Origin of the sequence: Acinetobacter sp. YQ_14 (genome assembly GCF_043102985.1) — a bacterium.
GTDB lineage: Bacteria > Pseudomonadota > Gammaproteobacteria > Pseudomonadales > Moraxellaceae > Acinetobacter > Acinetobacter venetianus.
This window is the reverse complement of the sequence record NZ_JBICJJ010000023.1, coordinates 115,343-230,685: the sequence shown is the minus strand read 5'-3', so window position 1 is coordinate 230,685 and position 115,343 is coordinate 115,343. Positions and strand designations below refer to the sequence as shown.

Sequence of the window (115,343 nt, the reverse complement as noted above, 5' to 3'; positions counted from 1 at the left end):
GTCAATTTGTTAGGTAACTGTGTTCGTTACACTGAGCAAGGTGGAAAAATACAGATTCACACTCAACAAAATGATCAACAATGGATACTGTATGTTGATGATAGTCCATATGGTCTGAGTGATGAGCAACTGACACGTTTAGGTGAACGTTTCTATCGTGTCGATGATTCTCGTACACGTAGCACAGGCGGTACAGGTTTAGGTTTAGCATTGTCATGTAAATTAGCGCAAGCCTTAGGTGGTTCACTGAGCTTTGATCATTCACCACTGGGTGGATTGCGTTGTGTATTGACTTTTCCAAAAGCAAATTAAATATTGATAGATCCTCTAGTGTTGAGGATGATAAATAGGAAGAACACCATGAAACATATTATGTTGGTTGAGGACGAAGTTGAACTGGCACAGTTGGTTCGTGATTATTTAGAAGCGGCTGGTTTTGAAGTCAGTATGTTTCATGATGGGCAAGATGCGTATACCCAATTTCAGCAACGCAAACCAAGTTTAATGATTTTGGACTTGATGGTACCTCGTATGGATGGCCTAACCATTTGCCGTAAAGTACGAGAGCAGTCTGATCTACCGATCATTATGGTGACTGCACGTACTGAAGAAATTGATCGTGTTTTAGGTCTAAATATGGGAGCTGATGACTATATCTGTAAACCATTTAGCCCTAAAGAGTTGGTTGCTCGCGTACAAGCAGTATTACGCCGTTTAGAGCGTAAAGCTGAACCTGAGCAAAATGACTTATTCCGTATTGATAAAGCGCAACAACGTATTTGGTATCAACAAAAAGCACTGACATTGACGCCAACAGAATTTCGCATTCTAGAATTGTTCTTAGAGCATTTGGGACAAGTGTATTCGCGTGCACAGTTACTCGACCATATTAATCCTGACAGCTTTGATGTTGCGGATCGCGTGATTGATAGTCATATCAAAAACCTTCGTCGTAAGATCTCTGAAGCGGCAGATACGGGTAATCGTCACGAGTGGATTCAGGCGGTTTATGGTGTGGGTTATCGCTTTGAATATCCTGATGAGTAATCGCATTCTATTTTAAACAAAATAGTAATCCACATCTAAGCTTAATCCCAAAGCAAACAATTGTTGAATATTAGTTGTGCTAATGAGCCGATGATGTGGATTTTCAACATTTCCTGTTGCATTCATACTCATTGAATATTGGGAATTAAAAAACAGTTGTTGTAAGGTACTTTGATAAGGTTTTAGTTGTTCTAATACATCAGTGATATGTTCATTTAACTGTGCAGTTTCTCGATTTAAACGCGAATTTAGCTTAAGTGATGAGTATTTATGCTTGAGCTGTCGTTTAGTTTCCAGTTTAAGTCCCTGATCGGAATATACTTCAAAATTCAGATTAGGAAATAATTGTTGTAACTCAAATACAGGCAATTTAGACCAAATAGAGAAATAAGCATATTCACTATGTGGATTTGATTCTTTGGTTATTATGATAGGTTTTGTATAAGGATAATCATGTTCATCGTTGTGATCTAAATATCCATGTAAATGATATTCAACGTTAAATTCGCTTAATTCCCTTAATAAATCAATATTTAGATGAAATCTGCACCTTGGAAATTTACGTCATGCGTGACTAAATGCAAAGTGCGATGAAATGATGCAGGAAGATCTAATACATTGGTACTATTTTCAAGATAAGTAAACCAATGCTGTATTTGCTCTGCATGATTTAAATTTGGGTCAATATCAAAACGAATACACATCTGCTGAAATTGCTGCGTACCATCATTGCTGACTTGGTCTTTATTCCAAGCTTCATAGCCCCACATAGTATCAAAATGATATTGTTCAGCAATTTCATGTACATTTTGATCGCTATCTTGAGTAATAGTGAAATAAAAATATTCGCTATAGTTTTGTTGTTGTGACATCTTTTATATCTCATCTTATCCTGTGGATAACCACAGCATTATCCACAGAAAATGTGGATAGTTTCTTAAAACTTTTGTAGAAATTATCTACTCTTATGCTCTTTAGATAAAAACAGCAGTTGTCGATTTTTAAATATTACATTACTTTACAAAAGCTTATGGTAAGTGAGAGGGGCTGGCGAAGACATCTACATACCTTGGAAGTTATCCTCTGCATAAGCCTTATACGGTTTAATAAAGCGGTTCATCCCCAGTAGGCAGATATTAGTTCTTTAGGATTATGGATGAATGATGATAGGCGTATTGTTCTTAACGAGTTGCCAAATTTCATCCATATCCGAATTTGTAACAGCAATACAGCCTAATGTCCAATCCTTGCGCGGCATATATGAAGCGCTACTTGGAAATGAGGTTGCCCGCTTTGGGACAGTGCCATGAATCATCACATCGCCACCTGCAGATTGATTATGTTGTTTGGCATAAGCCGCATCATTTGCGTTGGGGTAGGAGACATGCAGTGACTTGTAGAATGCACTTTCTGAGTTACGCCAATCAATCGTATACGTTCCTTCAGGTGTTTTACCATCACCTTCAAATTGTTTGTGCCCAATTGGATCAAAGCCTAAGCGAATAGGATAGCTTCGGATAACTTCTTGTTGATGTTTTAGTTGTAATAATCTTTGATCTTTAAACACCTCAATCGTGGTGACTGGTTTGTCTTTGTTTAAGCTTTCGACTTCTTGGGTAGAAAGGGCTTGATGTTTCGATGCAAAAGTTGGAATAAACTTTTCATACTTATAAAAAGTAAATCCGCTCAAGATGACAATGATGATAGTTGCAACAACAAGCCCTAATTTCATATTGATTCTCGTAACTTAGGATGAGCAACTTACAGAAACTTCAGGTACATCACTTGGTAAGGGTGCAGTGTCCTGTTCAGTTTCCAACTCTAGTTGTCGAGTATAGGGTTGATTAAGCAACTTGAATAAACGATCAACCTCACTGAAATCTCCACATTCAGCTTGTTCGATTGCTTTTTGTGCCATGTGATTACGTAAAATATAGTGTGGATTAGCTTGTTTCATGGCTTGGTCTAATGCGAGCGTATCTTGATGTTCACGAATCTGTTGATATTGATGAATAAACCCATCAAATTGACGTAAATCTAAGCAATCATCACGAAGTGCTTTATATTCTTGGTTTTGTAAACGAAGAAAGCTCTGAGTGTAGTCGAGTTGTTCTGTTTGCAAGATTCGCAAGAATGAAAAACTGCAATCTAAGCTATCCTTATGAAAATGAGGAAGCCCCATCTTTTGACATAAACCTTGTCCATAATGTTCTAAAAAAATAGGTTCGAACTGTTCTAAACATTTTGCTAAATCAAGTTTGAATTGTTCTTTTTGTTCAGCTTCAGCCAAAGGAATGAGATTGTTTAACCAAGTCCACAGATTCCAGTGGCCAACACTTGGCTGATTTTGATAGGTATAACGACCTTGGTAGTCTGAATGATTGTTGATCCAATTGGGGCGGAAACGTTCCATAAAACCATATGGGCCAAAATCTAAAGTAGAACCTGTAATATTTAAGTTATCTGTATTCATCACACCATGTGCAAAACCGACCAATTGCCATTTTGCAATCATAATCGCAGTCCGTTCAATTACAGCTTGAGCAAATGCAAGTACTGGATTTTCAGCTTCTAAACATGCTGGATAATGCCATTCGATGCATTTCTGAGTAAATTCAGCCAATAGCTCAGGTGCATATTGGTTAATCCATTCAAAATGACCTAAGCGAATATGACAATCCGAAGTACGTAATAGCATGGCACCGAGTTCTAAGGTTTCACGCTGTACGCCTTGACTTGAAGATGTAAATCCGATGGCATGACTTGATGCAACACCAAGCGCATTGAGTGCATGACCCGCCAGATATTCACGAATCACTGAGCGTAGTACAGCACGCCCATCCCCCATACGCGAGTAGGGAGTAGAACCCGCACCTTTAAGATGAAGATCAATCGTTTGACCTTGCGTATTGAGGATTTGTCCAATCAATAGGCCGCGACCATCGCCCAGTTGTCCTGCCCATTGCCCAAATTGATGTCCTGCATAAACCATCGCTAACGGTGGAAATTCAGCAAAGGTTTTTTGCCCACTACAAATTTCAGCCCAGTTCGCTTTGTCTTCTTCACTCCATTGCAACTCATCCGCCAAAGCTTCATTGAAATGACCTGCTTTTGCACCACGCAAAGGGCTGGGTTGCTGTAGATGATAAAGCTTGGGATTCAGAGCGTTGTAGCGAGGATTGAATTGCATAACTGAAATATCTTGGGAGGGGAATGTGTTGACTATAACAAATTTTAAGCTGAGCAGCGATGAAGTCCGTGATAGCAAATATGTAACAGTAGACATAAAAAAAGGCCTCATTGTGAGACCATTTTTTTATATTGAGTTTATTCAGAAACAGGTGCTTTTTTGATATTACGCATCAATGTTTCTAAGCACTCACGATGATGCGCAAGTCTGTGTTCAAGCAATTGGAAATCAACTTTCAGTTTATGATCCATTTGATGAATTTTCTCAGCTACAGCTGCTTTTTTCGCTTGGATTTCTTGTTCTTTCAATTTCGCCCAATCATTTAAGGTATGGGTAAATGCTTCATATTCTTGCGCAATACGTTGCTTCATTTGAACGATGTCAGTATTTACATCGTGCCCATAAATTGCCAAATCTTGTTCAGCATATTTAAACTTCATTGCAAGTTCGGCTTTTTTAATATTAAAGCTTGGAATACGACGTAAGTTTTTAGCTAGACCGAGCTTAGAGCTCGTCCAAATCAACCATTTTGTTGGGTCATATTGCCACCATTTTACCCCATTACGATAGTCGTATTGGAAAATGTGGTGGTAATTATGATAACCCTCACCCCAAGTGAGGATGGCGAGAATGAAATTATCACGCGCCGTATTTTCATCTGTATATGGACGTTTGCCCCACATGTGGCAAAGCGAGTTGATGAAAAAAGTCACATGATGGCTGATGAATAAGCGAACCAAACCACCTAGAAGTAATACGCCCCAGATGTCACCTACAAGCCAACCAATAGGTAATAAAATACCTGCATGGACAGCAATGACGAGTGGTACATAATATTTATCTTGGAACATCACTAACTTGTCATTTAACAAGTCAGGTGCATTTTTATAGTTTGGTTCAGCGGCTGGGTAGTTGCGTAACATCCAACCCATATGCGCGTACCAAAAACCGTTATTAATTGAATAAGGATCTTGGTCGACATCATCAACATGACGGTGATGTGTACGGTGACCAGAAGCCCAAAACAGAATGCTGTTCTGAACCGCAAATGTACCTGCGATCATCAATAAGATTTTAAGAGGTAAAGCTGCTTCATAAGCACGATGTGCCCATAAGCGATGATAGCCTGCAGTGATACCTAAACTGCTTATACCCAGTAAGACGAACATGCTAATCCATGCGCCCATACTGAAGTCATGATGATAGGTATAGATTGGAATAGAAATTAGTGCAACAATTGGTAGAAATACCAAGGCAAAAATTGCAATCCAATTAATAGGTGCTTTCTTGAGTGGGGCGGAATTCATATCCGGCAGCGCTCCTAATATCCTTGTTTGCACAAGATAATAAAACTAAACGAGATAGCAAAACCAATCATGACGATATATTGCTATGTTATCACTGATATTAGCATGCTCGGATTCATTAGCACTAGTATTATTGTACAGTTGTATCGAAAGAACAGTAACAGAATTCATTTGTTAGCTTGATCAATGAATTAAAAGGTGAAATAAATCAATGTCTGAGCAATTTACCGTCAAAAATCCTATTTTCTCCAAGAAGGCATTTTTTAACAAAACTTTCATATTATCTACTGTTGTGATGCTTGCGGCTTGTCAAAGCCAGCCATCAAAAGTGCAAAAAAATACCTTACAGCCCAAACGAGTAACTCAGTTACCGAGTATGCAAGTACGTAAAAGTACTGATGGCGTTCAAGATGTCGATTGGCAAATTACCATGATTCAAAACAAGCGGGCTTTGTTCTTTAATCAGTATCCAAGCTTTTCTCTGAACTCGGTATCAAAATTGGTTTCTGGGCATACGGGATGTAATAACCTTTATGGACGTTACACCTATGACTTTGCTCAAAGAAAGCTTGATTTTGATGTCATGGCGGGGCATTACAGTTGTAATAAGGCTTTAGCTCAAGAGGCGGATCTTATGGATGCAATACAACGTGTTACACGCTTCCAATTTGATGGAACAAATTTATATTTGTTAGATGCTAAAGGGCAGAGATTAATACAAGCACAGCGTAAAAAGTAAAAAGAAAGGCAGAATTTGTTCTGCCTTTCTTATAACTGAAGGTGTTGTAACATCATTGTCGGAACATCTGTAATTAAACCTTGGATACCGAGTTGTTGGAGATGTTTGGCTCGATCAACATCATTCACAGTCCATACGCTGATTTCTAAATTTGCTTGCTGAGTTTGGTGAATGATGTCATCTGTAGCGAGTTGATCTTTCCATCCAATTCGACAACAGCCATATTGATGTGCAAGTTCAATTGCATATTCTCCGACTGGTATTTCGATCAGCAAGCCTCGTTTAAAATGGCTTTGCTGTTGGGTGAGAGCAGCTAAAATTTTGATATCAAAACTGGTAATTGTTGCTGTTTTTTCAAAGCCTTTGAGGTCTTGTTGTAATTGGTGAATTAAGCGTTTGGCAGCAGCCTCATCCGAGACAGCTTTCACTTCAACTTCGATATGCTCAAAGTCAGTTAAGCAATCTAAAACGTGGGGAAGATTAGGGGTGTATTCTTCCAATGCCCACGCATGCCATTGATGGCGATGATCGAATTGTTGTGCTTCAAGTAAATTACAGCTTTCAACATGTTGTGATCTGCCCGTGGTACGAACAAAATCATCATCATGAATCACAACCAATTGGTCATCTTTGAGTTGGCGTACATCAAACTCAACTGCACGTATGCCTAAATCATGCAGGTAACGAAAGCCACCTAACGTATTTTCGGGAGCCTCACCCCGCGCACCACGATGACCAATAATTTGCATTCATTATCTGCCTTTTAGCTTATTGTACGTCAATGTTGTCATTAATATTTTTTTGCCACAGAACTTCACTACCACCTTCGGCACGTTGTAAAGCACGTGAAGCAACAAATAACCAGTCTGATAAACGATTCAATAATTGTAATGCGGTTGCTTGAATATTTTGGTCTCGATTCTGTACAGACATTAATGCACGTTCGGCGCGGCGGCATACGGCACGTGCTTGATGAGCATAACTACAAGCCAAGCTTCCTGACGGTAATATAAATTCTTTGAGCATTGGCAAAGATTCATTCATTTGATCGATTTCTCTTTCAAGAAACTCGATACAGACAGGTTGGAGTAGGTGATAGTTTGGAATACACATTTCACCACCAAGATCAAATAACCAATGTTGAATTAGGCTTAGACTTTTATCCCAATCGGTTTTATTTTCAATTTGAGATGCGCTGATTTGTGCTCTTAATACGCCAATAGTTGCATTAAGTTCATCAACGTCACCCAAGGCGGTAATACGCAAATCATCTTTGGCTACACGAGAACCATCTCCAAGACCAGTCGTGCCTGAATCACCTGTACGTGTATAGATTTTGCTTAAACGATGTCCCATTGGGTTTCCTAAAAATAAAAAGGGGATAATGTCGGTCAAAACATTACCCCGAAAATGGAGTTAAGAAAATATTTTTGTTATTTGTTTGCGCGATTAATAACGGAAAGTTACGCCAGCAGAAGCTTGACGGCCACCGTTGATGTAATACACACCATTACCGTTATAGGCTGTTTTATAGTTTACATCCCCAATGTTTTCAATATTTGCAAACAGCTTGATCATTGGAATCGGCTGCCAATAAATATTTACATTGGTTGTCACGTAACCAGGATTGGTTGTCGGTGTAGTAGACGGCCAATCAGCAAAGTCTTTTGAATTTGATTTAGCAACTACAGAAGCTGAAACACCATACTCACCATCATCCCAACCTGTTGTAAGCGTTAAGCTTTGGCGTGGGCGGCGGTTTAGATCTTTTTTGGTTTCATCATCTTTTGCTTGTACATAAGCATAAGTTGTACTCAAAAAGAGTTCATCTTGTTGCCATTTGAGGGATGCTTCCCCGCCCGTAAACGTCGCTTTATTTACGTTGATTAATTTATTTCCTTGATAGCTGATAAGGTTATCAACTTTATTTCGGTAAATAGATAAACCAAGGTTGATATTGTAATTTAGCTTTTGATCGACACCAATTTCGTAAGAAAAGCTTTCTTCAGGCTTAAGGTCTGGATTTCCACCCCATGAAATAGCATATAAGTCATTTGTAGTCGGTGCGCGGAATGCAGAGCCAATATTTGCATAAACGCTTGTAAGTGGTAGAACTTGATAGCGAATAGCACCTTGACCAACAGTATGTGTACCAAACTTTTCATTATCTTCAACACGAACGCCAACTTGCGTTTCTAAACCATTACTTTTGTATTGGTGCTGCGCGAAGTAACCAATCGTATCTACTGATTCTTTATATTTAACGTCTTGGCCACCCCAAAGATTTTTAGAGTACACATCACCTTTGATATCTTTATATGTTGAACCCACTAAAATATTCTGAGCAGGCGTCATTTGCCATTTGGTATAAAGCTCAGCTTCTTGTGTAGTACTATAAACGTAGTCTGGAGAGTTATTCTGATTTAAATCATCTTTGAACTGCGATAAACGAGCATGGATAGCTAGATTATCAAGAACATTTGCTCGACCTTTTACGTTGATCACTTCATTTTTAAAGTCTTGAGAAACGAGGTTGCCGTAGTTGTCATAGTCACTATAGCCTTCGTTTTCACTATAATCGACAGAAGCTGCAAATAGCTCTTTTTCAACACCGATTTTTGCGCTATAGCCTTTTTGATCAAAACTGGCTTTTTTATTGTCTTTTGCATCAGTGACTGGTGTACCGTCAGTTTCTAAGCGTTGTCCACGAATTTGAGCATAAAAACCATTTTCAGCGAGATCTGCGCCAACAACTGACTTATACGTTTTATTTTCGCCAATTTCCCCAGTTATGAATGCTGAAGTTTTTTCTGGAGTTTTTGAGATAAGCTGTACTACACCACCAATTGCATCTGCACCATATAGAACTGATGCTGGGCCTTTTAAGACTTCAATTTGTTTAATATCAGTTGTATCAATAAATGGTAATGATGCTGCACCAGATGTATTTGAGTTAAGACGAACCCCATCTCTTAACAGCAATGTATGGTTAGAGTTAGTTCCGCGTAAAAAAATAGAAGCTGATTGACCATAACCGCCGCTTTGTACCATGTTGATTGAAGCATCGGTTTCTAATAGTTGTGGTAAAGAAGCAATTGGCGATTGTTCAAGAATCTTTGGTTCAATAATATTGATACGCGCTGGAACTTCGCTGATTTTCTGTTCACTACGAGATGCTGTCACAACAATCGTATCAAGCGTTGCTGTTTTTTCTGTTGATTGATCTTGAGCAAAAGCAGGTGAAGAAAACCCCATCGCAATAGCGATAGCACCAACTAAACGAGTTGGTTGAAAAACTGTAGACATGATGTCGCTCCAGACATTCACCCATCGTGAATGTTAATGTGGAAATGAACAACAAGCAGGTCTCCGGACTTCACTATATCATCACAATGATGATGCTATTAATCATCTTCCCACATCGATCCGACGCAGTGATTTGGCGTTGAGCTTGATTAATAATTCGGTGTTACCGTTGCGAGGGCAGTGTTGGATTCTCACCAACTTCCCTATAAGCAAAAGAATTTGCTTTAGACTTGTTGCGATATTGGGCGAAGTATAAAGTGTTAACGTTTTTTAAACAATCGCATTTCGAAATGAACTTTGCCCCAAGTGAGTCAAATTGCATTACAATGCGATGGTTTCAAAATATTCATTTTAAATTGGACACATCATGCGCCAATCTCAAATGCGAACTCGCGCCAAGATTTGTGGAATAACTCGAGCACAAGATATTCAAGCTGTGGTGCAGGCAGGCGCAGATGCAATCGGTTTTGTATTTTTCCCGCCTAGTCCTCGCCATGTCACTATTGAGCAAGCGCAATCGTTGGCAAAACTTATTCCGCCTTATGTGCAATTGGTGGGATTGTTTGTAAATGCTAGTGCTGAAGAAATAAAAACGGTGCTTGATTCAGTTCCGTTGGATGTATTACAACTACATGGTGATGAAACACCTGAACAATGTCAGCAGATCGCAGAATCATGTAAACGTCGTTGGTATAAAGCAATTCAAGTGAAATCTGACTTAGATGTAGTGGCAGAAGTTCAACGCTATCAATCGGCTGGTGCCAGTGCGGTATTGTTAGATGCATGGCATCCTGATTTAAAGGGTGGAACAGGGCATCGCTTTGATTGGAACAAATTTCCTCAACTTGAAATTCCACTAATTTTGGCAGGTGGATTAACACCTGAAAATGTGAGTGAAGCTATGGATACTACAGCGGCTTTTGCTGTGGATGTCAGCGGAGGCGTAGAGTCCGCAAAAGGTATAAAAGACCAACAACTCATTGAAAAATTTATGCAAGGAGTCCGACGTGGATCAGCAAAATAACGTGATTGATTACACCCAGTTTCCAGATGCTCAAGGGCATTTCGGTATTCATGGTGGACGTTTTGTGTCAGAAACGCTAATGGCTGCACTTGAAGATTTAGAAAATCTTTATGGTCGTATGAAAAATGATGCTCAGTTTTTGGCAGAGTTTGATCGTGATCTTGCGTTCTATGTTGGTCGTCCTAGTCCACTTTATTATGCTGAACGATGGTCTCAGCACCTCGGCGGTGCGCAAATTTACCTGAAACGTGAAGACTTGAATCACACGGGTTCACACAAAGTGAATAACACGATTGGTCAGGCATTATTGGCAAAGCTATCAGGTAAGAAGCGTATCATTGCTGAAACAGGTGCAGGTCAGCATGGTGTGGCGACGGCAACCATTGCAGCACGTTTGGGTATGGAGTGCGTGGTGTACATGGGCGCTGAAGACGTAAAACGTCAAGCGATGAATGTATATCGTATGCGTTTGCTTGGTGCGACAGTTGTTCCTGTACAAAGTGGTTCAAAAACATTGAAAGATGCCATGAACGAAGCAATGCGTGACTGGGTCACCAATGTTGATAGCACTTACTATGTGATCGGTACTGTTGCTGGACCACATCCATATCCTCAGCTTGTTCGTGACTTCCAGTCGATTATTGGTCGTGAAGCACGCCGTCAAATTCAAGAGCAAGCAGGGCGGTTACCTGACGCATTGGTTGCTTGTGTTGGTGGTGGTTCAAATGCGATGGGCTTGTTCTATCCATTCTTGAATGATCAAGATGTGAAAATGTATGGTGTTGAAGCAGCTGGTTACGGCATTGAAACTGGTAAACACTCTGCGCCATTAAATGCAGGTCATGTCGGCGTATTACATGGTAACCGTACCTACTTGATGTCAGATGAACAGGGTCAGATCATTGAAACACATAGTATTTCAGCAGGTCTGGATTATCCGGGTGTTGGTCCAGAGCATAGTTTCTTAAAAGATATGAAACGTGTTGAATATGTGCCAATCAACGATGACGAAGCGCTACAAGGTTTCCGTGATCTCACTAAAATTGAAGGGATTATTCCTGCACTTGAAAGCTCTCATGCCATGGCTTATGTCACTAAACTTGCGCCAACCATGTCTAAAGATCAAATTATCATTGCAACCGTTTCAGGTCGTGGTGATAAAGACTTAATGACGGTTGCGCGTATTGATGGCGTTGAAATGGTTGAGATGTAAGTTTTCACAATGCCAAGTTTGTTTATGGTGATGTTGGGTGGTCGACATGCAAAAGCCAATACTGAAGTTCATGATGTAATAATGGCAATAGGTGAAACACTACCTCAAATCATGCCACAGTTAAAACAAGCTTGGTTTGGTGAGTTGAAAGGACTGCATATTGATGCTTGGGCACAATTTTCAGGTGTGCAATCGCAAGGTGTGAAGTACCAAATACATTTTTCTGATGCAGCGCCGTCAGTTTCGGATGAAAAATTGTATTTGATCAACTTGGGTGGATATGTCCCGAATATTTTCGGTGAGTTACATAGCTATCATCTTGTTGTGGCTACAGATTCAACAAATGCAAAACAGCTCGGTAAGCAATATATCGAGCAACACTGGCATAAACCGCATACAGACCGTGTCGTTGATGTAGATGATTGTATTCCTATCGATCATGTAGCAGGTCGCTATATCCAGTTGGTTCAAGGTGAGTTTAACCCGACCATTTGGGAAAATACTTATCTCACCATAGGTTAAAAGCTCAATAAAAAAGGGAAGCAAAAGCTTCCCTTTTTTTACTCACTATTTTATTGAACTAACTTGATTCGATTGGTATTTGGTACCGTAAGCGGAGAGTTTTGAGTAACATATTTTTCCAATGCATCAATATCTTGACCGCCACCAATTGGGTTCTTACCATCTTTTAGAACAGTAAAGTTATCACCGCCATCTGCAAGGAAGCTATTTACGGTCACACGATAAACTTTCGTATCAACAAGTGGTTGTCCTGCGACCATAACAAGACTTGCACGCGGTGATACAGAACTATCTTTGTTGTATGAATAACTAAACTCTTTCGATGGTTGCAAGATGCGGACAGTTGCTGCATTTGCGCCAGACCATTGTTGCTCTAATACATCACGAATTTGTTTGCCCGTAAGGCTTAAAGTCACTAATGAATTACCAAATGGTTGTACCGTAAATACGTCGCCGAATGTGATTTGATTATTGGTGTTAATGAGTAGATCAGCACGTACACCGCCTGGATTCATTAAGGTGAAATCAGAACCTTGATCACTAGCAGCTAATGCAGCGGCTTGTTGGGCATCCGCAATCAGATTCCCTAATGCACTTTCGCCACTTTCAGTTGCAGTACGGCTAATTACACTGTTCGCAGTACCAACAACGCGAGCAGAGATAGTCGTTACTGCTTGGCGATATTTATCAAGTATGGCTTCGATGCTCGGCGTTTTATTGAATTTTTCATAAAGATTAGTCAAATTTACCGTATTTGAACCAGAGGTATACGCTTCACTTTGAACAGGAACTTGAGAGGCATCTTTTTTGATCACATCACCTGTTTTTCCATCCAATTCCAGTTGAATATTGGTAATTGCTGTACCGTATTGACCAGCGGAAGTGAGTAAAAATGGTTTTTGCGGATTTTTGGTTGCGTAATCGCAAATATAAGACTGATGTGTGTGACCAGACACAACAACATCTACAGCTGGATCTAAGCGATCTAAAATTCCCAATAGTGGCCCACTTAATCCATCACATGTTTTGCTATTAAACTTGGTACTTGGTGCAACCCCTTCATGCACTACAACGACAATGGCTTCAATACCTTGTTTCTTTAACTCGGGAACTAAAGCATTGACTGTATCGGCTTCATCATGAAAATCAACATCTTTAATACCCGCAGCAGAGACGATGCTGGGTGTTGCTTTTAAGGTCATACCGATAAAGGCAACTGGAATGCCACCATAGGTTTTGACTTTATATGCAGGAAATAATGTTTTACTTGGGTCTGCTTTCATCGAAACGTTGGCAGCCAAAAAGTTGAATTTTGCACCCTCAAAGTTTGGGTTGATTTGACATGGTTTAGCACTGGTATATTGCTCACATCCACCATTTTGTAAACGACGTAATTCATCTGTACCACGGTCAAATTCATGATTCCCTACAGCATTGAAATCAATATGAATATCATTCATGGTTTCAATGGTTGGTTCGTCTAGGAATAGCGATGAGGTGAGCGGGGAAGCACTAATTAAATCACCAGCAGAAACGACAGCATTATTTGGATATTTAGCACGGAGTTTATTTATTGCATCGGCAAAATAACTTACCCCACCAACAGGGATTCGTACTGATTTACTGGTATTTGTTGGATCTTCTGCTTCAATATAGCGTTTCGGTGGTTCTAAGTTTCCATGAAAGTCATTGAATGCAAGGATGTTAATACTTTGATTTTGGCGTTCAGCAACAGGTGGTTGATTGTTATTATCATCGTTATTGTCGTTGCATGCCGTCAAAGCTAAAAGCATTAAGCATAATGCTTTTGTTTTGAATATTGTTTGCAGAGTCATATTTTTATCAACTGGTATAAGATTGTTTTTAAAATAAAGTGTTCGTATGAATCTTTGATGAAAAAATGGACGACATCTACTCGTGAATGTTGTCTGAAGAAATGGTGAATCACACTCAAATTTTGTATAAATTTTATTCTTTTAATGGTGTTAATCTTCTGATTTACAGACTATTATTGGCAAAGATTTAAACAATCAGTCATGGAATGTTTTGAAATGGATTTGATACAAGCCAATGGTCAGCCTCGTTATGGGCGTTTTGACCACGTACCATCACGAATAAATCTAGATGACTATATTTATAAAACACCTTATGGCCAGATACTTAAAGGCTGGCGCAAACAACTTAAATATAAAAAATTTAAATTTTGTGGCTTACAGCATGAGCATTTCAGTATTGGCATCGCGATTGTCGATCTATCATGGGCAGGGCATGGTTTTTTCTATGTCTATGACCATCTCGCTAAAAAAGTAATTGAATGGAATGCAATTCAACCGCTTGCTATGAAAACGCAACTGGATGAACAACCATTATTTAGTCAAAGTTATTTCAAAAAGTCAGCTTATCAATTCGATATGCAACATGCCAATGGCGTGCGTTATATTCAAGTAACTAAGCATGGTGAAATTCAGTTAAAAGCACGGATTTTTTGTGCGGGTACGGATGCCTTAAGTTTATGTAGCCCGACAGGTATTAATGGTTGGACTTATACTCAAAAGCAAACCACATTGGCGGTTGAAGGGTTCTTTATTAGCCCAGATCGACAACAGATTGAATTTAATGCTCATAGCCTTGCAGCACTGGATGATACTTGTGGTTTTCTTCGTCCTGAAACAGCTTGGTTTTGGTTGTCATGCCAATTTATAGATAAAAATGATCGCCGTATTGGTTTAAACCTTGCATCTGGCGTGAATGAAAGTTTTGGTAATGAAAATGCGCTGTGGGTCAATGGACGTTTGTATCCACTGACTGATGTTCTATTTGAACAACAAAGTGAAATGACATGGTCGATTCGTTCATTAGGTGGATGTTTAAACTTGATGGTGGAAACAGGCTGGTGTCGTTTTGAGAATATTAACTTACGTCTCATCGGCAGCCAGTTTAATCAATGGCAAGCCAAAGTCAGCGGTACGATTGAACATGAAAATGTTGAATTGGTGATATTAAATCAAGAATATGGGTTGTTAGAACAGCATTATGCGAAGTGGTGATGTTGAAAAATATCAATCTTTTTTCTGATATTAAGTATGTCATGCCTCAGTGAAATTAAGTCATAGGTATAAATATCATACAGGCCAGCATTCAATTGCGTAGCAGTGAATTTAAAAAATGATACTATTTAAATTTTTATTATAAATAAAAATTTAAATTTAATATGTTGGAGAATATATTGGATAGAAAATTTATTAAAGATAAAATTAAAGAAGCAGCTATAGATGCTTTTAAATATGTAAGACAACAGGAGCCTGAACTGAGGTTTTGCGGCTACGCTTTATATTCAGATACTGATGCAATCACCGTTTGCCCAGCACTAAATAGCTGTATTCACTTAACTAAAATGATAAATGATGATCCTGATGATAAAGTATATTATCGTTGGAGCCCAAGTGAGTGGAGCCATGAATTTAAAGGTGTTGAATTTTTTGATGAAATTTCTGAGTATTTAAGAGTTGAGGCTAAATTAATCGAGTCTAATAATGAATATGAGCAATTTAAGTCAGATGTATATCAATCCTGTGTATTAGTACTAAAAGAATTGAAAGAAGAGAACTTTTTTTCGGATATGGATGGTGATGGTGTGATAGTTTTTACTATTTCAGATGTGATAAATAATAATGAGTGTGAGTGGATAGAATTATTAAATAATAATGATGTATCACAGGAGTTTAGTACATGGATAAAGGCGTTAGACTAATAATATTTATCTTGCTCCACCGTTGTACGGTGGAGTGCTAAATGAGATTTTCTATATAATAGTAGATTAAAGCCCTGCTTGCCAAAAAGCTTCACCTGCAGCAATTGGATCATTGGTCTTCGCTAAAGTATCAACCCAAACATCATATTGACGAATCACTGGATGTTGATTTGGATGGAAGTCCTTTTTAAACCAGTCACTATATTGAGACCTTTTTGCAGTCAAAATACCATTGCGACCGAAGAACCACGGTAAACCTTTACGTGCCATATCAAAGCGTTGTCTTAAATTAAAACCGTCAGTTTTTAGCATTACATCCGTACGATACAAAGTAAAACCAAACATCATGACGGTGGTGAAGAGCAGTGCAAAACGTCGAGTGGCTTCCGGTACATCACCGACTTGCTTCATTACATCAAAAGCAACATCACGATGTTCCATTTCTTCAATCGCATGCCAAGCGAATAGCGCACGAACAAATGGATCTGCCTCCGCTAAAGTCTCTTTTTTACTATAAAAAGTATCTGCCATTAACGCAGTTAAATGCTCTGCGGCTGCGGTCATGGCAATGTTGTATTGAGCTGAACGGTTTTTTAATTCAAATCTAAAAATCTTTTTCAAACGTGTGGTGAACTGATCAACAGGCATGCCTTGTTCTTTCATGATCTGATTCATTTTGTCGTGTGCAATACCATGCTGTGCTTCCTGACGAATGAAGTCAGCAACACGTTCCTGTAACTCAGGATCATTAATTTTGTCGCGGAATAAACGCACGCACTCAATAAAATAGCGTTCGCCATCAGGAAAGGTGAGACTTAATGCATCAAACATACGTGTGCGGAAAGGATCACCGCCAAACCAAAAGCGAGGTGCTTGATCTAAGTGAAAATCTAATTTGGTTCTTACAATTGGATCAACTTGATAGGAAACATGTGCATTCATCTTTGCTATTCCTTGTCTTTTTCATGAACTCAGTATGAAAAAAGTTCAACAAAATGTTTTGACAGTTACAGCCAAGTTTTATACAAATAACGACATATCAGGGATGAGATTGGCGTATGTCAGTTAAAATTATAATTGGATATTTGCGGCTATTTAATCGCGTTTTACAACAAGAACAAATTGATTTGTCAAAAGTTGTTTCGCCTGAGCTTTGGCACGCTTTCCAAAACTGTCTAGAAAACCCTGATGAACAAGACTTTGACGTTGAGCGTTATGCCTTATTGTTACAAGCCGCTCAACCACATTTCACACGGCCGATTACGCTGGTTCTAGCTGAACATGCCAATTTGCAAGATTTAGGATTGATGGGCTATTTGGCATCGACCAGTTTTGATTTGCAGCAAGCTTTGCAGTTGCTACAACGTTACTATTCTCTGGTGTTCAAGCAAACCAATTTAGAACAACTCAATGTTCAGCAATTACCTGAATATATTCAAATCGTTTGGAGCGCATCTTATCCTGACTATCGAGAAATGTATGAGCTTAATTTAGCATTGATTTTTAAAATTGCTCAGTCGATTGTGTTAGATCATTTAGCACCACCGCAAATGATTCAGTTTGGATATGCACCGCATACATCGCTATACCATTTCGAGCGTTTTTATGGCTGTTCTATTCAAGTTCAAGCTGGACAATATGCGATACGATTTTCCAACCAGATTTTAAAGGCCAAAAGTATTGCGGCGGATCAGCAGTTGAATCAGGTGTTGTCGACACAAGCGCAACAGTCATTGAGTCGGATTAGCTCGATTGAGATTCAGCAACAACAATTCAAACAAAAGATTTTGACTTATATTGAGCAAGGTTTAGTACAACAAGAGGAAGTGTTGCAGAGTTATGTGGCTAAGCGATTGCATTGTTCTGAAAGAACTTTACAACGACAGCTCAAGGTATATCAGCTTAATTTTCAGGATATTCTAGATCAATATCGTTTGGAGCAAAGTAAGCTGTATTTACAACAAGGAAAATCACTTTCTGAAATTGCGGAACTTTTGAATTATGCGGATCAAAGTGCGTTTGGGCGTGCATTTAAGCGTTGGACAGGGCATACGCCGAAACAGTTTTTAAAATCTCTTTAGATTTTAAATCAGACTGCTAGTCAAACTTTTAATTCATCAGTGAGTTTAACTAAGGTCGTTCAATTGATGAATAATCAGATGGGTTTGATATTTTCCTTACTTTTAAGGATGAAAGTAAAAAATCCTCTGTTGGACTGACGTTTCATCCTGAGCAAATTTTAAAGCACTGCTTTGAAATGCAGCGCAAGACAAGTCCAACGGGCGACATCCATGTCGCCTGTCACGATAGTAGATTGTTGTCTAAATTAAAGCGTTATTAAGAGTAGAGCTTGATCAGTAATTCAAATTTTCTATTGGTTTTTTAAACGTGGATAATTAAATGCGATTGCGAAAATAGCAAAGATAGCCAAAATCCAACAATAGTAAATATGTCCAATGAGCTCAACAGGTGAGAGTTTAGCAATTGAACAAGCAAGTAGAAGTTGAGCGCCGTATGGGATCATTCCTTGCACCACACACGAGAAAATATCAAGCAATGCTGCACTACGTTTAGGATCAACACCATATTCTTTAGCAACTTCTCGTGCCATGTCACCTGAAAGAATGATCGCAACGGTATTATTGGCAACAAATAGGTTAGAGAAGACCACGAGGAAGCTGATTCCAAACTCGCCAGCACGTTGTTTGCCAAATTTAAATAACCGTGTAATCGCATAAATACGTTGAATTAGCCACTCTAATCCGCCTTCTTTTTGCATCAATGCCGAAAGCCCGCCAAGTAGCATCGAAAGTAATGCAACTTCGAACATGCCAACAAAACCGTCATAGATACTGCTGTTGAGTTTTGCAAGATTAAATTCAGGTAGAGTTACTAAACCAATCGCACCAGACAAGACGACACCAACCATTAAAACGGCTAAGACATGCAGACGAGTAAATGCCAGAAAAAATACAGCGAGATAAGGCAAAATCAACCAAATATCAAAAGGTTTAGATTCAATCGCATTGGCTTGATGACTCAGTGCAATATAAACCCCGAGTGTGATGATTGCCGCTGGCAATGCGATCCAAACATTGACTTTAAATTTATCTCTTAATTCAACATTTTGACTGCGTGTTGCTGCAATAGTCGTGTCTGAAATCATAGACAAGTTATCGCCAAACATTGCACCGCCAACCACAGCACCGATTGCATAGAGTGGGGTAATATCTGTTGCTTGTGAGAAACCAAAGGCGATGGGGGCACAGGCTGCAATCGTTCCCATTGATGTTCCCATTGCGGTTGCAATGAAAGCGGCAATAATAAATAGCATTGGTAAGACATATTCGGCTGAAATCAAAGACAGCCCAAGCTGAACCGTGGCATCTACACTACCAATCGCGCCTGATACGCTTGCAAATGCTCCTGCCAGCATAAACACCATAAACATCAATATGAGATTAGGGTGACTCGCACCTTGTAGAAACTCTTCAATTGCCGCATTTAACTTTTGTTTATACAGTAGTAATGCCAAAATGACAGCGGGTATCGCTGCTACAGGTGCTTTGACTTGATAAAACGCAAATTCAGTCCCTATCATTGAATGATATAGACCACTCCCGAGAAAGATGATCAAAAATACCAATAGCGGCAACAAAGCAAGCGCATTGCTTTGCACTTTTTCCTGAGAGTGGGCAGACATAAAAATAAAAAGAAAACTTAGAAATTGCGCGTAGTATAAAGGAGCTTTGCTAATTTCTAAAATGCCGAGATATTCGCTCAAAATTAGGAAGCTTTGATCATTGAGAAAAAATTGAAAATATAGATAAATGTGCAAGTGGGATTGGAAGTCGTCATATTCACTGTTGCAATCACGTCAAACTCTGTTCAATGAACAAAAAATAGCGTTACAATGCAGTGTTTTTGTATGACTACAAACAACTCCTCAATTTATATAAATCAAGGAAAGCATAATCCTATGTCACGTCTTGCCACTCGTTTTGAACAGCTTAAATCTCAGCAACGTAAAGCGCTTGTTTCTTATGTAATGGCAGGTGACCCGCATCCACAAGTAACAGTTCCTTTGCTTCATCAAATGGTTGAAGCAGGTGTTGATGTGATTGAGCTTGGTCTACCATTTTCAGATCCAATGGCTGATGGTCCTGTGATTGCTTTAGCTGCTGAGCGTGCTTTGGCAGGCGGAACCAATACCTTAGATGCTTTGGATATGGTTAAAGCCTTTCGTGAAAAAGATCAAACGACCCCCGTTGTTTTGATGGGATATTTAAATCCTGTTGAAGTGATTGGTTATGAAAAGTTTGTCGCTTATGCGAAAGACTGTGGTGTTGATGGTGTTCTTTTGGTGGATTTACCACCTGAAGAGTCGAAGCAGTTTGGTGAAGTCTTGAAACAAAATGAGATGGATCAAATCTTCTTGCTTGCACCGACATCAACCGACAATCGTATTCAACACGTGGTTGATCAAGCCAGCGGTTTTGTTTACTACGTGTCACTAAAAGGTGTGACAGGTGCAGCAACATTAGATACCTCAGAAGCTGCGGCGCGTATTGCAAAAATTAAATCGAAAACCAATGTTCCTGTAGGTGTTGGTTTTGGGATTAGTGATGCAGCGTCTGCTAAAGCAATGGGTCAAGTTGCTGACGCGGTGATTGTAGGAAGTGCTTTCGTTAAATCTTTTGCAGCATTGCCAGCAGATGAAGCTGTGCAACAGACGGTGAATAAAGTGAAGGAGCTTCGAGCTGCGCTCGATGAGTTAGTATGAGTCAAGAATTAACAGCAGGGAAGGTTCTTAGCCCTTCAACACCTTGGACTGATCGTCAAGTTCCAGGTATTCAAGTTGCTGATGAACAACAGACATTCAAAGCGACGTTTACAGAACCTACGATTGAATGCCCTGAATGTCATGCACTTGTGACACGTACCGCAATGTCATTTAACGCTTACGTTTGCCCTCAGTGCGATGAGCATTTACGTATGCGCGCCCGTGATCGTTTGAACTGGTTCTTTGATCAAGTCAATGGTGAGCTTGGACAAGAGTTTAGTGCAAAAGATCCATTACAGTTTGTGGATAGCCGCCCTTACCCAGATCGTATGCGAGAGGCTCAAGATAAAACGGGTGAAACTGAAGCATTGATTGTCATGCAAGGTTCACTTAAAGGTTTAGATTTGATTGCATGTGCATTTGACTTCGACTTTATGGGTGGGTCAATGGGCACAGTGGTAGGTGATCGTTTTGTACAAGCGGCAGAGCGTTCGATTGCATTACATCAACCATTAATCTGTTTCGCAGCTTCTGGTGGTGCACGTATGCAAGAAGGCATGTTGTCTTTGATGCAAATGGCGCGTACTGCAGCTGCAATCCAAAAAATGAAAGAAGCACGTGTACCTTATTTAGTGGTACTCACTCACCCAGTTTATGGTGGTGTAACTGCATCATTGGCCATGTTAGGCGATGTACATATTGCTGAACCGAAGGCTATGATAGGCTTTGCTGGTAAACGAGTGATTGAACAAACGGTACGTGAAAAATTGGAAGAACCATTCCAACGTGCAGAATATTTGCTTGATCATGGTGTGGTCGATCAAATTGTTCATCGTCATGCATTACGTGATACTGTATACAGACTTGTAGCTAAACTGATGAACTTACCTTGAGACAGCACGCACCACATTCTACAGATACATTAACAACATGGCTCGATTATTGGAGCCATGTTCATGTTACAGGGATTGATTTAGGTTTAGAACGTGTTATTCCTGTCGCTGAAAAGCTAGGTGTAATGCGACCTAAAGCAAAAGTTTTTACGGTTGCTGGAACTAATGGCAAAGGTTCAACCACAACAACTTTAGCTGCTATTTTAAATGCGCAAGGTTATAAAGTTGGGCTGTATCAATCCCCGCACATTTATCGTTTTAATGAACGCGTTAAACTTGCTGGAATCGAAGTTGATGATCAGCATTTGATTGATGCTTTTGTTTTAGTTGATCAAGCACGCCGTGAATGTGAGCTGAGCCTATCTTTCTTTGAAGCAACCACTTTGGCTGCTTTTGTTATTTTTAAGCAACAGCAATGTGATGTGTGGGTACTTGAAGTTGGCTTAGGTGGTCGTTTAGATGTTGTTAATGTGATCGATCCTGATATTGCGGTTATTACCAATATTGGATTGGATCATACTGATTGGTTAGGCGACAGCATTGAAAAGATTGCCTTTGAAAAAGCAGGTATTATTCGTCCCAATATTCCTGTCATTTTTGCTGGTCAACAACAGCTCCCTCAAGCGATTCAAGATAAAGTCACTGACACTCAAGCACAGTTGTATACGCTGAATCGAGATTATTTTTATCAATTAAATGAAGATGGTGAGACATGGTCTTTTGCTTCTTCTGGTACAACCCTAAAATTACCTGTTGGTCAATTAGCGTTAGATAATATTTCGACAGCAGTCGCAGCCATATTGGTGAGTGGTGTTGAAGTGACACAAGCTGCAATAGCAAGCGGAATTTTAAATGCTCAATTGCAAGGTCGTTTTGAAATTCGTCAAATTAAAGATAGAACGGTGATCTTTGATGCGGGCCATAACCCACATGGCGTCGAATTTTTATTGAATCAGTTGCGAAAATTCTTAAAATACAATAAACAGTACACAGAAGTTGTGGCTGTATTTTCCATGTTGGCAGATAAAGATATTGCTTCTGTCACCGATTTACTAAAAACAACAGTAAAAAATTGGTTTATTGCTACTTTAGATGTGCCTAGAGCCGCGCCTATGCCGCAGTTAACTGATGCGCTTCGTGGTGAACAGGTCGATGAGTTTAGCAGCATTCAGCAAGCGTTTGAAACTGCACTGAAGCAAAGCAATAACAATCAATTGATTTTAGTCTGTGGTTCGTTTCATACCTTGGAAGCGGTCTGGGAGTATTTAGAAGAATGTCAATGAATAACAAACAACGTTGGATGGGTGGCGTTGTTTTACTCGGTGGTGGTGTTTTATTGGCAGCATTACTTCTGAAAGGTAATGAAGAAATAGAGCAAGACAAAGCGCAAGCTGAGATTACTCATCCTATTCCCAAAACAGACTCAACTCCAAAAACTGCACAGCCTGCACAAGACAGTGACATGGTTTCATTACAACCTTTAGCGGTTGATGTTGAAACAGAAAAACGTTTACTTGAAGAGCAACGTAGATCTCGTGAAAAAGCAGTTGCTGAACAAGAAGCAAGAGCCGCCGAGTTTTTGAAGATGCAACAAGAGGCAGAAGCGGCAGCAGCACGTAAAGCAGCTGAAGAATATGCAGCGTTAAATGCACGCCGAGCAGCTGAGCAAGAAAGTTCAGACAATATTCCACCAGAAGTTGCTGAAGATGATAAGGCTAAAGCACAACGTCTGGCAGAAGAGAAACGTAAGCAAGACGAAAAGAAAAAGGCTGAACAGCAAAAAGTAGATCAGCAAAAAGCTGATGCGGACAAGAAAGCGACGGAAGAGAAACGTAAAGCAGAAGCTGAGAAAAAGGCTGCTGAAGATAAGCGTAAAGCTGAGGCTGAGAAGAAGGCTGCTGAAGATAAACGTAAAGCTGAGGCTGAGAAGAAGGCTGCTGAAGATAAGCGTAAAGCAGAAGCTGAGAAGAAGGCTGCCGAAGAAAAACGTAAAGCAGAAGCAGATAAAAAAGCTGCTGATGAGAAAAAGCGTAAGGCTGATGAAGCTAAGAAGAAAGCTGAGGCTGATAAAGCGCGTGAGATCATGGAAAGTGGCGATAAGAACTGGATGGTTCAGGTTGCTTTGGCTGCGAATCAAGCCAATGCAGATGCTGTTGTATCAAAGCTACGTGCTAAAGGCTATAAAGTGACAACAAGCCCAACGTCTAAAGGTATCCGTATTATGGTCGGTCCTGCCAAAGACCGTGATGTTGCAGATGCGACTCGTAAGAAGATCACCAGCGATGAAAGTTTAAATATGAAGTCAGCGTGGGTAATTGATTGGGTTCCACTTGATCAACGTTAAATGAAACCCTTGCCTAAACTTTGATTTAAGATGGATTCGACAGTTGCTGTTGAATCCATTTTACATTTTGAGGTGTAAATAAATGATCAATGTTTTTCCAAATCACATGATAACCATAGCCGCCTTCTTTCATTTCTTTTACGGCATCATTAATTGACCAATTTTCAAAAATAATTCGATACATGGCAATCGTTGCACCAGTGCGGTCAGAACCGTGATAACAATGCACTAAAATTTTATGATTATTCTGTTTTGCTGTTTGAATCGCTTTCATTGCTTTCAACAAATCAGAACGATTAATTGCCCACGTATAAATTGGAATATGAACCAAATTAAAATTCTGATCTTTTAAAACAATGGCATCTTCATTGCGAGCTCTCAAATTGATGATGGTATCAATTTTCTCAGATTTCAATGTTTGGGCTAACTCAGCATTTGGCTGCTCGCTTCGAAATACATCCTGACTCACTTGATAGAAATTGTGCGAATTTGAGATGAGTGTTCCCCAGTTTTGGGGGCGTTGCTCGTCATCTAAGCTCGGGTGCTTCATGCATCCACTGACACTCAGTGTCGTAACTAAAATCGTGGCAATAAGAGTTCTTTTCATATTACTGATAACGGTTAAATTCAACTGGATCGTGCGCACAAATTAACTCAATACTTGATTCGTGTTGAGCGAGATATTGTAACTGCTTGAGATTATGTATTCGTTGCTGGTTATTTTCTGCAAATAACCGTTCAGTGATACCGAGTGCACGAAGTTTATTCTTCGGATCTAGCTCTAAATGTGAATAATAAGCATCACCACAGAAAAGTAACCAACCATCAGATTTTTTAATTGCAATCCCACAGTGACCAGCCGTATGTCCTAGAAGGGGAATCATCGAGATTTCATCTTGAAATAAAGGTAATCCTCTGACTTTTTGAAGATTAAACCATTCTTCGCCATCATTATGTTCAGCAAAGCTCCAATAGCGATGTTGTTTAAATTGGTCTGTTTTATAACGCAGTTTATTTTTAACAGATAAGGATTGCGTTGCATTAAACTCCGCTGCAAGTACATGAACTGTTGCATTTGGAAAATCAGAAATACCGCCTGCATGATCAAAATCGAGATGAGTGACAAAGATATGTCTCACGTCATTTGGACTAAAACCGAGTTGTTGAATTTGTTGAATTGCACTTAATTTTAAATTTGATTCGATATGCCCAACTTTTTTAACCAAAGTACCTAGGCGCTTTTCCATATTTAAATAATCTTGTAAGCCCAAGCCTGTATCGATCAGCACTAAGCCTCGATCAGTTTCAATTAAGAGGCAATGGCAGACCAGATGTGCTTTCCAACCTTTCTGTCCAAATAATGGCGCGCATACAGGGCAAAAGCTTCCACAATGTAAATGATGGATGTTATAGATCATGAGTGTTTTTATTGTGTAATGAGCTGACTTATCCTTATAGCCTATTGATGCGTGCATACCCAAATATTTATTTCAAAAAAATGTCTATCGAATAGATAGGCGATGGAGTTTTAAGTTTTTAAATTGCACAATCTTGTGTATTTTACGCTTTAATTGAAGCCTTTAAGAACTAATTACCAGCATATCTGTTTATCTTTCTTACAGGGCTTTGTTGATTCTCAGGAACGAGCGTTGCTCGTCTTTATTGCTACGTACTTCGTTTGTCTTGCACCGCGATTAAAGCATAAGCTTTAATCTTGTTCAGGCTGTGGTGTCAATCTTAAATAAGGTTTGACTGCCTTATAGCCCTTTGGAAAACGTTGTTTGATTTCATCTTCATCTTTTAATGATGGAATAATTACAACGTCTTCACCTTGTTGCCAATTCGCAGGTGTTGCAACTTTATGATGATCCGTTAATTGCAATGAATCGATCACACGAAGTATTTCATTAAAATTACGACCTGTGGACGCAGGGTAGGTAATAATCAGACGAACTTTTTTATTTGGATCAATAATAAGGAGTGAGCGAACGGTTAGTGTTTCACTGGCGTTTGGATGGATGAATCCGTACAGCTCAGACACTTTACGGTCTTTATCTGCAATAATCGGAAAATTAACGGTCGTATTTTGAGTTTCGTTAATGTCTTGAATCCAATTTTTATGAGACTCAACATCATCAACTGAAAGAGCAATCGCTTTAACACCACGTTTGTTAAATTCCTCTGAGAGCTTTGCCGTAAAGCCTAATTCAGTTGTACAAACAGGGGTAAAGTCGGCTGGATGCGAAAATAAAACACCCCAATGACCATCCAAGAATGAATAAAAATCAATGTGGCCTACACTTGATTCTTGTTGAAAATTTGGAGCGATATCGCCTAATCGTAATGTCATAATAAATCCTAAAAATATTGTGTAATGGTCTTGTATGAACTCAATATGCAGCATTCAATTTATAAAGAAAATTATTGTTTTTTGATGTTGTTATCCATTTTTAAGATATAAGCAAAAAAGCGGTGTTAAAATATTGATCAGAATTTCACATTCAAGTCGATGTAACTTAAATGCAAATTTGCTACATTAACCGTCTTTAGTTGATTGATGTCAGAATCGCCTAGCAGATTTTTTTACCTGTTTGGATGCAAAGCCCTTGTAGTTCTTATTTCTGACACCATAATAAGGCTTATTCAGCTTTCTTTGATGAAAGCTTTAAGCTCGAAAGCTAAGAAAAAATTACCTATTTAAACAAACAGGATTAGAGAGTTTATTCATGTTGGCAAGTCTGATCGGAGGTATCTTCGGTACTAAAAATGAGCGTGAACTCAAACGCATGCGTAAAATTGTTGAGCAAATCAATGCGCTTGAACCGACGATATCTGCACTAAACGATGCAGACCTTTCTGCAAAAACTCCAGAATTCAAACAACGATTTAACAACGGTGAAAGCTTAGATAAATTATTGCCAGAAGCGTTTGCTGTTTGTCGTGAAGCTGCAAAACGTGTGATGGGTATGCGTCATTATGACGTTCAGCTAATCGGTGGTATTACACTTCATGAAGGTAAAATTGCCGAGATGCGTACAGGTGAGGGTAAAACTCTCATGGGTACATTGGCATGTTATCTCAATGCATTAAGTGGTCAAGGTGTTCACGTGATTACCGTGAATGATTACTTAGCACAGCGTGACGCTGAGTTGAACCGTCCATTATTCGAATTTTTAGGTTTGAGCATCGGTGTGATTTATTCGATGCAAATGCCTGATGAGAAAGCTCAAGCTTATCTTTCTGATATTACTTACGGTACGAACAACGAGTTTGGTTTCGATTATCTTCGAGACAATATGGTGTTTTCTCTACAAGAGAAAAAACAACGTGGTTTAAGCTATGCGATTATTGATGAGGTCGATTCGATCTTAATTGATGAAGCGCGTACACCATTGATCATTTCTGGTCAAAGCGAAGATTCATCTCAGCTCTATCAGTTAATCAACAGTATTCCACCAAAACTACATCCACAAAAAGAAGAGAAAGTGGCTGATGGCGGCCATTTCTGGGTGGACGAGAAACAGCGTTCAGTTGAAATGACTGAAGTGGGTTATGAGACTGTTGAACAAGAATTGATTCGTATGGGCTTGTTAGCTGAAGGTGAAAGCCTCTATTCAGCAACCAATTTAAATTTGGTTCACCATGTCACTGCTGCGATTCGTGCGCATTATCTCTATCAAAAGAACGTGCACTACATCATTGGTGTGAATCCACAGACTCAAAAAGAAGAAGTCATTATTGTGGATGAGAGCACGGGTCGTACCATGCCTGGTCGTCGTTGGTCGGAAGGTTTGCACCAAGCGGTTGAAGCTAAAGAGAACATGGAAATTCAGCCTGAAAACCAGACTCTAGCAACAACCACGTTCCAGAATTATTTCCGTCTTTATAAAAAGCTTTCAGGTATGACAGGTACTGCTGATACTGAAGCAGCAGAAATGAAAGAAATTTATGGCTTAGATGTTGTGATTATCCCAACGCACCGTCCAATGGTTCGTCAAGATCACAACGACTTAATCTATCTAAATCGTAATGGTAAATACAACGCTATCATCGAAGAAATTACCAATATCCGTACTCAAGGTGTTGCACCAATTTTGATTGGTACAGCAACGATTGAGGCGAGTGAGATTTTATCTGCAAAACTATTGCAAGCTGGTATTCATCACGAAGTTTTGAACGCGAAACAGCATGAACGTGAAGCAGATATTATTGCACAAGCAGGTAGCCCAAATGCGGTAACGATTGCAACTAACATGGCTGGTCGTGGTACGGATATTTTGCTTGGTGGTAACTGGAAAGCCAAACTTGCAAAAATTGAGAATCATACTGCTGAAGATGAAGCTCGTTTACAAGCACAGTGGGAAAAAGATCACGAAGATGTTTTAAGTTCAGGTGGTTTACATATTATCGGTTCTGAACGTCACGAATCACGTCGTATCGATAACCAGCTGCGTGGTCGTGCGGGCCGTCAAGGTGATCCAGGTGTGTCACGTTTCTATCTATCTCTTGAAGATGATTTGATGCGTATCTTCGCAGGTGATCGTGTTGTTGCGATGATGCGTGCGATGGGTTTACAAGAGAACGAAGCCATTGAACACAAAATGGTGAGCCGTTCAATTGAGAATGCACAACGTAAAGTAGAAGCGCGTAACTTTGATATTCGTAAGAACTTATTGAAGTACGATGACGTGAATAACGAACAGCGTAAGATTATTTACTCTCAACGTGATGAAATCCTCGCTGAAAGTACGTTGCAAGACTACATCGAAGAAATGCATCATGAGGTGATGAAGGGTGTTATTGCGAACTTTATTCCACCTGAGTCAATTCATGATCAGTGGGATATTGAAGGTTTAGAAAATGCATTACGCGCGGATTTAGGGGTTGATCTTCCTATTCAACAGTGGTTAGAGCAAGATCGCCGTTTAGATGAAGAAGGTCTGGTGGCACGTATCTCTGATGAGGTTGTGGCACGTTATCGTCAACGTCGTGAACAAATGGGTGCTGAATCAGCTTCAATGCTTGAACGTCACTTCATGTTGAATTCGCTAGATCGTCACTGGAAAGATCATTTAGCGGCGATGGATTACCTACGCCAAGGTATTCACTTACGTGGCTATGCACAGAAAAATCCTGAGCAAGAATACAAAAAAGAAGCATTTAACTTATTTGTGAACATGCTTGGTATCATTAAGTCAGATGTGGTGACTGATCTTTCTCGTGTACATGTACCGACAGCTGAGGAGTTGGCTGAGTTAGAGGCTCAACAGCAACGTCAAGCTGAATCTATGCGTCTTTCATTTGAGCATGATGAGGTTGATGGTCTAACTGGTGAATTGACGGTTTCAGAGGAAACTGAAGGTGATTTGAACCAAGCATTCCCTGTACCAGAAAGCCGTAATGCGCCATGTCCTTGTGGGTCTGGTCTTAAATATAAGCAATGTCACGGTAAAATCTAAACGATTTAGATCAGATGATATAAAAAGCAGAGCATAGGTCTCTGCTTTTTTTACGAGAAGTAACTTGAGTCAAAACTGGCTTTGTAGTTTCATAAATGAACTTAAAGATCTTGATTGAATTCGCATTAAAAGCGGGAAGACAATGAAAAAAGCATTACAACTTTTAGTTTTAGCGAGTACAGCAGTAACTGGTTTAGCATTTGCAAATGAAGCGCCGCAAACGACGACTGTTGATAAAGTGATAGCTGCAAAAGGTTCAACTACAGCCGAAGCGCAAGTGAAACGTGAAGTGACGACAGTTGTCAGTCCTCGTACAGGAATTCGCTATACGCTCGGTGATACGGGTAATCGTCCAATTGTATTGCAAACTGCGGCAATTGCGCCTGCAAACTCTGCAAACATCAATCGTATTGTTGCGTCTAATCCGGCACTATCTGCAAAAAGCCAAGAAAAAGCCAAGATTGCTTTAATTGGTGAAGCGGCTGTACAAGCTGCTGATGCTGCAGCAGCTCAAACTGCAAGTGCTCAGACACAGCAAGCTGCTCAATAATATCGAGTAGGCAATAAAAAAGAGATGCTTTCGCATCTCTTTTTTATTGATGAATCAGGATTATAAAATACTTGGTAGCAGGATTAAGCCAATAATAATGGTAAACAATAACCACTTCGAAGCATAGTAAAGTGGACGGTTACGAGCTTTTAGACCACGTCCATAGTGATGAACTGCATATCCATATTTAAAAATACGGTTGATAAAACCTGTTTTATCTTGATCATCATTAGGCGAACTTGCTGCTGACATGACATTACGACCAAACCAATGGTTGAACTTTTGTGCCCAGCCCCATTTCATTGGGCGTTCAATATCACAGAATAAGATGATACGGGTTTCATCAGTTTTGTTTTCAGCCCAATGCACAAAGGTTTCATCAAAAACCGTTGCCTCACCATCTCTCCAGCTATAACGCTCTTGATCGACTTCAATAAAGCAATCATCACTATTTGGTGTTACGAGACCTAAGTGATAGCGTACTGAGCCAGCATAAGGGTCACGATGTTTACCTAAATAACTACCAGAAGGCAGTTCTGTAAACATGGCAGCTTTCACAGAAGGAATACTTTCAAGCAAGGCAACTGTTTTAGGGCAAAGTTGTTGTGCAGATGGATGGCTGCCTTGATACCATTTCAAATAGAAACGCTTCCAACCACGTTTAAAAAAGGTATTAAAACCTGCATCATTATTTTTTTCAGCTGCTTTAATTTGACTTTGTAGCTGAATAGCTTCTTCTCGAATCACCTGCCAATTATCTTGTAATGGTTTTAACTCTGGAAATTGAGCAACATCAAAGAATGGCTGATTAGGTAATTTAGAAAAACCAGTCATAAACATGTTGACTGGTGCTAAGAATGTAGAATGGTCGAATAATTGTCGAGATGCTTTTAATCGTTCCTTACCACGGTAAAAAGTGTATAAAAAACTGACTAAAAATACGGCAACGATAATCACTGCGTACATAAGTACAATCGTCTAAAAAATAGGAGGCGGCTATTCTAGCATAAAAAATATTGCCGAGAATGTGTGGCGTTGATCAATATAATGCGATGAACTGTGCTGTCTGATGAGTGGTTGTTCGATAGAAGATGAATGACGAGAACAAAGGCAGAATGGATGTAATTAACTTATAAATCGTGCTTGGACAGACTGAGCATCACGGCAATGCTCAGCCTAATATAAAACACTAAATTTGATTATTTACATCATCGTTTTTGGTTTCACGAATCAGTAAAAATGCAATTAAAGATAAGATTGACGCAACACTGAGATATAAACCAACAGCACCTAAGCCATAGTTTTCAGCAAGTTTTGTCGCAATATAGGGTGCAAATGAAGCACCAAAAATACCTGCTAAGTTAAAGGTCAATGCTGAACCTGTATAGCGTACTGAGATTGGAAAAATTTCAGACAGTACCGTGCCAATTGGACCATAGGTCAATCCCATAATCGAAAGTCCCATACACAAGAACAAGAATACGAGAATTGGGTTACCTGAGCCAAGTAAAGGGGCAAAGCACAAACCAAATAAAGCAGATAATACACATACGGCAATCGATGTATTTTTACGACCAAACTTCTCAGCAAAAATTGCAGACAAAGGAATAAATCCTGCAAAACATAAGGTAGCAACCAGTTGTAATTCTAAGAATTCACTGCGCGTATATCCCAACTGTGTTGTTCCCCATGTTAAGGCGAAAACGGTAGTGAGATAGAACACCACGAAGGTACAGATTGCAGCAATTGTGCCAAGCACTAACATTGGGAAATGTTTGGTCATCACCTCTTTGAAAGGAACATTGACCTCTTTCTGTTTGTTCAGAACTTTTTGGAATGCAGGTGTTTCATGCAGTTTTAAACGAATATAGAGTCCCACTAACACTAAAATTGAACTTGCGACAAATGGGATACGCCATCCCCAAGTCATAAATGCTTGCTCAGACATAAATGCAGTAAGTAATAGGAAGGAACCTGTTGCCAAGATAAAGCCAATTGGTGCACCCAGTTGAGGGAACATTCCATACCAAGCACGTTTACCTTCAGGGGCATTTTCAGTTGCAAGTAGGACGGCACCACTCCATTCACCACCTAAACCAAGCCCTTGACCTAAACGACACAAGGCCAATAATAAAGGTGCAACGATTCCAATTTGAGCATAAGTTGGGAGGAGACCAATACATACGGTTGAAATACCCATGGTCAACAGAGCAGCTACAAGTGTTGCCTTACGTCCAATTCGATCCCCTAAATGTCCAAAAATGGCAGCACCGATCGGGCGTGCAATAAATGCGATCGCAAATGTCGCTAATGATTGCAAAATAGCTGCACTGCCACTGCTTTCAGGGAAAAATAGATGAGGGAAGATCAGGACTGCTGCGGTGGCGTAGATGTAAAAGTCAAAAAACTCAATCGTTGTGCCGACCAGACTGGCGAATAATACCCTTACTTTTGAATTGGTTGCCACTTCTGTGGTGACAGTCGTAGAACTTGACGACATACAAGACCTTCATTTTTTGTGTTCAAGAAGCAGAAATGAAACTGTCTTGAAATTCCTTTTTGAATGCGGGATTTACTCAGAAAACTGAAAGTTAAGATTTAAGTTGTTGAGTGACCAAGCTTAAAGTACATAACAATAGATTGCTAGAAAGTGTAAACCTGCCCCTATTAGCACAAAAACATGCCAAATTGCGTGGGTATATCTTACCTTTTTTAAAGCATAAAACAACGTACCGACCGTATAGGCAACACCGCCAGCGATGAGTAATTGAATTGCACCCTGTGAGAGATACTTTTGCATATCATCCATCACCAAAACAGCTAACCAGCCCATGACAAGATAAGCTGCTAAAGAGACCTTTTGGAAACGATGAATAAAAACTAATTTAAACAGTGTGCCAATCAAAGCAATAACCCAAAGTGCAATCAGTAAGTAATGCGCTTTGGCTGTTGGGATTGCGATACTGAGGAAGGGGGTATAGGTTCCTGCAATTAAATAATAAATCGCAGTATGATCCAGTTTTTTATACCAATAACGTTTACGTTCATCTTGCGCAAAATGATAGATCATTGAACTAAACAGTAATAAGACAAGGCTGAAGCCGTAGACCCATAGACTAATCCATTGTCCGAGTGGCAATGTATGTCCCTTAATAATCAAGCATACAGATGCAATGAGTGCGAGTGCAGCACCTATACCGTGACTATATGCATTAAGTAGTTCTTCTTTCGGGTCATAGTCCAACAATGTTTTTGTGTTCATCTAGCAATTAGGCTGCATAAAAATACAACTGTATCGTAATGCAATTTCCCTTTTAAAGTAAGACGCTTTAAAATTTAGTTTCTATTTGTCAGGTTTTCATTATGTTTGCGCCGAATTTTTCATTTGAACAAGAACAGCAGTTTTTCTTGGATATCCAGCAATCGATTGAAAATCAAAGCTTTGATCGTCTGATCTTGAGTCAGTATAAAGGTGAGTTGGCACAATTAGAGAAAATGACATTCCGTCAAATTGAGTTACAAGGTCAAGCTACTTTATCTTGTCTATATCATTATCCGACACAAGACATGACCAAAAACTATTCTATTGATGAAGGTTTAGAAAAAATTGCTGAACTTTTATCGCAATCCAAACAAGTCAATCTTTTTACGTTGCATGAAGATGTTCAACTTAAGAAAAATAAAAAGAAAGCGATGTTAAGTCGACAAAAAAAACAAGCAGAAGCAACTAAAATCGAGCAACAGCATAATCGTGAAAAACATCGATATGTACAACAGCAGAGTCCATTTTTAAAGCATCTTGGTATTACTGATGAAAAGGGACAAGTAATTCCAAGCATGGCACGTAAATGGAAACAGATTAATAAGTTTATTGAAATCTTTTCAAATGCCTATGAACAAATCGATGCATCCCAACAAGCGTTGAACATTGTAGATTTTGGTTCAGGTAAAGGTTATTTAACTTTTGCTTTATATGATTATTTACAGGCTCAAAATAAAACGCCGCTGATTACAGGTGTTGAATTACGTTCTAACTTAGTTGAGTTCTGTCAGCAGGTCGCAGATGAGGTTGGATTTAATCATCTTGATTTTTTTGAAGGTGATGTGCGTAGTTATCAACCAGCAAAATTAGATGTAATGATTGCACTACATGCCTGTGACATTGCAACTGATTTTGCGATTCATACAGGTATTCGTTTAAATGCTTCAATGATTATGTGTGCGCCATGTTGTCATAAAGAATTACGCCCGCAGTTGAAAAGTCCAGAAGTATTACAACCGATGTTGCAATTCGGAATCCATGCGGGGCAACAAGCTGAGATGCTGACGGATACGTTGAGAGCGTTATTGTTAAAAGCTTATGGCTATGAAACCAAAGTTTTTGAGTTCGTTTCTTTAGAACACACCAGTAAGAATAAAATGATTTTAGCAACCAAGCGTAAAGATATTCAGCAGCCTGATACAAAAATTATGCAGCAGATTCAAGCGTTAAAGGAAATGTATGGCATTCAAAAGCAAAGCTTAGAACTATTGTTGCAAGATCAAATGCCAATCGAGAATATCGGCTGTAAATGCTAAGAGAGAAATATGTTCAGCGTTAAACAGGGTTCGTGGGATCAATTACAGCAGGATGCAAAACTCATTCGAAAATTGGTCTTTATTTCTGAACAAAACATTCCTGAGCAAGATGAGTGGGATGATCAAGATGCAATTTCTCAGCACTTTATCGTTTATGATCACAACCAACCGATTGCGACGGCTCGGTTATTAGCAAACAATAGTGTAGGACGTGTTGCTGTGCTCAAAGCTTACCGTGGTCAGGGCATAGGTCGATTGATTATGTTGGAGATAATTGCTTACGCTCAGGCTCAAAAACGACCAAGCTTACAGCTATCGTCACAAGTTCATGCAATTTCATTTTATGAAAAGCTTGGCTTTAGCATACAAGGCGATGAATATGATGAGTGCGGCATCCCTCATATTGAAATGGTGATGCCGATTGGTCTTCACAGTTTATAAGTGAATCATTCGATCAACTTATTTTTGCTGATTTTGCTCAACAACTTCTGATGCAGCAGATGCATGTTGAGCCAGTTCTTTTTCTTGTTGTGCTTTACGTTGCGCGCCCGGCATATAGTCAGGTTCTTGCGTCATTGCTAAATAGAAAAAGCTTAAAAAAATGGTGCTGAGTACACCAACGATGATGACAAATTTCCAGCCTAAAACAGTTTCGTTAGAATCTTTGTGAGAATTTGAGCGATCACTCATAAAAAATATCCAAAAATAAAAAAATTAAATTTTGCATTGTAATAACAAAAATAAAGAACTGAGCAATGCTCAGAAAACCATAAATATTATATGGTTTTATCCTGTGTTTGAGTGCATTTTCATGATTTATATTTTTGATTGAGTTGAAGTGATTGATTTGAAAATATTGAAGTGATTGGTTATGAATGTTTACGGAATTTGAACGAGAAGCCGTCAACATTGCTGAGATTGACGGCTTGATTATTTGATTAAAGCTGCTTCCACTGCTCAATTGCTTTAAGCCCTGTTTCTATTCCAACATCATAGCTATAACGGATTTTGGCTTTGTTCTTAGAGAGACGGCCCGCCATATTTTTGAGATCAGGAGGACATACTTCTAAGATTTTTTGTTGTGATGACGAACGTACAAATTCTACCGAGTCATTATAACGTTGAGTCCGTGCTAATAGGCTCTGAGCAAATCCTCCTTGCTGTTTAAACATATATTTTGCTAGGAATTGATCACCTTTGCTGCTTGCTTTGAAGTAGCTTTTTGGTCGTGTACGCAACACCATAAGCTTTGAAACATTGTTTTGTTGAGCAGCCCAGTGGATGGGAAGGGCATCTGCTACACCACCATCAAAATAAGGTTCACCAAAGACTTCAACAGCTTGACGAGTCAATACAGGTATTGAGCTTGATGCTCTTAAACCTTCTAAGATATTGTCTTTTGACGCTTTGATATAGGTGGCTTCGCCTGAAATAGCATGAGTAAGCACCATATAGAATTCAGGATGATTGGCAAATAAATGACTTTGATTTAGCGGATGTTCTTTTTCAACGACATCCCACATCCATTTTAAATCCAGTAAGTCACCACCTTTAAAAAAGCGACCGTATTGGATAAATTCGGAACGAAGCGAGTGATCTAAATAGATTTGTAGCGTGCGACCTTGTTGTGCAGCTAAGTAATTGGCGAGATTGGTTGAACCAGAAGAAACTCCGACACATAGATCGAAGGGGTTAAACTGTTGCTGCAAAAATGCATCTAAGACACCGCTGGTAAATGCACCACGCATTCCACCACCTTCAACGACCAGTGCCTGACGATTTTGTTGAAGCATTGAAAATCTCGAATAACATGATAAATCCCTGTTTAACACAGATTTATCATGTTCGACAGTAACACTTTAGTGATTATGTTGATGGCCTTCAGTGCTGTCCATTTCCATTGGCATAGAGGATTGTGACATTTCAGCTGGAGTTACGGCTTTCTTTTGGTTCATTGGCATATAATCTGGCTCATTGTTGATCGCCAAATAGAAAATCACCATAAATAAAAAGCTTAAAATACAAGTGATGATGAGTGCTTTCCAGCCCCAAGGAGATGTTTCAGGACAGAGTTTTTCAGACATAAGAAATTCCCAAAAGATGCGAAAAAATAAAGCTTAATTGGGTAAAGTTATAGCATAAATTGTAATGTATTACTCAGATGTTTTGCTGTGATTTTGTCGAGAGAATAAAAAGCCCGTACAGACAAGGAGTTCCATACGGGCCTTAACGGGCTTTAGTGAATCAAGATTATTGAATCACAGTTTTTTGCTGTGCTTTCTCTTTTAATAAATTTGGTGGATTGAAACGTTCACCAAATTTAGCAGCAAGCTCTTCTGAGCGTTGAAGTGATTGCTCAATACCATTTTGATTGAGGAACTGAATTGCTCCACCTGTCCACGGTGCAAAACCGATCCCAAAAATAGAACCAACATTGGCATCAATCACTGACTCTAAAACACCTTCTTCATAGCAGCGTAAAGTATCGAGTGCTTGTACAAACAAGAAACGGTCAATCATATCTTGTTCAGAAATATCATTGGCTTTTGTCCAACGGCTTAGACCATCCCATAAATGTTTTTTACCATTTTCAGGATAATCATAGAAACCAGCACCTGCGGCTTTACCTTTACGATTCAGCTCATGAATCATGGTGTGAACCACTTCATCCACAGGTGTTTTTGGTAAATCTTTACCTTCTGCTTGAAGTGCTTTTCGTGTTTCTCCTGCAACGTGCTCGGTCAACGTTAAAGAGACTTCATCTTGAATTGCCAATGGACCTACAGGCATACCTGCTTTGAGTGCAGCCATTTCGATTTTCGCTGGATGCACGCCCTCAGCAAGAAGACGCATACCTTCTTGAATAAAGGTTCCGAATACGCGACTGGTGAAGAAGCCACGGCTGTCATTGACTACGATTGGCGTTTTAGCAATTTGCTGTACAAAGTCATAGGCTTTAGCCAATGTTTCGGCAGAAGTCTCTTTACCTTTGATGATTTCGACCAATTGCATTTTGTCGACTGGGCTAAAGAAATGCAGGCCAATAAAATTCTGTGCATCTTTACTTGCCGTTGCTAAACCCGTAATTGGCAGAGTTGAGGTGTTCGATGCAAAGATTCCACCCTTAGCTAAATACTGTTCAGCTTCTTGAGTCACCTTGGCTTTGAGTTCTTGATTCTCAAATACTGCTTCGATGATTAAGTCACAGCCCTGTAGGTCAGCCGCATCTGCGGTTGCAGTAATTAGTGCTAAGACTTGATCGCGTTTTTCAGCTGACATTCGACCTTGCGAAACGCGTTTATCAAGGAGCTTTTGCGAGTAAGCTTTACCTTTCTCTGCATTTTCTACAGACACATCTTTGAGTACTACAGGAATGCCTTTGATTGCGGTTGAGTAGGCAATACCTGCACCCATCATCCCAGCACCCAATACACCGACTTTTGTTGCTTGCCATTTTGCAACATCAGCAGGGCGACTTGCACCTGATTTAATTGCATTTAGACCATGCCAGAATGTACCGATCATGTTTTTAGACACTTGACCAACAGTCAGTTGAGTGAAGTAACGTGACTCGATACGTAAAGCTGTATCCACATCGACTTGCGCACCTTCAACCGCGGCAGCCATGATCGCTTCAGGAGCAGGATAGCAACCTTTGGTTTTGTCACGTAGCATCGCTGGTGCAATTGCTAATACTTGAGCTACCGCAGGCGTTTTAGGATCGCCACCAGGGATCTTGTAGCCTTTCACATCAAATGGTTGTTGTGATTTCGGATTGGCTTTAACCCAAGCAATCGCTTTATCTAAAAGCTCTTGTTCATTTTCAGCCGTGTCATGTACTAAACCAAGCGATTTTGCTTTATCCACTCCAAACTGCTTTCCTTCCATCAAGAAGGGAAATGCATTTTGTAGACCAAGCAAACGTACCATACGCACGATACCACCACCGCCTGGAAGCAAGCCTAAAGTTACTTCAGGTAAACCAAATTTGGTTTTCGGATCATTGATGGCAATACGATAATGACAGCCTAAAGCGATTTCCCAGCCACCGCCAAGAGCAGTACCGTTTAAAGCTGCAACAACAGGCACACCTAAAGTCTCAATCGTACGTAAGTCACCTTTGAGTTTTTCAATCATTTTGAAGAACTCAGTCGCATGTTCAGGTTGTACTTGAATCAGTTCATCCAAGTCACCGCCTGCAAAAAAGGTTTTCTTGGCAGAACGGAAAATAATGCCTTTCAGTTCAGTTTCAGCCTTTAATTTTTGACTGACTTCATCGAGTGAATCGCGGAACTCTGCATTCATAGTATTTGCAGATTGACCAGATGAATCAAGGGTAAGAATTACAATATTGTCAGCGTTTTTTTCGTATTTAATAGCGCTCATGTTGTTCTCCTTACACCAACTCGATAATGGTAGCGATACCCATACCACCACCGACACATAATGTTGCTAGACCACGTTTTTTACCTTGACGTTCTAACTCATCAAGTAAAGTTCCTAAAATCATGGCACCAGTTGCACCCAATGGATGACCCATTGCAATCGCGCCACCATTCACATTGACTTTTTCGGCAGGTACTTTAAGTTCATTGATGAAACGCATGACTACAGCAGCAAATGCTTCATTCACTTCAAAAAGATCGATATCATCAATTGTTAAGCCAGCTTTTGCCAACGCCTTGCGAGCAGCAGGGGCAGGACCTGTTAACATAATGGTTGGATCTGTACCGACTAATGCTGTAGCGAGTACTTTGGCGCGTGGTTTTAGACCTTGTTCTTTGACCGCTTTTTCAGAAGCAAGTAGTACAACCGCAGCGCCATCCACGATACCTGACGAGTTACCCGCGTGATGCACATGATTGATTTTTTGAGCTTCAGGGTACTTTTGTAATGCAACTGCATCAAAGCCCATTTGTCCCATCATTTCAAAGCTCGCATTTAACTTTGCTAAGCCTTCAACAGTGGTATTGCCTTTAATAAATTCATCTTTTTCTAAAATCATGACACCTGAGTGATCTTTTACAGGCACAACTGATTTATCGAAATAACCATTTGCTTGAGCAGCAGCGGCTTTTTGTTGTGAGCCGACAGCAAATGCATCGACATCTGCACGACTATAACCATCCAACGTTGCAATAAGATCTGCGCCAACGCCTTGTGGAACAAATGAAGATTTTAAATTGGTTTCAGGATCAAGTGCCCAAGGACCGCCATCTGAACCCATTGGAATACGTGACATTGACTCTACGCCACCAGCAACGACAACGTCTTCCCAACCTGAACGTACTTTCTGTGCTGCCAAGTTTACCGCTTCTAAGCCAGATGCGCAGAATCGATTGATTTGTACCCCTGCAACATCATCATTCCAACCCGCGGCAATTGCAGCGGTTTTTGCAATATCACCACCTTGGTCTGCGACAGGTGTTACACAGCCTAATACGATGTCATCTACTCTCGACGTGTCGAGTTGATGACGTTGTTGTAATTCATTCAGTAATGAAGTCAGTAAAGTAATTGGTTTTACTTCATGAAGTGAGCCGTCTTTTTTTCCTTTTCCGCGTGGCGTGCGAATGGCATCAATAATGTAGGCCTCGCTCATAGGTTTTCCTTGTATCACCTTAAAATTGTTGTTTATCGAGTGTACTCAATTTAAGTGCTAGTGCAATGATGATAAACATTGGCAAGTTTGATGTTTTTCGCCAATTTGATGGGTTCAGCAACTGATCAAGTCAATTGTTAACATTGGTATTTTTCTGCAAGTCTTTGGACATCTTCGATTAGACTAGTGTTTGGAAATAATGGATAGAAAAGATGGGCGAAAGCACATGATAAAACCAAAGCATCACTATGCTGTCATGGCATTGATTTTGTCACTTTCTGGATGTGATTCATCTGTAAGTAATATTGAAAATAAAAAAGCAATCGAGGATAAAAATAAGGTGAGCCAAACGTATTCTAATCAGGTCGCTGATGACAAAATGCTATTGGTATTATCGTCGCCTTCTGTGTATGATCCTTATTACAAATCAGCCTTTCAGCGGATTGTGGATTTCCAGATTAATTATGCAAAATCAATTTTGGGTAATGATAATGTTGTGATTTTGGTGGATGAGGATACCAAGCCTTATTTCACGGGAAAAGTTCCCGAAGATATCTTACTGGTAGATGATGTCCGTGATATTTGGATGCGTGACTTCACCACGGTGAATCCAATGCAGCCTGTGCAATTTACCTATACTTGGGCATCCATGACCAAAAAGCAAAGTAAAGATGTGCAAAAAAGTTTTAGTCAGTTTGCTGATCGTTATCAAATTCAAAGAGCCAAAACTAATTTGATGATGGATGGGGGTAACCTTGTTGATGATTATGCGGGTCGTGTCATTACCACCACTCGTTTTATGGAAGATAATGAACTTAGCTACAATGAAGCCAAACAAGAGTTAAAAGCCGCATTAGGTGCAACAGAAGTTGCTATTCTAGAGCCTGATGAAGAAGTGCTGGCACATTCAGATGGCATGGTCAGTTGGGTAGATAAAAATACATTGCTTGTGAATGACTATTCGAAAACACCATCATTTAGAACTTCAGTAATGAAGGAATTAAAAACTTCTTTTCCAACTGCAAAAATTGTGGAAGTGCCTGTTGAATATAAGACCAATCCCAAAGGTCAGTGGGAAGGTTTTGAATCGGCCTGTGGTGTGAATTTAAATGCCACGGTCACACATAACAATATTTATGTACCAACTTTTAATATGCCGCATGACCAAAAAGCACTCACGATTATCAAGCAAAATACCAGCAAGAAAGTCATTCCTATAAATGCTGAAAGTGTTTGTCCAATGGGTGGCAGCGTGCGTTGCCTTACTTGGCAGGTCACAGGGGATAATGCAGAAAAACTCATTCAAGCAGCGAGAGAAAAGTAATTGATTTACAACATACATCGGCTGGTTCACAAGCTGATGTATGTTGTTTAAACTCACATCCCTTTTTTATTGTGCTATTAACAAATGAAGTTTATTAATATTATTGGTACAACAGGTTCAGGTAAATCTACATTTGCTCGTCAGTTGGCTCAAAAACAACAATTACAATACATTGAACTTGATAATTTACTTTGGCTAGATGATTGGCAAGAATCGACAAATGAAGCCTTGTTTTTGAAGCTGAAAATCGCCATGAAAAATGCTGCGACAGGATGGGTCATTGATGGACTTTATACTCGTACTACTCCAATGATGATGGAGAAAGTAGATACCGTCATCTGGTTAGATTATTCCTTTCACATCAATTTATATCGTCTTACTAAACGCACTTTAGGGCGTGTGATCAGTCAAAAAAAGTTATGGGAAGATTCAAATAATCGAGAAAGTTTAAAAATGATGTTGTCTAAGGAATCTATTTTTGTATGGCTATTCAAATCCTATCCGAAAAACCGAAAAAAATACTTAGCTTTGATGCAGAACCCTAACTATCATCATATTCGGTTTATTCGTCTGACCTCACCTAAGCAGGCTGTGAAATTTCTTAATCAACAATGATAGATAGCCTGAACTTTCAGACTATCTACAATCAGTAGCTTATGAATTAGTTATGATGTCCATGCAACTGACGATACAAACCAGGAGTTACACCTGTCCATTTTTTAAATGCACGGTGGAAAGTACTGGTTTCACTAAATCCAACCTGTTGAGCAACATCTTCAAGCGTAAGATTCGGTGTAAGTAATAAGTGAATTGCTGCGTCACGACGCAAGGCATCTTTGACACCTTGATAGCTTTTACCTTCTGCTGCTAAGCGACGACGTAAAGTCTGGGGTGAAAGATAAAGCATGGATGCAACATCATTAAGTGTTGGCATTTCTTCGCCAATTTGGCTTTTCAATACATCACGAATACGCGATGTTAATGAATTGGTATTTTTGAATTTCACTAACAATTGCGCTGGTGCAGCTTTGAGAAACTCTTCTAAAGTGTTTTCATCTTGTCGAATTGGTAAGTCGAGATAATCTGCAGCAAAGGTAATTTCTGTGCGTGGCGCATCAAATTGCATTACTGGCGCAAAGAACAGTGCATCATATTCATCGGCGTGGTTTGGGCGTTCATAGCCAAAATGAACGCGTTCTAAAGGTAATCGACGCTCAATCAACCATGAAGCAAGACCATGCCAAATCATCAGCATACTTTCAGTAATGAAATGATCTGGATCGAGTGCTTTTGGAATATGAGGAACCAAACGAGCTTCATGCTTATCACGTTCTAAACTGACAGACCATTCGTCTCCAAACAATTTGTAGAATTGAGATGAAAGCTCTAATGCTTGTCCAAGTGTCTTAGAATGAATAATCAATTGACACATGATTGCGAATGTACCTAGACGACGTGGTTGGACATCAAAGCCAACGTGCTCATCTTGAGTGACCATCCATAACATTTTTACAAAGCGAGTGTATTGCTCAGGGGAGATTCGAGCTTTAGGTTGGCGCAGCAATTCTGCTTCTATACCGACATGTGAAAGTAATGTTTCAACGTCCATGCCTAGGCGCTTAACGCCCGTTAAAGCCGCATTCACGAAGTGGATGCTGATCGTATCACGGCTCATATTGAATCCTTCAGTTTCTTTACTGTTCACGATAATTGACCTAAATAACCGTCTAAAATATCAAATTGGGCAATTGACAAGAAAAATAATTGCTCATTCTGTACATGTTAAATTGCCGAAACTATCAAGGTAAATGGCTGAACATGACATTGTTTTTGTGTTTATCCAAACCTAGTATAAAAGAAAATTTGAACAAATTGAGTAAAAATTATTATGCCATCTGCTTTAAAGGGATTGAAAGTCCTAGATTTTTCAACTTTATTACCTGGTCCATTTGCGAGTATGTATCTAGCAGACATGGGTGCAGAAGTTATCCATATTGAGTCACCGACTCGCCCTGACTTAGTAAGGATTATGCCACCCTATGCGAATGGTCAGGCCACTGCACATAGTTATTTAAACAGAAATAAACAGTCGATTGCATTAGATCTTAAAGATGCAGCCAATATTGAGTTGCTTAAAAATAAAATCTCTGAATTTGATATTGTGGTTGAGCAATTCCGACCAGATGTGATGCGCCGTTTAGGTTTGGATTATGAAACTTTAGCTGAGATTAATCCGAGATTAATTTATTGCTCGATTACGGGTTATGGTCAAACAGGGGCATACAAAGATCGAGCAGGGCATGACATTAATTATCTTGCGCTTGCTGGTGTCTCAGGGCATAGCGGTCGTCAGGATAGTGGACCACCTCCATTAGGGATTCAAATTGCAGATGTTGCAGGAGGTTCTTTACATGCCGTGATTGGGATTTTGGCAGCAGTTGTAGAGCGTCAACGTAGTGGTATGGGGCAATACATTGATATTTCGATGACAGATTGTGTGGCGAGCTTAAATAGCATGGCTGCTTCAGCAAGTCTTGCTGGGCAGACACCTCAAGCACCAGAACAAGGTATGTTGAATGGTGCGAGTTTCTATGATTATTATGAAACTAAAGACGGTCGCTATTTTTCAGTAGGCAGTTTAGAGCCGCAATTTATGGCGGGTTTAGCAGCAGCATTAGACTTACCGATTCTGCTGGCAAAAGGTGCATCCTTTGATCCTGAAGATCGTCAAGCCGTTAAGCAGGCATTGCAGGAGAAATTTAAGACCCAAGATTTTGCAGCATGGCAACAGCTATTCCAAAATCTCGACATTTGTGTTGAGCCTGTACTCAGCCTTGACGAGGCATTAGTATCGCCAATTGCTGATCAACGTGGCTGGGTGGTCGATGTTCCATTGTCTGAAAATGCAGAGCAAACTGAACCGCAGCTTGCATGTCCAATCAAGTTTTCTCGTTCGAAAATGAACTATGCATTTATAGGGCAAGGCTTGGGTGAGGGCAAATGGTAGAAAATATGTGCATTCAATCACTGATTGTTAACATATTGTACAGATCATTAACATTTTGAATAAATTGTAATTTCAAAATCGGAGTAACCTTTTATATACAAAAACATAAAAGGTTACGTAAACATGACAATCTCTAAATCATTGATTGTTTCTTGTTTATCCGTTCTATCATTGAGTCTTTTCGCACAACAAACTCAAGCAGCCGAAGCTTTTGACCCAAATGGTCAATGGCTGTTTGGGGATTGGAACGGTCAACGCACTGCGTTGCAAGAACAGGGTTATAACTTTTCTGCGGATTACACGGGTGAGTTTGCAGGGGTTTTAGATTCTAAACAGCATTCAAGTCATGGCAGTGAATATACTGGACAATTGGCTTTAGGCACACATCTTGATCTAAACAAAATTTTAGGTTGGCAAGATACAGAAGCTCAGATCACGATTACCTATCGTGATGGTCAATCGCTTTCTCAAACAGCAGATGGTCTGCAAGGGCATCTGAGTTCAGTGCAAGAAGTTTGGGGACGTGGTCAAACTTGGCGCCTTACTGATCTCTGGATCAAAAAGAAATTTTTAGATCAAGCCTTAGATATTAAAGTGGGTCGTTTTGGTGAAGGTGAAGACTTTAATAGTTTTGACTGTGATTTCCAAAACTTAGCTTTATGTGGTTCTCAAGTCGGGAACTGGGTTGGTGATCAATGGTATAACTGGCCTGTCAGTCAGTGGGCGTTACGTGTTAAGTACAACCTCCAACCTGATCTTTATGCACAAATCGGGGCTTATGAATACAATCCTGAAAATTTACAGCGCGGTAAAGGTTTTAACCTGAGTACTGATGGTTCTCGTGGGGCAATTATTCCTGCTGAAGTTGTATGGACTCCAAAACTAGGCGCACTTTCTCTCCCAGGTGAGTATCGTTTTGGCTATTACTACAGTACGGCTGATGCAACTGAAATCGAAAATCCAAGTAAAACAGGACACAAACAAGGTGGTTGGTTCTCAGCCAAGCAACAGTTAACTCAACATAATGGTCAATCTGATCGTGGTTTAACTGGTTTTATAAATGTCACAGTACATGATTCAAAAACCAATGCTGTTAAAGACATGCAAAATGTTGGTTTGGTCTACAAAGGCTTACTTGATCAACGCCCGCAAGATGAACTTGCTCTAGGTGTGGCTCGTATTCATGCCAATGATAAAAACAACAATCTTTTGGATGAAGAATATAACAGTGAGTTGTATTACGGCGTCCATGCAACCAACTGGCTGACGATTCGTCCAAATATTCAATATGTCCATCATGTTGGTGCATTGAAAAATGGCGATAAAACGTGGGTTGGTGGGATTAAGTTTCAAACTATTTTCTAACTAAAAGTTGAGAAACTTTGCACATTTAGTCAATGCATAAGATTACATCTGCAAAGTTTCCTTGATGAATTGAATTCGACCATTGAAAGGTTTTTGTCCTTTTAATGGATCTAAAATCAAAAGATGCAAGGTGATCTTATGAATCAATCTGCTTCAAAATCTGGGCTTAGAACATTGACGGTCATTATTATTGGCCTGATTGCATTGTTCTTGCTCATTGGCGGTGTCTGGCTCGCGACAATTGGCGGGTCTTATTATTATGTAATTGCTGGTGTGTTGCTACTGATTGTAGCAGTACAACTTTATAAGCGCGCATCTGGCCCATTATGGGTCTATGCTGCGTTAATGTTAGGGAGTGTGATTTGGGGTGTTTGGGAAGTTGGAACGGACTTCTGGGCACTTGCTCCACGCCTTGATGTTTTAGGTGTTTTGGGCTTGTGGTTATTAGTACCTGCTGTAACGCGTGGTATTGATAAGCTAGGTTCAAGTAAAGTTGCACTATCATCTACGTTAGCAATTGCGATCGTCGTGATGGTGTATTCAATCTTTAATGATCCACAAGAAATTAACGGTGTAATCGAAACGCCTCAACCTGAACAAGCAAAAGCAGTCGATGGCGTTGCGCCTGAAGATTGGCCTGCTTATGGTCGTAGCCAAGGTGGAGAGCGTTATTCTCCATTGACTCAAATTAATGACAAAAACGTCAAAGATTTGAAAGTGGCTTGGACATTCCGTACAGGTGATTTCCGAACTGAAAATGATTCAGGCGAAACAACCAATCAAGTGACACCGATCAAAATCGGCAACAATATGTATATGTGTACCCCACACCAACATTTGATTGCACTTGATCCTGCAACAGGTAAAGAAAAATGGCGTTTTGATCCAAAACTCAAAACGGATAAAACCTTCCAACATTTAACTTGTCGCGGCGTGATGTACTACGATGCAGCGAATACCGCTGAATTTGCTACCAGTTTACAAGCGAAAAAGTCTAGCTCTGCTGAATGTCCACGCAAAGTATTCGTTCCTGTGAATGATGGTCGTTTAGTTGCGGTCAATGCTGATACAGGTAAAGCATGTTCTGACTTTGGGCAAAATGGTGAAGTGAATTTACAAGAATTCATGCCATACGCTTATCCAGGTGGCTATAACCCAACTTCGCCGGGCGTTGTATCAGGTACTACAGTGGTCATAGCAGGTTCGGTTACTGATAACCATTCGAATAAAGAGCCATCGGGCGTGATTCGTGGTTATGACGTGAATACTGGTAAATTGCTATGGGTATTCGATACGGGTGCAGCTGATCCTAATGCAATGCCGGGTCAAGACACGACTTTTGTACATAACTCACCAAATGCATGGGCACCACTTGCCTATGATTCAAAGCTAGATATCGTTTATGTTCCGACAGGTGTCGGTACACCAGATATTTGGGGTGGAGATCGTACTGAGTTAAAAGAACGTTATGCGAACTCAATGCTAGCGATCAATGCAACGACTGGTAAGCTTGTTTGGCATTTCCAAACCACACATCATGATTTGTGGGATATGGATGTACCATCACAACCTTCATTAGCAGATGTCCAAGATAAATCAGGTCAAACTGTTCCAGCGATTTATGTTTTGACTAAAACAGGGAATGCTTTTGTATTAGACCGTCGTAATGGCCAGCCAATTGTTCCGATTACTGAGCAGCCAGTTCCACAAACTGTAAAATGGGGACCGCAGACTAAAGGTGAGTTCTATTCAAAAACTCAACCATTCTCTGATTTTAACTTAGCGCCTAAAGATAAATTGACAGATAAAGACATGTGGGGTGCCACAATGTTTGACCAGTTAATGTGTCGGGTGAAGTTTAAACGTTTGAATTACGATGGCATTTATACACCACCTTCTGAAAATGGCACCCTCGTGTTCCCAGGGAACTTAGGTGTGTTCGAGTGGGGCGGTATGTCTGTGAATGCTGATCGTCAGGTCGCAGTTATGAATCCGATTGGCTTACCGTTCGTGAGTCGTTTGATTCCTGCTGATCCAAACCGTGAGCCAGTTGCGCGTGGTGCAGGTACAGAACAGGGTATGCAACCGATGTATGGTACACCTTATGGTGTTGATATTAGTCCATTCCTTTCTCCATTTGGTTTGCCGTGTAAACAACCTGGATGGGGCTTTGTTGCTGGTGTGGACTTAAAAACGCATGAAGTGGTCTGGAAAAAACGTATTGGTACGATTCGTGACAGCTTACCGCAATTGTTCCAATTGCCACCTGTAAAAATTGGTGTACCAGGTCTTGGTGGATCGATTTCAACTGCGGGTAATGTGATGTTCGTGGGTGCAACCCAAGATAACTACATTCGTGCATTTAATGTTTCAAATGGCGATAAGTTATGGGAAGCACGTTTACCTGCAGGTGGACAAGCAACACCAATGACTTATGAAGCCAATGGTAAACAATATGTCGTGATCATGGCAGGTGGGCATGGCTCATTCGGTACTAAGATGGGTGACTATCTCGTCGCTTATGCTTTACCTTAAATCCTTCCCAACCTCCCTTTCATAAAGGGAGGAGTTCCCCCTCTTTTATAAAGAGAGGTTAGGGGAGATTAAAAGTCCAGATTTATCTGGGCTTTTTCTTTTTATAGCCTTTAATAAGCTTATCAATAAAACCGTTATTAAATATGCAAAAAAAGCATTTTATTGATGAATAAAAGCTCGCTATGCTAGCCCTCTTTATAATGAATTTACTAGCCATACGCCATGTATTTATATACTGACTTCGATCAGCAGCTGATCAACCAACGTGTTGCTCAGTTTCGCGATCAAACAGAACGCTATTTAGCAGGAAAATTGACCGAAGACGAATATCGTCCATTACGTTTGCAAAATGGTTTATACGTGCAACGTTACGCGCCGATGCTTCGTATCGCTGTGCCGTATGGCTTAATGAATACAAAACAACTCAGAAAAATTGCTGAGATTGCGACTGAATATGATCGCGGTTATGCGCACGTTTCAACACGCCAAAATATTCAGTTGAACTGGCCTGCATTAGAAAATGTACCTGATATTCTTGCTGAATTGGCAACGGTTCAGATGCACGCTGTACAGACTTCTGGTAACTGTATCCGTAATACAACCACTGACCAGTTTGCAGGTGTAGTTGCAGGTGAAATTGCTGATCCACGTCCAACATGTGAGCTGATTCGTCAGTGGAGTACATTCCACCCTGAATTTGCCTTCTTACCACGTAAGTTCAAAATCGCGGTTTCTGCTTTAGAAGAAAAAGATCGTGCCGCGACAGCATTCCATGATATTGGTGTTTATATCGTGCGTAATGATGCAGGTGAAATCGGTTATAAAATCATGGCTGGTGGTGGTCTAGGCCGTACTCCAATCATTGGTAGTGTGATCCGTGAATTTTTACCACGCGAAGATTTGATTGCTTATTTAGAAGCAACTTTACGTGTCTATAATTTACATGGTCGCCGTGACAATAAATACAAAGCGCGTATCAAGATTTTAGTCAAAGCACTTACGCCTGAAGTATTTGCGCAAAAAGTTGAAGCTGAATTTGAACACACACGTGAAGCATTGAAAATTCAACCAGAAATCTTGAAAAAATTAGATGAAGAATTTACGCCATTTGATTATCAAGATTTAGAAGATCAAAATTTCACGACTTTGTTTGCTGAACATCCTAAATTCAAACAATGGTTTAATGTGAATACCAATGCACATAAAGTTAAAGGTTATCGTATTGTGACGATTTCTTTGAAACGTGCAGGTGTTGCGCCAGGAGATATGACTACTGAGGAAATGAATTTAATTGCTGACTTAGCAGATAAATACACCTTTGGTGAGTTCCGTACTACGCATGAACAAAATATTTCATTAGTGGATGTTCCACAAAAAGATTTATTTGAATTGTGGCAAACTCTTGAACATCACAATATGGCGCGTGCGCATATTGGTTTTATTACCGATATTATTTGCTGTCCAGGCGGTGATTTCTGTTCATTGGCAAATGCGAAATCAATTCCAATTTCAGAAGCGATTAGCCGTCGTTTTGATGATTTAGACACGATTTATAATCTTGGCGAGCTCGACCTGAATATTTCAGGCTGTATGAATGCTTGTGGTCATCATCATGTTGGGAATATTGGTATTCTTGGCGTTGATAAAAAAGGTGCAGAATTCTATCAAATTACCCTAGGTGGACATGCGGATCATGATGCGTCTTTAGGTGATATTTTAGGCCCATCTTTTGCTGCTGATGCTGTGCCAGATGTGATCGAAGAAATTTTAAATACTTACCTTGATTTGCGTAATGAAGGTGAGCGTTTTATTGATACCTATCGCCGTGTCGGCATTCAGCCATTTAAGGAGCGTGCTTATGCTTAATACAACGCTACAAGTGCTTTTTAAAGATGGCACAATTGCAGATAATACCTATCAAGTGATTGCTGAAGATGGTGTTGTTCCAGCGGGTGATGTGGTTTTAACAACAGCACAGCTTGATCAATTACCAAATGTGCAAGGTAAAAAAGCGCTCTATATTACAGTCAATGATTCTCCTGAGACTCATCAGTTTCCATTAGATGCATTTGATGCAATTTTTATCGAATTTGCTGGTTTTAATGATGGTCGAGGATATTCATTTGCAGCATTGTTACGTCGCCAAGGCTATCAAGGTGAGTTACGTGCTGTCGGTGATATCTTTAAGGATGTTCTAAATTATTTAAAACGTTCTGGCTTTGATACTTTTGTGGTGAAAGAGGGCAAGGATATTCAAGAGGCTGCTGCTGGGCTTCAGGACTTTACCAATCCTTATCAAGCTTCTACCGCTGTACCGCAAGCAAGCTACCAAACAGGCGCTTAGAAATTTTTTTGTAATAAAAAAGCTGAACTTAGGTTCAGCTTTTTATGGAGCTATATTTTTCCTAGTCGTAAATAAATCAAACCATTTAGAATAACTAATCATAAAAATTCAACTTAATATGAGAATTTCTTCTATCTATTAGTTCGTATGAGCATTTAGCTATAATCTTTTAGCCTTATTCATCTAATTGACAATTCACCATCCATTTGATGCCAAATTGATCTGTAAATGCACCGTATAGCGCCCCCCAAAATGTTTTTTCTAATTGCATTTCAATATGTCCGCCCACAGATAATTGATTGAATAGGCGGCGTGCTTCCATTTCATCATCTTCAATATTAATTGAAATATAGTGATTATTTCCTTGAATAAAGCTGCTATTTGGAGCGCAGAATTGATCAGTTACGTCAGAGCCCATTAGTACGGTATATTCATTAATGGGTAAAGATACATGTAAAATTAAACTTTTATCGGCTTCTGATAAAGTGACACCTTCTGTTGGCGGCATATCTGCGTAACGAGTGAGCATCGCAAATTCACCACCAAAAACGGATTGATAAAATATAAAAGCTTGTTCTGTTTGACCTTTAAAGTTTAGATAGTGATTAAGTTGCATTTTAAAGCTCCTTGTTGTTTTTTTATACAGTGCATAACGTAGCGCTATTTGAACAATAGGTGAATTATTTTTTGTAATTATCAAGCATAAAAAATCCTGCACAAGGCAGGATTTTTTATAAGACAATAAATCTTTAGATCAATTCGATTGCAACAGCTGTCGCTTCACCACCACCGATACAAAGCGCAGCAACACCTTTCTTACCAGCTGTACGTTTAAGTGCGTGGATCAGTGTCAAAATAATGCGTGAACCCGTTGATCCGACAGGATGACCTAATGCGCATGCTCCACCATTGATATTCACTTTTTCAGCATCTAGTTTAAAGTCATCAATTGGGCACATTGTAACCATAGCAAAAGCTTCATTGATTTCCCAAAGATCAACTTCTTGCGCATCCCAACCTGCTTTCTTCAATACTTTCTCAATCGCACCAACAGGAGCAATTGTGAATTCAGAAGGGTGTTGAGAGTTAGAAGCCGTAGCGATGATTTTTGCTAAAGGTTGTAAGCCACGTGCAGAAGCAACATCTGCTGAAGTAAGTACAAGTGCAGAAGCACCATCAGAAATGGAGCTTGCATTTGCAGCGGTAATTGTACCGTCTTTTGCAAATGCAGGTTTCAAACTTGGAATTTTATCAATTTTTGCATTCAAAGGTTGTTCGTCTTGATCAACAACAACATCACCTTTGCGTGTCGAAAGAGTGACTGGAACGATTTCATCTTTAAAGTAGCCTTCAGTAATTGCTTTTTGAGCACGTTGCAAAGAGCGAATAGCAAAATCATCCATTTGCTCACGTGTATAGCTACGTTTATTTGCCATATCTTGTGCAAATGAACCCATCAAACGACCTGTCTCTGCATCTTCAAGACCATCAAAGAACATATGATCTTTAATTTCACCATGACCCATGCGATAGCCCGCACGCGCTTTAGGCAAAACGTAAGGAGCATTAGTCATTGATTCCATGCCGCCTGCAACAACAATTTCAGCACTACCTGCTTTGATCATGTCTGACGCTTGCATAACAGCTTTCATACCTGAACCACAAAGCTTGTTAATTGTTACAGCACCTGTTGAATCTGGTAAGCCAGCTTTACGCATTGCTTGACGTGCTGGACCTTGCTTTAAACCTGCTGGTAACACACAACCCATGATCACTTCTTCAACGTCAGTTGGTTGTAGGCCAGCACGTGCAATTGCTTCTTTAATTGTGATCGCCCCAAGTTCAGGTGCTGTTGCACTTGATAAAGCGCCTTGGAAGCCGCCCATTGCAGTACGAGCACCATTAACAATTACGATATCAGTCATTATGTGTCTCCAGATTTATAATTTGTAGAGAATGTTCAAAACCTATGCAGTATAGTCAAAAATACGAGTTTTGGTTTTTTTCTGGTTGGACTGTAGAGTTTTTAGCAGGTCGTTACCATTTCACTGCGGATCTGTCCCATATTGCTTAAAATAACTTTTAAATGATTATTTGAGTTATTCATGCAATAGAAAAAGCTACCATTTGAACCTCTTGGTAACCCCGTATCTCCTTGAAAGGTGACTGAGTTAACCCTTAGTGTTCCTCTCCAGTCTAATGTTCCATATTTTGATGGTATTGTGTTGGCATATAAAATTTTTTCTGAATGTTCTCGTGTCCGATTTCGGTTCTCATCAAAAAATCCAATAAAACCTCGACTCCAATCATTACTGCATGTTATGAGATCTGTACTTGCACACAAAGTCACATTTTTATGATGAATTTGAGCATCAGATTTAGCTTTTTGTATGTAAATTGTGAGAATTTTCTTGATCTGATTTACTTCATTTGAGATGAGCATATTGTTAAAGTAGGGTATTCCAATTGCTGCGATTATAGAAATAATGGCAATGGTGATGATGGCTTCACTCATTGTGAAACCTAAAGTTTTAAACATAATATGACCTATATGTATTTCTGTAATTTTTTTATTAACAAAGTGTTAAGTAATTACTGTATTTATTAAATTAAGTTTAGTATTAGAAAAACTAACGATTACTTCATGTAAAAAATGCTGCTAAACTTGAAGTGAGCGAACAATAAGCTATTCAAATTTTCATTGCGAATCAAAATTTACTGAACTACAACGGAAATTGTAAGAAATTTTGTCAATAATTTACGAGGTTAAAGTTATCAAGCACTTGGAAAATTCATCAAGTGTTTGTATGATTCAAAGTGAAGTGAATAGCTTAAAAATAATACTGTGAACACTTCTGTGTTTATGGGGCCAAAAATCATAGGCTAAGCTTGAACAACAAACAATTGTTATCTCTGGAGGATATCCATGAAATTGAGTCGTATTGCACTTGCTATGCTTGTTGCTGCTCCTTTAGCTGCTGCTAATGCGGGTGTTACAGTAACACCATTAATGCTTGGTTACACATTTCAAGATTCTAAGCACAACAATAGCACCGAAAATCTAACAAATGGCGGTGAGTTACAAGACGATTTATTCGTTGGCGCTGCGTTAGGTGTTGAATTAACACCTTGGTTAGGTTTTGAAGCTGAATACAACCAAGTTAAAGGTGATGTAGACAGTCTTTCTCCGAACTCTGAATATAAGCAACAACAAATCAATGGTAACTTCTATGTTACTTCTGATTTAATCACTAAAAACTACGACAGCAAAATCAAGCCGTATGTTTTATTAGGTGCTGGTCACTATAAATATACATTCAGCGATGCTACTGATGCTCAATTAGGTCGTGCTGGTCGTGGCTTGAAAGAAGAAGGTACTTTAGGTAATGCAGGTTTTGGTGCTTTCTGGCGCTTAAATGATGCTTTATCTCTTCGTACTGAAGCTCGTGGTACTTATAACATCGATGAAGACTTCTGGAACTACACAGCTCTTGCTGGTTTAAACGTAGTTCTTGGTGGTCATTTGAAGCCTGCTGCTCCAGTAGTAGAAGTTGCTCCAGTTGAACCAACTCCAGTTGCTCCACAACCACAAGAGTTAACTGAAGACCTTAACATGGAACTTCGTGTATTCTTTGATACTAACAAGTCAGACATCAAACCACAGTACAAGTCTGAAATTGCTAAAGTAGCTGAGAAATTATCTGAGTACCCGAATGCGACTGCTCGTATCGAAGGTCACACAGATAACACTGGCCCACGTAAGTTAAACGAACGTTTATCATTAGCTCGTGCTAACTCTGTTAAATCAGCTCTTGTAAACGAATACAACGTTGATGCTTCTCGTTTGTCTACTCAAGGTTTCGCTTGGGATCAACCGATTGCTGACAACAAAACTAAAGAAGGTCGTGCTATGAACCGTCGCGTATTCGCTGCGATCACTGGTAGCCGTACTGTTCTTGTACAACCAGGTCAATAAGCTCAATAATTTGAGTTTTAAATGACATAAAAAAGCGACTCAATTGAGTCGCTTTTTTTATTGCTATATTGTTGGTTTGACAAGATATATTCATTTGCTTTCTCCTTAATTTAATTGATGTATTTAAGGTAATATTTTAATTACCAAATACCTTTGTTGAGTTGTTGTTTTGCCTGTTGTCGATCTCTACGATGCTGTGCTCGTGGTTTTTCACTTTCATGTATTCCACCTTTTTTTAACAAAGGGGATACTGCAACAGGGTTGCGAGCTTTGATTTTTGGCATCTCTTTAAGTTTCATATCATTAACCTTTAATGCATAAAATTTGTTTAAGGGTGTGCAAGATTTCGACTAAATCTGATTGGTTTGCCATGACTTGATCAATATCTTTATATGCACTTGGGATTTCATCAATAACACCACTATCTTTACGGCATTCGATGCCTTGAGTCTGATGAATCAAATCATCTTGGCTAAAGAGTAATTTAGCTTTACTCCGACTCATTTTTCGTCCTGCACCATGTGAACATGAGCAAAAAGACTCTGGATTTGCTTTGCCCTTCACAATATAAGAGCGAGCTCCCATGGAACCAGGAATAATTCCTAACTCATCTCTCCCTGCACGAATTGCTCCTTTTCGTGTGATCAGCAAGTCTTCACCAAAATGATGTTCACGACTGACATAATTATGATGGCAGTTAATTGCTTCTTTGGTCATTTGAAATGGCGGCAGGAGTGGTCGAATCGCTTCTAAAATGAGGCGCATCATTTCACGTCGATTTTCAAAAGCATATTCTTGCGCCCATTCCACTGCCTCAACATAATCATCAAAGCTATTTGAACCTTCAGCAAAGTAGCTCAGATCTTTGTCTGGAACATGTCCAAACCGATGCTGCGCTTCTTTCTTTGCAAGTTCGATAAAATAAGTCCCAATCACATTCCCTAAACCACGACTACCAGAATGCAGCATGATCCAGACATCTTGGTTTTCATCCAGACAGAGTTCGATAAAGTGATTACCGCCTCCTAAAGTACCCAGTTGTTTTTGCCATGTAGCATCAAATTTTCTGAGCATTCGAATAAGTCCTGGATGTTTTTTAATAATTGGCTGCAAGCGCTTTTCCAGAGGAATAATACTTGAGGCTTTTGCCTTAATCTGTTTATGTAACTCAAAGCCTACAGGCACTTTGCGCTCAATTGCATACCTTAAAGGCGCTAAATTATCTGGAAGTTGCGAGGCTTTTAAATTCAGCCGAATTGCGTTCATCCCACAGCCAATATCTACACCGACAGCGGCAGGGATAATCGCATGCTTGGTCGGAATGACACTACCAACAGTCGCACCTTTGCCGACATGTACATCTGGCATTACTGCGATATGTGAATGTACAAACTGTAGCTGCGCCATTTTTTTGAGTTGTTCAATGCTTTCTTGATCAATGTCATTGGTGAATATTTTTACTGGTACACCATATTGTGCATTCGCATTGAGTATTTTTTGTATGCCCATTTTCTTATCTCGGTCATTTTAATTCTTCCGTCCGAATAGGCATAAAAAAACCTAGCGAATGCTAGGCTTAAGTAGGCATTCGGACAAGTGATCGTAAGATTTGTCACTTGTCCGTGAGATGACAGTGCCAAATCTAAAGTGTGTTTTCCTGTAGTAATAGCATCGTGTCATCCTCCTGTTTTCTTAAATACTTATACAATGTATAAGTGTGCCGTTGAAATATGAGCGTGAATTTTACGCATATTTCAAATTAGGTCAAGTTTTTACCTGATTTTTATTCGCCTTCTTTAACATTCATGTCTTTGTAGGCAATCAGTTTGGTTTTATGTTTCCATTTATACCCTAGCCATATCACCAAGAATAATGGAATGCTGATATAGGTTGAAAGTAAGCCTATCCAATCCACTTTTCCACCTAGAACAGCTTCATAATTTTGACCTAAGATAATGATAGAACAAAGAATAAATGCGAACCATGGTGCAAAAGGAAAGAACTTTGCGCGATAGGCAAGGTCATCAAGTTTATGACCCTGAGCAAGATAACCTTTACGGAAACGGTAGTGTGAAATTGCAATACCAAGCCAAACGATAAATCCACACATACCTGACATGTTCAGCAACCAGTTAAACACTTGTTGCTCACCAATAAAAGTGGTTAAAAAGCAGAGTGCAGCGACAGTCGTCGTTGCGTAAAGTGCGTTCATTGGTACACCACGACGATCAAGCTGAGAGAACCATTTTGGTGCTCGGCCTTCTTTTGCCATGTCAAATAACATACGTGTTGATGAGTACATGCCTGAATTACCAGCGGATAAGATTGCGCTTAGAATCACGGCATTCATTAGGCCAGCAGCAAATGCAAATCCTGCTTTCTCATAAAGTAATGTGAAAGGTGAAAGTGCGATATTTTCACTTTCTGCAGCATGTAACAACAGTGGGTTGTCATAGCTAATCAAGGTGCCAATGATGAAGATACACAGGATGTAGAATAATAAAATACGCCAGAAAATTTGTTTAATCGCAAGCGGAATCGTTTTCTTCGGATCTTTTGATTCACCTGCTGCAACCCCAACCATTTCGGTACCTTGGAATGAGAACCCAGCAATCATGGCAACACCGATCATGGCCTGTAAACCACCAACAAACGGCGCGTCACCTTTAGTCCAATTCGTAAATACTGATGCATCTGGTGTTAGCATGATTTTTGCGATCATGGCGATCCCGATAATAATGAAGACAATAATCGCGATCACTTTAATCATCGAGAACCAGAATTCACTTTCACCAAAACCTTTGACGGTCATTGCATTGATGCCAAAAATCACGGCAAGGAACAGCGCACTCCAATAAAAGCCAGAAATTTCTGGGAACCAGAACTTCATAATAAATTGAACTGCAACTAATTCAAATGCAACCGTAATCGCCCAGTTGTACCAGTAATTCCAGCCTAAGGCAAAGCCGAAACCTTCTTCAACATAGCGGCTACCATAGGTAAAGAATGCACCTGAACTTGGGTTATGTGTTGCAAGTTCACCCAAGCTAGTCATCAAGAAATAAATCATGATACCAATTAGGGCGTATGCGAGTAATGCACCGCCGGGACCTGCAGTCGCAATAGTTGAACCTGATGCAAGGAATAAACCTGTACCGATCGATCCACCAATCGCAATCATATTGAGGTGGCGAGCCCCGAGCTTGCGCTGAAGGTGTTGGGGAGCAGATGTATCGCTCATAAAAATTCCTTAAACTTTATAAGGGTCTATTGACACTTCTCATAGGTTGTAGGGTAGACGAACATGTCAATTGACCCTATTTAGCACTCGCGAAGAGTACCTTAAATCCTTGTTGATCGGTTTTTATCGTACATTGACCAAAACTTTGCTCAATGAGAGGCGGGTAGTTTAAAAAACGGTTCGCCACGATCCATAACTCACCTGAGCTTTTCAGGTGGGATTTTGCAAGCTGACAGAGTTCTTCACTTGCATCGTAATTGGTATGAATCCCTTGATGAAATGGTGGATTGCTCACAATCGCATCCAATTCTTTAGGTGCATCTTTTAAACCTGTGACAGCTTGTAGATGTAACTGAGCTAAATCCAAGCCATTTCGTTGGAAGGTCATCTCAGTTGACCGTAATGCAAATGCATCAACATCAAGTGCAAAAATATGTTGCTCTGGATTTAATTTGGCTAAAAAGCTGCTGATAACACCAGCGCCGCAACCAAAGTCGGCAATCTTACCTGATTTTACTTGTGATAGGTAAGGAAGTAATACGGCTGTTCCGACATCTAAATGCGCTTGACTAAATACACCAGGTAGTGCACAGATTTCTAGCTGGTCTTGGTTTACTTGAACTGTATATGCTTTTAACCATTGTTCAAGTGGCTTAAGTTGCTCAGCTTTTTCTATTTTTAATTGCCATAATTGGCAGTGGCGCGCGCTATCTAACTTTAGTGTTTTGCCATAAGGTTGCAGTTGTTTTGCTGCGCGTTCCACGCCTCCTTTTTTCTCACCGACAAGAAAAATATTTTGACCAATGGTTAAATGGCTCACCACAACATGCAAAATATAGCTGAGGAGTTCTTTTGATTTTGGAACGAAAATAACGACTTGATCAAAGTTAGATTGAGGAAATTCCACTGAAAAGCTTGAATCAATTCCTGAGCTTAAAAAGCTTTGGTGATCAGCATAATTCCAAGTCCAAACAGATGCTTGTACTTGAGTTGGTAAATTTTTGGCGAGTTGATCATTTGGGGCATTGATCAGTAAAACTTGCCCGTTTAAATAATCTTGTTGTCTCAAGACAACTTCACTACGTGGATCCATTATTGATCTCTCATCAAAAACGAAGCCCAGTTGCTAAACTGGGCAATGATCATTTATTAGATGACTATTTGTGTGTTTCAGGTAAAACAATATTCAAAATCAAAGCTGCAATACCGCCTGTTGCGACACCTGAGCTAAAAATATTTTTGAATAATTCAGGTAAATGCTCAAGGATCTGAGGAACCTGTGCAACACCTAAGCCAAGTGCAAGTGAAATTGCAATAATCAGCAAGGCACGACGATCTAGGTGGATACTTGAAAGGATATTAATACCTGATGCAGCAACTGCGCCAAACATCACCATCACTGCACCACCTAATACTGCTTGTGGTACGGCTTGAATCACAGCAGCAACAGCAGGGAATAAGCCTAAAATCACCAATAGCACGGCGATCCAAATACCGACATAACGACTTGCTACACCTGTGAGTTGAATCACACCATTATTCTGTGCAAACACTGAGCTTGGGAAAGTGTTAAAAATACCAGCAAGGAATGAGTTGGCACCATTAACTAAAACACCACCTTTAATACGTTGCATCCAAATAGGACCATCAACGGGTTGGTTTGAAATTTTACTGGTTGCAGTCACATCACCGATCGCTTCCAAAGAGGTAACGAGATAGATGAATGCCATTGGAATAAACAAACTCCAAGAGAAGCTTAAACCAAAATGCATAGGCGTTGGGATTTGAATTAAAGGAGCCTCACTCAAGACTGAAAAGTTCAAATGTCCCATAAACCCAGCGAGGATATAGCCAATCACTAAAGCAATTAAAATTGCTGAACTTTTCACCCAAATAATACGAATACGATTGAGTAGAATGATGATCCCAAGAACCGTACATGACATGATCAGGTTGTCTGCATTAGCAAAGGTATTGTCTTGCATTGCAGTATAACCACCACCCATGCTAATCAAGCCTTCTTTAATCAATGTTAAACCGATTAGCAGAACGACAATTCCTGTGACTAACGGGGTAATCAGCTTTTTTACCCAAGGTAAAATACGAGAAACACCCATTTCAATGAATGAGCCTGCAATCACAACGCCAAAAATAGCAGCCATAACTTGTTCTACGGGCGTTCCCGCAGCAACCATTGCACTTCCAATACCGATGATCGGGCCAATAAAGTTGAAGCTTGTACCTTGAACAATCAGTAAACCTGCTCCGAAAGGACCGACTTTCTTACATTGTAAAAAAGTCGCAATCCCTGAAATGATCAAAGACATTGAGAGGATCATATTGGTATCTTCACGAGAGACACCAAGCGCTAAACAGATCAATAATCCAGGAGTAACGATTGGTACTAAAATCGCGAGAAGATGTTGAAGTGCAGCTAAAAATGCAACAAAAGGTTTCGGTCGATCATTCAGTCCGTAAACTAAGTCGAGCTGTTGCTGAGGTTGGGAATTTGACATGGGAGTTTGAAAAAGCGATAAGCATTAGTGGAATATTCTAATAGAGTTAGTCTACTTTACCAACGATTCTGTAACGTTTCGTCAGAAAAAAAGTCACATGTCAATAAACTGTCACTACTAAAGTGTAGTGTTTTTCTGTATAATCTGCCCTCAAATTTTAAGCGTATCGAATTCTATGTCTGATATTAAGAATCTCCGCAATATCGCAATTATTGCGCACGTCGACCACGGTAAAACCACGCTTGTCGATAAATTACTTCAACAATCTGGTGCTTTGGGTGACCGTGCAGGCGAGATTGAGCGTGTCATGGACTCGAATGCGCTTGAAAGTGAACGTGGTATTACCATTCTTGCGAAAAACACGGCAATTAAATGGTTAGATAAACGTACTGATACTGAATACCGTATCAACATCGTCGACACCCCAGGACACGCCGACTTTGGTGGTGAAGTGGAACGTGTAATGTCGATGGTTGACTGTGTATTACTTCTTGTTGACTCACAAGAAGGTCCAATGCCACAAACTCGCTTTGTAACTCAAAAAGCATTTGCTCGTGGTTTGAAGCCTATCGTGATTATCAACAAAGTTGATAAACCAAGCGCGCGTTGTGACTGGGTAATCGATCAAGTATTTGACTTGTTTGATAACCTTGGCGCGACTGACGAACAGTTAGACTTCCCAATCGTTTATGCTTCTGGCTTACGTGGTGTTGCTGGTCCAGCTCCTGAAGAGTTGGCAGAAGACATGACTCCGTTGTTTGAAACGATCGTTGATATCGTTGAACCACCAGCGGTAGACGTTGATGGTCCATTCCAAATGCAGATTTCATCACTTGACTATAACAGCTTCGTGGGTGTTATCGGTGTTGGTCGTATTCAACGCGGTTCAGTAAAATTAAATACTCCTGTTACTGTAATTGATAAAGATGGCAATACACGTAATGGCCGTATCTTAAAAATCATGGGTTACCATGGTTTAGAGCGTGTAGATGTTGAATCAGCATCTGCTGGTGATATCGTATGTATTACAGGTATCGATGCACTTAACATTTCTGACACAGTTTGTGATCCGAAAAATGTTGAAGCTTTACCTGCATTGTCTGTAGACGAACCAACTGTATCTATGACATTCCAAGTAAACAACTCTCCGTTTGCTGGTAAAGAAGGTAAGTTCGTAACTTCACGTAATATTCGTGAACGTCTTGACCGTGAATTGATTCACAACGTAGCACTTCGTGTTGAAGATACTGATAGTCCAGACCGCTTCAAAGTTTCTGGTCGTGGTGAACTTCACCTTTCAGTATTGATCGAAAACATGCGTCGTGAAGGCTTCGAAATGGGCGTATCTCGTCCACAAGTAATCATCAAAGAAATTGATGGTGAAAAACAAGAGCCTTACGAAAACGTAACGTTTGACGTTGAAGAGCAGCACCAAGGTTCTGTAATGGAGCAAATGGGTCACCGTAAAGGCGAAATGACTAATATGGAAGTTGACGGTAAAGGCCGTATTCGTATTGAAGCAACTGTTCCTTCTCGTGGCTTAATTGGTTTCCGTTCAGAATTCTTAACCATGACTTCTGGTACAGGCATCATGACATCAAGCTTCTCTCACTACGGCCCTGTGAAACAAGGTTCAGTAGCGAAGCGTCAAAATGGTGTGTTGATTTCTATGGTTCAAGGTACATGCTTGGGCTATGCACTATTCAGCTTGCAAGACCGTGGTCGTTTATTTGCTAAACCACAGTTAGAAGTTTACGAAGGTATGATCGTGGGTATTAACTCTCGTTCAGACGATATGGTTGTAAACCCAACTAAAGCGAAGCAATTAACTAACGTTCGTGCGTCTGGTACTGATGATGCGTTGACTTTAACACCTGCAATTGAATACACGCTTGAGCAAGCACTTGAATTCATTGAAGATGATGAATTAGTTGAAGTAACACCTAAATCGATTCGTATTCGTAAGCGTTACTTAACTGAAAACGAACGTAAACGTAATCGTGATAAATAATTTTTCTGAATTGAAAAATGAAGAAAACCGCTAAATTTATTTGGCGGTTTTTTTTATTGAGTAAAACAAGTGTCTATTTCATGCATAAGTTCATATTTTTATTAAAATAAAATATGTTGTTAAAGTGTGAAATAACTTTCTTTTTTTGAGAAAAATATTAAATTATTTACATACAACTGAATGCCTATCATTTGTAATTTAAGTACAAAAACAAATGTAATTCGATTCATTTTCTGGAGTGTCAACAATGAGTATTATTCAAGAATTTAAAGAGTTTGCTGTAAAAGGCAATATGATGGATTTGGCGATTGGTGTAATCATCGGTGGCGCTTTTGGTAAAATCATTGATTCATTAGTGAAAGATGTTCTGATGCCTGTCATCAACTTTATTATTGGTGGAGAAGTGAATTTCACCAATAAGTTTGTTGTGCTCGGCTCAAGTCCTGAAAACATTACAACTTTAGCTCAAGCTCAGGAGGCGGGGCTAACAGTTCTTGCTTATGGTAACTTCATTACGATCTTGATCAACTTCCTGATTTTAGCGTGGGTGGTGTTCTTAATGGTGAAAGTCATGAACCGCATGCGAAAAAAAGAAGAAGAAGCGCCAGCAGCACCTGCACCAACACCAGAAGATATTCAATTGTTGCGTGAAATTCGTGATGAGTTGAAAAAGCAAGCTTAATTGCTTTAAATAAAAAAACGGCATAAATTATGCCGTTTTTTTTTATTGTAGTTGTTTAATTGGTATTTGCTATTTCTTTGATTTGAGATAATGAGTTTTGATGAATATGGTCTCTGACCCAATTTCATTCTAAGATGTCAAATAATTGAAATGGAATAACATGATGAACCGATTATTTGTATATGGCACATTGTGCCCGAATAGAGAGAATGCTCATATTTTGGGAGCTATTGAAGGGGATTGGCAAGTTGCAACGGTACATGGAACCATCTATATATTGGATTGGGGACCCGATAAAGGACTGCCTGCAATTGTATTGAATCAACAAGATCCGCTGGTTGAAGGTTATTTATTTAGTACCGATAAGTTAGAACAAAACTGGCCAATGTTAGATGCGTTTGAAGGATTCCAATATGAGCGAGTTATTGCTGAAGTTGTTTTGGAGTCTGGTGAAAAAATAGATGCATGGACTTATGTCATGAAACCTCAGCAAGATTAGTTCATCCATAGGGGGAAATGAGCTTATGGATCCTTTTAAGCTCATTGTTTATCTATCGTAGATTATCCATACGGAACTTAATTTCTAAAAGATGGAAGCCAAACTGACTTTTAATTGGGCCGTGTAAAATTCGTTCTGCAGCTGTAAACACCAATTTATCAATTACAGGTACAAGCTGCCCTTTTTTTATTTCACCTAAATCGCCGCCGCGTTTAGCAGAGTTACAAGTCGAATACTGCTTAGCAATTTTTGCAAAATCAGCACCAGACTGAATTCTTTTCTTGAGCTGTTCTGCTAAGTCTTTATCTTTTACTAAGATATGCCGAACAATTGCAGTTTGCATAATGTTGCTCCTTCAATTACCTTGTATTTGCTTAAGCTTTCTTCAGCTTCAATGGCTGGCATTGTGGGCAAAATACACTGGCTCGTTGTCCTAACTTTAGGTTTTCAAGCGTTGTTTCACAGTTCACACACATTTCACCAGCACGGCCATATGCCAATAGTGTTTGCTGAAAATAACCATTTTCACCCATCGCATTACTATAGTCACGTAATGTTGAACCACCTAAATCAATTGCTTGTTTTAAGATGCGTTTAACCTCAATAACCAGCTTCTCAATTTGTACTTTCGTTAACGTTGAAGCAGGTTGTGCGGGATGGATGCCAACATTAAATAGACTTTCTGTCGCATAAATATTACCTACGCCAACAACGATATGATTATCCATTAAAGCAATTTTGATGCCGACATTTTTTTTATTTAGCTTTTCATGTAAATAGGCTGCATTAAAATCTTCGCTCAGAGGTTCAGGGCCGAGCGTATCAATCAGTTTAGTCTGGTTGTTTTGATCAAGCCAAAGAATGCACCCGAATCGACGTGGATCATGGTAGCGTAATTGCTGATCTTCAAAATCAATAATTAGATGATCATGTTTGCGTAGTTCATCTTTGGCTTCACATAAACGGAAGCTTCCAGACATACCTAAATGCCAAAGCATTTGGTTTTGCTCAAACTCAGCAAGAATATATTTAGAACGGCGCTTGAGTTGCATTAAACGCTGTCCAACCAGCTTTTCAATATCATTCGGTATAGGCCAACGCAAGCTTGGGTTCAAAACGCGAATGGCTTGAACACGTTGTTCTAATAAAGGCAGTAAGCTGGTTTTTGTGGTTTCAACTTCAGGAAGTTCAGGCATAGTTAACTCAAGTTGTTTCAACAACAATACAATGAGGGCAAATGTTTCACTTACAATTATGCGGGTATTTAATTTTATTTGCTAATCATGCTGATTAATCAGTTTAATTGTTTTCACTTAAGTTAAATACCTAAGATAAACATAAAATAATCATATTCTTAGCTTTAGCTGTTGTCGTTTAAAATTTCGAGAAATAAGGAATCTTCATGCCTTCGATGAAAATTAATCTTCTATACGGTTACATTGCCATGTTTATGGCATTGGGTAATACCTCAGTATGGGCAATTGAGGTTGATCACGATCAGCCAGCACAACTCCCAACAATCAAAGTTGAAGCGACACGTACAGATACTTCTTACATGGAGACGCCTGCTTCAATTTTTAGGGTGGATATGCCTGAAAGTAGCCAGTCGGCGCAGGTTAATTTGACGGAAATCGTGAAAGGTGTCCCAAGTATTCAGCTTAGGAATAGAGAAAATTACGCGCAAGACCTGCAACTTTCTATGCGTGGTTTTGGTGCGCGGTCTACATTTGGCGTTCGTGGTATTCGATTGTATGTTGATGGAATTCCTGCAACCATGCCTGATGGACAAGGGCAAACCTCAAATGTTGATTTGAGTAGCTTAAGTCATCTTGAGGTTTTAACGGGGCCATTTTCTTCACTGTATGGTAACTCGTCAGGTGGTGCGATTTTAGCAACCACCAGAGAAGGTACAGGAAAAGACTCGATTGAGATGAGTTATGCTGATGGGAGTCACAATAAAAATCGTGCTGGTTTAATTTTACAGGGCGGTTCAGATCACCAATATGAACCAAGTTATATCATTAGTTCATCTTATTTTGATACTGATGGATTTCGAAATCATAGTGGCGCAAATAAAGTATTGAATAATGCAAAACTAACGTGGAATCTTGATGATGGCAGTAAAATTAACTGGATCACCAATTACGTCAAGATTAATGCTGATGATCCGCAGGGATTGAATAGGCAGCAATGGCAGAATAATCCACGTCAAGTGAATGATACAAACAATACTTACAATGTTCGAAAAGATATTGATCAAACACAAACAGGGATCACGTGGTCAAAACCGCTTAATGATCAGCATGAATTGTATGGCATGGCATATTTTGGCAATCGCCAAGTGACCCAGTATCAATCTATTCCTCGCTCTGCACAATTAAATCCTAATCACGCAGGTGGAGTAATAGATTTTGAACGTAATTATTATGGTGCTGATTTCCGCTGGACGGGTAAAGAGTTATTGCCAAATACTCGCTTTAGTATAGGTGTTGCCGTCGATAAGATGGATGAAGATCGACAAGGTTTTGAAAACTTTAATATTGTTGCTGGTGAACCATCATACGGCGTTAAAGGCACGTTACGCCGTGATGAAGACAATAGCTTATGGAATATCGATCCATATCTACAAGCATCTTGGCAGTTTTTACCGACTTGGCGTTTAGATACGGGTGTACGTTATAGCAATGTGCATTACAAATCTAAAGATCACTATTTGAGTAATGGGAATGACAGTGATAAAACAGAGTATGACAAGATTTTGCCTTCAGCTGCTTTAAGCTGGCAAATTCTGCCTGAATTATTGGCTTATGTGAGTTATGCTAAAGGTTTTGAAACACCGACTTTTACTGAAATGGCTTATCAGGCTGATAGTAGCAAGTCGGGCTTTAATTTTGATTTAAAACCATCGACCAGTGATAACTATGAATTGGGTTTAAAGTCGCAAAATCAGTTGGGTGATTTTACTGTAGCCGTTTTCCAGAGCAAAACTCAAAATGATATTGTTTCAGCGGGTTCTTCAAATGGTCGTTCGACTTTCCGTAATGCAGATCGTACTTTAAGAAAAGGTGCTGAATTTACGTGGAATAAGCAAGTTTGGAAAGATCTTACTGTAAATACGAGTTATGCTTACCTAGATGCAACTTTTGATTCAAATGTTCCAGCACTTGGAAAAATTGCTGAGATTCCTAAAGGTAATGCAATTCCTGGCATCGCTAAGAATCAAGCATTTATTGGGCTAGCATGGAAACCAGATCAAGGTTTTTATGCAGGACTTGATACGCAGTATATGGACAAAATCTATGTCGATGACAGTAATAGTGATGCTGCTGCGAGCTATACAATTGCATCGATCTACACAGGATATGCTTGGAAACATGCAAATTGGGGCTTTAATAGCTTTGCGCGTGTAGATAACTTATTTGATAAAAATTATGCAGGTTCAGTTATTGTGAATGATGGTAATAGTCGTTTCTTTGAACCAGCGGATGGGCGTAATTGGAGTGCTGGAATCAGTGTAAGTAAGCAATTTTAAATCATAAAAAGCGCCTGATCTCAGGCGCTTTTTATTTATTTTTTATTTGCTTTTGCTACTTTTTTAGCAGAGATAGCTTCTTCGACTTTTACTAAAGATTCTTTAGCATTTGGATAATTTGCTGCTGCTAAACGGGTAAAAATATTTTTTGCTTGTTCTAGATCTTGATCAACAATTCCACCATTTGCAAGCATATTTCCTAAAACCATTAGTGAGGGTGCATATCCTTTCTTCGCAAGACTTTGTAGGCTTTCTACAGCTTGTTGCTGCATAATCGGGTTTTTATTTTTAACACCAATGCTTAAATCATAAATTGCTTTTAAATGTACAGCAGGCTGAGATCCTTTGCGTAATAAGGGGAGTAACTTTTGAACTGCTAATTGATCATATTCAGGTTTGCCTTGTTCGAAAAGTAATTTTGCACTTTCCACAATGGCATCATCTGAACCTTGATTCGAAGCTTTATCTAAGTATTCTTTATATTTTTGACTGTTTTTAGCGACACCTAAAGTACCATTTCGATAAACCTGAGCTAAGGTGTAACTTGCTTGCCCAAAACCCTTATTGGATGCATCTTGATAGTAATGCAGGGCTTTCTTTTCATCTCTTGTGGTACCTTGCCCAACTTGATGCATATAGCCTAAATTGTAAATAGCTTGAGCATTTCCTGTATTTGCAATGCGTTGCATTTCTTGGAATGCGCCTGAAAAATCCTTAGCTTCATAAAGTTGGGTTGCTTTTGCAAACACATCATTTTTAGCAGTTGTTTTCTTATCAGCTGCAAATGTTGAATGAGATGCTGCTAGGATTAAACTAGCAATGAGCAACTTTTTCATATTTCTTTTTCCTTATACCGAAACCTGCTTTCATCCTTTATGTAGCAGAGTGCAATATGCAATACACATCATAAAAAATTGGCGTAAAATGTAAATGATGGTTTTGTATATCTCTTGATTAAGATGGGTCAAAGAACTTAAATCAAAATTAAAACAGTAGTCCATTTGTTTAATGGGCTACTGGTTTTAACAGGTTTAAGAGCTTCTTAAAGGTTACGAGTTCTATTTACTGGCTTCCTGCAATAGTAATTCAATCTGTTCAGCATCTTGTGGAATGCCTGAAACTCGCATGCCATTTGCAAAGAATATTGTTGGAGTTCCATTGATTTGAAGTGATTGACCAAGGGCTATATTTTTCTGAATAGGCGTGTCACATTGGCCTGAATTTTTACTCAGTTTGCGGTGAAGCATATAATCCTCCCAAGCTTCATATTGATTTTTAGCACACCAAATTTTATTTGCCGCTATTTCAGCTTGAGGATGGAGTTTCTTAAGTGGGAATAAAAAAATGTAGACCGTTACATTGTCGATGGAAGTCATATATTGTTCTAATTTTTGACAATATGGGCAGTCTGGATCAGTGAACACATATAGCGCACGTTCTCCATTTCCTTTCACATATTTAATAGCTTGGTCTAGAGGTAGCTGTTTAACATCAATTTTTCCTAACTCTATCAAGCGTTCCTCGGTAAGATTGGTTTTATTTTTTACATCCAATAAATTTCCAAAAAATAAATATTTTGCAGTTTCATCCGTATAAATAATTTTTCCTGCAACATAGACTTCATAGATACCCGTTAAAGGGGAAGGAGAAATTGATTTGATTGGAAGATCTGGATAATTACGCTTGAAATTTTGTTCTAGTGTTTTGCTGTCAGCATGGAGGCTTTGTAAGCTCAAAAAGCTTAAAGTAATTGCAGATAACCAAGTTTTGATCATTATTTTCATGAGGAGTTGATTCTATAAGTAATTGTTGAACAATAACGTCGATTGGAATTTCCGACAAGAATTGTAGTTCAACTTTATTTAAATTTTAGCTTTATTTTTTTTGAGCATTTTTGCGAGTTTGATATTCAAATGGTTATTAAGTAAGAAGTATTTAAATCAAAAAAACTCATGAGATAACCCATGAGTTTTTAAAATAAAAAAATGAAAGCAGGAACTTTATAAGGACTTAGTTTGGACGAGCTACATCGCCATTGAGTGTGTCTGGTAAATCCAAAACATTTACATTGAGCTCTGCTAATGCTGCTGGTTTGGCAATTACAAGCGCAAGATAGCCATCTTCAAATGCAATACTATTTACAACCTCTACATCTTTACTGAGTTGGGTTGCTGGCATAGGAAGATCACCTTTGGCTTGGATCAAATGTAACCAGTGTTTCGGTTTTGCTTTAAACCAAAGACGAGCAACAATTTCCTGACCAAGATAACAACCTTTGTCAAAATGAACGCCATCACGTTGATGTAAACGTAACTCTTGCGGTTGGAAAAGATGCTCAGTTGTTTGAGTAATCCAAGCTTGACCCGATTGAATCGCCTGAATTTGCCAAGCGTTAATATCAGTTTCAGTTTGAGAAAATTCAGTTTGCTTGCCATTTGTTGTTGGAAAAACAGTTCCAACTTCTTCCAATTTCATTTTAGAAAAAGCACCAAATTTTTTAATGTGCTTTGCAAACTCTTCTGCTTGATCCTGTGTTGTCACAAGTTTAAAACTTTCAGGATTAAGTTTTTTAATCCATAAACCAAAATGAATACGTCCTTTTAAATCGCAAATAGCAGTGTAGCGACTTTCGTTTTCAGGTAAGCGCTCTGTATGAACGGTCACTTGTCCTTGAAGGAATTTTTGTGCATCTACACCATTTAAGCTAAAAGCCGTGAAAGCAAGTTGACTCATAGATCAATCCTAAAGCTATATTCTGATCACGAAAATATGGACTGTTATTTTGCGCCATTTTTCACAAAAAATCAGCTTTAGATTCTCGATATTCGAGCTGAAATGAGGGATCAGCAACACCACAGTTCTAATAGAAGTTGTTATGATAAAGTTGTAGGTTAAAAAAACAGCAAAATGGAGAATGATAATGTCTGGTACAGTAAAACTACATCGCGTCTTTACCGCTCCTCCAGCACGTGTTTTTAAAGCATTTCTAGATCCAGATGCATTAGTGAAATGGATGCCACCACATGGTTTTACCGCAAAAGTCCATCATTTTGATCCACAAGTGGGCGGCAAATATAAAATGTCATTTACTAACTTTTCAACAGGTCATATTCATGCTTTTAGCGGTACTTATATTGAAATCGTCGAGAATGAACGATTACGTTATACAGATCAATTCGAGGATCCTAACTTATCAGGAGAGATTAATGTGACAGTTGAATTGAAACCTGTGATTGTGGGGACGGAAGTTCATATTACACAGCAAGGAATTCCAGATGTTATTCCTGTAGAGGCTTGTTACTTAGGTTGGCAAGAGTCTCTAAGCTTATTTGCTTTGCTTGTAGAAGCAGATATTCCTAATCAATAATTGAAGTGTTGAAATATAAATAAAAACTAATAATAAATTTGATATTTTGAGGTGGGCAAATGAAAGAGTTATCCATTTTACAGCAACGTGAAAAACTAGCACGAGCTGCCATGCAATTGGCTTTAGAAGATCAACAAGCTGAAGATAGCGTTGATTTATATATACAACATCATTTGGAAGAAATTGAACCTGAATATTGGTTTAAACATTTTGGGACATCCTCACCGACACCCTTACAGGTTTTAGATGCTTTGGTACTTGAGCATGAAGGGGATGATGAGGAAATAGAAGCCTATGAAATGCTTGATTTTGGCTTGCCTGATCAAGTGACCAATTATGTGATTTGCGTTAGTTTTGATTCACATGGACAAGTCATTGATATCTCAATGGAGAGTTAGTTTTAAACCATCTGGAGGAAGTGATGCAAATTGAAATTAAGCGTATTTATGATCCAGTTAATGAGTCAGATGGCATACGTGTGCTTGTAGATCGTTTATGGCCAAGAGGTATTTCAAAAGAACGGGCACATTTGGATTTGTGGTTAAAGGAAATTGCACCTTCCAATGCATTACGCAAGCAGTTTTGTCATCAGGCTGAACATTGGCAAAGTTTTCAAAAAGGCTATTACCAAGAATTAGGGGAGAATCCACATGTTGATGAACTAAAACAAATTGCAATGAAACAACCATTAACATTAATTTATGCAGCAAAAGACCCTGAGTTAAATCATGCGTTGGTACTAAAAAATTATTTGTATGGAAAAGAGATTCAGTCCTGAAATTTTGAAAAATGGTCTCTATCCATCATAATAGGATTTTTGAGATTTTTTTATGTCTTTGCCAAATTGCCCAAAATGCCAATCAGAATATACATACCAAGATGGCGATCTTCTTATTTGTCCAGAGTGTTCACACGAGTGGAAGGACGGAGAAACTCAAGCTTCTGATGTAGAAGAAATAATTAAAGATGCAAATGGTAACGTTCTAGCTGATGGCGATAGTGTTACTGTGGTTAAAGATCTTAAGATTAAAGGTTCATCTTCCGTTGTTAAAGTGGGTACGAAAGTAAAAAGTATTCGTTTAGTGCCAGATGCAAGTGATGGTCACAATATCGATTGTAAGATTGATGGCGTCGGTGCTATGAAACTAAAATCAGAATTTGTTAAAAAAGTTTAATTTGATTTGTGGTGAGAGGGGGCGCGTGCTCCCTTTTTTATTTTATAAGTGAACTAAATTACTAAAAGTGAACAAAATATAATCTTTTTAATTGCGGTTGGCTGATCTATATTGGATGAATAACAAATAATCAACCTGAATAAATAGAGGTCTTTATGGCTGGATGGTTCGAGGTAACTCAAGCGAGTGATGGGCAATATCGTTTTGTATTAAAAGCGGGTAATGCTGAAACTATTTTAAATAGCGAATTATATAAGACTAAAGCTGCTGCATTGAATGGAATTGCATCAGTGCAAAAAAATAGTCCCGATGATGTTCGATATGAGCGACTAACTTCTAAGAATGAAAAGCCTTATTTCAATTTAAAAGCAGCTAATCATCAAGTGATTGGTACAAGTCAACTCTACGCCAGTGAACAGTCTCGCGAGAAAGGGATTGAGTCGGTCAAAAAGAATGGACCTTCAGAAACGATTAAAGATTTAACTGTATAACTGAGCAATAAAAAAAGCCGTTCTAAAACGGCTTTTTTTATACGCGAAATTTTTAATTAGCGAGTGAGTTGAGCCATAAGCTCATCTTTGCTTAAGTTACTCGCTTCCGCATCTCGGCGACCTTTGTATTCAAAAGTACCAGCATCTAAACCTTTTTCACCGATTACGATACGATGTGGAATTCCCATCAATTCTAGATCAGAGAATTTAACACCTGGGCGCTCATTACGATCATCAAGTAATACATCGTAACCTTGCGCTTGTAATTCAGCGTATAGGGCTTCAGCCGCTTCAAGTGTGCGAGGTGATTTATGTGCATTCATTGGAACAATTGCAATTTCAAACGGTGCAATCGCTTTTGGCCAAATAATACCTTTATCATCAAAGTTTTGTTCAATTGCAGCAGCAACTACGCGCGTTACGCCTATACCATAACAACCCATGGTCACTGTAAATGGTTTGCCATCTTCACCGAGAACTTTACAACCCAATGCTTCAGAGTATTTTGTACCGAGTTGGAAGATGTGACCCACTTCGATACCACGCTTAATCTGAATTGTGCCTTTGCCATCAGGAGATGGATCACCTTCAACAACATTACGAAGATCAAATACTTCTGTGAATTTTGCGTCACGATCCCAGTTTACGCCAGTTGCATGTTTATCAACTTCATTTGCACCAGCTACAAAGTCAGATAGAACAGACGCAGCGCGATCAATGATAACCGTTAAACCCTTTTCAACGAGACCTTGCGGGCCACAGAAACCTGCTGTTAATCCATGTTGTTGTAATTGTTCTTCAGTTGCAAAAGTTAAAGGCGCAGCGATTAAGGGATGCTTTTCAGCTTTAATATCATTCAGTTCGTGATCGCCACGTAAGAACAGGGCAACCACTGGTGTATGACCTTTCTCATCGCTTGGACCTTGTACTAAAAGTGCTTTAACGGATTGTTTAGCATCGCTGTTTAAGAACTGGCATACATCGGCAATGGTTTTTTGATTCGGCGTATCAACAAGCGTATAAGCTTGAGTTGCAGCGGCGCGTTCACCAACTAAAACAGCTTCAGCCATTTCAACATTAGCAGCAAAGTCTGACTCAGTTGAGAATGCGATATCATCTTCACCACTTGCAGCAAGTACGTGGAATTCATGAGAAGCTGAACCACCAATTGAACCCGTATCTGCTTGAACTGGACGGAAGTCTAAGCCAAGACGTGTAAAGATACGACTATAAGTGTCATACATTACGTCGTAAGTTTCTTGGAGAGAAGCTTGGTCAGCATGAAATGAATAGGCATCTTTCATGATAAATTCACGAGAGCGCATCACACCAAAACGTGGGCGAATTTCATCACGAAATTTAGTTTGAATTTGATAAAAATTCAAAGGTAATTGCTTATAACTTTTTAATTCGTTACGTGCTAAATCAGTGATCACTTCTTCATGTGTTGGACCAAGCACAAATGGATTATCGTGGCGATCTTTAAAGCGTAACAATTCTGGACCGTATTGTTCATAACGACCAGATTCTTCCCAAAGCGCAGCGGGTTGGGTAACTGGCATGAATACTTCTAAAGCACCAGAACGATTCATTTCTTCGCGAACAATCGCATCAACTTTCTTTAAAACACGCGTTCCCATGGGCAACCAAGAGTATAAACCAGAAGCTAATTTACGAATCATCCCCGCACGTAACATGAGCTGGTGTGAAATGACTTCAGCATCATTTGGGGTTTCTCTTAACGTTGCAAATAAAAAGCGGCTTGCGCGCATGGAAACTATCCTAAAGTTAAGTGTTATTTAAAGAAGATAACAAAAATGATAGATAAACAGATCAATTTTGAAGAGTAGGCATTATGCCATGAAATCATTGATTTCGGAAAAACTAAACAGTGGCATTTCTTCCAAGTGATGCGAGTTTGTAGAGATTATGATTTAAGCTAGCGCGTTCGATTCGCATCATTTTGCTCTAATATACGTAAGCGATTGATAATATCTTCATAGTCAGATTCGGTTTTATGATAAGCATTACGTAAACTTTCAACTGTTCTTTTGACATTATCAATGTTTCTGTTGTTGTTTTCTAAATTGTTTTTGAGTTGTGTTGGGATTGCTTGTCCTTTGCGATGATATTCCATTTCTTGGCGCTTAAATGCAATTTTATCTTGCTGTAATTGCTGAAGCTGATCTTGTTGATAATTTAATTGCTTTTTCAATGTTGCTAAAATTTGATCTCGTTTTGAGGCAGCAATTTTTGTATTGCCATAGGCGCGTTTAAGTCGTAAATCCTGCTCTCTTTGCCTAGCGATAGACTCTCTACGTGCAGATTGTTGAATATCTTGTGCGGCATTATAAGGACGATTTTTTTTGATCACTTGCATATTGCGATCGAGTGCTTCATAGCCATAACGAATATGTTCAGGGGTCACTGATGTGCTTACATTTGCCACACCATTTTTATCGTAATAACGGTACCAAACGGCTTTGGGTTGCTCAACTGCAGCAAAGCTAGAAGAGCAAAAAACGCATAAAAAAACAGCGCAAATGTAATTACGAGCAATCGTTGTAAAGTCGCTAATACGGAAACCGAACTTTAACGAACCAGTCATTACATTCCCCGATAAAAGTTAATTAAATCACTTATTTTTAAATAATAATCAGTTGTATATTAGTAGCTATTTATACAATTAAAAATACTTAGTATGCAAAAAAAATAGTTATTTGATGAAAAGTGTGACCTAATTATTATTGTTGTAGGAAACTGATATGTTGGTTCAAAAAACTTCATTGATAATGCAAGTAGAGATATGTTAAAAATATCAACTAATCTGTATAAAACAAATTAAACCAACCATAATTTGTATTGAGTGAATGGGGCAGGACAATTAAATGGAAGATAAATTTCAAAATTTAAAGGTAATGGTGATTGACGATTCAAAAACAATTCGACGTACGGCTGAAACTTTACTCCAGCGAGAAGGTTGTGAAGTTGTGACAGCGATTGATGGTTTTGAAGCCTTATCGAAAATTGCCGAAGCAAATCCTGATATCGTTTTTGTTGATATTATGATGCCGCGCTTAGACGGCTATCAGACCTGTGCCCTAATCAAGAATTCATTAAACTATCAAAATATTCCAGTGATTATGTTGTCAAGCAAAGACGGTTTGTTTGATCAGGCAAAAGGGCGCGTTGTGGGATCTGATGAATATTTAACAAAGCCGTTCAGTAAAGATGAGCTGTTAAATGCGATTCGTAACCATGTTAGCGCATAAAATTTAAATTGAGGAAAAAATGGCTCGTATACTTATAGTAGATGATTCTCCTACTGAAACTTTTCGTTTTAGAGAAATTTTAACAAAACACGGTTATGAAGTAATTGAAGCAACCAATGGTGCTGACGGTGTAACAATGGCACAAGCTGAGTTGCCTGATTTAGTTCTTATGGATGTGGTGATGCCTGGGATGAATGGCTTCCAAGCGACTCGTCAAATTAGTAAAGGCAAAGACACTCAACATATTCCTGTCGTAATTGTAAGTACCAAAGATCAGGCGACAGATCGTGTATGGGGTAAGCGTCAAGGGGCATGTGACTATTTGACCAAGCCAATTGATGAGCAACAGCTTATTGATGTAATTAAACAATTATTAAGTTAATTCATACGAGCCTTTTCATTACTCAATACGGGATAGGTTATGGCAGCAAATGGATTTATCGAATTGCTTCGCTTATCCAAGCGAGGCAATAAACAATATGCTTCAACTCAAAATGAAGTCAGCCGATGGTCTGGTATCGCATTTGAGATGTTAGGGCAATATTTTGTTGCGCCATTGGGGGAAATTTCTGAGGTGATTTATCCACCGAAATATACCCCAGTTCCAAACACTCAGGCATGGGTGCGTGGTTTGGCGAATATTCGAGGGCGATTGCTTTCTGTTTCTGATTTAACACATTTTATTTCAGGACAGCGAAGCCAGTTTTCTCCGACACAAAAAGTAATTTGTATTAGTCATCAAGATCAATATGTTGGCTTGGTTGTTGACCAAGTTTTGGGGATTCAGCACTTTAATAAAAAGAGTTTCTTTTCTCAAAGTGCTGAGTTAGACGATAAGTTGCAAGACTATTGTCAGGGGTATTTCCATCAACATAATCAACAATGGCATGTATTTTTACTGAGTCGGTTATTGAAAAACCCTCAATACATGAATGCATCAATAAAATTTATAAACTAATTTAATGCGCTACGGAAGATAAACGCGTATTCAGGGGAGAAGCTGATATGGGCTTTAAACTTAAAAAGAAAAATGCTAGTGGTAGCGATAGTACTGGCTCAAAAAGTGGTGGTGCGTTTCTAGAAAAGATTCGTACGCAACTCGATCAGTTTTCTCGTATCTTCGGTGAAACTGAAAAATCAAAGCCTATTCTTTATCGTGCTTTAATTGCTTTGGCTCTAGCAGTTATTCTCTTGATTTATCTTTTCGTCAGTGTGCCTCGTTCGAATCAGTTGACTCGTAGCTTGGGTGAGTTGCGTTTATTATCGCAAATGATTTCTCGTCAAGCGACTGAAGCAACTGCATCTGGTACACCAGAAGCAATGAAAAGCTTAGTTGAATCTCAACAGCGATTTGTAACGAACCTTGAAACCGTTGAAAGTGTTTACGGTACAGGTTCAGAAGAGTACAAAAAAGTAGATACGCTTTGGGGTGCGGTTGCTAAAAATATTGAGTTAATTACATCGCAACAAAAAGTTATTAATCAATTATACGATACCAATATTTCGATCAGTGAAACTATTCCTGAGATTCAGGCAGAGTATAACTTGATGGTCGATCAAATGGTTCGTGAGAACATGCCAAGTAGCCAAGTAATCATCACAAAGAACCAAGTGTTTATTGCGGAACGTATTTTGCGTTCTATTAACTCGGTACTGGTTGGTACAGATAACTCTAGTGTATCTGCAAATGACTTCGGCGCAGATATTGATACCTTTGGTGTTTACTTAAATGCTCAATTGAATGGTAGTGCTGAGCTAGGCGTAGAACGTATTACATCACCTGATCTACGCGAGTCTGTTGATAGTATTAAGTCTGACTATGATGCAGTTTTGAAATCAGCAGCTGAAACAGTTTTAAAGAACGCCAATCAAATCGTTCGTGTACGTCAGGCTTCATCTGAAATTTTCTCACAATCAGATAATTTACTTGGTGCTTTAAATACCTTATCTGATAAAGCCGAAGGTGGTTGGGCTAATGTAATTGCAGGTATCGTATTAATTGGAGCTTTAGGATTACTAGTTTTCTCAGCATTACAGTTACTTGCATTGCGTAGTAATACGGATAAAGAGCGTGTTACACGCTTACAAGATGAGTATGACCGTAACCAGAACGCGATTTTACGTTTACTCGATGAAATTGCCGATCTTGCAGATGGTGACTTACGTTCATATGCAACAGTATCTGAAGACTTTACAGGGGCAATTGCTGACTCGATTAACTTTGCGATTGATCAATTACGTGATCTTGTATCTCGTATTACGGACACTTCGCAAGAGGTTGCTCGATATACACAAGATACGCAGAACATTACCAATCAGTTAGCAGAGGCATCTGAGCATCAGGCGCAAGAAATTGCAGGTGCATCAGCGGCGATGAACGAAATGGCATTGTCTATTGACCAAGTATCTGCAAATGCTTCTGAATCAGCAGATGTAGCACAACGTTCGGTACAAATTGCATCGAATGGTGCACAAGTTGTAAACCGTTCGATCGAAGGTATGGATCATATTCGTGAACAGATTCAAGAAACATCAAAACGTATTAAGCGTTTGGGTGAATCTTCACAAGAGATTGGTAACATTGTCTCTCTGATTAACGATATTGCCGACCAGACAAACATCTTGGCATTAAACGCTGCTATTCAGGCATCTATGGCAGGTGAAGCAGGTCGTGGTTTCGCCGTTGTAGCGGATGAGGTACAGCGTCTTGCAGAACGTTCTGCATCAGCAACGAAGCAGATTGAGAGTCTGGTAAAAACGATTCAAACAGATACAAACGAAGCTGTTATTTCCATGGAACAAACGACTTCAGAGGTTGTTCGTGGTGCGAACTTAGCAAAAGATGCGGGTATTGCACTAGACGAAATTCAAACGGTATCGGGCGATTTGGCGAAGTTAATTGCAAGCATTTCTGATGCCGCAAAACTTCAGTCTGCATCAGCAGGTCATATTGCTACAACGATGAATGTCGTACAGGAAATTACATCTCAAACTACGACTGCAACTTTTGATACAGCTCGCTCAGTTTCTGAATTGGCAAATATGGCTGAATCATTACGTGAATCGGTAACAGACTTTAAGTTACCTGAATAAGTCAAGAAAGGAGGGTAGATGGGGTATCTGCCTTCCTTTTGTATAGATATAGACTATCTCGGCAAGATGAGGATTCGACGGAAAGACATCTTGTGCGTTAGATAAACGTATTTTTTAGCCACAATTCGTGGATAAAAACGAAAGAAGCCGCTATGAAAGAAATATTAAAAACGTTAGTTGAAACGATGACGCTTCCTGAAGATAGTTATCTTGAACAAGACTCAGAAATTCTCGAAATTTTTATCGAAGAGTTAGAAGAGATTTTTGTTGAGTTAGAACCTTTATTGGCTCAATGGATTGAGCAGCCGAATCAGCAAGATGTGTTGACAGATATTCGTCGTCATTTCCACACACTAAAAGGCTCTGGTCGCATGGTGGGTGCGAAGTCTTCTGGTGAATTGGCTTGGACGGTTGAAGATACTCTTAATAGAGTACTTGCTGGCACACTTCCATTAAACAGCGAAATTCAGCAATATGTCCAAGCGATTTTCAATGTGTATCATTTTAAACTTTTCCAAGATTTTAAATCGGTTCAAAAGCATCAAATTAATCTAAAGCCATTGGTTCTTTTAGGACAACAATTACAACAACAGCATAGCCCTGAACCAGCGCTAGCTGAATTATTACAATTAGCAAATACACTGAATAGTGAAACAGTCTCAACAGATCTAGAAGATGTTTTTGCAGAAGATATTACTGCCGAAGTTGAGCACGTAGAGGCTGCTGACTTTGATAGCGAAGATCAGGTGGATGATGTTCTCATTAAAGAAACTCTTGCTATTTTCTTGGAGGAAGCAGAGGATCATTTAGCTACAATTGATCAGTTCTTGATAAATGAGCGTCCAACCAACGACAACTATAATACTTTGATTCGTGCGTTACATACATTGCGTGGTAGTTCAGCTATGGCGCATGTTGATCAAGTATTTGAAGCAAGTTCCAAAGTAGAAAACTTATTTAAAACCTTGTTGCAAGATGAACTGGATTCTAGTTCTGACGAAACAGCGCTTCTTACAAATTATGCTCAGTTTGTTCGTGACTATTTACATACCTTGAAGCAAGAAGGTGTCCAAGAGCAGCTTGATCAAATTTATAATACTTTTAATGCTGCATGGGATAGTTACGACTTCCAATTGGAAGAAAAACTTGGAGATGCTGTTCGTCCGCAGGGACTTGTCTCTCAGTTATTAGAATTGAATATCAATGATTTATTAGATGTTGAGTTTGATTTTGAAAAACGTGCTCGTAATGAATTTCCTCAATACATTCAGTCTTTAAGTCAGCAAACAGAGCTTTTGCTACAGCATACCCATCATCATGCGACGATTGGGATGTATCAATACACGAGTTTAATGCGATCAAGCTATCAAGATTTATTGTTCAAGCCAAACTTGTTGAATCTTGATTATGCATTTGATTTATATCATCAAGTACATCAGTACTTTATTCAGTTGTTTGATACGCTAGCTGCTGGCCAACGTGTCACTTTAACTAAAGCTCATGAACTTTTGTTAAATGAGTTAAGTTCATTTACCCAGCAAAATGTTGAAACCTTAGAAGCTGAAAAAATTACAGAACCATTGCATCTAGCTGAGAATGCAGATGTAGTTGAGGACGCTGTTTCTCAAAATGTGAATACAGTTGAATCAAACGATATCTCTGCCCAATTAAGGCTAGATAAACAATTACTTGATTCTGTTGAATCTAACAAAGATTTTGATCCTGACTTATTAGATATTTTCCTTGAAGAAGCCGATGAATTGTTGTCTGGTATTGATGATGATTTGAATAGTTGGACAGCCGATCATCAAAATCTTAATGCACTTAAGAACTTGATGCGTTATTTGCACACCTTAAAAGGTGGTTCAAATATGATTCAGGCACGTCACATCGGTTTAATCGCGCATGAGTTAGAGACCATTTATGAGAAGTTAATCAACCAACAAATACAAGCTTCTCCTGATTTAATTCGTGTGATTCGTGCAGTACAAGATGATATTGCTGATCGAATCCAAACTATACGAGATCAAAAAGTTGATTATCCATCAACACATATTCTGACTGTCTTAACAAGTTTAGCTAAATCTACAGGTGTTGCTGCTGAAATTCCTTTGGAAGCACAAACAACTTCTGAAGCATTCGTTGAAGAAGAAACAATTACAGACGAACTCAGTATTGGAAATGAGTTGGAATTTACTGTTTCTAATCTGGATAGTACGGTGGATGATGAGCTGCCGACTTTAGATTTGTCATTATCCCAAACTGCTGCTTTTGATACAGCAGATCAAGCATCTCAATTGGCTTTAGATAAGCAATTGTTAAATTCAAGCGAATCTAATCGTGAGTTTGATCCTGATTTACTGGATATTTTCCTTGATGAAGCAGATGAATTATTGGTCGGTATTGATTCAGACCTCAATTTATGGACCACGAATTATCAAAATACGGATGCATTAAAGAATTTGATGCGTTATTTGCATACCTTAAAGGGTGGTGCAAATATGATTCAGGCACGTCATATCGGCTTAATCGCGCATGAGCTTGAAACGATTTATGAAAAGTTGATTAATCAACAGTTGCAGCCTTCACCGCAGTTAATTGGTTTAATTCGTTTAGTTCAGGATGATATTGCTGATCGTATTCAAATCATTCGAGACCAGCAGGTTGACTATCCATCAACACATGTCTTGCAATTGATCCAACAACCGAGCGGATCTGTTACTCATACTGATGCTTTAGAACATCAGGCTGAAGAAATTGAACTCGTTGAATCACAAGCGGAGGTCATTGAGCCGCCATCAGAGCAAACTACGTTTGAAGTCGTAGAACCAATCGAACAGCCTGAAATAGAAGAAAGTTCTATATCGGTAGATACGACTCAAGAAACGGAATCTCTACATGCTGATGATGAAGTTCGCTCTCTAGTTGAAGAGACTTTCTTAGAAGAAGCTGCTGAGCTACTTGAACAAGCTCAGAGCTTATTAAAACAATGGTTTGATCAACGTAGTAATCGTAGTTTGTTATTACAACTTCAGCGTAATGCCCACAGTTTAAAAGGTGGCGCACGAATGGCTGAGTTGGATGCAATTGCGATCATTGCATATCATTTAGAAAATGCATTCGAGCAGTTTGGTGTGCACCATTTCAATTCGAATGTTTACGATAATTTATTGAACACAGCCTTTGCTTGGTTAAGCGATGCAATCTTTAAACGCCAATATGCAAACTTTGATGGATTAAAACAAAGTTTGGAGAAGATGGAGTTTGTGGATGTTTCTGCTCAATTACCGCAAAAACTATCAGCCAAAGATATCTTTACGCCTGAATATACTATGGAGTTTGTTCAGGGAGATGGCACAGAGCCACCTTCAATGTTGGGTGAGTGGGAAAGCTCTGAGCGGGTTGAGCAAAACAATGAGATGATTCGTGTTTCAGCTGATGTCATTGAGAAGATGATTGACTTATCAGGTGAGAATGCAATCAACCGTTCACGTATCGAAATGGACTTAGGTCAGCTGGGCGGTACGTTAACGGAAATGGAGCTTGCGATTAAGCGTTTGGCTGATCAGTTGCGCCGTATGGAAGGCGAATTGGAAAGTCAGATTATTGCACGCCATGGTGGTGAAAACTCGCGCTATGAAGACTTTGACCCATTAGAAATGGATCAATATTCTTCTTTAAATCAGTTGTCGAAATCGTTAGCAGAGTCAGCATCGGATTTGGTTGACTTTAAAACAACCTTATCTGAAAAGATTCGTGATACCGAAGGTCTGTTATTACAACAGTCGCGTATTCAGGCTGAAATTCAAGAAAGTCTGATGCGTACTCGCTTGGTTCCATTCTCTAGATTGTTACCTCGTTTACAGCGTATCGTGCGCCAAACTGCATCAACGTTGAATCGACCAACGGACTTAATTGTTAATAATACTGAAGGCGAGTTGGATCGCAGTATTCTTGAAAAATTGGTTGCACCATTCGAACACATGCTGCGTAATGCGATTGACCATGGTATTGAAGATCATGAACATCGTTTGAAAGCCAATAAGCCAGAAACGGGTAGTATTGTTTTAAATATTGGTCGTCAAGGTACTGATGTTGTTGTGACATTCAGTGATGATGGTAAAGGGATTGATGTTAGTCGAATCAAGCAGAAAGCAATTCAAACTGGTCTGATGACCAAAGACCAAAAGCTTGATCAAGAAGAAATTCTACAATTTATTTTCCATCCAGGCTTTAGTACCGCGGCTCAAGTAACCCAAATTTCAGGGCGTGGTGTTGGTCTTGATGTGGTTCAAAGTGATATTAAGGCGCTTGGTGGTCACGTCAGTGTTGACTCGAAATTAGGTAAAGGCACAACATTTACTATTCGAGTTCCAACTACGGTAGCGGTAAGTGATGCCTTGATGGTAAAAGCTGGCGATCAACAATTTGCATTCCCATTGGCGCAAATTGACCGTATTGTCCGTATTTCACCTGCTGCACTAGAGCAATATTTCGAGAGCAAAGAAGACTACTTCAAAATCGATCAGGAAAATTACCGTTTACGTTACTTGTCTGAGTTCGTTGCGGGACAGCCAATTCCTCGTTTGAGTGGTATCGTACATTCATTGCCAGTTCTGTTGGTTAAAGGTGCTCAAGGGCAAACGACCGCGCTGTTGGTTGATCAATTAATTGGTTCGCGTGGCCAAATTGTAGTGAAACCAATCGGCCAACAATTCTCAAGCATTGGTGTAATTGCAGGTGCAACGATTCTTGGTGATGGTCAAGTTTGTTTGATCTTGGATGGTCAAAATATTGCACGTCAAGCGCAGTCAACTCATCGTAGCAAACAAGCTGATGAGACCTATACTAAACATCGTTATGATGAGCGTCGCTTGATTATGATCGTCGATGACTCAGTAACGGTACGTAAAGTTACATCTCGCTTGTTGGAACGACAAGGTTATGATGTGGTTACTGCTAAAGATGGTGTGGATGCGATGGAGCAACTCGAAACCATTAAACCAGATTTGATGTTGCTTGATATTGAAATGCCACGAATGGATGGTTTCGAGGTAACAAACCTTGTTCGACATCATGAGTTACATCGAGACTTGCCAATTATCATGATTACCTCACGTACAGGTGAGAAACATCGTGAGCGAGCATTGTCATTAGGTGTAAGTCAGTACATGGGTAAACCATTCCAAGAAGAAGCTCTCTTGGAAAATATTGAAAGTTTACTGGCAGTGCGCTAAGAGGTGAATAATAATGGCTAAAAAGAGCGCTAACTCAACATTGGGTCAAATTGATCAGCAAGAGTTACAGCATTTAATTACGGTTTCTACTGGATTTATTGACGCTTATATTATTGAGTGTCATCAAAATGTTCCAATGTTACTGCCGCAAAATATTGTTTTGTCCGCAATGGATACTCAAACTGATGCGGACTATATCGAGTGGCATGATTTAAAGCTTCCTGTTTTTTCTGTGAATGATCCGAGTGAGCAGCAAGGGGTTGCATTAGTTATTGAGGGTGATGACGTTTCAGAACGCTTTGCTTTAGTTTGTAATGAAATGCCTGAATCGATTCGATTGCGTATTTCTGAGATTGTAGATGAAGAGCGGGATATTGCTGATCAAAATGTCTTTAAATATGTGAAAATGGGGGATAAACAGTTTTATGTCCCTGATCTGCAAAACATACAAAAACAGCTTGGTTTATAGTAAAAAAGGAACTCATTTGAGTTCCTTTTTTACTTAATTTTATTTTTATGTGAGCAATTCAATAAGGATTTGTTCGTAGATTTCAGCTAACGGATCTAGATCGTCTACATTCACATGCTCATTAATTTGGTGGATTGTTGCATTTAAAACGCCTAACTCTAACACTTGCGCTCCTGTTGGTGCGATAAAGCGACCATCAGAAGTACCGCCACTGGTTGAGAGTTCAGCGTCAACGTTAACGACATTTTTGATTGCAGTGGTTGCGGCATTTACAAGCTCACCGACTGGGGTTAGGAATGGTAATCCTGACAACGTCCAGTTGATGTCATACGATAGATTGTATTTGTCGAGTATCGCTAAAACGCGTTGCTTTAACTCGTCTGCGGTGACTTCTGTTGAGTAACGGAAGTTAAATGTCACTTTCAGTGTACCCGGAACAACATTTGTTGCACCTGTTCCTGCTTGAATATTTGAAATCTGGAACGATGTTGCAGGGAAATATTCATTTCCATGATCCCATACAGTTTCACATAAATCATTGATTGCTTTAGATGCCAGATGGATTGGGTTCTGCGCAAGATGCGGATAAGCAACGTGCCCTTGTTTGCCATGTACCGTGAGTACTGCATTGAGTGAACCACGACGACCATTCTTAATAATGTCACCAAGTGTATTGGTACTAGATGGCTCGCCAACTAAACACCACGTCATTTTCTCATTACGCGCTTCTAAAGTTTCTACAACTTTAACCGTACCATTGATTGATGGACCTTCTTCATCAGAAGTAATTAGGAAAGCAATAGAACCCTTGTGATTTGGATGTTTAGCGACAAAACGTTCTGATGCTACAACCATTGCGGCTAATGCTGTTTTCATATCCGCTGAACCACGACCATATAACTTACCATCACGGATACTTGGTAAAAATGGATCTGAATTCCAAGCATCTAACTGACCAGTAGGGACAACATCCGTGTGACCAGCAAAGCAAAATACAGGATGTTCAGTTCCACGACGCGCCCATAGATTGTCAACGTCGCCAAAGCGCATATTTTCGATTTTAAAACCAACCTTTTCTAAACGCTCAGCCATGATTTTTTGGCAATCATGATCGACTGGAGTTACAGAGGGTTGACGAAGGAGTTGTAGGCTAAGTTCTAAAGTATCGGAATGGTTCATGCGAGATGTGGCTAAATCTGGTGAAATCTGAACCGATATAATAGGGGAATATCACTGAGAAAGGTATGTCAAATTAAACCTTATCTATGTCTAGATAAGGTTTTGTGGAGGTTGTTCTAAAAAATTACATTTTATCCTGAGTTTTTTCAGCAGTTTGAGTAACTTTATCACCTGCTTTAGACACATCCTGCCCAAAACCCTTAAAGGTATTACAACCAGTCAATACAAAAGCGGTCATGATCGAAGCAACTAAGATTTTTTTCATCATCTTCTCCGTTTAAATGTAATTATGATGTTCTTAGAGACTAAAAAAAGTACTAGAAAATGAACATGATGGTTTATTGGTAGATGTGTTATGAATTGTTACTTCACAAACAAATCTTCATTTAAGCTGAGTTTAATGACGTAAGTCTTGAGGTTCGAAACATATAATATTCAGGCTCATTCATAGGGGCGTAGTACAGACCATCAGTCCACCATTTTGCTGATTCAGAACTCAAATTTTGATTCGGACATAACCATTCAGGGCGTTGCAAACGATGATAATCTGTTTGAGGGAGGTGAGTCCCCCAACGACCTAAGCGTCGTTCCGAATTTATCCATTCCGGAAGGTGCGCTCTTGCAATGTCATATCTAGTAGGTAAATAGAGTTGACCTTTCATCACAGCAAATTTTCGTTGAATGATGTGGTTATTTGCCTCTGAAAATTGGAATTGACGTTCTGTAAAATGTTTTAGCTTTCTGTTGAGAGTGTCTTCACGGTTGAGGCCATACCATTCTGCTAAATTTAATTTACATTCCCCCAAATAATATTTTAAAGCAACTTCCCAATGCTCAATTTGTTGAGTCTTTTGGTTTAATACCAAAAAATCCAGTTCTCCTAGTGTTATCGCGCCAGAAATGATCTGAATACTATGTCCAAGTAATTGATAATGGTGGTAATCACTATCGAGTAACCAAAACCATAATAAATTTTCAAAACGTAAGCCCAAGCGAGTACTTTTAAGTCTAGCGAGAAAGTCAATCAAAGGCTGGGGGGAAAGATCAAGTTCGTATAAGCGAGGTTCATACTTTTGATAAAGTGTTTGCCAGTGCGTAGAATCATGCAGCTCAAAAGCATTTTTTATTATTAATTCTTGCGGGAGTTTTGCCAAAATACTTGGGCTGGCAATACTAAAAGCGAGTTGTCTAACGATAGGGGTTTTAAACTGTAACCAAGGTTCAAAATAAGCAACAACTTTAGTCATCATTTAACCCAACCATAGAAATAAGCAAGCTAAGTTTAAGAAAGCAGATAAAAAACACTTTATACTAGCATGCTTGTGCTGACGTATTGGTTAATTGCTAAATGAAAACTTTGTTTTGGCGGAGTCTAGTTGTAATTTTTATTACGCTAGGAATTATTGGCGCGATATTGCCAGGAATGCCGACAACAGTCTTTCTTATTTTAGCCGCATGGGCAGCATCTAAGGGATGGCCTCAAATGGATGCTTGGTTATTGAATCACCCTAAATACGGGCCGACATTGCGTAAATGGCGTGAAAAAGGGACTGTTCCCCGTAAAGCCAAATGGATTGCAAGTATAATGATGCTGTTGAGCGGTATTTTAATGCTGTTTACCAATGCTCCATTTCTCGTCAAAATTTTTACTGATGTCACTATGTTTATTGTTGCTGTCTGGCTATGGATGCGTCCCGAATCACGATAGGAAAAGGGCATTTACTGATTATTTAAGCATATAGTAAATGCCGTCCATTTGAATATTTTAAGTTGAAAACAAAAAAAACTACTGAAAAATACAAGAAATAGAGAATACGCTATGGTGAAATAATAGGATTCATCAAATACCGAGATAAAAATGGCGTATACACTTGAGCAAGCAGATATTGTTATCGATTTAGCGCAACAGACTTTAAGTTTACCTAAACATAATAAGTTTTATGTGATCTCATCTGGCAAAAATGGTATTGGTGAACAAGAAAATAGTGGCAAAACCCCACGCGGATGGCATCGAGTTGCTCAGAAAATTGGTGAAAATTCTCCACAAAATTCAGTATTCATTGCGCGTCAGCCGACAGGCGAAATTTATGACCAGCAACTTGCTCAACAATTTCCTCAAAGAGATTGGATTTTATCTCGTATTTTATGGCTAGATGGTTTAGAGCAGGGTTTCAATCACGGAGAGGGGTGCGATACATTTAAACGATATATTTATATTCATGGTACTCCTGATACTGAACCAATGGGAATTCCAATGTCGCATGGTTGTATCAGAATGAAGAATGACGAAATTATCGAGTTGTTTGATCTCATTTCTGAAGATGCCTTGGTTTATATTTCTGAACATTCGTTAGAAAAGGAAGTTCTAAAATAGAAATAAGTGCTTAAATAAAATACGGAAATATCGGTTTTTTCAAAGAATTACTTATTTTTTAATCATTCGTACGCTTTTTTAGGAAAAGATTGGGAAAAGCGTTTGACAGGCTGTAAAGATTCTCTATAATGCACCTCACAAACGATGAAGACGTTAAGGGCGCTTAGCTCAGTTGGTAGAGCGTCTGCCTTACAAGCAGAATGTCGGCGGTTCGATCCCGTCAGCGCCCACCAAGCCTTTACGTTAAGACTCAAGTGCAGCGGTAGTTCAGTTGGTTAGAATACCGGCCTGTCACGCCGGGGGTCGCGGGTTCGAGCCCCGTCCGCTGCGCCACTTAAGTTTTAATAATCGTTTACCCCATAATTGCAAAATTATAGTGCAGCGGTAGTTCAGTTGGTTAGAATACCGGCCTGTCACGCCGGGGGTCGCGGGTTCGAGCCCCGTCCGCTGCGCCACTTTAAATTTGCATGCTAGGGTTGAGTTGAGTTTTTTACTCAGACAAAGTATTCTTTGTTACCTTGCTCAGGGCGCTTAGCTCAGTTGGTAGAGCGTCTGCCTTACAAGCAGAATGTCGGCGGTTCGATCCCGTCAGCGCCCACCATAATTTGTGACATTTACTTCTCTATGGAAGTAATACCAGTGCAGCGGTAGTTCAGTTGGTTAGAATACCGGCCTGTCACGCCGGGGGTCGCGGGTTCGAGCCCCGTCCGCTGCGCCATTTTCTTGATACCTTTTCAAGAAAATATTAGTTTTAACAAGTATCTTGATACTTGATCTCTGATACGAGATGCCATTAGGAAGATTGATAATTTTTCCTTTTGTGCTTAGACAAAGTTTCGCTTTGTTTATACTCGCTCAGGGCGCTTAGCTCAGTTGGTAGAGCGTCTGCCTTACAAGCAGAATGTCGGCGGTTCGATCCCGTCAGCGCCCACCATATATCTTCTTCAAAAGCTCAAATCATTGTAATCAAATTGAAATTATCTTATTATTTGCGTCAATAATGATTCTAATATTGAAGTAATTTATGAGAAATCCATATCAACGCAAGGCTGCGTCGAAATCTCAAACTACAATCACAAATACATCTCCAAAAGATGCTTATCGTCAGTTTATAGAAAATATTGTTATGCAACGCCAAGTGATTGCTTTGTATCACGATGGTTGGGCTTTGTGTGCGACACCTTCAGGTCAGCATGCTTTATCTATTTGGCAGAGTAAGGGATTAGCTAAATTATTGATGAAAGACAGTTGGGCGAATTATTCAGTCCAAGAAATATCATTAATGAGTCTAATACAGAAGATGATTCCCTTTTTAAAAGAGAACAATACGATTTTATCTTTAGACTTAACACCAGAAGGCAATAACCTCCTTGTTGCCCCTGATGCATTTTTATTAGATATCAAAAATTTTTTATATCAAGTTTATTTACAACGCCCAGAAGTGTTCGCTGAGCTAAAATTACCTTTACCACGAGAAATTAGATTGCATAATTAAATGCAATCAATTTTAGGTGATAGGTGCGCATCAATATTCATTGAGTGCCCAACCACTAACATAAGCAAAATACTCTCTGAGCCAAGCGTTGTAGCGAGTTTCCAAAGGTGTTGTTGCCCCAAGCATTGTGATATTTGTATAACCTTGTTTTTTTGCAATTGCAGCTGCACGTAATGTGTGGAAGTCACTGGTGACGATCGCGATAGGTTGTTGAATCGTGATATTTCGTGCGTTTAGAAGCAGTTGGCTATTTTTTAAGTTCAGTTCGGTACTAGTGCTTTGTTTTTCTAAAATGATTTGTGATGCTGGGATGCGATAGTGTTGTTGAAGATATTGGGACATCGCTTTCGCTTCACTGATTGTCTCGCCAAAATCGACTCCACCTGAAACGACGACTTTCGCGTTTGGCTGGGCAAGGGCGATTGGAGCTGCTCGATCTAAGCGTTTTGCTAGTGTAGCTGAAGGTTGACCATTTTCAATGCCGCTACCTAAAACAATAATGGCTTTGACTGGTGCAATATTCTGAGCTTGCGTATTGTTTTTAGACAGATAATTAAAAAAATAGCCTAAGCTAATTAGCCAAATCCAAAAACATAACCACCCAAAACGCCAAACTGAATGCCAGCGGAAATGATAAAAAAAGAAGCGTTCAATATGATAGTAAAATGCAGCATAAATACAAAAAAACAGTCCGAGTAGGAAGGGGATAACCGTTCCAATATGAATTTTCTTCAATGCAATCAGAATTGCCCCATCCAAAAATAATACTGAACCAATGAGGGCTAAAAAAATACGAACCCAAGTACTTATTTGCATAATCTTAATCGTTGTCGATTTGAACGCTGCTAAGTTTATGCAAAATTATGAGAAAGGCAAATCGTAGAGTAAAAAAACGAGTGAAAGTTCACTCGTTTTTATAGGGCTTAAAGTGAATTAATAGACATCTCGGCGATAGCGACCTGACTGGCGAAGTTGATCAACTGTTTCGTCGCCTAAAATGTCAATCAGTGCTTGTTCGACACCTGCTGCCATTCCTTCAATGCTGCCGCATACGTAGATAACAGCACCTTGATTGATCCATTTACTGAGTTCATCCGCATTTGTACGTAAAAGATCTTGTACATAAATTCGTTGTTCTTGGTCTCTTGAGAAGGCTAAATCAACACGTTTTAATGTACCCATATTTTTCCAAGCATCAATGGTTTCTTTATAGAAGAAATCACATTCACGTTGGCGTTCACCAAAGATAAGCCAGTTTTCAACGTAGTTTTGACGATTACGCTGCTGTAATAGACTCATCAGACCAGCAATTCCTGTTCCATTACCAATACAAATAATTGGTCGGTTGTCGTCAATTAAATGGAATGATTCATTGGTCCGGATACGTAAAGCCACTTTCTCTTTAAGCTGAACGAATTTTGTAAGCCATCCAGAACCTAAGCCTAAGTGACCCTGAGTATCGCTTTTTTGGCGCACGACAAGACGAAGAACTTGCTGAGAAGGAATACTTGCAATCGAATATTCACGCGTAGGAAGGCGAGGAAGTTGTTCAACCAAAGTTTCAAGATTGGTAAATGGTTTTATTTCAACGCGTAGATTCTTATCCCAAAGTGTTTCTTCAATCGTTTGATTCGATGATTTTACAAGTGTTTGAGCGGGAATCTGATGTTTTTCTAAGAAAGTTTGGATTTCCGTTCTAGCATTAGCAGGTTGAATCTCTGCAATATCACCAGCGTGCCAAGTGATATCGTAAGGTGCTGTTAATTCAATGTTATATGCGGGTTGTCCTAAACTATTTGGATTTAAAACAGAGCGTTCGGTAAGTGTCCATTGATCAAATACTTTTTCGATGTTCATCGCATGAAGCTCGTGCTTAGTCACCTCTGAGAGAGCTTGATTCCAGCGTTGGATGTCTGCTGCGTTAGCATTATTGACTTCAATTAATTCAAATAGTGATTGTGCATTGGATTGTTTTAACCATTGATCCACTGCATGACCAAAACTGCAATAGCTATCTGAATATTCTTTAGATCCAAGTGCTAAAACAGCGTATTGCATGTTGTTCAGATCTAATTTTTGTTGCATCAATTTTTTACTAAAGCTGGTTGCAAGATCTGGAGCTTCACCTGTTCCATAAGTACTGATCACAAATAGCATTTGTTCAGCTTGGAGCAAGTCTTGTTCTGTGAGCTGTTGAATCGGTTTTACGGTAGTTGGTTGTTGAGCTTCTTGCAGGCTAGTTGCTGTACGCCATGCGAGTTGTTCAGCTACACCTGTTTGAGATGCATAAGTAATCAGCCAAGGCTTTGCATTTGGATCAATTTGCTGTGTATTCAGCGATTGGCGAGCGGCTTGGGTTAATTTTTTCTGCTTGCGACGTTTAAGATAAAGCATCCAACCTGTTACAAAGAACAGTGGCATTGCCAATGATGCGAGCATCGCAATAAATTGATAAGTTGAACCGAAGAAACTACCACGATGTACAGGTAGCATACTGCTCATAATTTTTTCATTGAGCTTTTTATCTTCATATAGTTCAAATTTCTCGAACTTATTGTCTTGGTAATTGTATACAGCTTGGTTACGTGCGCGTTCATGCTGTGGAATTGCATCGACAAATGATAATTCGATTTTTGCATCATTATGTTTTGGAATATTCAATGTAAAGCTTGAATATTCACGCCCGATTTGTGCATTTACGCCTGTCCATGTTTGGGTCAAGATAGTATTCACCTGTTGTTGAGCCAATTCAGGTTGTTTATTTTTTCTATTTCGAGGTTCATTCTGTTGTTGATTGCGCTGTGGCTGCTCAACCCCCATGACTTTAAACATGCCAGCTCGCCACCAGTCATAGGACCAATATAAACCTGTACATGCAAATAACAGGTAAAAAATAATGACCCATGTTCCAACGACTGCATGTAAATCCCATATAAAGTTGCGTCCTTTTAATTTTGGTTTGATAAAAAACCATTGTTTAAAAGAATGCTTTTTAGGGAATCTTAAGTAAATTCCACTGAGTACAAAGAAAATCAGTATCAGTGTAGATGCACCTGTAATCTGTGCACCAAATTCACCAGCGGTTAAATTGCGATGGAGTCGTTGAATAAATTGTAAAGTATCTCGACCTCTGATTTCAGGCAGAACTTCTGCTGTGTATGGATTGACCATCATATTATAGCCACGACGCGCACCTTCTTTTTTAATGTTGATGGTGGAGGAGGCTGTCGGATCAGAGGCGATGGTAATGCTATTAATTTCAATCTCTGGTTGCTGTTGATTGAAATGTTGATAAAGCTGAGCAGGGGTTAATTTAGGTGTAGTTGCAACTTCAACAACATAGCTGTCCTGATTGAGCCAGTTTAGAATTTGTTGATCGTATGAGTAAATTGCGCCAGTGACTCCCATAAGAGAGAGAATCAAACCTGCGGTAACCCCTAAAAACCAATGGATTTGGAAGAAGACTTTTTTAATCATGGTTGAAGAATGAAAAGATGGTTAAGTTTATGTAAAAAATTATAACTCAAGATTAAGAATATAATATGGATTTTGTTGGTAATATTGATTTTGATTCTCATTTATTTTTATAGGTGTAAAAAAACCTCTCAAAATGAGAGGTTTTTTTAACTAGAAGTTAAATTGACTTCGGTGCGCCTACAACTTCATTTAAATGTTTACGTACAGTATTGAAAGAGAAGTTCTTAGAATCCATGCGCTTTGGCAAGATATAAGCACCTTGTTGTTCTTCGCCTTTAGGAGTTTTTACTTTAAAGTTCACCAAGATGAAATCTGGAGAGCTATACCACTCGTAAATATCTTTCCAGCCAATCGTTGCTGTACCTTCTTGTAGTCCAACTTTTTGACGCATTACGATGCCGTGTGGTTGTACGCCTAAACGAATACCTTTAATTTCCTGAACTGGAAATTCATTCATTTTACGTTTTACATACCACTCGAGACCAAATCTTTTTACAAGATAGAAAAGGGCTACAGAGATGATCACGACCCAACAAATAACTGTTGAATAAGTCGAATAATATTTAATGAGTCCAGCACCGATCAAAGAGAGAGCAACAAGTGCAATCATGATCATCCATGTTTTGCGACTAAATTTGTTAGTACTACGCCAAATCATAAGTTGGGCTTGACGTTGTTCAACTTCAGAAACTTCGTAAGGAACAGGTTGTAGCGTATAAGCGTATAGCGTTTTGGCGGTCATAGTATAAAAAATGAGTTTAGAACTAGGTTAAGTTTAACACCAATTAGCATGCAAAGATATTATGCAAATGGCTGATAAGTTAGAGAGAAGCAAACTCAGTGCCATCCTCATTTGGCTCATGATGTAGACTTTGTTTAAGCATACTCAAACGAGGCAGAATACTGAGCATTAAAGAAAGTTGCTGCAAGATAATCAATGATTTTTGATCATTTTCGTCATTACGGCTTAGGCGCTGTCTGATTGTACTCAGCATATTTTGTGCTGATAAATCAGGCACTTCATCCCTTAAGAGCGCACCTTGAATATCATCAAGTGCTTGATCCAGTAAGGAAAGAACTTCCTGATCTTGAATTTGTTCACGATGTGCTCCGAGTGCTGCAACATAACTCAGGAACGTATGGCTCAGACATAGAAACTCAAAAGCCAAAGTCTTTTGTGTTGGGTCAATATTGGGTTCAGTGGCAAGTGTGGAAATTAAAGAGGCAACTTCGGCATCATTATTATGCGCAGCTCTTCTGACGACACGATAATTCAAGGCGTTATTACGACCTTGGTGATACTGCATTACGACTTCAGCTAAATATTGGCATTGAGCTTGTAACGATCTTTGGATAGTACGTGGGAGACGACGGAATTTCCAATCGGGCCAGATAAAGCTGACGCCAAACCATGCCAATGCACAGCCAATAACAGTATCGACGAATCGAGGTAAACCCGCAGCAAAAGCAGAACCATCAAGATTAAAATTGATCAGTGCCAGAATGGTAATAAAAGCAGTGGCCTGAGCATACTGTTTACTGCGTAGCTCGAAAAATAACACACCACTCAATACCAGCATGACTAATTGACCTTCGAGGGAAGGGATAAAATAAATTACAGCTAAACCAACGATGATGCCGATCAAAGTACCAATAATACGAAGATAGAGACGACGTTTGGTGGCGTTGAAGTTTGGTTGGCAGACAAAAAGTGCCGTTAATAGAATCCAGTAACCATACGAAATATTTGTCAGTTGAATAAAGACATAGCCGATAAATAACACGATCGATAAACGAACCGCATGACGGAATAATACCGACTCTGGCGATAAGTGTTGTTTAATACGAATAATGATGTCATTTACACCTTTGAGATCATCATCTTTGAGTTGGTTTTCAGCTTGTTGTGCATTGATTAACTGTAAGTTACGTTCGGTCTCAAGGTTTTGTAGTTGAGCATCAATTGATTTGAGGTTTTGATAAAGTGCAAATAATGCATTAATCCTGACCTGATCATAAAGATTATCTTCGCGGAGTTTTTCAAGTGACAGTCGTAAGTTTTCAAAGCTGTGCTTAAAGCGCTTGTTATGGGTATATCGTGTTCGATGTCGAATGCATTGAGCCAAGTCCTGACATGCTTTTCCTTGAATGGTTAAAATACGCTGGAAGCGGAACAAAATATCACTGTGCTGAAAGACTTTTGCAAGCTTTTGATAGTCAATGTGGGCAGAGTCAGCACGTTCATGAATATCTTGGGCAACAAAATAATATTGCAGACTACGACGCGTATCTTTCTGTCCACGATCGCCCTTGAGCCGAGTAACTAATGCGACACGCAGATTATTAAAAAGGGAAATTAATTTTCCATTTTCCAAGGCCAAATCGATCATGCTTTGTTGGTAACTTGCAGGTGTCATATCGACATCAAACAAATTGGATTTTGTAAATAAAAAGCTACCCAAGGCATTGTATGAAGATGAAAGTTGATCCTGTAATTGTCGTACCGGAAACAGTAAAAAACTAATCGTTGAGATCAGTCCATACCATGCTGCACCAATCACCAATAAGGCAGGTTGAAGATACCAATCTTCAAATAGATGAACACCTAGCATGGTATATACGGAAACGACTAAACACCCATAAGCAATGGTTGCATAACGTCTGCCGAGAGAACCTAATAAAATCCATCCAAGACAAGAGGCAATCAGCCCAATTGCAAAAGCAACAGGATAAGGGAATAGCAATTGAACAGAGGCGGCGGTGATGAAGAACCCAATATAAGTATAAATGAGGTTCATGATCCGTACTGAAAAGCGATCATCGATATCGCTAATGCCCGCTGCGACAACGCCTAGCGTAAGAGGAATGGTTGCCAGTTGAAAATCAAGCAAATAGGGTACAAAGGCAGTACCTATAAAGGCGATTAACATCCGCACGTTATACATAAACGTGGTGTTATAGGTAAGCTGTTTAAATCGTCCGAACCAAGGATTCAAGTGCTGTCCTTTTTGTATTTGCAATTGATATATAGGAGGACTGATAACCTTTTTAAAGTGTTAGCAGGCTTTTAATATTATGCACAAATTAGGACGAGAATGTTAAGCTAAGACGACCAATAAACTTGAAAAGTGCAGCATTATGAAGGTTGAGCAATCTAATTCACGACAGTATTCAACAGCTTGGATTATGTTGCTTGCACTTTTAACCGCTTTAGGCCCTTTATCAATTGATATGTATTTACCCGCATTGCCACAAATGGCAGATGAATTTGCGGTAAGTACACAAATGATTGCCAATACTTTACCTGCATATTTCTTAGGGCTTGCGATTGGTCAGTTAATTTATGGACCAGTCAGTGACCGTATTGGACGCAAAACACCTTTATATTTTGGTTTAGCCCTTTATGTCGTTGCAAGTTTAGCTTGCGTTTTTGTGACTAACGAATGGGCGTTAATTGCAGCACGTATTTTTCAGGCACTGGGTGGTTGTGTCGGTGTGGTGATTGCTCGTGCAGCTATTCGAGATCGTTTGGATGTACAAGGATCAGCTCAGGCCTTTTCTAGCATGATGATTGTGATGGGGCTTGCACCTATTCTTGCACCTATGTTTGGTGCATGGATTTTAAGCTTTTTCCCATGGCAGGTGATTTTTGCTGCCTTAGCGATTATCGGTGTGATCTGCTGGTTCTGTGTGCATTTCTTTTTTAAAGAGTCGCTGCCCGCTGAGCGACGTTTAAAATTGTCTGCTTATCAGGTCACAACTTTATATGCAGCAATTCTGAAAGATGAAAGCTTTAGAGTGCCAATGTTGGCTGGTTGCTTAACGGGAGCTGCATTATTTTGCTATATCAGTTCAGCATCAGCTGTTTTCATGGGGCAATATCACTTATCTCAACAACATTTCTCCTATGCATTTGCGCTCAACGCCGCTGGGATTATGTTGATGTCGTCATTAAATAAACATTTAAATACGCGGATGGGGATTTTTCCACGCTTACGCTTAGGTGGGTCGATTCAATGTTTTGGTGCTTTAGTGGTGGTTAGTGCAGGCTTAATGCATGACGCGCCGTTATGGTTTTTGATGTCTGGTTTGTTTTTAGTGGTTTCAGGAATTGGTTTGACTGGCCCAAATGCGATGGCTTTGGCAATGTCGAAACAAGGTGCTCGAGCTGGAACTGCGAGTGCGATCATGGGCAGTATGCAATTTGCCTGTGGTTTGCTTGGTGGGGTGATTTTGAATTTTCTTATTTGGAAAGCATCGCTGAATATGGGCATCATGATGCTGCTTTTTACCAGTGCTGGTTTATTTGCAATCTTTAAGGTTGGAAAACAGCAAAACAGTATCTCTGCTTAGAGATACTGTTAAAAGCGATTTAATCCATAAATACAGTGAAATCTTCGACAGGTAATCGAGGTGTAATGAAGGTGTTTACGATATGGTCAGGATCAGCGTAGCCTAAAGCAACAGCACATACTAATTCTTCATCATTAGGTGCATTCAGCACATCTAAAACGATTGGATGAAAATGGTTCCACGCCGCTTGTGGGCAAGTATCCAATCCGCGTGCTTTTGCTGCAACCATGACATTTTGAATCATCATGGAAATATCCATTTTTGACCCAATCCCCATAGCTTTATTGACTGTGAAATAAAGTGCAACAGGCGCATCAAATAATTGGAAATTACGTAATTGCTGTGCCGCCATTTTCTCTTTTTCACCTTTTTGGATGTTGAGTAAGCCATAAAGGCCCCAGCCATTTTCACGACGGCGATCAATAAATGGTGAAATCCAAGTTTCTGGGTAGTAGGCAAAAGTTTCTTTATACTGATCAGCAAGTTCGGGCTTTTGATGTAGTTCAATTTGTGCTGCGCATACACGATCAATCATCTCAGCACGTTTTTGACCTGTAACGACATAAACTTTCCAAGGTTGCGTGTTCGTTCCTGAAGGTGCTCGGCTTGAAACTGCCAAAATATCTTTAATCGTTTGCACGTCAACAGGTGTATCTAAAAATGCGCGTACAGAGTGACGCGAAGTAATGGCATCATCAACCTGGCGGACTTGTTCCGTGTTCATAAAAGCTCCTCATCTTTTCTGATCTTTCTCACTGCTTGAGACTATAAAGGAATTCATATTTTTTGCGGATGATTTTTTAGTCGTAGACTTGGGTTTGGGTGAAAAGTAAGCATTTGTACGCGATTCATACGGCATGAAAATAATTTTTTAGAGGGTGTTTTTGTTATGTGAAAAAGAAATATATTTATAACACAATGAAATAGAAATGATATTTACTTGGAAGTGTGAGACGTAGTACTTGCGACTCAAATAAAAAAATACACACAATATTCCAAATTTATGCATAATACGCCCTTTTTAAAAAATTGATTAGGCTTTCCTTACTGTTAGGGTGAGGGGAATTTTCTATGACAAGCATACAAAATTTACCCAATTTTATGCTTGTGGAAAATGTTGAAATATACACCAATACAGGAGCTTCTCATGAGTTTATCTCTCATCCGTAAGCCGTTCGTAATTCAGGGATTGGCGTTTACCGTTGCTGCCTTAATGATGAACAATGCTCAGGCCGCTAGTGAGCAAGAACAGATTCAACAACTTCGTGATGAAGTAAAAGAACTACGCGCTTTACTTGAACAATATGTTCCGCAATCAAAACAAAAAAATGATCTTCCTCAAGTTGCTGCAACACCAGCGACGACTGTTGTAAACGCACCAAATTCTCAAACGGTTGCTGTTACTGAATCATCTCAGAAATCACCATTGGGCTTTAGCACTGCTTCGGGCGCACAAGTTCAGCTCTATGGATTCTTACGTGGCGATGCTTCTTATCAAGCCAAAGGTGGTGATGGCATTTTCAACCGTATCAACAAGGTTGATCTTGAAAATAATGAGAAAAATAGCGACCGATTCTACAGCACTGCGACAGTGACTCGTTTTGGCCTAGATTTCAAAGCACCTGTCCAAGGTGCAGACGTTGGTGGTAAATTAGAAGTTGATTTCCGTGGCGGTAGTAGCAATGACACGATTCGTATTCGTCATGCGTATCTCACATATAACGACTGGTTATTTGGTCAAACAACATCAACTTTCTTGGCAACAGACGTACAGCCAGAAATGCTTGATTTTAACTCACCATTAGGGATTGGTACTTACCGTACGCCTATGGTTCGTTATAGTACTCAATTAAACCCTACAACAACTTATGCTGTTGCCTTAGAAAAAGGTAATGATGACAATCGAGCGCCTGCTCTGACGACGAAATTGAAATATGATTTTGCCGAAGGTAAGGGGACAACATCAGCGCGTGCGTTATTGACAGAAGCTCGCAGTAAAGCAAGTTTTGCTAACGATGATAAACAACTAAGTGCGAATGAATCTGCACTCGGTTGGGGCGTTGCAATTGGTGCAAAATATAAATTTACTGATTCATTACAGGCGATGATTGATTATTCGCATGTTAAAGGTGACAGCAAATTCTTGCTTTATACCAACAATGCTTTCAATGTAAATCCAAATAATTTTGATTTAAATTTGAATGAATTTGATGCAGTTACCGTTGGTACGACGTATCAGATTACGCCAAAAGTTCGTAGTACTTTGGCGTATGGCGCAATGTTTGCAAATGACAGTAATGACTTTGCTCAACAAGCTTTTGCAGATACAGCGCAAAACAAGACACTACAACAAGGTTGGTGGAATGTGATGTATTCACCTGTTTCACCTATTACGTTCGGTCTAGAATATGTTTATGGCGAACGTAAAACCTTTAATGGTCAAAAAGGTAAGGATAACCGTGTAGGAGCAATGGCTCGCTATAACTTCTAACCTATCCTGTAGGTGTAATCATCCGTGAAAACAAATCAGGTTAAATAAAGCTGAGTTCTTACAAAGAACTGTATGTTTTTTATTAAGCTGATTGAGTTTTCACTCATTTTGAGAGTTACTATTTCATTGGCTGTAGGATGGAAAAAACATCTGAAAAACGAATGAAATAAACGGAAGAAGATATGGAATTTACTTTCAATGGTTTTTATACCCTAATATCGGCGGTGATCGTCTTATTATTAGGGCGTTTTCTCGTTAATAAAATTGACTTCTTAAGACGTTACAACATCCCTGAGCCAGTAGCTGGTGGTTTGGTTGCAGCGGTAATTTCATTACTCGTGCACTCGATGTGGGGCTACAGTATTGTTTTCAGCAGTCAATTACAAACGAGTTTCATGCTAGTTTTCTTCGCTTCAATTGGTCTCAGTGCCAATTTCATGAAGCTAAAAGAGGGCGGGATCGGCTTAGTTTTATTCTTGATCTGTATCGCATCATTCATCATCGTACAAGATGTTGTCGGGATGAGCCTTGCATCGTTGTTAGGTATTGATCCTTTGATCGGTTTGATCGCAGGTTCAATCACGTTGACAGGTGGTCACGGTACAGCGGGTGCTTGGGGCGAAATTCTTGAGACTCAGCATGGTATCCAAGGCGCTTTGGCATTGGGTATGGCGAGTGCGACATTTGGTTTGATTATCGGTGGTGTGATCGGTGGTCCTTTAGCGAAGTTATTGATCAATCGTTATGGACTTGCTCGTGAGCAAACACCAGCGCAAATCAAAGATCGTGATACGCATCTTGATAAGCATCCTGAAGAGCTTGCGCCATTTGAAAATCCACATCAAGTCCGTTTAATTACTGCTGATAATGCGATTACAACGCTCGGTATGTTTGCTGCATGTTTAGCATTTGCTGAATTTATGACAGGTTATAGTAAAGGAACATGGTTCGAGTTACCGACTTTCGTTTGGGCGCTTGGCGGCGGCGTTGTTTTACGTAACATCTTAGAAAGCCTATTGAAAGTAGATATTTTTGACCGTGCAATTGATGTATTTGGTAATGCGTCATTATCACTTTATTTGGCAATGGCTTTGCTTTCATTGAAATTATGGCAATTGGCTGATTTGGCTGGCCCACTTGTTGTGATTCTTGGTGCGCAAACACTGACGATGGCACTCTATGCTGCGTTTGTGACGTTCCGTGTGATGGGTAAAAACTACGATGCAGCTGTCTTGGCAGCGGGTCACTGTGGTTTCGGTATGGGGGCAACACCAACAGCTGTTGCAAACATGCAGGCCATCACAAACATGTATGGCCCATCGCATAAAGCGTTCTTGATTGTTCCATTATGTGGTGCATTCTTCGTCGATCTAATCAATGCGACAGTGATTCAATTAATTTTGAAATTCTTTATCTAAGTCGGATCAAAAGCCCCATGCGGGGCTTTTTTGATTCATCCATTGTTATCGTATATGTGCTTGATGTACATGTAATTTTTTAAGCGAATAAGTGATGAATGAACAATTAAATGCCACGCTGATGTCGTGGGTACAATTCTTGAATGATCCGCTTTGGAATTTCTTGGTCGTATTGTTGGTTGCGGTTGGGGTGTTTTACACATTAGCGACGGGTGCAGTACAGCTTCGTTTATTCTTACACAGTATCCGTGTGATGAAAGGGAGCCGTAAAGAAGCGCAAGATGAGCATGGGATTACTCCATTTCAGGCTTTCGTAACAGGTTTGGCAAGCCGTGTTGGTGTTGGTAATGTTGCAGGTGTCGCGATTGCAATCGCGATTGGTGGTCCTGGTGCTGTGTTTTGGATGTGGGTGACTGCTTTCCTTGGGATGAGTTCTGCATTTGTTGAATCATCACTCGCTCAATTATTTAAAGTGAGAGATCATCAAAACAAGCAATTTCGTGGTGGCCCTGCGTACTACATTACCAAAGGCTTAAAACAAAAGTGGTTAGGGATCGTTTTTGCGCTATCACTCATTTTAGCGTATGGCTTTGTATTTAATGCGGTACAAGCAAATGCAATTATTGGTGCGACCTCACATGCATGGGGTTGGGATAAAGCCAATTTTGTATTGGGTCTCGGCGGACTTGATCTCGAAGTGTCATGGGTTGGTATCGTATTAGTCGTGATGACAGCACTGATTATCTTTGGTGGGATTAAGCGTATCGCTAAAGTTGCTGAAGGGATCGTTCCTTTCATGGCATTGCTTTATATCATGGTCGCTTTATACATTGCGATGACTAACTTACCAATGTTGCCTGAGATCTTTAAATTGATCTTTACCAAAGCATTTGAGTTTGAAGCTGCAGCTGGTGGTTTCTTCGGCGCAATGATTTCTATGGCAATGATGATGGGGATCAAACGTGGTTTGTTCTCTAACGAAGCTGGTATGGGTTCTGCGCCAAATGCTGCTGCTGCGTCTGATGTGAAACACCCTGTAAATCAAGGTTTAGTACAAATGCTTGGTGTATTTGTCGATACTTTTGTGGTGTGTTCATGTACTGCGATTATCATCATGGTGTCTGGTCTATATCACGAAGCAGGCTTTGAAGGCGTAACATTGACGCAGAAAGCATTAGAGAGCCAAATTGGTAGCTGGGGCGGTGGTTTTCTTGCCATTATTCTGTTCTTATTTGCCTTTACTTCAATTATTGGTAACTATGCTTACGCTGAAAGTAACGTACAGTTTATTAATAACAATCCAAAGATCATGTTCATTTTCCGTGTCTTGGTTTTGGCAATGGTTTACTTCGGTGCGATCACAAGTGTACCGTTAGTTTGGTCAATGGCAGATCTTTCGATGGGCTTGATGGCGACCATAAACTTAATTGCGATCTTGTTATTAACGCCAATTGCATTAATTTTGTTGAAAGATTACACCTCTCAATTAAAACAAGGGATCAAAGAACCTGAGTTTAAAATTGATAATCATCCTAAATTAAAGCAAAAAGTCGATTCAGACATTTGGTAATAATTGAAAGCCCCTAAATAGATAGGGGCTTTTTTTATAGTGAAGAAAACATTAATAAAAAAGTGATACAACTTTCTTTGTTTAGTCGAGCTAAAATTAAAAGAGAAATAGATTAAATTTGGCAAAGATTGTATATGAAACAGCTTAAACTTTTTGTGCTAGGGCTTTCCGTCGTTTTGGCAACAGGTTGTCAGACCACTTCACATTTACGACCTGTTGTTGAAGATGCCCAAGCACAAACTGCTGTTATGCCTTTTGCCTCAATTAAAAAACAAGAAAAACGCCCTGTTATCGCTTTGGTATTAGGTAGCGGTGGTGCGCGTGGCTACGCACATATTGGTGTAATTGAAGTTTTGGAACAACAAGGCATTCGTCCTGATTTTATTGTTGGAACGAGTGCAGGAAGTATTGTTGGCTCAATTTATGCCAGTGGTAAAAGTGCTGCCGAATTACGTGACATTGCACTTAAATTAAAAGCCAATGATGTACGTGATGTGAATGTCAGCTTAAAAGGCTTTTTTGATGGCAAGAAAGTCGAAGATTATGTGAATGATCAAGTTCATAATATTCCACTACAAAAATTAAAAATTCCAATGTATGTCGTTGCAACTGAGCTTAAAGACGGAACCAAGACGGTATTTAATTATGGTAATACGGGTCAGGCAGTGCGTGCCTCGACTTCAATTCCTAGCATGTTTGTTCCGACCAAAATTCACAATACTGAGTATGTTGATGGTGGATTGGTTAGCCCAGTTCCTGTTGAGGTTGCACGTGAGTTAGGCGCAGACGTAGTGATTGCAGTGGATATTTTGGCGCAACCTATTCACACAGAAACTACCAATGTTTGGGGCTTATTCAACCAAAATATTAATATTATGCAAGGACGACTTGCAGAAGAAGAACTAAAAGATGCAGATGTAGTGATTCAACCTGACCTGCGTGAAAAGGCGCATATCTTTGATGTCAAAGACCGAGAGAACACCATGCAAGCAGGTGTAGATGCCGCAATCCAAAAGCTTTCTGATATTCAATGGGTGATTCAAAACAAGAAAAATGTGGCTAATGGTGATCAACCTGAAGTTGCTTTAAAAGTGAATCCTGCAAGCGCTCAATAAAGCTTTAACTGTTTAGGTAAATCAACCAATACCATGAGTTTGTTAACCTAAACAGATTGTTTTCTCAAAACAAATTGTAAAAGCTTTACAAAATGCTATGAAAATATTGGGAAAACATGTAAATAACTACAAATTACTAAAGTTTTTATCAGACATATTTAAGTTTGAGGTAATAGGATGACGCCTGACGTCAATTGCTACGCAACAAGGATTGTTAAGTTCAATGTTTAAATCTTTTTTTCCTAGCCCACGCTTGTTCTTTATTTCAGTGATTGTGTGGCTGTCACTCAACATGCTGCTTTGGTACACCGGTGGGCATAGCTGGGGCGAATATTTAGGTTTCCCTCAAGGTTATGCAGATGCTGAACTTTCAGTTGGTGTCAGCCGTTTTTGGGCACCTTCATCACTTTGGTTTTATTTGTGGTTTTTAGTTTCTACGGGATTGTTTGCTGGTTTTTGGCGTTTCTTTTCAGATAATAAATGGCAAAACTGGTCGATCTTGGGTTCCGCATTTATCCTGTTTAATATCTGGTTTGCTGTACAGGCGAATGTTGCAATTAACGCATGGTATGTCCCATTTTGGGATTTAGTCCAAAGTATGCTAACTGCCAAAGGGGGGGATGTCACAGCTCTTTATAAAGAGTTAGCAATTTTTCTCTGGATTGCTATGGTTTATGTGACATTAGCAACGATCAATGTATTTTTTACTAGCCATTATGTTTTCCGCTGGCGTACAGCGATGAATGAATATTATGTTGAGAACTGGGAAAAATTAAGACATATTGAAGGGGCTTCGCAACGTGTGCAAGAAGACACTATGCGTTTTGCAACGATTGTCGAAGACTTAGGTGTAGAGTTTATCAAAGCGATTATGACTCTCATCGCATTTTTACCTTTACTTTTTATCTTATCAAATCATGTGCCTGCACTACCTATTATAGGCGAAGTTAAATACTCATTAGTTTGGGCTGCTATGATATGGGCCGTCTTTGGAACGGTGCTTTTAATGGTTGTCGGTATGAAATTGCCTGGGCTCCAATTCAATAACCAGAAAGTCGAAGCTGCATACCGTAAAGAATTAGTTTATGGCGAAGATCATATGGAATATGCTCAGCCTGCAAAGTTAAAAGAGTTATTTGCTCAGGTAAGGAAAAACTATTTCCGTCTATATTTCCATTATTCTTATTTTAATTTAACTGCGAATTGGTATGGGCAGCTCGATATTTTATACAAGTTGGTTGTATTATTTCCGTCTATTTCAGCAGGTTTATTAACACTCGGTTTATTTCAGCAGATTGTTAATGTTTTTAGTAATGTTCGAGATTCTTTCCAGTATCTCATTAGTTCGTGGAAAACTATTATTGAATTGCTTTCGATTCATAAACGCTTAAAAGCTTTTGAATCTATTTTGGATAAATAAATTCATTAAATAAAAAAACCTGCATCAAGCAGGTTTTTTTATGGTTTAAAGTAAACAAATTCCAAGTCCAGCGCCTACAGCCATGACCCATAAAGGATGAATTCTCTTAAATACACCAAGAAATGCAGTTAAAATGACGATCACAACTAACAATAGATTTTGTGCTGAAGCATCCGCAATTAACCATGCACTCACGAGAACCAATCCGACCGTAATAGGTTTTAAGGCTTTTTCAAAGCGTGCCCGTAATGGATTGGCTTTAAATCGTTCCCAGAATTTTAGTGCATAGATTGTGATAATAGATGATGGGCCGAACTTCGCCAATGAAGTCACTAATAAACCTGCTGGCCCAGCGACGTGCCAGCCGACAAGGGGAACGATCATCATATTCGGGCCGGGTGCGGCTTGAGCCATCGCAAACAGTGAGCTAAATTGCTCTGCTGTCATCCATTGGTGTACCGTTACCACTTGATATTGCATTTCAGGAAGGATGGCATTACCCCCACCAAAAGCCAAAACTGAGAGCTGTGTAAAAACGATCACTAAGGTCAATAAGGTCATGATTTTTTCACTCCAAGTACAAATATATTAATCGCAAGTAAGATGACTAAGGTCAGCGCTAAAGGAAGCTTGATCAGAAGCATAAAAACAAAGGTCAGTACAATCGTGAAAATGGTGAGATAGCTTTTTAAAATTGGTCGCAACATTTTCAGCCCTGTTGCAAATAATAAACCTGCGGCGGCCGCAGCTAAGCCTTGAATCATATGTTGTACCGCGGCTAAGTATGCAAATCGTTCATAGACTTGATAAATAATCAGTACGATCGCTGTTGGTGCAGAAATCAATCCTAGAACAGAGCAGATCGCGCCTTTTATACCTTGGAACTGCATACCAATTGCAACTGACATATTGATAATATTACCGCCGGGTAAGAGCTGGCAGACGCCAAGTAAATCCGTGAATTTACTTTCACCAATCCACTTTTTCTCTTCAACAATGATACGGTGTGCTAAGGGTAATACCCCACCAAATCCCATCAGCCCCAATTGCATAAATCCCGTGAAAAGAGCCTTGCAATCAGGCGCTGTTGAAACTGTTTCACGCTCTATTGATATTGCTTGGGCTTTCATTGGGACTTATTCCTCTTCATCGGTTAATGAGAATAGGATGGTGGAATAGTGATATATTTACAAATGCTATTTTTGCTTGTATCTATACTTATAAGGTATGTTTAATGGATATTCATAAGCTCCATGCATTTGTTGCTGTGGTTGAAGAAAGTAATATTTCTAAAGCTGCTGTTCGGCTGCATATGCAACAACCGCCATTAACACGATTGATTAAAAGCTTAGAAGAGGAACTTGAGACGGCACTGCTAAAACGTCTACCCAGAGGCGTTGAGGTTACAGAAGCAGGCAAAGTCTTATATCAAGAAGCCATTACGATTTTGGCGCATGCTCAGTCAATTCCGAAACGAGTTAAAAATATTGCACAGGGTCTCGAAGGTCAGATCAATATCGGCTTTACCAATTCAGCAGGATTACATCCATTTTTACCTGCATTGTTGCGGCAATTTCGCGAAAAATTTCCAGCCGTTGCGATTCATTTAGAAGAAGAGAGTAGCAGTGCTTTAACTGATGCGGTGATTAATGAAAAACTTGATATCGTATTTTTGCGTAAACCAGCACCTAAACATGCTGCCGTGCAAACGATGCATGTGCTTGATGAGCCATTAATCGTTGCACTGCCAAGTAATCACCCTTTAGCAATGCAAGAGGGCGTGATTCGCTTGCCTGATTTAGAACCTTATGAGTTTGTACTTTATCGCCGTTTAGCGGGGCAAGACTTGTTTGATAATATTTTGTCAAATTGCTATCAAGCGGGCTTTAGTCCCAACATTGTCCAAGAAGCACCACGATTAACATCGAGTCTAAATTTAATTGCAGCAGGGATTGGGCTTTCCATCGTGCCAGCATCCATCCAAGACTTTTGGAATAAACAAATTATTTACCGTCCTTTGGAAGCCAAGAAACCTTGTATTGCTCCAATTTATGCAATTTACAGAGCCAAAGATAATAATGTTCGAGTGGCACATTTTTTGGATTTACTTAAAGCCAGCCAAGTATTAGAAAATAATTTTAATATTAATGCGTAAAGTGATAGAAGTTTAAAATTGGCCCAACCAAATGTTGCTGAGATTTGTCTAAGGTGACTTTGATTTCTCGAAAGTTAAAATCACCATCATCACGATATTTCGCTACACCATGGGTTTTGTTATTCAGCTTTGGAATCTGATAACTAAAGAAAGCGACGTATTTGGATGGATATACCACATGAATTAACTTTTGTGTGTCTTTATAACCGCCAAACTCATTCTCAATGCTTTCTTTTAAAAGGTTTGGAAAATAAAGAGTTGCGTAGGGCATACCGCAACCAACACAAACTGAAGAATCATATAGTTCAATGGCGTGTTTTTGATTTGCGCTCATCAACAATGCTGAACCTGTACCATTTGCCCCTGCATTTGCTTCGATATCTTGCCAATCTTTTGGAACAAGCACAGCACCAATTTCAGGTAGTCCGATCAGTTTAAGTTGCTTTGCCAGATTAGCATCTAGCTTAAAATCAAAATGACAGCTTTTTGCTGTACACGATTTAAAGTCTTTTAACAGTCCATCATCGACAGGATTAGGCGCGGTAACACCATAAAAAGGAACGCGAACATCATTGCTAAAGGATACTTCACCCAATGCATATATTTGATTCATTGCTCGGCGTTGTTTTGTCGTATTTGAAAATTGAGGAAAAATTGGTTCAAATTGACTGACTTCAGCGTGAGCTATTGCGGTAGACAGCAGTAATAAAATCGGGAAAATAGAGCTGAATAATTTCATTTTTTATACGGTATTTGGGGTTTGAATTAAAATTAGCATATTCTTGAATACAAGAACCTACAACGTGAATAATTTAAACGTCCTAAAATATTCTTACTGAAAAATAAAATAGATTAGACCGAGAAATAAGTCTTATGAAAAATATCATTTTAATATGTTGTTTGATGTCCATTAGTGCCGCAGCATTTGCGCAGGAGATCAAAGGGATTTCATTTACGCATGGAGATTGGGAAATATATTGTAGTAACACGGGAACATGCCAAGCAGCAGGCTATTCAGATGAATATAGTCATGATCCGAATGAACCTGCCTCGTTATTATTAACCCGACTCGCGGGTGCTAAGCAAGCCGTCAAGGCTGAATTTGCGCTGGGAAGTATTGACGAGCAGGCGCAGCTCGCAGGAAAATTAAAAAACATTCATTTTTATGTCAATGGTAAAGATCTTGGAGCAGTCTTAGTGGATGGTGCTGATTTTCCGATTATGGGGAAACTCACTGCTGCTCAGGTCAATGCATTACTACAACAATCTAAACAAAAAACGGAAATTGTGTTTAAAAACCCAAATGTCCAATGGCAAATATCAGATAAAGGTATGACCGCTGTATTATTAAAAATGGATGATTTTCAAAAGCGAGTCGGTACGGTTGGGGCATTGATTAAAAAAGGTAAAATGGATGAGTCAAAAGTCCTATCAGCACAACCAAAAATTATTGTAAAACAAGTGAAGACCAGTAATAAGCCTTATCTCACTTTGCAGTCGAACAATAAACGCTATGCATCTATACATCAAATGTTAATGGCTGCTCAGCCTGCACCAAAGGAAGGTGGTTTTTGTGAGGGACTCTATAATGGTGATGAATATGAGCCACAACCGATTGAGTTATATAAATTGGGAAATAAAAAAGTATTGGCAATGACGATTTGTTGGCGCGGTGCTTATAACGAAGGATATGGCGCTTGGGTACTCAATGAGTCACTTACTGGTAAAGCGACTTTCGTGACTGAACATGCGTCAGAATTTTACCAAGGTATTATCAGTAGTGCTCAAAAAGGACGAGGTATAGGGGATTGTTGGAGTACCGCTGAATGGGTGTGGGATGGGCAAAAGTTTGTCAATACCAAAGATATGTGGACAGGCATGTGTAAAGGGCTTGCCGCTGGTGGGGTTTGGGAACTTGATCGCATTGAAGCGATTGTAAAATAATATTTTATTTATCTAAAAATAGCCTAAGGAATGATGATGCTGAACAATAAAATTTATTTAAGTGGGCTGATTTTAACGATTTCATTGAGCTGCTTTAACACTTCAATTTTTGCTGCGTCATTGCAGATTTTAGAATTTAAAAAGGCTCAACTCAGTCAGATTGAGCAAAAGCAAATTTGCGAGCAACTTAGTGATGTTTGCCAACAACAAACGCCGCTTCGCAGTCTAAAAACGGCTGATCAAAAGTTATGGTTATTGTCTGGTGATCAGATCGCTCAGTTTTATCCATCTGCTACTGGCTTGAAATTGAAAAATAAGTGGCATGTCGGTTTAGCGAATGATGAAGAAAATACTTCAGATGGACAGTTTATTTTCCCTAAACTTTTTCCAATGACTGAAAGCCGTTATGCAATTGCTATCATTGAGCGTTCTTCTGAAATGTATTCAGGTGGTGGAGCAGGGATGGAGCGTGCGAGTTTTTATGAATTAAAGGATTCAGGGCAGACACATCGCTTTATTGAAAATTATCCTTTTAGTTTTAATCGCATGATTCGGGCATGTTTTTCTGAGCAGGAATATAAAAGTTCTCAAGGCAAATGCCATGATGAAGATCGTCTCAGTTTAGATATTCGCCCGATTAAACCAATGTTGTGGCAATTCCGCTATCGCTACAGTTTGGATGTATCACCTGTATCGGATTCGGGGGAGAAGTCATTTAAAGGCAGTCGTAATCTGAATATTGATCTAAACAAAGCACCACAGCAGCCAAATATTCCTGTAAATTGGGATTATCAGGGACAAGGTTAAGTTCGAGTTTTACATTTTGCCTAAGTTTTAAAGGTTTGGGCTTACGCAATTTACAGCGTCATAACAGATGATCTAGCGAGTACATGCTACAAAGAGACAGATTGCATTTTGGAACTGCGCTTATGTCTCGTGTTTATATTTCTGCTCGCCGTAAGATTTCTCATTTGAGTCGTTCTGTGTTGATGGCTGCGGCTGTGTTGGGAACAACCCAAGTGGCAATCTCAGGGCCAACAGTGGATCAACTCAGTGATTGTTTGGTGAAAGCCACGACAGCAGCAGATAAAACCACGGTGTTGCAATGGACGTTTACGGCTTTAGCAGCGCATCCTGATTTAAAGTCTTTTAGTAATGTTACGCCTGAGCAGAAGAATCAGTTAGATCAGAAATTGGCGCAGGTTTTACAGCGTGTGATTGTTGAACAGTGTTCGACACAGACTAAGGCGGTGATTCAGGCTGAGGGGATTCAAGCGGTTGGTGAGGCTTTTCAGCAGTTAGGTCAGAGTGCGGGTGAGGATATTGTCAAAGACCCAGCGGTAAGACAGCAGTTGCAAGGGACGTTGCGCTATATTGATTTAAATAAATTGGTCATGACTTTTTTAACACCTGATATTTGGAATAAGTTGGGAATCACGAGATAGTAATTTAGTTTTCTGCTTCTCAAATAAATGAATGTAACCTGCTGCTATTAGACAAAATCTAACTAACAGCAGGTTTTATTTAGTGGCGTGGCTTTAATGGTAATACCTACTTAAATACTAATCGTAGCACCTAAAACTTTCACAAATTGCGCTAACCAAGCTGGATGTGCAGGCCAAGCAGGCGCAGTCACTAAATGTCCATCTGTAACAGCTTCGGTCACGGCAATATCTGCGTATTGCCCACCTGCTAATTTTACTTCGGCAGCACATGCAGGGTAAGCAGAACACAAGCGGTCTTTTAGTACATCTGCCGCAGCAAGTAACTGAGCGCCATGACATACCGCTGCAATTGGTTTTTTCACTTGATCAAACTCACGCACAATTTCGATAACACGTTCATTCATGCGTAAATATTCTGGTGCACGACCACCCGGAATGACTAAACCTACATAGTCTTCAGTATTAACAGCTTCAAAATCATAGTTAATGGCAAAATTGTGACCGCGTTTTTCGCTATAGGTTTGGTCACCTTCAAAATCATGAATTGCAGTCGCAATATGGTCGCCGTTCTTTTTATTTGGGCAAACAGCATGCACGGAATAACCTAAACCAGTTAAGAACTGAAATGGAACCATAGTTTCATAGTCTTCTGCATAGTCACCGACCAACATTAAAATCTTTTTAGACATGATTTATCTCGCTTTTTAAAATATAAGTTATCTAAATTCTTAATTTAAATTAGCACAGTCACTGTGTCATTTTTTAGAAAAAAGTGCATTCTTTAGTCGAAGGATGTTTCATAAATGATGTAAAAAAGCCCTGATAAATCGAGACTTTTTAATTTTATCAGGTCTGTTTTTTTTATAACTCGCAAGCTTTACCTTCATATTCATAACGGTTGATGATGTACTCTTTACCATTCCATCGATAAATAGCAAAACAGAAGCCTGGCCCCCCATTTTCAATATCAAGCCAGCCATCTTTGCCTTTAGTTTTCAAAAAGGTAGGTATGCCAGAGTCACTAAATAGTTGTTTCCATTTACCATCTTTTTGTTGTGAAATAATATGGTAGCCAACACCCGTATTGCAGTAACACATAGTGCTACTATCTTGAATAACGGCATCTTTACGGCCATCACCATTTAAACCTTTATAAATAATCATTTCACCCTGCTCACAATTTCCTGCCCAGCCATGTTTTGTTTTTTTGAAATCTGCAGCTTTAAAGATTTAGCTAGCTTCTTTTGTAGGAGCTCTGGAATTAGTTTTTGTGAAGATACTTGTGCTTAGAAGTGTAAGCATAGCTAATGTAATATCTGCCTACCCTCACTTGCGCTTCGCTTTAAAGCAGTGCTTAAAACTTACTCAGGAGATGGGATTTTAATTTTTTAAATTTGAGCGAGTATTAGACTAGTAATTTAAGCGTCTTCTCCTTGTTGGACAAGGTGAGGGAAGTGATATACCGAGCAAATGGTAATGTTTGGATGGTCAGGAAAGTTGGATACACGTACCAATTGGCGATTTCACTGTAGAAAAACTAAACGATAAAAAATAAATTAACTTAATATAAGTAGTAATGGAAATTTCAATAGCGATATTTAGATCAAAATAACTAGTAAATTTTTTTTTTGGTACTATTCTCTAAGCGTTGCTAGGAATCCTAGATTTTTCACATTTGTCGGAGTTTTTCTTGAAAAACATTTTTTGCTCTATTGATAATCTTAAAAATGAAGCTGATGTTGAGACTTTTTTTATCAATAGAATGCTTGTGCATTTAGGTTATGAAGACGCGGACATAAAATTAAAAACGTCTATTAGTGAGTATGAAATAGGGAAAGGTAGTAAAAAAACTCTTTACAAGCCAGATTATGTAATCTTAATAAATGGTATTCCATCAATTGTTATAGATGCTAAATCACCAAATGAAAATATAATCAATTGGGAGCATCAATGTTCTTCATATTGTTTAGAAATTAACAAGGAATTTGATTACAATCCTGTAAATTATTACATCCTAAGTAATGGAAATACAACAAATTTATACCGTTGGGATCAGAAGAAGCCTTTGTTGGAATTAGGTTTTGATGATTTTTATAATGATAGCTTTGCTTTCATGGAGTTTGAGAATTATCTTTCCAAGTCTTCTATGATAGCTTTGGTTGAGCATGTGAAAGAAGAGTTAGATAATTCACATTTCTTGTTTGAAAAGGTTTCTTTAGAAGAGCTATCCACAAAATTCCAAAAATTGCATGAAGAAATTTGGAAGTCAGAAAAAAAGGGACCTAGTGCTGCTTTCCAAGAGCTGATAAAAATTTTCTTTGTGAAAATTAGAAAGGATAGAGATATTCATATTAAATTAGGTAGTAATCCAAAGCCGAAGTATAAGGATGTGATATTTTCTCAAAATTGGATAGCATCGCAAACAGAAACTAATAATCCTATTAATCAAATATTATTTAAAAATTTATTAAATGAATTAGAAAAAGATATTATTTATGGCAATAAAAAAAGGTTTTTTGATAAAAATGAGCAAATAAATATCTCTTCATCAACTATGAAAAAGGTTGTAAAAGAGATTGAAAATATTGATTTGTATGGCATGGAAGAAGATGTACATGGTCGTATGTTCGAAACATTTCTTGATGCAACAATTCGTGGTAAGGATATAGGTCAATTTTTCACACCACGTGATGTTGTTGATCTTATGGTTGCTTTGGGAGATCCTAAAGTAATAGTTGGACCTTCTGATGTGTATGTTCCTAAAGTCTTGGATGCCTGCTGTGGTTCAGGCGGTTTTTTGATTTCATCCTTGACTAGACTTTTTAAAAGTTTGAAAAATCTAAAAGGTTTAACGTCAGCCGAGAAATTAAAAATTGAACGTATAATTAAGCTTAAAAGTATCTATGGCATAGATGCAGGCAGCGATCCATCGATGTATAAAATTGCTCGTATGAACATGTATTTACATGGTGATGGTGGGAGTAATATTTTTTATGCTGATTCTCTAGATAAAAATATAGGAAAAATCGGAAATGATGATCTGGAGGTGGATCGTCAAATAGAAGAGCTTAGAGAACTTTTAATAGATCAAAATATTAAATTTGATCTAATACTCTCGAACCCACCATTTTCACTACAATATACAAGGGATAATAAAGATCAATCTGATATTTTAAATGAATATGCATTGTCAAGAGATAGCGCTGGGGGGAGAATCATTAAAAGTCTTATCAGTAGCGTTATGTTTATTGAAAGATATAAGGATTTAGTATCAGATAACGGTTTGATTATTGCAGTTATTGATGATTCAGTTTTATCAGGTGAGTCATATCGGTATATAAGAAACTATATACGTGAAAATTTTATTATTAAAGGCATCATTTCCCTGCCTGGAGATGCATTTAGAAGAGCGTCTGCTAGAGTAAAAACATCCATCATTCTTCTAAAAAAGAAGATGGAGAAAATTGACACTCAAGAGGATGTTTTTATGGCATCTTCAATATATTTAGGTTTGGATAAGAAAACTGCAAAAAGAATTGGTGTTGATTATAAAAATCTTGATGCTCTCAAACAGGAGGAAATGTCAAGACTTATAAAGGATTACAGAGACTATTGTTTAGGTAATGATTCCGAATATGTAATTCCTTTTGAAAATTGTCTAGATCGACTTGATGTTAAATATTGTATCAACGATCGAGGTAGAAAAGTTCCTATTTGGTTAAAGAAAGGTTATCAAACCGATCAATTAGGAAATATTCTGGCTGTGGCAAAAGATAGGGATGAGCTAGTAAGTGATACAGAGCAGTATCAGCTACTTGTCGTTAATTATGAAGGCGAAATTGTAGATGGGGATATTTTGGATGGCACAGATTCCTCATACTCGAAATTATTTAAAGTTCAAACTTGGGATATTCTAATTTCTAATATGGGATTTGGAAGAGGTGCGATTAGTATTGTTCCTCCTTATCATTCTGGTAAGTTTGTTTCTAATGAATATACTATATTGACTGCATCTTCAAAAGAACATGCAGTATTTTACGGGAGTATCTTACGGACCAAAGAAATACTAGGAGATGTATTTTCTTCGACAACAGGAATGAATCGTGGTCGAATAAAATGGGATATTATTAGTACAGTATTAGTGCCTATTTATGAAGAGAATGATGAAATAAAAGAGCTGACGATCGAGATAGAAGCATTTTGGAATGCCTATGAAAAATTTAATTCGAGAAAATTAGCTCATATTAACCGAATATCTAAGGATTTAGAAATTGCGGATGAATCATCCTATAGACGCTGGCTGTCTTTTAAGCCTCCAGAATAAAATAAAAAAACCCGCTCTAAAGCGGGTTTTTTAAATTAGATTGATTTAACCAATCAATTTTTTCATTAATTCATTTACTTGAGCAGGGTTGGCTTTACCCTTGGACGCTTTCATGACTTGACCTACAAGACCGTTAAAG

106 protein-coding genes, 6 tRNA genes and 1 riboswitch (2 of these 113 running past the window's edge) are annotated in these 115,343 nt (G+C 39.2%); of the genes, 60 read left to right on the top strand and 52 right to left on the bottom strand.

Annotated elements, in window-relative coordinates; translation table 11 throughout:
* Window positions 1-312, top strand: partial view of a sensor histidine kinase efflux regulator BaeS gene (baeS, locus tag ACF8D3_RS12620; protein ID WP_392471719.1) — the final stretch only. It extends 1,359 nt beyond the left edge of the window; the window shows 312 of its 1,671 coding nt (coding positions 1,360-1,671); its start codon lies off the left edge, out of view; its stop codon occupies window positions 310-312.
* Between the two features lie 48 nt (window positions 313-360).
* Complete coding sequence (locus ACF8D3_RS12615; RefSeq protein ID WP_004877282.1) at window positions 361-1,047, top strand: response regulator; 687 nt, start codon at window positions 361-363, stop codon at window positions 1,045-1,047.
* 12 nt (window positions 1,048-1,059) lie between these two features.
* Here the strand turns inward: ACF8D3_RS12615 and ACF8D3_RS12610 are convergent, their stop codons facing one another.
* The 5 genes from ACF8D3_RS12610 to ACF8D3_RS12590 form a co-directional block, all read right to left on the bottom strand.
* Entirely contained in the window at window positions 1,060-1,416 is a 357-nt protein-coding gene (locus ACF8D3_RS12610; RefSeq protein WP_392471718.1) for a hypothetical protein, read from the bottom strand.
* 164 nt (window positions 1,417-1,580) lie between these two features.
* Window positions 1,581-1,919 carry a hypothetical protein gene (locus ACF8D3_RS12605; RefSeq protein WP_392471717.1) on the bottom strand — a complete coding sequence of 113 codons (339 nt, stop codon included), beginning with the start codon at window positions 1,917-1,919 and terminating at the stop codon, window positions 1,581-1,583.
* A gap of 278 nt (window positions 1,920-2,197) precedes the next feature.
* A complete protein-coding gene (locus ACF8D3_RS12600; RefSeq protein WP_392471716.1) occupies window positions 2,198-2,779 on the bottom strand; it encodes a murein L,D-transpeptidase family protein in 582 nt (193 codons plus the stop codon).
* Between the two features lie 15 nt (window positions 2,780-2,794).
* Window positions 2,795-4,237 carry a YdiU family protein gene (locus tag ACF8D3_RS12595; protein ID WP_392471715.1) on the bottom strand — a complete coding sequence of 481 codons (1,443 nt, stop codon included), beginning with the start codon at window positions 4,235-4,237 and terminating at the stop codon, window positions 2,795-2,797.
* Window positions 4,238-4,374: 137 nt separating this feature from the next.
* Window positions 4,375-5,544, bottom strand: coding sequence for an acyl-CoA desaturase (locus ACF8D3_RS12590; RefSeq protein WP_004877277.1), 1,170 nt, complete (start codon window positions 5,542-5,544; stop codon window positions 4,375-4,377).
* 211 nt (window positions 5,545-5,755) lie between these two features.
* On the opposite strand from ACF8D3_RS12590, the gene ACF8D3_RS12585 reads away from it, so the two are divergent.
* Entirely contained in the window at window positions 5,756-6,283 is a 528-nt protein-coding gene (locus ACF8D3_RS12585) for an META domain-containing protein (RefSeq protein ID WP_004877275.1), read from the top strand.
* A 29-nt stretch (window positions 6,284-6,312) separates the two neighbouring features.
* Here ACF8D3_RS12585 and ACF8D3_RS12580 read toward each other — a convergent pair whose 3' ends face one another.
* The 3 genes from ACF8D3_RS12580 to ACF8D3_RS12570 form a co-directional block, all read right to left on the bottom strand.
* Window positions 6,313-7,032, bottom strand: a complete 720-nt coding sequence (locus tag ACF8D3_RS12580) for a glycerophosphodiester phosphodiesterase (protein WP_392471714.1) — start codon at window positions 7,030-7,032, stop codon at window positions 6,313-6,315.
* Window positions 7,033-7,051: 19 nt separating this feature from the next.
* Entirely contained in the window at window positions 7,052-7,639 is a 588-nt protein-coding gene (locus ACF8D3_RS12575; RefSeq protein WP_392471713.1) for a cob(I)yrinic acid a,c-diamide adenosyltransferase, read from the bottom strand.
* Window positions 7,640-7,732: 93 nt separating this feature from the next.
* Entirely contained in the window at window positions 7,733-9,589 is a 1,857-nt protein-coding gene (locus ACF8D3_RS12570) for a TonB-dependent siderophore receptor (RefSeq protein ID WP_061396771.1), read from the bottom strand.
* Window positions 9,590-9,625: 36 nt separating this feature from the next.
* A riboswitch (cobalamin riboswitch) is annotated at window positions 9,626-9,838 on the bottom strand.
* Between the two features lie 118 nt (window positions 9,839-9,956).
* On the opposite strand from ACF8D3_RS12570, the gene ACF8D3_RS12565 reads away from it, so the two are divergent.
* Genes ACF8D3_RS12565 through ACF8D3_RS12555 form a run of 3 tightly spaced genes read left to right on the top strand, consistent with a single transcriptional unit; the run spans window position 9,957 to window position 12,348 of the window.
* On the top strand, window positions 9,957-10,613 hold the full coding sequence (locus tag ACF8D3_RS12565; RefSeq protein WP_392471712.1) for a phosphoribosylanthranilate isomerase: 657 nt from the start codon (window positions 9,957-9,959) through the stop codon (window positions 10,611-10,613).
* Window positions 10,597-11,826: a tryptophan synthase subunit beta gene (gene trpB, locus ACF8D3_RS12560; RefSeq protein WP_004877265.1), complete on the top strand. Its 1,230-nt coding sequence runs from the start codon at window positions 10,597-10,599 to the stop codon at window positions 11,824-11,826. The genes ACF8D3_RS12565 and trpB overlap by 17 nt, the downstream gene beginning before the upstream one ends.
* A 9-nt stretch (window positions 11,827-11,835) precedes the next feature.
* Entirely contained in the window at window positions 11,836-12,348 is a 513-nt protein-coding gene (locus ACF8D3_RS12555) for a DUF1543 domain-containing protein (protein WP_392471711.1), read from the top strand.
* A gap of 50 nt (window positions 12,349-12,398) precedes the next feature.
* Here the strand turns inward: ACF8D3_RS12555 and ACF8D3_RS12550 are convergent, their stop codons facing one another.
* Window positions 12,399-14,183, bottom strand: a complete 1,785-nt coding sequence (locus ACF8D3_RS12550; protein ID WP_392471710.1) for a bifunctional metallophosphatase/5'-nucleotidase — start codon at window positions 14,181-14,183, stop codon at window positions 12,399-12,401.
* 216 nt (window positions 14,184-14,399) lie between these two features.
* Between ACF8D3_RS12550 and ACF8D3_RS12545 the strand changes: the two genes are divergently transcribed.
* Window positions 14,400-15,395, top strand: a complete 996-nt coding sequence (locus tag ACF8D3_RS12545) for a DUF2804 domain-containing protein (RefSeq protein ID WP_392471709.1) — start codon at window positions 14,400-14,402, stop codon at window positions 15,393-15,395.
* A gap of 179 nt (window positions 15,396-15,574) precedes the next feature.
* Window positions 15,575-16,099 (top strand): DUF4303 domain-containing protein, encoded by a 525-nt coding sequence (locus ACF8D3_RS12540; RefSeq protein WP_136457099.1) that lies wholly within the window; start codon window positions 15,575-15,577, stop codon window positions 16,097-16,099.
* 66 nt (window positions 16,100-16,165) lie between these two features.
* Here ACF8D3_RS12540 and ACF8D3_RS12535 read toward each other — a convergent pair whose 3' ends face one another.
* Window positions 16,166-17,041, bottom strand: a complete 876-nt coding sequence (locus ACF8D3_RS12535; RefSeq protein ID WP_392471708.1) for a metal-dependent hydrolase — start codon at window positions 17,039-17,041, stop codon at window positions 16,166-16,168.
* 116 nt (window positions 17,042-17,157) lie between these two features.
* Here ACF8D3_RS12535 and ACF8D3_RS12530 point away from each other — a divergent pair, with 116 nt between their 5' ends.
* Complete coding sequence (locus ACF8D3_RS12530; protein WP_061523670.1) at window positions 17,158-18,180, top strand: AraC family transcriptional regulator; 1,023 nt, start codon at window positions 17,158-17,160, stop codon at window positions 18,178-18,180.
* Between the two features lie 290 nt (window positions 18,181-18,470).
* On the opposite strand, the gene ACF8D3_RS12525 is transcribed toward ACF8D3_RS12530, so the two are convergent.
* Window positions 18,471-19,802: a Na+/H+ antiporter NhaC family protein gene (locus ACF8D3_RS12525; RefSeq protein WP_031234922.1), complete on the bottom strand. Its 1,332-nt coding sequence runs from the start codon at window positions 19,800-19,802 to the stop codon at window positions 18,471-18,473.
* A gap of 276 nt (window positions 19,803-20,078) precedes the next feature.
* On the opposite strand from ACF8D3_RS12525, the gene trpA reads away from it, so the two are divergent.
* From trpA to ACF8D3_RS12505, 4 genes are read left to right on the top strand one after another with little or no spacing between them, the layout of a single operon-like run.
* Window positions 20,079-20,882: a tryptophan synthase subunit alpha gene (trpA, locus tag ACF8D3_RS12520; protein WP_004877253.1), complete on the top strand. Its 804-nt coding sequence runs from the start codon at window positions 20,079-20,081 to the stop codon at window positions 20,880-20,882.
* Window positions 20,879-21,775 (top strand): acetyl-CoA carboxylase, carboxyltransferase subunit beta, encoded by an 897-nt coding sequence (accD, locus tag ACF8D3_RS12515; RefSeq protein ID WP_392471707.1) that lies wholly within the window; start codon window positions 20,879-20,881, stop codon window positions 21,773-21,775. The genes trpA and accD overlap by 4 nt, the downstream gene beginning before the upstream one ends.
* Complete coding sequence (gene folC / locus ACF8D3_RS12510; RefSeq protein ID WP_392471706.1) at window positions 21,772-23,058, top strand: bifunctional tetrahydrofolate synthase/dihydrofolate synthase; 1,287 nt, start codon at window positions 21,772-21,774, stop codon at window positions 23,056-23,058. The genes accD and folC overlap by 4 nt, the downstream gene beginning before the upstream one ends.
* Entirely contained in the window at window positions 23,049-24,119 is a 1,071-nt protein-coding gene (locus tag ACF8D3_RS12505) for an SPOR domain-containing protein (protein WP_392471705.1), read from the top strand. Before folC ends, ACF8D3_RS12505 begins: the two co-directional genes overlap by 10 nt.
* 25 nt (window positions 24,120-24,144) lie before the next feature.
* Here the strand turns inward: ACF8D3_RS12505 and ACF8D3_RS12500 are convergent, their stop codons facing one another.
* From ACF8D3_RS12500 to ACF8D3_RS12490, 3 genes are all read right to left on the bottom strand, one after another.
* Complete coding sequence (locus ACF8D3_RS12500; protein ID WP_312100705.1) at window positions 24,145-24,726, bottom strand: dual specificity protein phosphatase family protein; 582 nt, start codon at window positions 24,724-24,726, stop codon at window positions 24,145-24,147.
* Between the two features lies 1 nt (window position 24,727).
* A complete protein-coding gene (locus ACF8D3_RS12495; RefSeq protein WP_392471704.1) occupies window positions 24,728-25,537 on the bottom strand; it encodes an MBL fold metallo-hydrolase in 810 nt (269 codons plus the stop codon).
* 290 nt (window positions 25,538-25,827) lie between these two features.
* A complete protein-coding gene (locus ACF8D3_RS12490; RefSeq protein ID WP_061392550.1) occupies window positions 25,828-26,469 on the bottom strand; it encodes a peroxiredoxin in 642 nt (213 codons plus the stop codon).
* Between the two features lie 376 nt (window positions 26,470-26,845).
* On the opposite strand from ACF8D3_RS12490, the gene secA reads away from it, so the two are divergent.
* Window positions 26,846-29,578, top strand: a complete 2,733-nt coding sequence (secA, locus tag ACF8D3_RS12485) for a preprotein translocase subunit SecA (RefSeq protein WP_392471703.1) — start codon at window positions 26,846-26,848, stop codon at window positions 29,576-29,578.
* 142 nt (window positions 29,579-29,720) lie between these two features.
* Window positions 29,721-30,128 (top strand): hypothetical protein, encoded by a 408-nt coding sequence (locus ACF8D3_RS12480; protein WP_392471702.1) that lies wholly within the window; start codon window positions 29,721-29,723, stop codon window positions 30,126-30,128.
* A gap of 60 nt (window positions 30,129-30,188) precedes the next feature.
* Here ACF8D3_RS12480 and lpxO read toward each other — a convergent pair whose 3' ends face one another.
* From lpxO to ACF8D3_RS12465, 3 genes are all read right to left on the bottom strand, one after another.
* Window positions 30,189-31,094 (bottom strand): lipid A hydroxylase LpxO, encoded by a 906-nt coding sequence (gene lpxO / locus ACF8D3_RS12475; RefSeq protein WP_392471701.1) that lies wholly within the window; start codon window positions 31,092-31,094, stop codon window positions 30,189-30,191.
* A gap of 223 nt (window positions 31,095-31,317) precedes the next feature.
* Complete coding sequence (locus tag ACF8D3_RS12470) at window positions 31,318-32,628, bottom strand: MFS transporter (protein ID WP_392471700.1); 1,311 nt, start codon at window positions 32,626-32,628, stop codon at window positions 31,318-31,320.
* 120 nt (window positions 32,629-32,748) lie between these two features.
* Window positions 32,749-33,390, bottom strand: coding sequence for a hemolysin III family protein (locus ACF8D3_RS12465; protein ID WP_004877233.1), 642 nt, complete (start codon window positions 33,388-33,390; stop codon window positions 32,749-32,751).
* 101 nt (window positions 33,391-33,491) lie between these two features.
* Here ACF8D3_RS12465 and ACF8D3_RS12460 point away from each other — a divergent pair, with 101 nt between their 5' ends.
* Both ACF8D3_RS12460 and ACF8D3_RS12455 read left to right on the top strand, forming a co-directional pair.
* Window positions 33,492-34,706, top strand: coding sequence for an SAM-dependent methyltransferase (locus ACF8D3_RS12460; protein ID WP_007482552.1), 1,215 nt, complete (start codon window positions 33,492-33,494; stop codon window positions 34,704-34,706).
* A 9-nt stretch (window positions 34,707-34,715) separates the two neighbouring features.
* On the top strand, window positions 34,716-35,147 hold the full coding sequence (locus ACF8D3_RS12455; protein WP_392471699.1) for a GNAT family N-acetyltransferase: 432 nt from the start codon (window positions 34,716-34,718) through the stop codon (window positions 35,145-35,147).
* A gap of 18 nt (window positions 35,148-35,165) precedes the next feature.
* Here ACF8D3_RS12455 and ACF8D3_RS12450 read toward each other — a convergent pair whose 3' ends face one another.
* The 5 genes from ACF8D3_RS12450 to ACF8D3_RS12430 form a co-directional block, all read right to left on the bottom strand.
* Window positions 35,166-35,396 (bottom strand): hypothetical protein, encoded by a 231-nt coding sequence (locus ACF8D3_RS12450; RefSeq protein ID WP_004877228.1) that lies wholly within the window; start codon window positions 35,394-35,396, stop codon window positions 35,166-35,168.
* Between the two features lie 248 nt (window positions 35,397-35,644).
* Window positions 35,645-36,499 carry a patatin family protein gene (locus tag ACF8D3_RS12445; RefSeq protein WP_392471698.1) on the bottom strand — a complete coding sequence of 285 codons (855 nt, stop codon included), beginning with the start codon at window positions 36,497-36,499 and terminating at the stop codon, window positions 35,645-35,647.
* Window positions 36,500-36,565: 66 nt separating this feature from the next.
* The gene (locus ACF8D3_RS12440; protein WP_061392545.1) at window positions 36,566-36,790 is read right to left on the bottom strand and encodes a hypothetical protein; all 225 of its coding nucleotides are present in this window, start codon (window positions 36,788-36,790) and stop codon (window positions 36,566-36,568) included.
* Window positions 36,791-36,956: 166 nt separating this feature from the next.
* Window positions 36,957-39,092 (bottom strand): 3-hydroxyacyl-CoA dehydrogenase NAD-binding domain-containing protein, encoded by a 2,136-nt coding sequence (locus ACF8D3_RS12435; RefSeq protein WP_392471697.1) that lies wholly within the window; start codon window positions 39,090-39,092, stop codon window positions 36,957-36,959.
* Between the two features lie 10 nt (window positions 39,093-39,102).
* A complete protein-coding gene (locus tag ACF8D3_RS12430) occupies window positions 39,103-40,308 on the bottom strand; it encodes an acetyl-CoA C-acetyltransferase (protein ID WP_392471696.1) in 1,206 nt (401 codons plus the stop codon).
* 226 nt (window positions 40,309-40,534) lie between these two features.
* On the opposite strand from ACF8D3_RS12430, the gene ACF8D3_RS12425 reads away from it, so the two are divergent.
* Both ACF8D3_RS12425 and ACF8D3_RS12420 read left to right on the top strand, forming a co-directional pair.
* Window positions 40,535-41,632, top strand: a complete 1,098-nt coding sequence (locus ACF8D3_RS12425; protein ID WP_392471695.1) for an agmatine deiminase family protein — start codon at window positions 40,535-40,537, stop codon at window positions 41,630-41,632.
* A gap of 84 nt (window positions 41,633-41,716) precedes the next feature.
* A complete protein-coding gene (locus ACF8D3_RS12420; protein WP_392471694.1) occupies window positions 41,717-42,247 on the top strand; it encodes an AAA family ATPase in 531 nt (176 codons plus the stop codon).
* A 46-nt stretch (window positions 42,248-42,293) separates the two neighbouring features.
* Here ACF8D3_RS12420 and ACF8D3_RS12415 read toward each other — a convergent pair whose 3' ends face one another.
* Window positions 42,294-43,307, bottom strand: a complete 1,014-nt coding sequence (locus ACF8D3_RS12415) for an AraC family transcriptional regulator (protein WP_004877216.1) — start codon at window positions 43,305-43,307, stop codon at window positions 42,294-42,296.
* A 213-nt stretch (window positions 43,308-43,520) separates the two neighbouring features.
* Between ACF8D3_RS12415 and ACF8D3_RS12410 the strand changes: the two genes are divergently transcribed.
* The 5 genes from ACF8D3_RS12410 to ACF8D3_RS12390 all read left to right on the top strand — a co-directional run bounded on the left by ACF8D3_RS12410 (window position 43,521) and on the right by ACF8D3_RS12390 (window position 50,883).
* Window positions 43,521-44,639: a CaiB/BaiF CoA-transferase family protein gene (locus ACF8D3_RS12410; protein ID WP_007482567.1), complete on the top strand. Its 1,119-nt coding sequence runs from the start codon at window positions 43,521-43,523 to the stop codon at window positions 44,637-44,639.
* Window positions 44,640-44,783: 144 nt separating this feature from the next.
* Complete coding sequence (locus ACF8D3_RS12405; RefSeq protein WP_392471776.1) at window positions 44,784-46,004, top strand: carbohydrate porin; 1,221 nt, start codon at window positions 44,784-44,786, stop codon at window positions 46,002-46,004.
* A gap of 138 nt (window positions 46,005-46,142) precedes the next feature.
* Window positions 46,143-48,539, top strand: coding sequence for a glucose/quinate/shikimate family membrane-bound PQQ-dependent dehydrogenase (locus ACF8D3_RS12400; protein WP_392471693.1), 2,397 nt, complete (start codon window positions 46,143-46,145; stop codon window positions 48,537-48,539).
* A 222-nt stretch (window positions 48,540-48,761) separates the two neighbouring features.
* A complete protein-coding gene (locus ACF8D3_RS12395) occupies window positions 48,762-50,405 on the top strand; it encodes a nitrite/sulfite reductase (RefSeq protein WP_392471692.1) in 1,644 nt (547 codons plus the stop codon).
* Window positions 50,398-50,883: a DUF934 domain-containing protein gene (locus tag ACF8D3_RS12390; RefSeq protein WP_007482573.1), complete on the top strand. Its 486-nt coding sequence runs from the start codon at window positions 50,398-50,400 to the stop codon at window positions 50,881-50,883. Before ACF8D3_RS12395 ends, ACF8D3_RS12390 begins: the two co-directional genes overlap by 8 nt.
* A 175-nt stretch (window positions 50,884-51,058) precedes the next feature.
* Here ACF8D3_RS12390 and ACF8D3_RS12385 read toward each other — a convergent pair whose 3' ends face one another.
* From ACF8D3_RS12385 to ACF8D3_RS12375, 3 genes are all read right to left on the bottom strand, one after another.
* Complete coding sequence (locus ACF8D3_RS12385) at window positions 51,059-51,499, bottom strand: VOC family protein (RefSeq protein WP_004877203.1); 441 nt, start codon at window positions 51,497-51,499, stop codon at window positions 51,059-51,061.
* Between the two features lie 133 nt (window positions 51,500-51,632).
* Complete coding sequence (locus ACF8D3_RS12380; protein ID WP_392471691.1) at window positions 51,633-52,808, bottom strand: thiolase family protein; 1,176 nt, start codon at window positions 52,806-52,808, stop codon at window positions 51,633-51,635.
* Between the two features lie 101 nt (window positions 52,809-52,909).
* Entirely contained in the window at window positions 52,910-53,422 is a 513-nt protein-coding gene (locus ACF8D3_RS12375; RefSeq protein WP_392471690.1) for a GspH/FimT family protein, read from the bottom strand.
* A 387-nt stretch (window positions 53,423-53,809) separates the two neighbouring features.
* Here ACF8D3_RS12375 and omp38 point away from each other — a divergent pair, with 387 nt between their 5' ends.
* Window positions 53,810-54,859 carry an outer membrane protein Omp38 gene (gene omp38 / locus ACF8D3_RS12370; protein WP_007482578.1) on the top strand — a complete coding sequence of 350 codons (1,050 nt, stop codon included), beginning with the start codon at window positions 53,810-53,812 and terminating at the stop codon, window positions 54,857-54,859.
* Window positions 54,860-54,999: 140 nt separating this feature from the next.
* Here the strand turns inward: omp38 and ACF8D3_RS12365 are convergent, their stop codons facing one another.
* The 5 genes from ACF8D3_RS12365 to ACF8D3_RS12345 all read right to left on the bottom strand — a co-directional run bounded on the left by ACF8D3_RS12365 (window position 55,000) and on the right by ACF8D3_RS12345 (window position 60,616).
* Window positions 55,000-55,158: a hypothetical protein gene (locus ACF8D3_RS12365; RefSeq protein ID WP_004877198.1), complete on the bottom strand. Its 159-nt coding sequence runs from the start codon at window positions 55,156-55,158 to the stop codon at window positions 55,000-55,002.
* 4 nt (window positions 55,159-55,162) lie between these two features.
* Entirely contained in the window at window positions 55,163-56,368 is a 1,206-nt protein-coding gene (locus ACF8D3_RS12360) for an RtcB family protein (RefSeq protein ID WP_392471689.1), read from the bottom strand.
* A 274-nt stretch (window positions 56,369-56,642) separates the two neighbouring features.
* The gene (locus ACF8D3_RS12355; protein WP_392471688.1) at window positions 56,643-58,100 is read right to left on the bottom strand and encodes an amino acid permease; all 1,458 of its coding nucleotides are present in this window, start codon (window positions 58,098-58,100) and stop codon (window positions 56,643-56,645) included.
* Between the two features lie 76 nt (window positions 58,101-58,176).
* On the bottom strand, window positions 58,177-59,193 hold the full coding sequence (locus ACF8D3_RS12350) for a methyltransferase (RefSeq protein ID WP_061392536.1): 1,017 nt from the start codon (window positions 59,191-59,193) through the stop codon (window positions 58,177-58,179).
* 64 nt (window positions 59,194-59,257) lie between these two features.
* The gene (locus ACF8D3_RS12345; RefSeq protein ID WP_019383773.1) at window positions 59,258-60,616 is read right to left on the bottom strand and encodes a uracil-xanthine permease family protein; all 1,359 of its coding nucleotides are present in this window, start codon (window positions 60,614-60,616) and stop codon (window positions 59,258-59,260) included.
* Between the two features lie 175 nt (window positions 60,617-60,791).
* Here ACF8D3_RS12345 and typA point away from each other — a divergent pair, with 175 nt between their 5' ends.
* The 3 genes from typA to ACF8D3_RS12330 all read left to right on the top strand — a co-directional run bounded on the left by typA (window position 60,792) and on the right by ACF8D3_RS12330 (window position 63,808).
* A complete protein-coding gene (gene typA / locus ACF8D3_RS12340) occupies window positions 60,792-62,627 on the top strand; it encodes a translational GTPase TypA (protein ID WP_004877193.1) in 1,836 nt (611 codons plus the stop codon).
* A gap of 247 nt (window positions 62,628-62,874) precedes the next feature.
* Window positions 62,875-63,309, top strand: coding sequence for a large conductance mechanosensitive channel protein MscL (gene mscL, locus ACF8D3_RS12335; protein ID WP_004877192.1), 435 nt, complete (start codon window positions 62,875-62,877; stop codon window positions 63,307-63,309).
* Between the two features lie 163 nt (window positions 63,310-63,472).
* Window positions 63,473-63,808, top strand: coding sequence for a gamma-glutamylcyclotransferase family protein (locus ACF8D3_RS12330; protein ID WP_061396743.1), 336 nt, complete (start codon window positions 63,473-63,475; stop codon window positions 63,806-63,808).
* Between the two features lie 52 nt (window positions 63,809-63,860).
* Here ACF8D3_RS12330 and ACF8D3_RS12325 read toward each other — a convergent pair whose 3' ends face one another.
* Together ACF8D3_RS12325 and mutM are read right to left on the bottom strand one after the other, a co-directional pair.
* A complete protein-coding gene (locus tag ACF8D3_RS12325; protein WP_392471687.1) occupies window positions 63,861-64,151 on the bottom strand; it encodes a peptidylprolyl isomerase in 291 nt (96 codons plus the stop codon).
* Window positions 64,152-64,182: 31 nt separating this feature from the next.
* Window positions 64,183-65,004, bottom strand: a complete 822-nt coding sequence (mutM, locus tag ACF8D3_RS12320) for a bifunctional DNA-formamidopyrimidine glycosylase/DNA-(apurinic or apyrimidinic site) lyase (RefSeq protein WP_061396741.1) — start codon at window positions 65,002-65,004, stop codon at window positions 64,183-64,185.
* 206 nt (window positions 65,005-65,210) lie between these two features.
* Here mutM and ACF8D3_RS12315 point away from each other — a divergent pair, with 206 nt between their 5' ends.
* On the top strand, window positions 65,211-67,340 hold the full coding sequence (locus ACF8D3_RS12315) for a TonB-dependent receptor domain-containing protein (protein WP_392471686.1): 2,130 nt from the start codon (window positions 65,211-65,213) through the stop codon (window positions 67,338-67,340).
* A 35-nt stretch (window positions 67,341-67,375) separates the two neighbouring features.
* Here the strand turns inward: ACF8D3_RS12315 and ACF8D3_RS12310 are convergent, their stop codons facing one another.
* The 3 genes from ACF8D3_RS12310 to ACF8D3_RS12300 form a co-directional block, all read right to left on the bottom strand.
* Window positions 67,376-68,176, bottom strand: coding sequence for a tetratricopeptide repeat protein (locus ACF8D3_RS12310; RefSeq protein WP_312100793.1), 801 nt, complete (start codon window positions 68,174-68,176; stop codon window positions 67,376-67,378).
* A 222-nt stretch (window positions 68,177-68,398) separates the two neighbouring features.
* On the bottom strand, window positions 68,399-69,124 hold the full coding sequence (locus ACF8D3_RS12305; RefSeq protein ID WP_312100797.1) for a DsbC family protein: 726 nt from the start codon (window positions 69,122-69,124) through the stop codon (window positions 68,399-68,401).
* A 226-nt stretch (window positions 69,125-69,350) separates the two neighbouring features.
* Window positions 69,351-70,073, bottom strand: a complete 723-nt coding sequence (locus ACF8D3_RS12300; protein WP_312100800.1) for a folate-binding Fe/S cluster repair protein — start codon at window positions 70,071-70,073, stop codon at window positions 69,351-69,353.
* A 187-nt stretch (window positions 70,074-70,260) separates the two neighbouring features.
* Here ACF8D3_RS12300 and ACF8D3_RS12295 point away from each other — a divergent pair, with 187 nt between their 5' ends.
* The 5 genes from ACF8D3_RS12295 (at window position 70,261) to ACF8D3_RS12275 (ending at window position 72,373) form a co-directional block, all read left to right on the top strand.
* Window positions 70,261-70,707, top strand: a complete 447-nt coding sequence (locus tag ACF8D3_RS12295) for an SRPBCC family protein (RefSeq protein WP_007482455.1) — start codon at window positions 70,261-70,263, stop codon at window positions 70,705-70,707.
* A gap of 59 nt (window positions 70,708-70,766) precedes the next feature.
* Window positions 70,767-71,105, top strand: coding sequence for a DUF2004 domain-containing protein (locus ACF8D3_RS12290; protein ID WP_312100805.1), 339 nt, complete (start codon window positions 70,767-70,769; stop codon window positions 71,103-71,105).
* A gap of 23 nt (window positions 71,106-71,128) precedes the next feature.
* Window positions 71,129-71,485 (top strand): DUF488 domain-containing protein, encoded by a 357-nt coding sequence (locus ACF8D3_RS12285; RefSeq protein WP_312100808.1) that lies wholly within the window; start codon window positions 71,129-71,131, stop codon window positions 71,483-71,485.
* Window positions 71,486-71,537: 52 nt separating this feature from the next.
* Window positions 71,538-71,882: a zinc ribbon domain-containing protein YjdM gene (locus ACF8D3_RS12280; RefSeq protein ID WP_023014124.1), complete on the top strand. Its 345-nt coding sequence runs from the start codon at window positions 71,538-71,540 to the stop codon at window positions 71,880-71,882.
* Between the two features lie 155 nt (window positions 71,883-72,037).
* Window positions 72,038-72,373 (top strand): YegP family protein, encoded by a 336-nt coding sequence (locus ACF8D3_RS12275; RefSeq protein ID WP_004877172.1) that lies wholly within the window; start codon window positions 72,038-72,040, stop codon window positions 72,371-72,373.
* Window positions 72,374-72,429: 56 nt separating this feature from the next.
* On the opposite strand, the gene ACF8D3_RS12270 is transcribed toward ACF8D3_RS12275, so the two are convergent.
* Both ACF8D3_RS12270 and ACF8D3_RS12265 read right to left on the bottom strand, forming a co-directional pair.
* Window positions 72,430-74,145: a proline--tRNA ligase gene (locus ACF8D3_RS12270; RefSeq protein WP_061392528.1), complete on the bottom strand. Its 1,716-nt coding sequence runs from the start codon at window positions 74,143-74,145 to the stop codon at window positions 72,430-72,432.
* Between the two features lie 167 nt (window positions 74,146-74,312).
* Complete coding sequence (locus tag ACF8D3_RS12265; protein ID WP_312100816.1) at window positions 74,313-74,981, bottom strand: hypothetical protein; 669 nt, start codon at window positions 74,979-74,981, stop codon at window positions 74,313-74,315.
* A 280-nt stretch (window positions 74,982-75,261) separates the two neighbouring features.
* On the opposite strand from ACF8D3_RS12265, the gene pilG reads away from it, so the two are divergent.
* The 6 genes from pilG to ACF8D3_RS12235 all read left to right on the top strand — a co-directional run bounded on the left by pilG (window position 75,262) and on the right by ACF8D3_RS12235 (window position 84,444).
* Window positions 75,262-75,645 (top strand): twitching motility response regulator PilG, encoded by a 384-nt coding sequence (gene pilG, locus ACF8D3_RS12260; RefSeq protein WP_312100819.1) that lies wholly within the window; start codon window positions 75,262-75,264, stop codon window positions 75,643-75,645.
* 19 nt (window positions 75,646-75,664) lie between these two features.
* Window positions 75,665-76,027 carry a PleD family two-component system response regulator gene (locus ACF8D3_RS12255; RefSeq protein ID WP_004877164.1) on the top strand — a complete coding sequence of 121 codons (363 nt, stop codon included), beginning with the start codon at window positions 75,665-75,667 and terminating at the stop codon, window positions 76,025-76,027.
* Window positions 76,028-76,066: 39 nt separating this feature from the next.
* Window positions 76,067-76,603, top strand: coding sequence for a chemotaxis protein CheW (locus ACF8D3_RS12250; RefSeq protein WP_007482460.1), 537 nt, complete (start codon window positions 76,067-76,069; stop codon window positions 76,601-76,603).
* A gap of 47 nt (window positions 76,604-76,650) precedes the next feature.
* Window positions 76,651-78,738, top strand: coding sequence for a methyl-accepting chemotaxis protein (locus ACF8D3_RS12245; protein WP_019383788.1), 2,088 nt, complete (start codon window positions 76,651-76,653; stop codon window positions 78,736-78,738).
* Window positions 78,739-78,890: 152 nt separating this feature from the next.
* Entirely contained in the window at window positions 78,891-83,975 is a 5,085-nt protein-coding gene (locus ACF8D3_RS12240; protein ID WP_061392525.1) for an Hpt domain-containing protein, read from the top strand.
* Window positions 83,976-83,988: 13 nt separating this feature from the next.
* The gene (locus tag ACF8D3_RS12235; RefSeq protein WP_061392524.1) at window positions 83,989-84,444 is read left to right on the top strand and encodes a hypothetical protein; all 456 of its coding nucleotides are present in this window, start codon (window positions 83,989-83,991) and stop codon (window positions 84,442-84,444) included.
* A 45-nt stretch (window positions 84,445-84,489) separates the two neighbouring features.
* Here ACF8D3_RS12235 and dapE read toward each other — a convergent pair whose 3' ends face one another.
* The 3 genes from dapE to ACF8D3_RS12220 form a co-directional block, all read right to left on the bottom strand.
* Window positions 84,490-85,623: a succinyl-diaminopimelate desuccinylase gene (gene dapE / locus ACF8D3_RS12230; RefSeq protein ID WP_061392523.1), complete on the bottom strand. Its 1,134-nt coding sequence runs from the start codon at window positions 85,621-85,623 to the stop codon at window positions 84,490-84,492.
* A gap of 124 nt (window positions 85,624-85,747) precedes the next feature.
* Window positions 85,748-85,891, bottom strand: a complete 144-nt coding sequence (locus tag ACF8D3_RS12225) for an entericidin A/B family lipoprotein (protein WP_017196706.1) — start codon at window positions 85,889-85,891, stop codon at window positions 85,748-85,750.
* A 118-nt stretch (window positions 85,892-86,009) separates the two neighbouring features.
* Complete coding sequence (locus tag ACF8D3_RS12220; RefSeq protein WP_061392658.1) at window positions 86,010-86,870, bottom strand: DUF1853 family protein; 861 nt, start codon at window positions 86,868-86,870, stop codon at window positions 86,010-86,012.
* 101 nt (window positions 86,871-86,971) lie between these two features.
* Here ACF8D3_RS12220 and ACF8D3_RS12215 point away from each other — a divergent pair, with 101 nt between their 5' ends.
* The 9 genes from ACF8D3_RS12215 to ACF8D3_RS12175 all read left to right on the top strand — a co-directional run bounded on the left by ACF8D3_RS12215 (window position 86,972) and on the right by ACF8D3_RS12175 (window position 89,492).
* Entirely contained in the window at window positions 86,972-87,331 is a 360-nt protein-coding gene (locus ACF8D3_RS12215) for a YbaN family protein (RefSeq protein WP_061392522.1), read from the top strand.
* Between the two features lie 150 nt (window positions 87,332-87,481).
* On the top strand, window positions 87,482-87,997 hold the full coding sequence (gene elsL / locus ACF8D3_RS12210) for a cell wall-recycling L,D-carboxypeptidase ElsL (RefSeq protein WP_312100831.1): 516 nt from the start codon (window positions 87,482-87,484) through the stop codon (window positions 87,995-87,997).
* A gap of 157 nt (window positions 87,998-88,154) precedes the next feature.
* A tRNA-Val gene (locus ACF8D3_RS12205) sits at window positions 88,155-88,230 on the top strand.
* A 23-nt stretch (window positions 88,231-88,253) separates the two neighbouring features.
* Window positions 88,254-88,330, top strand: a tRNA-Asp gene (locus ACF8D3_RS12200).
* 45 nt (window positions 88,331-88,375) lie between these two features.
* Window positions 88,376-88,452, top strand: a tRNA-Asp gene (locus ACF8D3_RS12195).
* 70 nt (window positions 88,453-88,522) lie between these two features.
* Window positions 88,523-88,598: transfer RNA gene (locus ACF8D3_RS12190), tRNA-Val, on the top strand.
* 40 nt (window positions 88,599-88,638) lie between these two features.
* A tRNA-Asp gene (locus ACF8D3_RS12185) sits at window positions 88,639-88,715 on the top strand.
* A 140-nt stretch (window positions 88,716-88,855) separates the two neighbouring features.
* Window positions 88,856-88,931: transfer RNA gene (locus ACF8D3_RS12180), tRNA-Val, on the top strand.
* Between the two features lie 90 nt (window positions 88,932-89,021).
* Window positions 89,022-89,492 (top strand): DUF2750 domain-containing protein, encoded by a 471-nt coding sequence (locus tag ACF8D3_RS12175; protein ID WP_007483982.1) that lies wholly within the window; start codon window positions 89,022-89,024, stop codon window positions 89,490-89,492.
* 30 nt (window positions 89,493-89,522) lie between these two features.
* Here ACF8D3_RS12175 and ACF8D3_RS12170 read toward each other — a convergent pair whose 3' ends face one another.
* The 4 genes from ACF8D3_RS12170 to yccS form a co-directional block, all read right to left on the bottom strand.
* Window positions 89,523-90,308 carry a YdcF family protein gene (locus ACF8D3_RS12170; protein ID WP_278595410.1) on the bottom strand — a complete coding sequence of 262 codons (786 nt, stop codon included), beginning with the start codon at window positions 90,306-90,308 and terminating at the stop codon, window positions 89,523-89,525.
* A 117-nt stretch (window positions 90,309-90,425) separates the two neighbouring features.
* Entirely contained in the window at window positions 90,426-92,969 is a 2,544-nt protein-coding gene (locus tag ACF8D3_RS12165) for a PepSY domain-containing protein (protein ID WP_392471682.1), read from the bottom strand.
* A gap of 157 nt (window positions 92,970-93,126) precedes the next feature.
* The gene (locus ACF8D3_RS12160) at window positions 93,127-93,711 is read right to left on the bottom strand and encodes a YcxB family protein (RefSeq protein ID WP_004877141.1); all 585 of its coding nucleotides are present in this window, start codon (window positions 93,709-93,711) and stop codon (window positions 93,127-93,129) included.
* Window positions 93,712-93,790: 79 nt separating this feature from the next.
* Window positions 93,791-95,965 carry a YccS family putative transporter gene (gene yccS / locus ACF8D3_RS12155; protein ID WP_392471680.1) on the bottom strand — a complete coding sequence of 725 codons (2,175 nt, stop codon included), beginning with the start codon at window positions 95,963-95,965 and terminating at the stop codon, window positions 93,791-93,793.
* Between the two features lie 142 nt (window positions 95,966-96,107).
* On the opposite strand from yccS, the gene ACF8D3_RS12150 reads away from it, so the two are divergent.
* Window positions 96,108-97,322 carry a multidrug effflux MFS transporter gene (locus tag ACF8D3_RS12150; RefSeq protein ID WP_312105619.1) on the top strand — a complete coding sequence of 405 codons (1,215 nt, stop codon included), beginning with the start codon at window positions 96,108-96,110 and terminating at the stop codon, window positions 97,320-97,322.
* A 19-nt stretch (window positions 97,323-97,341) separates the two neighbouring features.
* On the opposite strand, the gene ACF8D3_RS12145 is transcribed toward ACF8D3_RS12150, so the two are convergent.
* Window positions 97,342-98,046 carry a nitroreductase gene (locus tag ACF8D3_RS12145; RefSeq protein ID WP_392471678.1) on the bottom strand — a complete coding sequence of 235 codons (705 nt, stop codon included), beginning with the start codon at window positions 98,044-98,046 and terminating at the stop codon, window positions 97,342-97,344.
* Window positions 98,047-98,469: 423 nt separating this feature from the next.
* Between ACF8D3_RS12145 and ACF8D3_RS12140 the strand changes: the two genes are divergently transcribed.
* The 5 genes from ACF8D3_RS12140 (at window position 98,470) to sbmA (ending at window position 105,336) form a co-directional block, all read left to right on the top strand.
* Window positions 98,470-99,813 (top strand): DcaP family trimeric outer membrane transporter, encoded by a 1,344-nt coding sequence (locus ACF8D3_RS12140; RefSeq protein ID WP_392471676.1) that lies wholly within the window; start codon window positions 98,470-98,472, stop codon window positions 99,811-99,813.
* 182 nt (window positions 99,814-99,995) lie between these two features.
* Window positions 99,996-101,231, top strand: a complete 1,236-nt coding sequence (gltS, locus tag ACF8D3_RS12135; protein ID WP_023014143.1) for a sodium/glutamate symporter — start codon at window positions 99,996-99,998, stop codon at window positions 101,229-101,231.
* A 94-nt stretch (window positions 101,232-101,325) separates the two neighbouring features.
* Window positions 101,326-102,801: a sodium:alanine symporter family protein gene (locus tag ACF8D3_RS12130; protein WP_004877129.1), complete on the top strand. Its 1,476-nt coding sequence runs from the start codon at window positions 101,326-101,328 to the stop codon at window positions 102,799-102,801.
* A 134-nt stretch (window positions 102,802-102,935) separates the two neighbouring features.
* Complete coding sequence (locus ACF8D3_RS12125) at window positions 102,936-103,916, top strand: patatin-like phospholipase family protein (protein ID WP_004877128.1); 981 nt, start codon at window positions 102,936-102,938, stop codon at window positions 103,914-103,916.
* Window positions 103,917-104,139: 223 nt separating this feature from the next.
* Window positions 104,140-105,336: a peptide antibiotic transporter SbmA gene (sbmA, locus tag ACF8D3_RS12120; RefSeq protein ID WP_061517009.1), complete on the top strand. Its 1,197-nt coding sequence runs from the start codon at window positions 104,140-104,142 to the stop codon at window positions 105,334-105,336.
* A gap of 45 nt (window positions 105,337-105,381) precedes the next feature.
* Here the strand turns inward: sbmA and ACF8D3_RS12115 are convergent, their stop codons facing one another.
* Entirely contained in the window at window positions 105,382-105,897 is a 516-nt protein-coding gene (locus tag ACF8D3_RS12115; RefSeq protein WP_392471675.1) for a chromate transporter, read from the bottom strand.
* A complete protein-coding gene (locus ACF8D3_RS12110) occupies window positions 105,894-106,466 on the bottom strand; it encodes a chromate transporter (protein ID WP_392471674.1) in 573 nt (190 codons plus the stop codon). Before ACF8D3_RS12110 ends, ACF8D3_RS12115 begins: the two co-directional genes overlap by 4 nt.
* A 104-nt stretch (window positions 106,467-106,570) precedes the next feature.
* Here ACF8D3_RS12110 and ACF8D3_RS12105 point away from each other — a divergent pair, with 104 nt between their 5' ends.
* A complete protein-coding gene (locus tag ACF8D3_RS12105) occupies window positions 106,571-107,491 on the top strand; it encodes a LysR family transcriptional regulator (protein ID WP_392471673.1) in 921 nt (306 codons plus the stop codon).
* On the opposite strand, the gene ACF8D3_RS12100 is transcribed toward ACF8D3_RS12105, so the two are convergent.
* Window positions 107,481-108,230, bottom strand: coding sequence for a DUF4850 domain-containing protein (locus ACF8D3_RS12100; RefSeq protein ID WP_392471672.1), 750 nt, complete (start codon window positions 108,228-108,230; stop codon window positions 107,481-107,483). The two genes, ACF8D3_RS12105 and ACF8D3_RS12100, sit on opposite strands and share 11 nt — an antisense overlap.
* Window positions 108,231-108,364: 134 nt before the next feature.
* Between ACF8D3_RS12100 and ACF8D3_RS12095 the strand changes: the two genes are divergently transcribed.
* From ACF8D3_RS12095 to ACF8D3_RS12085, 3 genes are all read left to right on the top strand, one after another.
* Window positions 108,365-109,435, top strand: coding sequence for a DUF1176 domain-containing protein (locus ACF8D3_RS12095; protein WP_392471671.1), 1,071 nt, complete (start codon window positions 108,365-108,367; stop codon window positions 109,433-109,435).
* Window positions 109,436-109,471: 36 nt separating this feature from the next.
* Entirely contained in the window at window positions 109,472-110,242 is a 771-nt protein-coding gene (locus tag ACF8D3_RS12090; RefSeq protein WP_392471670.1) for a hypothetical protein, read from the top strand.
* A 122-nt stretch (window positions 110,243-110,364) separates the two neighbouring features.
* Entirely contained in the window at window positions 110,365-110,880 is a 516-nt protein-coding gene (locus tag ACF8D3_RS12085; protein ID WP_392471668.1) for a hypothetical protein, read from the top strand.
* A 110-nt stretch (window positions 110,881-110,990) separates the two neighbouring features.
* Here the strand turns inward: ACF8D3_RS12085 and ACF8D3_RS12080 are convergent, their stop codons facing one another.
* Together ACF8D3_RS12080 and ACF8D3_RS12075 are read right to left on the bottom strand one after the other, a co-directional pair.
* Window positions 110,991-111,569, bottom strand: a complete 579-nt coding sequence (locus tag ACF8D3_RS12080; RefSeq protein ID WP_312105601.1) for a DJ-1/PfpI family protein — start codon at window positions 111,567-111,569, stop codon at window positions 110,991-110,993.
* Between the two features lie 172 nt (window positions 111,570-111,741).
* Window positions 111,742-112,110 (bottom strand): hypothetical protein, encoded by a 369-nt coding sequence (locus ACF8D3_RS12075; protein ID WP_392471775.1) that lies wholly within the window; start codon window positions 112,108-112,110, stop codon window positions 111,742-111,744.
* A 460-nt stretch (window positions 112,111-112,570) separates the two neighbouring features.
* On the opposite strand from ACF8D3_RS12075, the gene ACF8D3_RS12070 reads away from it, so the two are divergent.
* The gene (locus ACF8D3_RS12070) at window positions 112,571-115,204 is read left to right on the top strand and encodes an N-6 DNA methylase (RefSeq protein WP_392471666.1); all 2,634 of its coding nucleotides are present in this window, start codon (window positions 112,571-112,573) and stop codon (window positions 115,202-115,204) included.
* A gap of 45 nt (window positions 115,205-115,249) precedes the next feature.
* Here the strand turns inward: ACF8D3_RS12070 and gatB are convergent, their stop codons facing one another.
* Window positions 115,250-115,343, bottom strand: partial view of an Asp-tRNA(Asn)/Glu-tRNA(Gln) amidotransferase subunit GatB gene (gatB, locus tag ACF8D3_RS12065; protein WP_312106090.1) — the 3' end only. It continues 1,376 nt past the right edge of the window; 94 of the gene's 1,470 nt are visible here — the last part of the coding sequence; its start codon lies off the right edge, out of view; the stop codon is at window positions 115,250-115,252.

Excerpts from the sequence above, each read along its gene's own strand:
- ACF8D3_RS12615 (WP_004877282.1), top strand. The coding sequence starts at position 361 with ATGAAACATATTATGTTGGTTGAGGACGAAGTTGAACTGGCACAGTTG.
- ACF8D3_RS12605 (WP_392471717.1), bottom strand. The coding sequence starts at position 1,919 with ATGTCACAACAACAAAACTATAGCGAATATTTTTATTTCACTATTACT.
- ACF8D3_RS12600 (WP_392471716.1), bottom strand. The coding sequence starts at position 2,779 with ATGAAATTAGGGCTTGTTGTTGCAACTATCATCATTGTCATCTTGAGC.
- ACF8D3_RS12595 (WP_392471715.1), bottom strand. The coding sequence starts at position 4,237 with ATGCAATTCAATCCTCGCTACAACGCTCTGAATCCCAAGCTTTATCAT.
- ACF8D3_RS12590 (WP_004877277.1), bottom strand. The coding sequence starts at position 5,544 with ATGAATTCCGCCCCACTCAAGAAAGCACCTATTAATTGGATTGCAATT.
- ACF8D3_RS12585 (WP_004877275.1), top strand. The coding sequence starts at position 5,756 with ATGTCTGAGCAATTTACCGTCAAAAATCCTATTTTCTCCAAGAAGGCA.
- ACF8D3_RS12580 (WP_392471714.1), bottom strand. The coding sequence starts at position 7,032 with ATGCAAATTATTGGTCATCGTGGTGCGCGGGGTGAGGCTCCCGAAAAT.
- ACF8D3_RS12575 (WP_392471713.1), bottom strand. The coding sequence starts at position 7,639 with ATGGGACATCGTTTAAGCAAAATCTATACACGTACAGGTGATTCAGGC.
- ACF8D3_RS12570 (WP_061396771.1), bottom strand. The coding sequence starts at position 9,589 with ATGTCTACAGTTTTTCAACCAACTCGTTTAGTTGGTGCTATCGCTATT.
- ACF8D3_RS12565 (WP_392471712.1), top strand. The coding sequence starts at position 9,957 with ATGCGCCAATCTCAAATGCGAACTCGCGCCAAGATTTGTGGAATAACT.
- ACF8D3_RS12555 (WP_392471711.1), top strand. The coding sequence starts at position 11,836 with ATGCCAAGTTTGTTTATGGTGATGTTGGGTGGTCGACATGCAAAAGCC.
- ACF8D3_RS12550 (WP_392471710.1), bottom strand. The coding sequence starts at position 14,183 with ATGACTCTGCAAACAATATTCAAAACAAAAGCATTATGCTTAATGCTT.
- ACF8D3_RS12545 (WP_392471709.1), top strand. The coding sequence starts at position 14,400 with ATGGATTTGATACAAGCCAATGGTCAGCCTCGTTATGGGCGTTTTGAC.
- ACF8D3_RS12535 (WP_392471708.1), bottom strand. The coding sequence starts at position 17,041 with ATGAATGCACATGTTTCCTATCAAGTTGATCCAATTGTAAGAACCAAA.
- ACF8D3_RS12530 (WP_061523670.1), top strand. The coding sequence starts at position 17,158 with ATGTCAGTTAAAATTATAATTGGATATTTGCGGCTATTTAATCGCGTT.
- ACF8D3_RS12525 (WP_031234922.1), bottom strand. The coding sequence starts at position 19,802 with ATGTCTGCCCACTCTCAGGAAAAAGTGCAAAGCAATGCGCTTGCTTTG.
- trpA (WP_004877253.1), top strand. The coding sequence starts at position 20,079 with ATGTCACGTCTTGCCACTCGTTTTGAACAGCTTAAATCTCAGCAACGT.
- accD (WP_392471707.1), top strand. The coding sequence starts at position 20,879 with ATGAGTCAAGAATTAACAGCAGGGAAGGTTCTTAGCCCTTCAACACCT.
- ACF8D3_RS12505 (WP_392471705.1), top strand. The coding sequence starts at position 23,049 with ATGTCAATGAATAACAAACAACGTTGGATGGGTGGCGTTGTTTTACTC.
- ACF8D3_RS12500 (WP_312100705.1), bottom strand. The coding sequence starts at position 24,726 with ATGAAAAGAACTCTTATTGCCACGATTTTAGTTACGACACTGAGTGTC.
- ACF8D3_RS12495 (WP_392471704.1), bottom strand. The coding sequence starts at position 25,537 with ATGATCTATAACATCCATCATTTACATTGTGGAAGCTTTTGCCCTGTA.
- ACF8D3_RS12490 (WP_061392550.1), bottom strand. The coding sequence starts at position 26,469 with ATGACATTACGATTAGGCGATATCGCTCCAAATTTTCAACAAGAATCA.
- secA (WP_392471703.1), top strand. The coding sequence starts at position 26,846 with ATGTTGGCAAGTCTGATCGGAGGTATCTTCGGTACTAAAAATGAGCGT.
- ACF8D3_RS12480 (WP_392471702.1), top strand. The coding sequence starts at position 29,721 with ATGAAAAAAGCATTACAACTTTTAGTTTTAGCGAGTACAGCAGTAACT.
- lpxO (WP_392471701.1), bottom strand. The coding sequence starts at position 31,094 with ATGTACGCAGTGATTATCGTTGCCGTATTTTTAGTCAGTTTTTTATAC.
- ACF8D3_RS12470 (WP_392471700.1), bottom strand. The coding sequence starts at position 32,628 with ATGTCGTCAAGTTCTACGACTGTCACCACAGAAGTGGCAACCAATTCA.
- ACF8D3_RS12465 (WP_004877233.1), bottom strand. The coding sequence starts at position 33,390 with ATGAACACAAAAACATTGTTGGACTATGACCCGAAAGAAGAACTACTT.
- ACF8D3_RS12460 (WP_007482552.1), top strand. The coding sequence starts at position 33,492 with ATGTTTGCGCCGAATTTTTCATTTGAACAAGAACAGCAGTTTTTCTTG.
- ACF8D3_RS12455 (WP_392471699.1), top strand. The coding sequence starts at position 34,716 with ATGTTCAGCGTTAAACAGGGTTCGTGGGATCAATTACAGCAGGATGCA.
- ACF8D3_RS12450 (WP_004877228.1), bottom strand. The coding sequence starts at position 35,396 with ATGAGTGATCGCTCAAATTCTCACAAAGATTCTAACGAAACTGTTTTA.
- ACF8D3_RS12445 (WP_392471698.1), bottom strand. The coding sequence starts at position 36,499 with ATGCTTCAACAAAATCGTCAGGCACTGGTCGTTGAAGGTGGTGGAATG.
- ACF8D3_RS12440 (WP_061392545.1), bottom strand. The coding sequence starts at position 36,790 with ATGTCTGAAAAACTCTGTCCTGAAACATCTCCTTGGGGCTGGAAAGCA.
- ACF8D3_RS12435 (WP_392471697.1), bottom strand. The coding sequence starts at position 39,092 with ATGAGCGCTATTAAATACGAAAAAAACGCTGACAATATTGTAATTCTT.
- ACF8D3_RS12430 (WP_392471696.1), bottom strand. The coding sequence starts at position 40,308 with ATGAGCGAGGCCTACATTATTGATGCCATTCGCACGCCACGCGGAAAA.
- ACF8D3_RS12425 (WP_392471695.1), top strand. The coding sequence starts at position 40,535 with ATGATAAAACCAAAGCATCACTATGCTGTCATGGCATTGATTTTGTCA.
- ACF8D3_RS12420 (WP_392471694.1), top strand. The coding sequence starts at position 41,717 with ATGAAGTTTATTAATATTATTGGTACAACAGGTTCAGGTAAATCTACA.
- ACF8D3_RS12415 (WP_004877216.1), bottom strand. The coding sequence starts at position 43,307 with ATGAGCCGTGATACGATCAGCATCCACTTCGTGAATGCGGCTTTAACG.
- ACF8D3_RS12410 (WP_007482567.1), top strand. The coding sequence starts at position 43,521 with ATGCCATCTGCTTTAAAGGGATTGAAAGTCCTAGATTTTTCAACTTTA.
- ACF8D3_RS12400 (WP_392471693.1), top strand. The coding sequence starts at position 46,143 with ATGAATCAATCTGCTTCAAAATCTGGGCTTAGAACATTGACGGTCATT.
- ACF8D3_RS12395 (WP_392471692.1), top strand. The coding sequence starts at position 48,762 with ATGTATTTATATACTGACTTCGATCAGCAGCTGATCAACCAACGTGTT.
- ACF8D3_RS12390 (WP_007482573.1), top strand. The coding sequence starts at position 50,398 with ATGCTTAATACAACGCTACAAGTGCTTTTTAAAGATGGCACAATTGCA.
- ACF8D3_RS12385 (WP_004877203.1), bottom strand. The coding sequence starts at position 51,499 with ATGCAACTTAATCACTATCTAAACTTTAAAGGTCAAACAGAACAAGCT.
- ACF8D3_RS12380 (WP_392471691.1), bottom strand. The coding sequence starts at position 52,808 with ATGACTGATATCGTAATTGTTAATGGTGCTCGTACTGCAATGGGCGGC.
- ACF8D3_RS12375 (WP_392471690.1), bottom strand. The coding sequence starts at position 53,422 with ATGTTTAAAACTTTAGGTTTCACAATGAGTGAAGCCATCATCACCATT.
- omp38 (WP_007482578.1), top strand. The coding sequence starts at position 53,810 with ATGAAATTGAGTCGTATTGCACTTGCTATGCTTGTTGCTGCTCCTTTA.
- ACF8D3_RS12365 (WP_004877198.1), bottom strand. The coding sequence starts at position 55,158 with ATGAAACTTAAAGAGATGCCAAAAATCAAAGCTCGCAACCCTGTTGCA.
- ACF8D3_RS12360 (WP_392471689.1), bottom strand. The coding sequence starts at position 56,368 with ATGGGCATACAAAAAATACTCAATGCGAATGCACAATATGGTGTACCA.
- ACF8D3_RS12355 (WP_392471688.1), bottom strand. The coding sequence starts at position 58,100 with ATGAGCGATACATCTGCTCCCCAACACCTTCAGCGCAAGCTCGGGGCT.
- ACF8D3_RS12350 (WP_061392536.1), bottom strand. The coding sequence starts at position 59,193 with ATGGATCCACGTAGTGAAGTTGTCTTGAGACAACAAGATTATTTAAAC.
- ACF8D3_RS12345 (WP_019383773.1), bottom strand. The coding sequence starts at position 60,616 with ATGTCAAATTCCCAACCTCAGCAACAGCTCGACTTAGTTTACGGACTG.
- typA (WP_004877193.1), top strand. The coding sequence starts at position 60,792 with ATGTCTGATATTAAGAATCTCCGCAATATCGCAATTATTGCGCACGTC.
- mscL (WP_004877192.1), top strand. The coding sequence starts at position 62,875 with ATGAGTATTATTCAAGAATTTAAAGAGTTTGCTGTAAAAGGCAATATG.
- ACF8D3_RS12330 (WP_061396743.1), top strand. The coding sequence starts at position 63,473 with ATGAACCGATTATTTGTATATGGCACATTGTGCCCGAATAGAGAGAAT.
- ACF8D3_RS12325 (WP_392471687.1), bottom strand. The coding sequence starts at position 64,151 with ATGCAAACTGCAATTGTTCGGCATATCTTAGTAAAAGATAAAGACTTA.
- mutM (WP_061396741.1), bottom strand. The coding sequence starts at position 65,004 with ATGCCTGAACTTCCTGAAGTTGAAACCACAAAAACCAGCTTACTGCCT.
- ACF8D3_RS12315 (WP_392471686.1), top strand. The coding sequence starts at position 65,211 with ATGCCTTCGATGAAAATTAATCTTCTATACGGTTACATTGCCATGTTT.
- ACF8D3_RS12310 (WP_312100793.1), bottom strand. The coding sequence starts at position 68,176 with ATGAAAAAGTTGCTCATTGCTAGTTTAATCCTAGCAGCATCTCATTCA.
- ACF8D3_RS12305 (WP_312100797.1), bottom strand. The coding sequence starts at position 69,124 with ATGAAAATAATGATCAAAACTTGGTTATCTGCAATTACTTTAAGCTTT.
- ACF8D3_RS12300 (WP_312100800.1), bottom strand. The coding sequence starts at position 70,073 with ATGAGTCAACTTGCTTTCACGGCTTTTAGCTTAAATGGTGTAGATGCA.
- ACF8D3_RS12295 (WP_007482455.1), top strand. The coding sequence starts at position 70,261 with ATGTCTGGTACAGTAAAACTACATCGCGTCTTTACCGCTCCTCCAGCA.
- ACF8D3_RS12290 (WP_312100805.1), top strand. The coding sequence starts at position 70,767 with ATGAAAGAGTTATCCATTTTACAGCAACGTGAAAAACTAGCACGAGCT.
- ACF8D3_RS12285 (WP_312100808.1), top strand. The coding sequence starts at position 71,129 with ATGCAAATTGAAATTAAGCGTATTTATGATCCAGTTAATGAGTCAGAT.
- ACF8D3_RS12280 (WP_023014124.1), top strand. The coding sequence starts at position 71,538 with ATGTCTTTGCCAAATTGCCCAAAATGCCAATCAGAATATACATACCAA.
- ACF8D3_RS12275 (WP_004877172.1), top strand. The coding sequence starts at position 72,038 with ATGGCTGGATGGTTCGAGGTAACTCAAGCGAGTGATGGGCAATATCGT.
- ACF8D3_RS12270 (WP_061392528.1), bottom strand. The coding sequence starts at position 74,145 with ATGCGCGCAAGCCGCTTTTTATTTGCAACGTTAAGAGAAACCCCAAAT.
- ACF8D3_RS12265 (WP_312100816.1), bottom strand. The coding sequence starts at position 74,981 with ATGACTGGTTCGTTAAAGTTCGGTTTCCGTATTAGCGACTTTACAACG.
- pilG (WP_312100819.1), top strand. The coding sequence starts at position 75,262 with ATGGAAGATAAATTTCAAAATTTAAAGGTAATGGTGATTGACGATTCA.
- ACF8D3_RS12255 (WP_004877164.1), top strand. The coding sequence starts at position 75,665 with ATGGCTCGTATACTTATAGTAGATGATTCTCCTACTGAAACTTTTCGT.
- ACF8D3_RS12250 (WP_007482460.1), top strand. The coding sequence starts at position 76,067 with ATGGCAGCAAATGGATTTATCGAATTGCTTCGCTTATCCAAGCGAGGC.
- ACF8D3_RS12245 (WP_019383788.1), top strand. The coding sequence starts at position 76,651 with ATGGGCTTTAAACTTAAAAAGAAAAATGCTAGTGGTAGCGATAGTACT.
- ACF8D3_RS12240 (WP_061392525.1), top strand. The coding sequence starts at position 78,891 with ATGAAAGAAATATTAAAAACGTTAGTTGAAACGATGACGCTTCCTGAA.
- ACF8D3_RS12235 (WP_061392524.1), top strand. The coding sequence starts at position 83,989 with ATGGCTAAAAAGAGCGCTAACTCAACATTGGGTCAAATTGATCAGCAA.
- dapE (WP_061392523.1), bottom strand. The coding sequence starts at position 85,623 with ATGAACCATTCCGATACTTTAGAACTTAGCCTACAACTCCTTCGTCAA.
- ACF8D3_RS12225 (WP_017196706.1), bottom strand. The coding sequence starts at position 85,891 with ATGATGAAAAAAATCTTAGTTGCTTCGATCATGACCGCTTTTGTATTG.
- ACF8D3_RS12220 (WP_061392658.1), bottom strand. The coding sequence starts at position 86,870 with ATGACTAAAGTTGTTGCTTATTTTGAACCTTGGTTACAGTTTAAAACC.
- ACF8D3_RS12215 (WP_061392522.1), top strand. The coding sequence starts at position 86,972 with ATGAAAACTTTGTTTTGGCGGAGTCTAGTTGTAATTTTTATTACGCTA.
- elsL (WP_312100831.1), top strand. The coding sequence starts at position 87,482 with ATGGCGTATACACTTGAGCAAGCAGATATTGTTATCGATTTAGCGCAA.
- ACF8D3_RS12175 (WP_007483982.1), top strand. The coding sequence starts at position 89,022 with ATGAGAAATCCATATCAACGCAAGGCTGCGTCGAAATCTCAAACTACA.
- ACF8D3_RS12170 (WP_278595410.1), bottom strand. The coding sequence starts at position 90,308 with ATGCAAATAAGTACTTGGGTTCGTATTTTTTTAGCCCTCATTGGTTCA.
- ACF8D3_RS12165 (WP_392471682.1), bottom strand. The coding sequence starts at position 92,969 with ATGATTAAAAAAGTCTTCTTCCAAATCCATTGGTTTTTAGGGGTTACC.
- ACF8D3_RS12160 (WP_004877141.1), bottom strand. The coding sequence starts at position 93,711 with ATGACCGCCAAAACGCTATACGCTTATACGCTACAACCTGTTCCTTAC.
- ACF8D3_RS12150 (WP_312105619.1), top strand. The coding sequence starts at position 96,108 with ATGAAGGTTGAGCAATCTAATTCACGACAGTATTCAACAGCTTGGATT.
- ACF8D3_RS12145 (WP_392471678.1), bottom strand. The coding sequence starts at position 98,046 with ATGAACACGGAACAAGTCCGCCAGGTTGATGATGCCATTACTTCGCGT.
- ACF8D3_RS12140 (WP_392471676.1), top strand. The coding sequence starts at position 98,470 with ATGAGTTTATCTCTCATCCGTAAGCCGTTCGTAATTCAGGGATTGGCG.
- gltS (WP_023014143.1), top strand. The coding sequence starts at position 99,996 with ATGGAATTTACTTTCAATGGTTTTTATACCCTAATATCGGCGGTGATC.
- ACF8D3_RS12130 (WP_004877129.1), top strand. The coding sequence starts at position 101,326 with ATGAATGAACAATTAAATGCCACGCTGATGTCGTGGGTACAATTCTTG.
- ACF8D3_RS12125 (WP_004877128.1), top strand. The coding sequence starts at position 102,936 with ATGAAACAGCTTAAACTTTTTGTGCTAGGGCTTTCCGTCGTTTTGGCA.
- sbmA (WP_061517009.1), top strand. The coding sequence starts at position 104,140 with ATGTTTAAATCTTTTTTTCCTAGCCCACGCTTGTTCTTTATTTCAGTG.
- ACF8D3_RS12115 (WP_392471675.1), bottom strand. The coding sequence starts at position 105,897 with ATGACCTTATTGACCTTAGTGATCGTTTTTACACAGCTCTCAGTTTTG.
- ACF8D3_RS12110 (WP_392471674.1), bottom strand. The coding sequence starts at position 106,466 with ATGAAAGCCCAAGCAATATCAATAGAGCGTGAAACAGTTTCAACAGCG.
- ACF8D3_RS12105 (WP_392471673.1), top strand. The coding sequence starts at position 106,571 with ATGGATATTCATAAGCTCCATGCATTTGTTGCTGTGGTTGAAGAAAGT.
- ACF8D3_RS12100 (WP_392471672.1), bottom strand. The coding sequence starts at position 108,230 with ATGAAATTATTCAGCTCTATTTTCCCGATTTTATTACTGCTGTCTACC.
- ACF8D3_RS12095 (WP_392471671.1), top strand. The coding sequence starts at position 108,365 with ATGAAAAATATCATTTTAATATGTTGTTTGATGTCCATTAGTGCCGCA.
- ACF8D3_RS12090 (WP_392471670.1), top strand. The coding sequence starts at position 109,472 with ATGCTGAACAATAAAATTTATTTAAGTGGGCTGATTTTAACGATTTCA.
- ACF8D3_RS12085 (WP_392471668.1), top strand. The coding sequence starts at position 110,365 with ATGTCTCGTGTTTATATTTCTGCTCGCCGTAAGATTTCTCATTTGAGT.
- ACF8D3_RS12080 (WP_312105601.1), bottom strand. The coding sequence starts at position 111,569 with ATGTCTAAAAAGATTTTAATGTTGGTCGGTGACTATGCAGAAGACTAT.